Genomic DNA, 111,623 nt, shown 5'->3' with positions numbered 1-111,623 from the left:
CCTCCACGGTCGTGCACTTGCTTCCCCGTGAAAACCCCATCCCCTGCGCCGTCGGAAATCTGGAGAAGGTTACGCAAGCCGCCTTCGGCCAGCGTCGCAAGATGCTGCGTCAAAGCTTGAAACCGCTCGGCGGCGAGAGCCTTCTCGTCAAGGCGGGCATCGATCCGGCGCGCCGGGCAGAGACCTTGTCCGTCGAGGAATTCTGCCTTCTTGCGAATACTCTTTAGAGAGACGGCGTCTCTTCCAGCAGTTCGCGGACGAAATCGAACATGCCGTGGCGGCGGTCGCGGCGAAGGCGTTCAGCCTTGACGATCGACTGAACGGCGTCGAAGGCGGTATCGAGGTCGTCGTTGACGATGACGTAATCATATTCGCGCCAATGGGCGATTTCGGCGCGGCTATTGGCGAGGCGCGTCTGGATGACCTCCTCGGAATCCTCGGCACGGCGGTGCAGCCGCGACTGAAGCTCGGTCATGGTCGGCGGCAGTACGAAGATCGAGACCACGTCGGCCGACATCTTCTCCTGCAATTGCTGGGCGCCCTGCCAGTCGATATCGAAGAGCATGTCGCGGCCTTCGGCCATGGCCAGTTCGACCGGCTCGCGCGGCGTGCCGTAGAAATTGCCATGCACCTCGGCCCATTCGAGCAGCGCATCGCTATCGCGCAGCCGCTCGAATTCGCGCACGCTTTTGAAGAGGTAATGCACGCCCTCGACCTCGCTCGGGCGGCGCTGGCGCGTGGTGACGCTGACGGAGAGACCGATATGCTTGTCGGTCGCCAGAAGCGTCCGTGCGATCGTCGACTTGCCGGCGCCCGACGGCGACGAAATGACAAGCATCAGACCGCGGCGGGCGATCTGCACGGGCGAGATTTTCGCCGGGTTCATGTCCTACTCCAAATTCTGGACCTGCTCGCGGAACTGGTCGATCACGACTTTCAATTCGATGCCGGCGGCGGTGACCGCCGAGGCATTCGACTTCGAGCAGATGGTATTCGATTCGCGGTTAAATTCCTGTGCAAGGAAATCCAGCCGGCGGCCGGCAGGACCACCTTTCACCAGAAGATCGCGCGCTGCCGCGATATGCGCCTTGAGGCGATCGACTTCCTCGCGCAGATCCGCCTTGGTCGCCAAGAGTGCGGCTTCGGTATGCAGCCTGTCACGGTCGAGCGCGGCCATGCCCTCCGCCAGCAAGGCAACCTGCGCGGCAAGCCGGGCAGCGATCTCCTGAGGCGAGCGCGAGGGATCGCTCTCGATCGTCCGCGTCAACCCTTCGATGGTCGCGACATGATCGAGGAGAATGCGGACAAGTGCCGAGCCTTCCTGTTCGCGCATCGCCTTGAGATCGGCAAGGGCAGCCAGCAGGCCGGCGACGATATCGGCGTCGCGGGCGGCGAGCGCCTCCTCGCCGTCCTCGCCTTCACGAAATTCCACGATGCCGCGCACCAGAAGCAGCGTATCGAGCTTCAGCGGCGCAGGGTCGATCACGCCCTCCAATTGCTCACGCATGGCAAGCACGGCGGCGAGCGCCTGCTTGTTCAGCACCGCCTCGAAACGGTTCTCGTCGGCGGTGACCGATAGCGATGCCTGCAGGTTGCCGCGGCTGAAGCTTTCGCCGGCAAGGCGGCGGACCTCCGCCTCCATGCGCTCAAGTCCGGGCGGCAGCCGCAGGCGCAGGTCCAAACCCTTGCCGTTGACCGAGCGCAGTTCCCAGGCCCAGCGCCAGCGGCCGCTCGTTCCCTCGCGCCGCGCAAAACCGGTCATGGACTGCAGAGCCATGCGAGCCTCCCGAAATCTGTCAGTTGATCTTCTTTTTCTTCGGCGGCGCGGCGGCCGCGCCGTTATCCGCTGGCGGCTCTTCCGGCTGGCCGTCAACTGCGATGTTCGGGTCCGAGCCCTTGTCGGCTTCGAGCTTACGCCAGCGTTTGACGTTGGCATTGTGCTCCTCGAGCGTGGCGGCGAACACGTGGCCGCCGGTGCCGTCGGCGACGAAATAGAGATCCTGCGTTTTCCAGGGATTGGCGACGGCTTCCAGCGCATCCTTGCCGGGATTGGCGATCGGCGTCGGCGGCAGGCCCTTGATGACGTAGGTGTTGTAAGGCGTATCCCGCTTCAGGTCCGACTGGTAGATCGGCCGGTCGGCCGGCTTACCTTCGCCACCGAAGAGGCCGTAGATGATCGTCGGGTCGGATTGCAGGCGCATGCCTTTGCCGAGCCGGTTGAGGAAAACGGAGGCGACATGGGCGCGCTCGTCGGCAACGCCGGTTTCCTTTTCGACGATCGAGGCGAGCGTCACGAATTCTTCCTTGGAGCGCAACGGCAGCGACGCGTCACGCTTGTCCCAGATCTGGTCGACGAGCTTCTGCTGTGCTGCCGCCATCTGCTGGATGATTTCCGAGCGCTTGGTGCCGCGCGAGAATTTGTAGGTATCCGGACGCAGGCTGCCTTCGGTCGGCAGCGCGGCCGGCAAGTCGCCTTCCAGCACCTGATCCTGTAGCATGCGGTCGAACATCTGGCGGACCGTCAGCCCCTCGGGGAAGGATACGGAATAGAGAATGGACTTGCCCGATTTCAGAAGCTCCATGATATCGCTCATGGAAGCCCTCGCCTTGATCTCGTATTCACCGGCCTTCAGGCTCTCGCCGGCCGAGAGATGCGTCGCGGTGAGATAACGGAAGATGCGGGCATCGGTGATGATCGCGTTGCGCTCGAGGTTCGAGGCGATTTCGGCGAGACCTGCGCCGTTACGGACGATGAAATTGGTGTTGGTCTGCAGCGGACCGGGGCCTTGATAGGTCGATTTGGCGTAATAAAAGCCGATGACGGCGACGATGCAGACCAGGACCGCCATCGTCATGATGAAGTTCAGGAAAAGGACGACCTGGCTGCGGGCATTCTTGGACCGCTTCGGCGGCTCCGGGACGCGCTCCGGACGCAGGGCTTCGTTCGGCGACTTCGGGATGATCGGTCCCTTCTGCCCTTGCGTATCGTTGCTCTGGTTCGTCGTATCGCTCACCGGCAATCCTCTAAAACTTGGCCTTCACTTCGCTATTTCGCGAAGCAATGCGGCAAAAGCAGGTCTGCCGCCGTTTCAATGACGGCGGTTACCCGCTGTGCTTTCGCACGCCCTGCTCTGCAGGCTACAGGACGGCCTTATCTGCGGCGTGGGGATACCCGCCGGGTATCCGCTACGCGTAACGGCGCAGCACGAGCGACGCGTTCGTGCCGCCGAATCCGAACGAGTTGGACAGCGCCACGTTGATTTCTCTCGCGCGCGCCTTGTGCGGTACGAGATCGATCGCCGTCTCGCGTTCGGGATTGTCAAGATTGAGCGTCGGCGGCGCGACATTGTCGCGGATGGCGAGCGTCGCGAAAATCGCCTCGATGGCGCCGGCGGCGCCGAGAAGGTGTCCTGTCGCCGACTTGGTGGAAGACATCGAGATCTTCGACGCCGCATTGCCGACCAGCCGCTCGACGGCGCCGAGTTCGATCGTGTCGGCCATGGTCGACGTGCCATGGGCGTTGATGTAGTCGATGTCGGCCGGCGTCAGCCCGGCGCGCTTCAGCGCCATCGCCATGCAGCGGCCGGCGCCCTCGCCGTCCTCAGACGGCGCGGTGATGTGATAGGCATCGCCCGACAGGCCGTAGCCGACGACTTCGGCATAGATCCTGGCGCCGCGCGCCTTGGCGTGTTCCAGTTCTTCGAGAACGACGATGCCGGCGCCCTCGCCCATGACGAAGCCGTCGCGGTCGCGGTCATAGGGGCGCGAAGCCTTCTGCGGGTCGTCGTTGTGCTGGGTCGACAGCGCCTTGCAGGCGGCAAATCCTGCCAGCGAAATACGGCTGACGGGAGATTCCGTGCCGCCGGCGACCATGACGTCAGCATCACCCAGCGCGATCAGCCGCGCGGCGTCGCCGATCGCATGCGCGCCCGTCGAGCAGGCAGTGACGACCGAATGATTGGGTCCGCGCAGCTTGTGGCGGATCGAGACCTGGCCGGAAACGAGGTTGATCAGGCGGCCGGGAATGAAGAAGGGGGAGATGCGGCGCGGGCCTTTGTCACGCAGGGTATAACCCGCCTCGACGATGCCTTCGATGCCGCCGATGCCGGAGCCGATCAGCACGCCGGTGGCGATCTGGTCCTCATCGGTTTCGGGATGCCAGCCGGCATCGGCAAGCGCCATGTCGGCGGCGGCCATGCCGAAGATGATGAAGGGGTCGACCTTGCGCTGCTCTTTCGGCTCCATCCACTGATCGACATTGAAAGTGCCGTCGGAGCCGTCACCGATCGGGATACGGCAGGCGATCTTGGCGGGAAGATCATCGACCTCGAATTCGGTGACCAGACGGGCGCCATTCTGGCCGGCAAGCAGCCGGGACCATGTCACCTCTGTTCCGCATCCCAAGGGTGATACCATGCCGGTACCGGTGATGACGACACGTCTCATCGCGTGCTTTCCCCCGTCTCTTATGTTCTATGGAGAAATATGCCGATAAGAAAAGGGCGGACTCCAGGCCCGCCCTTTCTCAAATGCTCAGGATCAGGCCTGGGCCTTCTCAATAAACTTCACGGCATCGCCGACCGTCAGGATCGAGTCAGCAGCGTCGTCGGGAATTTCGACGCCGAATTCTTCTTCGAAAGCCATGACAAGTTCGACCGTATCGAGCGAGTCAGCGCCCAGATCGTCGATAAAGCTGGCGCTCTCGACGACCTTGTCGGCATCGACGCCAAGATGATCAATAACAATTTTCTTTACGCGTTCTGCGATATCGCTCATGTCGGTTTCCTCGACCTTATGTCCTGATCGGCATGCCATTACGGCATCCCTACCCTGTTTCAGCCTGCGATGTTTTCAGACATCCTCGGCAAACTCGTTTACCCGGCTTCAGAGATGTCCCAGGCTTGCAAAAAGCCCGCCGGTCCGTCTGCTTTCTCGGGACGACTGCTGACAGTCATTGGCCCGCTTAACATGCTTTATGTCTGCCGCAAAGCCAGAAAATCAACGGTTCGTGATTGCTCAACATGCTATTGGCGGGAATTGCTCCCACACCGACAGTTTGTCGTTTCAGATCATCGCCATGCCGCCATTTACGTGCAGCGTCTGACCGGTCATGTAGGCCGCCTCGGAGGAGGCAAGGTAAGCGACGGCCGAAGCGACTTCGCCACCGGTGCCCATGCGCCTCATCGGGATCGCCCCCATGATCGCTTCCTTCTGCTTGTCGTTCAGCTTGCCGGTCATGGCGCTTTCGATGAAGCCGGGCGCGACGCAATTGACCGTCACGTTACGGGTGGCGATCTCCTGCGCCAAGGACTTGGTGAAGCCGATCATGCCGGCCTTGGAGGCGCAGTAATTGGCCTGGCCCGGATTGCCGGTGACGCCGACGACGGAGGTGATGTTGATGATGCGGCCATAGCGGCGGCGCATCATCGGATGCGTCAGTTCGCGCGTCAGGCGGAAGGTGGCGGTCAGGTTCACTTCGAGAACGGCGTCCCAGTCCTCGTCGCTCATGCGCACGAAGAGACCGTCCTTGGTGATGCCGGCATTGTTGACGAGAATATCGACGCCTTCGAGATCAGCTTCCGCCTTCTGGCCGAGCGCCTTGACCTCATCACGGTCCGACAGGTTCGCCGGGAAGATCTTGACGCGTTCGCCGAGCTCGGCCGCCAGCGCTTCCAGCTTCTCGACGCGGGTGCCGTGCAGGCCGACGATCGCGCCCTGCTTATGGAGAAGGCGGGCGATTTCCTCGCCGATACCGCCCGATGCGCCGGTGACGAGAGCCTTGCGGCCGGAAAGATCGAACATGGAAGCGTTCCTTATATCTGGAGATAGCAATCAGGCCATGAGCGCGGCGACGGCCGCGTCGATATCCGAGGGACCATTGACCGAGACGCCGTTGATCGTCTTGTCGATGCGGCGGGCAAGACCGGTCAGCACCTTGCCGGAGCCGAGTTCATAAAGCGTCGTGACGCCGTTTGCGGCGAACCATTCCACGGTCTCGCGCCAGCGGACCTGGCCGGTCACCTGCTCGACCAGGAGGCCGACGATCTCGTCGGCGTTCTTTACCGGGGCCGCGCGAACATTGGCGATCAGCGGGACGACGGGATCGGATTTGGCAACCTTTGCCAGCGCCTCGCGCATGGCGTCGGCAGCGGGCGCCATCAGCGCCGAATGGAAAGGAGCGGAGACGGGCAACAGGATGGCGCGCTTGGCGCCCTTGTCGGTCGCAAGGCCGGCGGCCTTTTCAACCGCCGCCTTTTCGCCCGAAATGACGATCTGGCCGCCGCCATTGTCATTGGCGATCTGGCAGGCGCCGATGGCGGCGGCCTCCTCACAGACGGCGACGACATCGGCATGTTCGAGGCCGATGATCGCGGCCATGGCGCCGACGCCGACGGGAACGGCAGCCTGCATCGCATTGCCGCGAATGCGCAGCAAACGCGCGGTATCGGCGAGCGAAAAGGTGCCGGCGGCGCAAAGTGCCGAATATTCGCCAAGCGAATGGCCGGCGACGTAAGCAACCTTGGACTTCAGATCCAGGCCCTTGGCCTCAAGCACGCGGATGACGGCGATCGAGACGGCCATCAAGGCCGGCTGGGCATTTGCCGTCAAAGTCAGCGTGTCCTCGGGACCGTTGAACATGACATCCGAGAGCTTCTCACCGAGCGCCTCATCAACCTCTTCGAAAACGGCGCGCGCTTCCGCGAAATTCTCGGCGAGATCCTTACCCATGCCGACGGCCTGGCTGCCCTGGCCGGGAAAAGTGAAAGCGATGGTCATTCTCGTATCCCTGGTTGCGCCCCTCAAGGCTATTTTGCCTCCAATTGACATTCTTTCCCGGAGAGTCAAGTGGCGGCCCGCTCTCTGCAAAGCCTTTCGCACCGGCACAAAAGCCCGGTTTTGCTCTTGCGCTCCGTCAAATCCGGCCTAGATTTGCGCGGGCACTTCCCAAGGCTTTCACCTCAAGATCGCTCCCAAGGTTTTTCCATGAAGTATAATTCGCTCGGCCGCACCGATATCTCCGTTTCAGAAATTTGCCTTGGCACCATGACGTGGGGTTCGCAGAACAGCGAGACCGACGCTCATGCGCAGATGGATTATGCCGTCGAGAAGGGCGTCAATTTCTTCGATACCGCCGAGCTTTATCCGACGACGCCGGTCTCGGCCGAAACACAGGGCTGGACCGAAGATTATATCGGCAGCTGGTTCAGCAAATCAGGCAAGCGCGGTGACATCGTGCTCGCCACCAAGGTCGCAGGCCGCGGCCGCGACTACATACGCGGCGGCGAAGGCGCGGATGCGAAGAACATCCGCCTGGCGCTCGAGGCCAGCCTGACGCGGCTGAAGACGGATTACGTCGATCTCTACCAGATCCATTGGCCGAACCGCGGCCATTTCCATTTCCGCCAGAACTGGAGCTACAATCCGTTCAACCAGGATCGCGAGACGGCCGTCGCCAACATGCTCGACATTCTGGAAACGCTCGGCGCACTGGTGAAGGAAGGCAAGATCCGCGCGATCGGCCTTTCCAACGAAACCACCTGGGGCATCCAGAAATACCTGACGCTCTCCGAGCAGAAGGGCCTGCCGCGCATCGCCAGCGTCCAGAACGAATACAATCTGCTCTATCGCCACTTCGACCTCGACCTCGCCGAACTCTCGCACCATGAGGATGTCGGGCTGCTCGCCTATTCGCCGCTCGCCGGCGGCATCCTGACGGGCAAATATGTCGATGGCGCAAGGCCGAAGGGTTCGCGCGGCTCGATCAACCACGATATCGGCGGCCGCCTGCAGCCGCTGCAGGAGCCGGCGACCAAGGCCTATATCGGGATCGCACGCAAATACGGCCTCGACCCGGCGGCCATGGCGCTCGCCTTCTGCCTGTCGAGACCCTTCATGGCCTCGGCCATCATCGGCGCGACCTCGATGGAACAGTTGAAGATCGATATCGGCGCGGCCGAGCTGACGCTTTCGGACGACGTCCTGGCAGAGATCGCCAAGGTGCACCGGCAATATCCGCTGCCGCTGTGATCATAGTCCCATGACGGTCCGGCATGGCCGATCGGCCTGCGTCGGCCTGGCCGTCCGATTGCACTTGCCTTTCGCGCAAAAATCCGTATAAGCCGCGCTGTTCGTTAACCCGGTCTTCTGGCTGGTGGCTGAACGGAGGGCCGGTTTGCATTTTGCAAATCGTTCGGAACGGAAGCGTTCCAGCCTCCCGTGTCTCCGCTCTCGACCGTCTCGGAAACGCTTTTCTTGCCTGGGTCCGCCCAATCAGGAGCAGTCGTTGAGGCTTAGCCGCCGAATATCGGGTTGAACCAAACGCAAGAAAGGCAAAGCTGTCATGGCTCTTTATGAACATGTATTCCTTGCCCGGCAGGATATTTCCGCTCAGCAGGTCGATGCCCTCGTAGAACAGTACAAGGGTGTGATCGAAGCTAACGGCGGTAAAGTCGGGCGTATCGAGAACTGGGGCCTCAAGTCCCTCACCTACCGCATCAAGAAGAACCGCAAGGCGCACTACGCCCTGATGGACATCGATGCACCGGCCGCTGCGATCCAGGAAATGGAACGCCAGATGCGCATCAGCGAAGACGTTCTTCGCTACATGACCATCGCCGTCGAAAAGCACGAAGAAGGCCCGTCTGCCATGCTGCAGAAGCGCGACCGCGACGACCGCGGCCCGCGCGAAGGTGGCGACCGTGGCCCGCGCCGCGAATTCGGCGACCGTCCGCCGCGCCGTGACGGCGACTTCCAGCGTGGCCCGCGTCCGGACCGCGCTCCGCGCGAAGACCGTGCATAAGGAGATATAAGAATGTCTGAAGCTTCCTCCGCACCGGTCCGCCGTCCGTTCCATCGCCGCCGCAAGACCTGCCCGTTCTCCGGCGCAAACGCTCCGCGGATCGACTACAAGGACGTTCGCCTGCTGCAGCGCTACATTTCCGAGCGCGGCAAGATCGTTCCGTCCCGCATCACGGCCGTTTCCCAGAAGAAGCAGCGCGAACTCGCCCAGGCGATCAAGCGTGCCCGTTTCCTCGGCCTGCTGCCCTACGTCGTCGCCTGATCGGCCGACGCATTCACCTTTAAGGGAAGGCATTCGTGCCTTCCCTCTCCCTTCCGCGATGGGCGCGGATCGGAACTCTTAAAACCCATGTTGAGACGTTTCTGAATTCGATTCAGCAACATCCTCTAACTGCTTGATGAAGCAGGACAGCGACCTTGAAACGACCGAACGTTAGAACGCTGCTGATCGGCGCACTCGCCGGATTGACCGCCGCCCTGCTGGTGCTGGGCGCGAGCATGCAGCCGTCGTTTTTCAGCGCGATTCTATACACGGCCTCGGCGCTGCCGATCCTGATCGTCGGGCTCGGCTGGGGCAATGCCGCCGCGATTTCGGCCGTCGTCACGGGAGCGGCGCTCGGTGCGGTCCTCATCTCCCCGTCTTTCGCACTCATCATGACGCTGGTGACTCTGCTGCCGGCCGGCTGGCTCAGCCATCTCGCCAATCTCGCGCGTCCCGCCTCCGAACTCGGCGGCCCCGACCATCTGCTCGCCTGGTATCCGCTCTCCGATATCCTGCTGCATCTCTGCGGACTGGTGACGATCGCCGTCATCGTCATCGGCGTGATGATCGGCTATGGGCCTGATATCACCGATCCGATCGTCGACCTGCTGATCACTTCGGTCAAACAGCAGCAGCCGGAATTCATGCCCGATCCTGCGGCAACCGCGCAGACCAAATCGCTGATCCTGCTGATGCTGCCGGCCGTGCAGGGCGGCATGTGGGTCAGCATGCTGTTTGCCGCCTATTATTTCGCCGTGCGCATCGTCGCGGCATCCGGCCGGGGCCTTCGGCCGCGCGAGGATATTCCCTCGTCGCTGCGCATGAACCGCAATTCGATCTTCATCTTCCTGGCCGGGCTTGCGGCCTGCTTCTTCGGCGGCGTTCCGGCGCTCGTCGGCGCGACCGTGATCGGCGCCTTCGGCGCCGGTTTCATGCTCTCCGGCTTCGCCTCGCTGCATTTCCGCACGCGTGGAAAGGACTGGCGCATACCGGCCCTCATCCTCTGCTACCTGGCTTCGATGCTCATGCTGCTGCCAGCTCTCCTCATCCTGGTCGTGGGTCTCAGCGATACGCGCAAGGCGATCGCACTGACCCCGGCGAAAGATGCCGATGCCCCCAAACAATCCGATACGAAAATCTGAGACACAAGAAAGGAAAAGAAAATGGACGTCATTCTTCTCGAACGCATCTCCAAGCTCGGCCAGATGGGCGAAACCGTAAAGGTTCGCGACGGCTTTGCCCGTAACTACCTGCTGCCGCTCGGCAAGGCGCTGCGCGCCAACGCCGCCAACAAGGCCCGCTTCGAATCCGAGCGCGCAACGCTCGAAGCCCGCAACCTCGAGCGCAAGTCGGAAGCCCAGAAGGTTGCCGACGTCCTCGACGGCAAGTCCTTCATCGTCGTACGCTCCGCCGGCGAAACCGGCCAGCTCTACGGCTCGGTCGCTGCCCGTGACGTCGTCGAAATTCTCGCCGCAGAAGGCTTCAACGTCGGCCGCAACCAGGTTCACCTCAACACACCGATCAAGTCGATCGGCCTGCACAAGGTCGAGCTGCAGCTGCATGCCGAAGTCGAAATCAACGTCGAGTTGAACGTTGCCCGTTCCGCCGAAGAGGCAGAGCGCCAGGCGAAGGGCGAAGAACTCACCTCGGTCGACGCGATCTACGGCGTTGACGAAGACGCACTGCGTCCGGAAGATTTCTTCGATCCGGAAGCCGACGGCCTCGACGAAGACGAAGCATAATTTTCGCCGGAGCAATCCGCGAGAGGGAAAGCCCGGCCATCGCGCCGGGCTTTTTCGTTTCCATTCATTCGGGTGTTCACGCAGCCGACGGTCGCTTTTTAACAGGGGATTGTCCGGATGTTTTTGCTGCGTGCCCGGTGTCATCGCGCTAACATATCCTTCTCCGGAACGGGTGAGCTGAGTCGGCTCCGTACCGTGTCCTGCGGGTGACACTGCCAGTATTTCTCGTTTGTGGCGCCTGGGACTGTGGAGAAGTCGAACAATGGGCACAGCGTTCAGGATTTAGGCGAGACGAGCCCCGCTCCTTTCGCAGCCCCTTGATTTTCTCCATCCGGAATTGCAAATCCGGAGTTGGAAAAAGACAGAACGGATGATGATGAACGACGCCGCTCGAAAGATTGCAGCCGTTGCTCCTTCGGAGCAGCATTACCGCGAAGCACCCAACAACATCGAAGCCGAGCAGGCGCTTCTGGGTGCCATCCTGATGAACAACGACGCCTATTACCGGGTGTCGGACTTCCTGAAGCCGATTCATCTCTACGAACCGCTGCACCGGAAGATCTACGAGGTCGCCGGCGACATCATCCGCATGGGCAAGATCGCCAATCCGGTGACGATCAAGACCTTCCTGAAAGCCGACGAGAAGGTCGGCGACATGACCGTTTCGGCGTATTTGGCGAGCCTCGTCAGCAACGCCGTCACTATCATCAACGCCGAGGATTACGGCCGCGCGATCTACGATCTCGCACTGCGGCGGGCGCTGATCACCATCGGCGAGGACGTCGTCAATATCGCCTATGACGCGCCGCTCGACATGCCGCCGCAGTCACAGATCGAGGATACCGAACGCCGGCTCTTCGAGCTCGCCGAAAACGGCCGCTATGACGGCGGCTTCCAGTCCTTCAACGATGCCGTGGCGCTCGCCATCGACATGGCGGCCGTCGCCAAGGAACGCGACGGCGGGCTTTCGGGCATCTCCACCGGCATCCATTCGCTCGACGCCAAGATGGGCGGCCTGCAGCGTTCGGACTTGATCATCCTCGCCGGACGCCCCGGCATGGGCAAGACCTCGCTTGCGACCAACATCGCCTATAACATCGCCGCCGCTTTCGAAGGCGAAGTACAGTCGGACGGCAGCACGAAGGCCAAGAACGGCGGCGTCGTCGGCTTCTATTCGCTCGAAATGTCGTCCGAACAGCTCGCCACCCGTATCATCTCCGAGCAGACGGAAGTCTCCTCCTCGAAGATCCGCCGCGGCGACATCAACGATGCCGATTTCGAAAAGCTCGTCGCCTGCTCGATGATGATGCAGAAGGTGCCGCTCTATATCGACCAGACCGGCGGCATCTCGATCGCCCAGCTTTCGGCGCGCGCGCGCCGCCTCAAGCGTCAGCGCGGCCTCGACGTGCTGGTGGTCGACTACGTGCAGCTGATGACCGGCTCGGGCAAATCAAGCGACAACCGCGTCCAGGAAATCACCCAGATCACCACCGGCCTGAAGGCGCTCGGCAAGGAACTCAACGTTCCGATCATCGCGCTGTCGCAGCTCTCGCGCCAAGTCGAAAGCCGCGACGACAAGCGCCCGCAACTCTCCGACCTTCGCGAATCCGGCTCGATCGAGCAGGACGCCGACGTCGTGCTCTTCGTGTTCCGCGAGGAATATTACGTCAAGAACCAGGAGCCGCGCGATCCCCACGATCCGAAATATCCGGAGTGGGAAGCGCTGTTCGACAAGGTGAAGGGCACGGCCGACGTCATCATCGCCAAGCAGCGCCACGGGCCGACCGGCACGGTGAAGCTTGCCTTCCAGGCGGAGTTCACGCGCTTTGCCGATCTCGCCGATCCTTCCTTCATACAGTACGAGGAACATTGACGCGGTTTCCCCGCGTCAATTTCTTTTAGAGCCCAACGGCCCGCAGCAGGGCGACCGTCGCCACACCAACCACGACGCTCACAAGCATCGGCAGGCGGCGTGCGGCGATTGCGGTGACCGCGCAGGCCAGCGTCTCCGCCCAACCGGCCGTAAAGGCGGTCGGGGCGATGACGGCCATCAGCACGGCCGGCGGAATGGCCTCTATCGCCGTTTTCCGGCGCTCATCCATCTCGACATGACGGATCAGCACGAGGCCGCTGACGCGAGTGAAGACCGTTGCGGCAGCCATCGCGAGGATGGCGATAAGGGTGTTGAGGTCGAGCGTCATGCCGCCTGCTCCCGCGCCCTGCCCTGCCAGAGGGCCATTGCCAGCCCGGCCAACGCGCCGGCGGCTATATACCAGACGCCGGGGACGAAGTGGTGGACCGCGACGGAGGCGGCACCGCTTGCGGCAAGGACGGCGCCGGTTTCCGGCCCCTTCCAGAACCCCATGACGAGCACGACAAAGACAGCCGGAAAGGCGAAGTCGAGGCCGATGACGGCCGGATTGCCGAGAAAGGCGCCGAGCAGTGCGCCCATCAGCGAAGAGCCCACCCAGGTGAGGTAGAAGGGCGTGACGATGCCGGCATACCAGGCGGGCGTCAGCCGCGTGCTGCCGGCGCGGAACTCCGCCATCGCCCAGAGCTCATCGGCGAGGAAGAGCATGGCGATATAGCGTTTGACGCCGGAGAAGGATTGCATCTTCGTGCCGATCGACGCGCTCATCAGCACGTGGCGGATATTGACCAGCAGAGCCGCGAAGCCAATACCGATCCAGCTTGCGGGATGCGCCCAGATGTCCATCGCCACGAATTGCGAACCGCCTGCGAAGACAAGTGCGCTCATCAGCGTCGTTTCCAGCGGGGAAAGGCTCTTGGTGGCCGCAACCGCGCCGAAGACGAGCCCGATCGGCAAGACGGCGACGACAAGCGGAAAAATGGCGCGCATTCCGGCGAGAAATTCGCGGGCTGGCCGGCTGTGCTGCAACATGGCAACCTCCTCATTGAGATCGCGGAGCAGTAGCCCAACCCGAAACGGCCGTATTGAACGAAAGTGATCAGCCCGTGCGGAACTGGCCGGGTGTCACGCCCGTGCGCGCCTTGAAGTGCCGGGTGAAATGCGCCTGATCGGCAAAACCGCATTCGAGCGCGATATCGGCCGGCATGCGCCCCTGCCGCAGCAGCCGGCGGGCCACCTGCACGCGCCGATCAGTCAGGAAGGCATGCGGGGTGATGTGATATTCCTTGCGGAAAGCCCGGATGAGATGAGCACGGCTCAAACCCGCCACGCCGGCCAATTCCTCCAGGCCGACATCGCTGTCGAAATTCTCGATCAGATATTCGCGGGCGCGTGCGACGGCGCTTCGTTCCTGCGTATCGACAGGAACGATGATGGCGCTGCCGTGACGCGCAAAGATCGCCGCCAGCACCGAGAACATGCTTTCATCGGCTTCCAGCGCGCCCGCGCCCGTTTCGAGCGTGCGGTGGGCGGCATGAAAGGCATTGGCGAGCTGCGGATCACGTGGAAGCGCACCGGAGAAAGACGGCGTCGCGTGAAAGGCCTTGCCGGTGACATCCTCCAAAATATCGACGAACAGCTTCGTGTCGGGATAGATCATGCGGTAGCGATAGCCCTCGCCGCCCGGCGTGCCGTCATGAACGACGCCGGGATCGATGAGATAAAGGTCGCCCGGCCCGGTTTCCTCCCGCCTGCCGCTGAGGGTGGCGATCTGGGTGCCGCTTTCTATCGCGCCGATGCTGAACGTATCGTGCGCGTGCGGCGCATATTCATGCGTGAGAAAGGTGGCGCTCAGGCACTCCATGTCGCGGAAGCGGCCATCCCGCCAGAAGCGGGCCGATTCCACGTTGGCAAGCGGCATGGCGTCTGCCGCCTCTTTCTGCGATACGTTCTGCATCCGGCAAGATTAGCGCGGAAGCCTCTATGCGTCTTGAACAAAAGTGATCGCACAAAGGCAAAGAGTGGTATGTGACCGCCCGCGCTTTCCCTTAGCCGCAATGCTCTCTAGACTGGTTCAGACAGTTTCCTTTCATTTCTTCACGGCGATTCATGACAGATTTTCCACTCCCCTTCGAAGACGACGATCCTTTCGCTTCCGCAGGTCTGCGGCTGACCGTCGACCTGACGGCCCTGACGGAGAACTGGCGCGACATGGCGCGCCGCTCGGGTGCGGCGCGCGCCGCGGCCGTCGTCAAGGCGGATGCCTATGGCATGGGCATCGAGGATGCCGGTGAAACGCTCTATCTGGCGGGCGCCCGGGATTTCTTCGTCGCGACCGTCGATGAGGGCGTGACACTGCGTCTCTATGCGCCGGAAGCGCGCATCTTCGTGCTCTCGGGCATATGGCCGGGAACGGAACGGCGCTTCTTCGAAAACGATCTGGTGCCGGTGATTTCCTCCGACGAGCAGCTCGCCTTCTGGATGGCAGTGCTTGCCGACTACGGTGATTACCCCTGCGCACTGCATGTCGATACCGGCTTCAACCGGCTGGGATTGCACATCGACGATGCGCTGGCTCTCGCCGACGACGTCTCGCGGCCGGCAAGTTTCGCGCCGGTGCTGATCATGAGCCACCTCGCCTGCGGCGACGATCCCACCCATGCGATGAACCTGCGGCAGCTTGAATCATTCCGCAGGGTTAGCACCGCCTATGAAGGCATCGATTCAAGTCTTGCCGCCTCGGCCGGCATCTTTCTCGGCGAAGACTATCACTTCGACCTGACCCGCCCCGGCATCTCGCTTTATGGCGGCGAGGCGGTCAGCGGCATGGCGAACCCGATGCGGCCGGTCGCCACCGCGGAAGCGCGCATCATCCAGGTGCGGACCGTCGAAGCCGGCGAGACCGTCAGCTATGGACGGGCGCTCCAACTGCACCGTAACAGCCGGCTGGCGATCGTGTCTGCCGGTTATGCCGATGGTTATATGCGCAGCCAGTCGAGCGGCGGCGTGCCGCTGCGCCAGACCGTGCCGCAAGGCGGGCAAGGCTTCATTGCCGGGTACAAAGTCCCGGTCGCCGGTCGGATCACCATGGACCTGACGATCTTCGACATCACCGATGTGCCGGAAAACGCCGTGCGCGCCGGCGATTATGTCGAGCTGTTCGGAAAGAACATGGCTCTGGACGACGTGGCGCGGGCGGCGGGCACGATCGGATACGAGATCCTGACCAGCATGGGGCTGCGCCACGAACGGCGCTATGTGGCCGAGGAGTAGGAATATGCTCGGCGGATTGCTATATATCCAGCAAAGGAGTCTGCCATGACGACAATCCGCCTCAACGCCGCCGAAGAGGCCTTCATCGAGCAGCAGATCAATGCCGGGTATTATGAAAATGCCGACGATGTCGTTCAGGCCGGTCTCGATCTTCTGCGGGAACGCGAGATTAAGATCGCGAAACTCCGGGCGCTGATCAAAGAAGGACAAGACGACATCGATATGGGACGGGTCGTATCTTTCGACAGTGCCGAAGAGTTGACGGCGTTAATTCTACGAGAAGCTGCAGAGACCAGTCATTAGCTCCCGCCTCCTGCCCCTTTCCGCAAGACCATCGACGATCTAACGTCCCTACTACGCTAGGGATGATTCCCTGCCGCCAAGCGCCTCACCGGCGGGAAGACACCTCACCTGAAGATTTTATCGAAAGCAGTCATTGATGGCGAAGGCCAGGACACAGTTCATCTGCCAGAATTGCGGCGCGGTCCATAATCGCTGGGCCGGCAAATGCGATGGTTGCGGCGAGTGGAACACCATCGTCGAAGAAGACCCGATGGGCGGGATCGGCGCCGGTCCCGGCAAGACGCCGAAGAAGGGCCGGCCGGTGACGCTGACGGCGCTGTCCGGTGAGATCGAGGAAGCTCCGCGCATCCACACCGCCATGTCGGAGCTCGACCGCGCGCTCGGCGGCGGCTTCGTGCGCGGCTCGGCCGTGCTGATCGGCGGCGATCCCGGTATCGGCAAGTCGACGCTGCTGATGCAGGCGGCTGCCGCCCTTGCGCGGCGCGGCCACAAGATCATCTATGTCTCCGGCGAAGAAGCCGTGGCGCAGGTCCGGCTGCGGGCGCAGCGTCTTGCGGCAGCCGATACCGACGTGATGCTGGCCGCCGAAACCAATGTCGAGGATATTCTGGCGACGCTCGCAGAAGGCAAGCGGCCGGACCTCGTCATTATCGATTCGATCCAGACGCTATGGAGCGAACTCGCCGAATCCGCGCCGGGAACGGTGACGCAGGTGCGCACCGGCGTGCAGTCGATGATCCGTTTCGCCAAGCAGACGGGGGCCGCCATGGTGCTCGTCGGGCATGTGACCAAGGACGGCCAGATCGCCGGGCCGCGTGTGGTCGAGCACATGGTCGATGCCGTGCTCTATTTCGAAGGCGATCGCGGCCACCACTACCGCATCCTGCGTACGGTCAAGAACCGTTTCGGCCCGACCGACGAGATCGGCGTCTTCGAAATGTCCGACAAGGGATTGCGCGAGGTCGCCAATCCTTCCGAGCTCTTCCTCGGCGAACGCAACGAAAAATCGCCGGGCGCTGCCGTCTTTGCCGGCATGGAAGGCACGCGCCCCGTGCTCGTCGAGGTGCAGGCGCTGGTGGCGCCGACCTCGCTCGGTACGCCGCGGCGCGCCGTGGTCGGCTGGGATTCGGCCCGGCTGTCGATGATCCTCGCAGTGCTGGAAGCGCATTGCGGCGTCCGGCTCGGTCAGCACGACGTCTATCTCAACGTCGCCGGCGGCTACCGCATCTCCGAACCGGCGGCCGATCTCGCCGTCGCTTCGGCGCTCGTTTCCTCGCTTGCCGGTATTGCCCTTCCTGCCGATTGCGTCTATTTCGGCGAAGTCAGCCTGTCGGGCGCCATCCGGCCGGTTGCGCACACCGCCCAGCGCCTCAAGGAAGCCGAGAAGCTGGGCTTTTCCGCAGCACTGCTTCCGTCCGCCTCAGCCGAACTGCCGAAGAATTCGGGCGGGCGCTGGAGCGAGGTGGAAAGCCTGCCGGACCTGGTCGCGCGCATCGCCGGATCGAAGGGGGCGTTGCGTGTGGAAGACGAGGTTTGATCCTTTCATTGCCAAGATTGGTAATGATATAGGAGGCACACGATAAGGCGCGACACGGCCGCCAAGCGGCAGTCCTGGAGTTGAATTTACATGCCCATTACGATTTTCGACGGTATTGTCATCGGCGTCGTGCTCTTCTCCGCCGTGCTGGCGATGGTCCGCGGCTTTTCGCGTGAGATCCTTTCGATCGCGAGCTGGGGCGGCTCTGCCGCCGCCGCCTACTACCTCTACCCCTACCTGCTGCCCTACGCGAAGAAATATACCGATGACGACCGTATCGCGATCATCGGCTCGGCAGCGGTCGTCTTCCTCATCGCGCTCATCGTCATCTCCTTCATCACGATGAAGATCGCCGATTTCATTATCGACAGCCGCATCGGCGCGCTCGACCGCACGCTGGGTTTCCTGTTCGGCGCCGCCCGCGGCGTGCTGCTTCTGGTCGTCGCCGTCGCCTTCTGGAACTGGCTCGTCGATGCCGATCACCGCCCGGCCTGGGTCAATGAAGCGAAGTCGAAGCCCTTCCTGGATTCGATGGTCGTGAAGCTGAAGTCGGTTCTGCCGGAACAAATCGCCGAGGCTATACCCGAGAGCATCCGCGATAAGTTCCAGCCGCAGGCACAGGGCACTGAAGGCGCCAATCCGCCGACGACCGACCAGGCTCCGGCGGAGGACGCACCGGCAGACGGCGGCGCACAGCAGCCGGCGAATTGACACAGTGTTCAGCAGCTTGACTCGCCTTGCGGCAATTGCCATTTGAGCGGGACGTGAAATAAGGGTCCGGCCGGGCGTTCCAGCTCCGCCGGACCTAAGCCGTTTCAGAGCCGGCGAGCGGGCTCTGAAAGCAGATGTCGTTCAGCATGAAGTTATCGGAAACCTGCGAGATTTCCGGTATCATGCTATTAGTAATGCCGATCCATTCTTGTGAGAGCAAAGGCCCGCAGAAATGAACCAGTCCCATTCCTTCCCGACCGACGATCCGCTCGACGGAGATACGCTGCATGAAGAGTGCGGCGTTTTCGGAATTCTGGGACATCCCGATGCCGCGGCGCTGACGGCCCTCGGCCTGCATGCCCTGCAGCATCGCGGGCAGGAAGCAGCCGGCATCGTCTCCTTCGACGGCAAGCGCTTCTATCAGGAGCGCCATATGGGCCTCGTCGGCGACCATTACACCAACCCGATGACACTCGCCCGACTGCCAGGCAGCATATCGATCGGCCATACGCGCTACTCGACGACGGGCGAAGTGGCGATGCGCAATGTGCAGCCGCTCTTTGCCGAACTCGAGGAAGGCGGCATCGCCGTCGCCCATAACGGCAACTTCACTAACGGCCTGACGCTGCGCCGCCAGATCATCGCGACCGGCGCCATCTGTCAGTCGACCTCCGATACCGAAGTCGTCCTTCACCTGATCGCCCGCTCCCGCCATACGTCCACGGCCGACCGCTTCATAGACGCCATCCGCCAGATGGAAGGCGGCTATTCCATGCTCGCCATGACGCGCACCAAGCTGATCGCCGCGCGTGACCCCACCGGCATCCGGCCGCTCGTGATGGGCGAACTGGACGGCAAGCCGATCTTCTGCTCGGAAACCTGCGCGCTCGACATCATCGGCGCCAAGTTCATCCGTGACGTCGAAAACGGCGAAGTCATCATCTGCGAAATCCAGCCGGACGGCTCGATCAGCGTCGATGCGCGCAAGCCGAGCAAGCCGCAGCCGGAACGCCTCTGCCTGTTCGAATATGTCTATTTCGCCCGCCCGGATTCGGTTGTCGGCGGCCGCAACGTCTACACGACGCGCAAGAACATGGGCATGAACCTCGCCAAGGAATCGCCTGTCGATGCCGATGTCGTCGTACCGGTGCCGGACGGCGGCACGCCGGCTGCGCTCGGCTATGCGCAGGAAAGCGGCATTCCCTTCGAATACGGCATCATCCGCAACCATTATGTCGGCCGCACCTTCATCGAACCGACACAGCAGATTCGCGCCTTCGGCGTGAAGCTGAAACATTCGGCCAACCGGGCGATGATCGAAGGCAAGCGCGTGGTGCTGGTCGACGATTCCATCGTGCGCGGCACGACCTCGCTGAAAATAGTGCAGATGATCCGTGAAGCCGGTGCCCGCGAAGTTCACATCCGCGTCGCCAGCCCGATGATCTTCTTCCCCGACTTCTACGGCATCGACACGCCCGACGCCGACAAGTTGCTGGCAAACCAGTATGCAGATGTCGAAGCCATGGCGAAATACATCGGCGCGGATTCGCTCGCCTTCCTGTCGATCAACGGCCTCTATCGCGCCGTCGGCGGCGAGGATCGCAACAATGCGCGCCCGCAGTTCACCGACCACTATTTCACCGGCGACTACCCGACCCGCCTGCTCGACAAGAATGGCGAGTCCATGGGCAATAAGATTTCCATGCTTGCCAGCAACGGCTGAGCCCTTCCGTTTTGACTTTCCAATCTGGGGCGCCTATTGCGCCCCTTACCTTTTCAAGCACATCCGGAACCCGGGCAGATGAACATCAATCTTGAAGGCAGGATCGCACTCGTCACCGGTGCATCGCGCGGCATCGGCTATTTCACGGCGCTGGAACTGGCGAAAGCCGGCGCGCATGTGATTGCCTGCGCCCGCACGGTCGGCGGGCTCGAGGATCTCGACGATGCGATCAAGGCCGTCGGCAGTTCAGCCACTCTCGTCCCCTTCGATCTCGCCGACATGGAAGCGATCGACCGTCTCGGTGGTTCGATCTTCGAGCGCTGGGGCAAGCTCGACATTCTCGTCGCCAATGCCGGCGTGCTCGGCGTCATCTCGCCGATCGGCCATATCGAAGCGAAGGTCTTCGAAAAGGTCATGAACATCAACGTCACCGCCACATGGCGGCTGATCCGCTCGGTCGATCCGCTGCTGACCCGCTCGGATGCCGGCCGCGCCGTCATCCTGTCTTCCGGCGCCGCGCATAAGTGCCGTCCCTTCTGGGGCGCCTATTCGGCTTCAAAGGCTGCCGTCGAGGCGCTGGCCCGCACCTGGGCCGGCGAAACACAATCGACGCCGCTGCGCATCACCAGCGTCGATCCCGGCGCCACGCGCACGGCGATGCGCGCGCAGGCCGTTCCCGGCGAAGATCCGGCGACGCTGCCGCATCCTTCCGAAGTGGCGAAGGCCATTCTTCCCCTACTCGGCCCCGGCGTAACCGAGACGGGCAAGCTGTTCATCGTGCGCGAGAAAAAGCTCGTCGATTACCGTCTGCCGGAATAGGCCGGGCGGCTCAGTTCGCCGCAACGGCTGGGAACAAATGCGCCAAGCCTGCTTCCGACGGGCATAGCGCATTGAGGTCCACCGCTCCCTGGATGCCGTCCAATGTGCCGTTATCGGCAAATTGCCATATCGACCAACGGCTGCATCCCTTCTGCTTCGGCTCCTTGAACACGCTTCGTAGCCACAGGTAATGGTCGGGGAAGCGGGCTTCATTGCCTTTCAGATATTGATCGAAGAACTCTTCGGTGACGTAAAAAATGGGCTTTTCCGGAAAAGTGCCCTTCAGTTCGGTGAAGAAGGCGTTCACCTCGGCAGCCATCTCCTCGAGCGTCGGGACCTTGTTGCAATTGCCGACGAATTCCAGATCGACGGCGATCGGCAGGGTTCCCGCTTCCTTCGGCACGGTCGCCAGCACATTCTGCGCCTGATCCTTGCCTGGGCGGCAGAAGGTGAAGAAATGATACGCGCCTTTGACCAGCCCGGCATCTCCGGCGCGTTGCCAATTCTCGGCGAACCTGGAATCTCGATGATCCCCACCTTCGGTCGCCTTCATGATCGCGAAGCGGACATTCGCCTGCGAGGCGACGGCCTTCCAATCGATATCGCCTTGATGGTGGCTGACATCGATACCCTGGATCGGATAGCGGCTGAGAGATGGATTGTTGAAGCGAACCATGCCGAAATCGTAGGCGAAATATGCGACGGCTGCGACTGCCAGAATTGCGGTCGCCCCGATTGTCCACCGTGCTACTCCCCTCACTCACGCCCCCTGCTTTCAATGGCTTTGGAATTGGCTATGCGCGATTTGCGTCCTGAAAATGACCAACGAATCTAAAGGCATGTACACCTTCTTCGCTGGACGTTCATCGCTGCCGTCGATTCAGGGCACGTTAGCCCGGTTGCTTCGGGATCATTGCCCGCCCTCTTGACCAAACGCCAATCCCACGCCATAAATCGCGCCATGAAAACGGTTACCTGCATTATTTGCCGGAAAATTATTCGCTAGCCTAAAGCTGGCCTGGCCGTTTTCGTCTCCCAAATGTCCAAGATGCGAAACGCCCCGGCCTGCCGGCAGCGGTCTTTTCTGCTTTGTGCATTTTGGGAGAGTGAAATGGGCGGCACGCCGGAACTGAAGCTGTACAACACGCTGATGCGGGAGAAATCGGTCTTTGCGCCGATCGATGCCGAGAACGTCCGCATGTATGTGTGCGGCCCGACGGTCTATGATTTCGCCCATATCGGCAATGCCCGGCCGGTCATCGTCTTCGACGTGCTGTTCCGGCTGCTGCGCCATGTCTATGGCGAAAATCACGTCACCTATGCCCGCAACATCACCGACGTCGACGACAAGATCAATGCGCGGGCGCTGAGAGATCATCCCGGCCTGCCGCTCAACGAAGCGATCCGGGCGGTGACGGAAAAGACCGAGACGCAGTTTCACGCCGATGTCGCCGAACTCGGCTGCCTCGAGCCGAGCTTCGAGCCCCGCGCCACCGACAATATCAAAGAGATGACCGAGATCATCGAGAAGCTGATCGGCAACGGCCATGCCTATGTCGCAGCCGGCGAAGTGCTGTTCGACACCAAATCCATGGCGGATTACGGCCAGCTTTCGAAGCGCCCGCTCGACGAGCAGCAGGCCGGCGCCCGCGTCGCCGTCGACGTGCACAAGAAGAACCCCGGCGATTTCGTGCTCTGGAAACTGTCGAGCCACAATGAACCCGGCTGGGAGAGCCCCTGGGGCCGCGGCCGGCCCGGCTGGCATATCGAGTGCTCCGCGATGAGCCGGCGCTATCTCGGCGATGTCTTCGACATTCACGGCGGCGGGCTGGACCTGATCTTCCCGCATCATGAAAACGAGATCGCCCAGTCGCGTTGCGCCCACGGCACCGAGGTGATGGCGAATGTCTGGATGCACAACGGCTTCGTGCAGGTCGAAGGCCGGAAGATGTCGAAGTCCGAAGGCAATTTCGTCACCATCCACGATCTGCTGCACACGGAGACCTTCGGCGGGCGCAAATGGCCGGGCGAAGTGCTGCGTCTTGCCATGCTGATGACGCATTACCGCGAGCCGATCGATTTCTCGATCAAGCGGCTGGAAGAGGCCGAGCGCCTGCTTGCCAAATGGCCGGTGGCCGAAGCCGGCGATGCGGCACCCGATGACAGCGTATTGAATGCGCTTGCCGATGACCTCAACACGGTGGCGGCGGTGCAGGCGCTGCATGCGTTGGCGCAAGCCGGCAACGACGCCGTCTTCGCCGCAAGTGCGGCGCTGCTCGGCGTGATGCCCAAGAAGACGGAGATCGACGAAGCCGTCGCTGCGGCTGTCGATGCGCTGGTCGCCATGCGTCTGGAAATGCTGAAGGCGAAGAACTTCGCAGAAGCCGACAAGATCCGCGACGAATTGACGGCAAAGGGCATCCAGCTAAAGGACGGCAAGGATCCGGCAACGGGCGAGCGTGTGACGACGTGGGAGGTCAAGCGGTGAGAGCGCCGTCTTGGGATAAGGCCCCTCCCCAACCCCTCCCCACAAGGGGGAGGGGCTACGGTGCCGCGCTGCTCCGAAACAACCTCACCGCGACCACGAACATTCGAAGCGGAAGCGAAGACGGTGCCACGAGGGAGCCCTCCCTTGTGGGGAGGGTTGGGAGGGGTCTTGGCTTTTAGCTCTGAAGCCCAGCGGAGGAAAAATCGATGACTGTCTACACCGGCGGCTGCCAGTGCGGGGCGATCCGGTTTCGGGCGCGGGGTACGCCGCCGGATTCTTCGATCTGTCATTGCCGCATGTGTCAGAAGGCGTTCGGCGCCTATTATGCGCCGCTGGTTTCCGTGCGCGGCATGGAGTTCGAATGGACGCGGGGAACACGCAAGACCTTCCGTTCCTCCAATTTCGTCGAGCGCGGTTTCTGTGGCGATTGTGGCACGCCGCTGACCTATGAAGCGCCGGATGGGATGGCGGTGGCCGCGGGTGCATTCGACGATCCGTCGCAGCTGCCGCCGACCATCCAGTGGGGTGTGGAAGGCAAGATCGGCTTCGTCGATCATCTGCATGAACTGCCGGGAGAGCGGACCGAGGCGGATCTGACGGCAGGCTCTTTCCTGCATGAGCTTATTTCCTATCAGCATCCGGACCACGACACATCGGTCTGGCCACCGGAGGATCGCGCTTGACGAAAAAAGTGGAGCATACCGGCGGATGCCAGTGCGGCGCGGTTCGTTATCGCGCACGCGGCGAACTCGGCTATCCCCACATCTGCCACTGCCGTATGTGCCAGAAAGCGGCCGGCAACTACTTCCTGCCGCTGGCAGCGGCCAAGCGTCAGGATTTCGAACTGACGCGTAGCGAACCGAAATGGTTCTGCTCCTCCGATCTCGTGCGGCGCGGCTTCTGCGGCGATTGCGGCACGCCGCTCTTCTACGATATTCCCGATGCTGACTTCATCAACATCGCGCTCGGCTCGCTCGACGAGCCCGATGCGGTCAAGCCCGTGATGCAATCGAATACCGGCCGCAAGATGTCCTGGTTTCACGCGATCGACGGCCTGCCGGTGGAACCAGAGCCTGAAACGCCCGACCGCGAAGACGCAATCGCGGCAAGCAATCATCAGCATCCCGACCACGATACGAAAAGCTGGCCACTCGGAGAAACCCATGACGGATAAGATCAGAACAGGCGGATGCCAGTGCGGCGCCGTGCGCTTCCGCATATCAGGCGAGTTGGGGCGACCCTCGATCTGCCATTGCCGCATGTGCCAGAAACAGTTCGGCGGCTTCTTCTCCGCGCTCGTCACGGCGCCAGAAGAAGGAATGGAATGGACGCGCGGCGAGCCTGCCTACTTCCAGTCTTCGGTCAATATCGACCGCGGCTTCTGCAGCAATTGCGGCACGCCGATGACCTATCGTCATCCGGGTGGGCTGGAGCTCGCGATCGGCACCTTCGACGACCGCAGCGATCTCGCGCCGCAGATCCAGGTCAATTACGATGCCCGCCTGCCCTGGGTCGAGACGATCTTCGACGCGCCTGTTCACAAGGACCCGGATTTCTACTCGCGGCAGGAGGCGATCATCTCCTTCCAGCATCCCGATCACGATACATCAGTCTGGCCCGCGAAAGGCGTGAAGATATGACCGAAATACTGCGCACGCTCTATCCCGAAATCGAACCCTATGCCTCCGGCCATCTCGATGTCGGCGACGGTCATGTGATCTATTGGGAGCGCTCGGGAACCCCGGGCGCCAAGCCCGCCGTCTTCCTGCATGGCGGCCCGGGCGGCGGCTTCTCGCCCACCCATCGACGGCTTTTCGATCCCGCTCTCTACGACGTGATGCTGTTCGACCAGCGCGGTTGCGGCAGGTCGACGCCGCATGCGGAGCTCAATGCCAATACGACCTGGCACCTCGTCGCCGATATCGAGCGGCTGCGCGAGATGGCCGGCGCCGACAAATGGCAGGTCTTCGGGGGCTCCTGGGGTTCGACGCTGGCGCTCGCCTATGCCGAGAAGCATCCGGAGCGCGTCTCCGAGCTCATCCTTCGCGGCATTTATACGCTGACGAAGGCCGAACTCGACTGGTACTATCAGTTCGGCGTCTCGGAAATGTTCCCGGACAAGTGGGAGCGCTTCATCGCACCAATCCCGCCGGAAGAGCGGCATGAGATGATGCATGCCTATCACCGCCGCCTGACGCATGAGGACAGGAACGTGCGCCTCGAAGCCGCGCAGGCCTGGAGCATCTGGGAAGGCGAAACGATCACGCTCCTGCCGGAACCGTCGACCAGCGGCAAGTTCGAAGAGCCGGAATTCGCCTATGCCTTCGCACGCATCGAGAACCACTTCTTCGTCCATGCCGGCTGGATGGATGAAGGACAGTTGATCCGCGATGCCGGCAGGCTCAAGGATATTCCAGGCGTGATCGTGCATGGACGCTACGACATGCCCTGCCCTGCGAAATATGCCTGGCAGTTGCACAAGGCCTGGCCGAAGGCGGAATTCCACCTCATCGAGGGTGCCGGCCATGCCTATTCGGAGCCGGGCATTCTCGATCGGCTGATCCGGGCGACGGACAAGTTTGCCGGGAAGGCATAAGGCATACCGTGAGGCCCCCTCACCCTAGCCCTCTCCCCGAGGGGAGAGGGGATAAGGCGAACGACACGACCCCTTCTCCCCTCGGGGAGAAGGTGCCCGCAGGGCGGATGAGGGGGCTTCCGCACAACAGAAAACAACACCCGCTTGCCGGGAGGAAACGACATGAAAGAACGCATCTACCTCTTCGACACGACGCTCCGGGACGGACAGCAGACGCCCGGCATCGACTTTTCGGTCGAGGACAAGATTGCGATTGCCGCCATGCTGGATGAGTTCGGCCTCGATTACGTCGAGGGCGGATATCCCGGAGCCAATCCGACGGATACCGCCTTCTTCAGCGAGAAGCGCACCAGCCAGGCCAGCTTCGTCGCCTTCGGCATGACGAAGCGGGCGGGTGTTTCGGTTTCCAACGATCCCGGCATTGCCGGGCTGCTGCAATCGAAGAGCGATGCCATCTGTTTCGTCGCCAAGAGCTGGGACTATCATGTCGCAGTCGCGCTCGGCTGCACCAACGACGAAAACCTCGAATGCATCGGAGAAAGCGTCAAGGCGGCGGTCGGCGCGGGCAAGGAGGCGATCGTCGATTGCGAGCATTTCTTCGATGGCTTCAAGGCCAATCCGGCCTATGCGCTCGCCTGCGCCAGGACGGCCTATGAAAGCGGCGCGCGCTGGGTCGTGCTCTGCGACACCAATGGCGGCACGCAGCCGCCGGAGGTTCGCGCCATCGTAGAAGCGGTAATCGCCGCCGGCGTTCCCGGCCAGTGTCTTGGTATCCACGCCCATAACGACACTGGCCAGGCGGTCGCCAATTCGCTCGCTGCCGTCGAGGCGGGCGTCCGGCAGATCCAAGGCACTTTGAACGGCATCGGCGAGCGCTGCGGCAACGCCAATCTGGTGACGCTGATCCCGACCCTGGCGTTGAAGAGCGCCTACACCTCTCGCTTCGAAACGGCGATCGACGAGGAGCGGCTGCTGAACCTCACCCGGCTCTCGCATGCCTTCGACGAGTTGCTCAACCGCTCGCCCGATCACCAGATGCCCTATGTCGGCGCCTCCGCCTTCGCCACCAAGGCCGGCATTCATGCTTCGGCTCTATTGAAAGATCCGCGCACTTACGAACACGTGCCGCCGGAAAGCGTCGGCAATTTCCGCAAGGTGATGGTCTCTGACCAGGGCGGCAAGGCGAACTTCATCAACGCGCTGAAGCGGCGCGGCATCATCGTCGCCAAGGACGATCCGAAGCTCGACCTCTTGATCTCGATCGTCAAGGAACGCGAGGCTTCCGGCTATGCCTATGAGGGCGCGGATGCGAGCTTCGAGCTTCTCGCACACCGCACGCTCGGCACGATCCCGCAATTCTTCACCATCGACGGCTTCCGGGTGATGATCGAACGGCGTTTCGACTCGCACGGCCGCATCAAGATCGTCTCCGAAGCCGTGGTGAAGATCGCCATCGACGGCCAGACGCTGATGTCGGTTGCCGAAGCAGAAGGTCCGGTCAACGCGCTCGATCTGGCGCTGCGCAAGGATTTCGGCAAATACCAGCATGAGATCGACGATCTCGTCCTCGCCGATTTCAAGGTGCGCATCCTCAATGGCGGCACGGCGGCCATCACCCGCGTGCTGATCGAATCCACCGACAGCGACGGCGTGCGCTGGTGGACGGTCGGCGTCTCGGAGAACATCATCGACGCTTCGTTCCAGGCGCTGATGGATTCCGTCATCTACAAGCTGATGAAGAACCGGCAACTGGCGGGCAAGATCGCGGCGGAATAAGTCTGTTCCGCCAGCATCGGCCAGATCGTCAAAGATGCCCCGACCTGCCTCAGCGTGAGGGTACAACGACTGACCTAACCGCGGGCAAACGCCACCAGTGTCTCACCCACCATCCTGTAGCGGATCCACTCCTTCTGCGGCTCGGCGCCAATCGCCTCGTAGACACGGATCGAGGGTTCGTTCCAGTCGAGCACGCTCCATTCAAAGCGGCCGCAACCCTTCTCCAGCGCGATCTGCGCCAGGCGCCGCAAAAGCGCCTTGCCGGCGCCCGAGCCGCGCGCATCCGGTGTTACGTAGAGATCCTCCAGATAAAGACCGTTCTTCGCTTGCCAGGTCGAATAGCTGAAGAAATAAACCGCCATGCCGATGGCTTGCCCCTCGCGTTCGCAGATCAGCGCATGCGTGACGGAACCGTCGCCGAAGATCGCCGCACGCGTACTCTCCTCGGTCGCCTCGACCTCGTGGATCGCCTTTTCATAGTCGGCCAATTCGCGGACAAATCGCAAGATCGTCGCCGCGTCTGAAGGCGTTGCCGGGCGTACGGTAAGTGTCATATGAGAGGCTCCTGATCTGGCGTTTGGCGCTCCAGATGAAAGAACCTGCCGGGCCTGTCAACTGAATGCGCGGATCGTATCAGCGGGTTTGCAGTTTTGTTCCCTCAACTGGTCCGGCTGCCCGCGGCAGTCGGGAAGAGGATTCAAACTTTAGGAGGCGATACCAGCCTTTGCCGCTGTCATCCGTCCATTCTTCCGCCATCCGCTTCAAATCCCCTTACCCTTCATTCAACGAAATGAATTGGCCTATTCACGGCGCTTAAGCTAGGCCGGATCAGAAGAAGAACAAAGATGGAAACACTCGATGTCGACCGATGTATCCGCTCCGCTGATCAAGAACGAAGATAGTCCGCGCGGTTTCGCCTTCGCGCTGACGGCCTATCTGCTTTGGGGCTTCCTGCCGATCTACATGAAGGCGGTGGCGCATATTCCGCCGGCCGAGGTGATCGCGCACCGCATCGTCTGGTCGCTGCCGCTCGCCGGCATCGTGCTGATCGTGCTCGGGCGCACTGGGGATATCCGCACCGCGCTGCGCTCTCCGCGCATGCTGGCGATGGGCGCGCTGACGGCGGCGCTGATCACCGTCAACTGGGGCACTTATGTCTGGGCGATCGGCGCCGGCCATTCGCTCGATGCCGCACTCGGCTATTTCATCAATCCGCTGTTCAGCATCTTTCTGGGCTCCGTGCTCCTCAAGGAAAAGCTGCAGCCGCTGCAGATCGGCGCGATCGCGCTTGCGGCCCTTGCCGTCGCCATTCTTGCCTTCGATAGCGGCGGCATTCCATGGGTGGCGCTGACGCTGGCGATCTCCTGGGGGTTCTATGCCCTCTTCCGCAAGACGCTGCCGCTCGGGCCGAACCAGGGGTTCTTCCTCGAAGTGCTGCTCCTCAGCGGGCCCGCCCTCCTCTACATCCTCTATCTCGAATTCGCCACCGGTGAGGGCCATTTCTACCGAACCGGCCTTGCCGACACGACGCTGCTGCTCGGCTGCGGCGTCATCACCGCCGTACCGCTGATGATCTATGCCAACGGCGCCAAGCTCCTGAAGCTCTCGACGATCGGCATCATGCAGTATATCGCGCCGACGATGATCTTCCTGATTGCGGTTTTCGTCTTCCAGGAGCCGCTCGGCACGGCGCGCATGATCGCGTTCGCGCTGATCTGGGCGGGACTGTTCCTCTATAGCTGGTCGATGCTGCGGGGGAGCCGCGGAAGAATGTAGCCGTTCTCTCAGCGCAAGCCGGAGCGTTGGCTCAAAGCCAGGATAGCAGCGCTGTGCGGACGAGAATTCCGGTCAATGCGCTCAAGATGGCAACCCTCGCCACCGAGCGGAGCGCCGGCACTGAAGCGACAAGAATGGATAGGCCGGGAAGATCGAGAGGGTTCAGCAGAAATGCGGATCCGTGAATGATTTTCTCCGGCGGAAGGCTCAGTTCCTTGTGGGCGTTAAGCAGCAGGGTGACCGCTGCGCTCGATCCTGCCAGGCACTTTGTGAGCAGGAAGAGGACATCCTGCTGCGAGGCGCCGAGCAGCTGAAGCAATGGCTGCGCAGCGGACGTGAAGGCGGAAAGTGCGCCTGTGCTTTCGGTAAGCCTTACAAGAGCCAATGAGATCACGAGCACCGGCAGGATCGCAGAAACGACGCCCATAGCATCTGCGCCACCGCGATTTATCGCCGCCAGCAGATCGCGCCTTGTCACGTCGTGGTCCTCCGCCCTGTCGCAGGAAGAGGGCTTTCCGGGCAAGGAACGGCGCCCAACGATCCAACAGGCGAGAGTGGACGCAACGAGCGCTCCGCAAACGCCGTTTATTGTGATCAAGCCGGGATCGATACCGATACTTGCGAGCGGGAAACTGGCATTTGCCGGCGCAGCCGCAAGCACCGCCGCAAAGGCGGCGGCCATAAATTTATCCGATGTTCTTTTGTGCGCCATCAGCGACAGGGCAGCAACCGGGGCAGCCGAACTTACGAGGCTGAGCTGGATGATCGCCAAGGCCCCAAAACCGTCCAGGCCGAAAAGTCTGAAGAGCAGGTTGGCCTTGCCGGCGATTGATCGCAGTGCGCTCATGCCCTCGAGGTAGCGCATCAGCGAAAAGGTCACGATCATTAGCGGCAGAAAGGTGAATATGGCGATGTCGACGGCACTTCGTCCGGCATCCAGGATTGCGGTGATCAGAATTATCATGGGAACGACTGGTTTGATGGACGTGAACGCGCGGCCGGCTTGATGGAGGAAGCGGGCTCCGGATTCGATCCCGGAGCCACGTCGTTCAGACTCTATTCCGGTTTGAAATCTTCCTCGAAGAAGCGGGCAACCTCGGAATAGACCTGCATGCGGTGGCTCTCCATGAGGGCGAGATGCGTCACCTCCCCGATTTCCACCCATCGCCTGTAGGAGGCACCGGTCAGTTGCTCGAAATAGGTCCGCGCTAGCTCGAGCGGGACGTCGATGTCCCATTCGCCGTGCAACAACAGCACCGGCGCGCGAATCTCGCTTGGCCGATAATAGGGCGCTCCAGCTCTCCAGTAGGTGCGGATGTCCTGGATCGGCCCGTTGGTGGCCCGGAGTTTGCCTTGCTCTCTGTCGGCCTGCGACGGCTCCTCCGAGAGGGTCAGTGCGGCCCAGAGGTCGAACCAGCCCTCAGGCACAAGACGTTCACGCGCGTATTCGGGTGCGGTGCCTAGCCAACGCGCCAGGGCCGCATGGACGGGAACAAGCCTGTAGGAGCCGAGCGCGCCGCCCTGATCGATGGGGATGGCAACGTCACTGAGCCATTGCGGCGCGAGCAAGGAGAGCTTGACGACCTTGTCGGGGTTGCGCGCAGCATATGCACCGGCCACGGTACCGCCCCACGACATTGCAAAGACGTTAACGTTCTTGAGGTCGCGAAGTCGAAGGACGAAATCGATGGCCGTTGCGAAGTCGGTGACGCCGGTGTCTGTGGCGACAAGAGGCGGGTTGAGATCGGGCGCCGCCTGCATCTCTGGCGGGCGGGTCGATCTTCCATAGCCCCGGACATCAACCGCAAAGACATCGAAGCCTCGATGAGCGAGGAAGTCGATGAAGGACATCCCGTTGAAGGGAACGTCGTAAAGACTTCCGGACGAGAAGGTTGCCCCATGCACCATCACGATCGTTTTCCCCGCGAGAAAGACTTTGTGGTCCTTCCTTCGCTTATTGCGGATATAGAGCTTGATGCCATCGGTTCCGCTATCAACGTAATGCTCGTCGAATACGATTTCGCCGGCGTCAAAAGCTGAAGATGCGAGCTTGTTGTCAGACATAGGACCACCTGAATTTTTCGCCGTCGCGGGTTACATATCCAGCAGACGAACCTGGAAAGTGCGTGGAGAAGTACATGGCGCGATTATCGGCCGCGAGTTCGAGGACGCGCCGTCTGGACTGGGCAGCCTGATCCAGGAATTCGCAGAAGACCGTGTTGAGGTCGGGCCGTTCCACCTGGATCGGATGATGCATGACATCGCCGGCGAAGATTGCCGCTTGATTGTCCGCCTCCAGCAGAACGGACATATGGCCGATGCTGTGCCCAGGCGTCGGCAAGAAGGTAAAGTGATCCAGGAAACGACCGCCTGCACCGTCGATGAAATCGGCAAGACCCGCCTCGATCACTGGTCGCACGCTGTCTTCATAGACGCCGGCGCTGGGAATGTTGACGTCGTTGTGGCTTGCCGTCGACGCATAATATTCCTGCTCGGCGCGTGGGAAGATGTAGCGTGCGTTTTTGAAAGTGGGGATCCATCTTCCGTCTTCGAGAACGGTATTCCAGCCGGAATGATCGACGTGGAGATGGGTATTTATGACGAAGTCGACGTCTTCGGGCTCGACACCTGCCTGGCGCAACCTGTGGAGAAACGGGAGGGTCTGCTGATGGAAAGCGAGATTGCGCGGTCTTTCCTTATCGTTACCCGAACCCGTGTCGATGAGGATGACGTGGTCGGGCGTCCTGACAAGCCAGCTATGGATGCTCACCACAAGGGCATCGCGGCCCTCTTCCATATCGATGGCGGAAAGACGTGGCTCAACCGCCTTGATTTCCTCAGATCCGGCGGTCGGGTAGAGAAATGAGGGCGGAACGTTGTGCAGATACTGCTCCAGCACCTTTCTGACCGTCACGCCGGCAATACGATATTCCTTTCCAAGATCGCTCATGGAATTTCCTTTCGAGTTGAACTGAACCGGGACAGCGCTGTCTGATGGCTATGGACAGTAGGGACAATTCATGCAACGATCAAATCGATGAATGAAATTGTCTCCATCGATCATTTCAATTTGTGGTCTTTCGACCTCAACCTCCTCGTCGCCTTCGATGCCCTCATGAAGGAGCGGAGCGTGACGAAGGCGGCTGTCCGGCTGAAAATCCAGCAGCCCGCCATGAGCCATAATCTCGGCACTCTACGGATCTTGCTTCAGGACGAGCTGTTCGTGCGTGTCGGCCAGGTCATGCAGCCGACCCATCGGGCGCTGCGTTTCGCCGAAGCCGTGGAGCAGATACTCACCCGCACGCAGCAGGCGATCGTAACGCCGGCGACCTTCGAGCCGGGCCGGGCTGAGCAGATATTCCGCATCGGCTTTTCCAGCGAGCTTGAGGTGCTGCTCGTGCCGCGTCTCGCCGCTATGTTGAGCGAGACGGCCCCCGGTATCAAAGTGCTTGCGCGAGCGGTCGACCCCGAGCTGGTCCATAAGCTCCTGGACGACAATATCATCGACCTCGGCGTCGGCTGCTACAATGACGGCAACAACAGACACCGGCGGAACCTGCTGTTCGAGCAATCGCTGATGTGTTGCTACAATCCGAAGCTTCTTGATCTTCCCGAAACTTTGGACCGCGACAGCTATGTCGGCCTGAAGCATGCCCTGGTTTCCCAGAAGGACGCCATCGAAGGGTGCATCGATGATGCGTTGAAGCGGATCAACGTGCGACTCGACGTGTCGGTGGCTGCGCCGGAATTCCTGACCGTGCTGACCGCCGTCCTCGAAGCGCCCCTGATCGCGACCCTGCCGACCAGAATCGTGAAGCGCTATGCCGGCCTGTTCGGCTTGGCGGTCGCCGAGGTTCCCCTCGATTTGACGGTGAGCCCGATATCGATGGTCTGGTCGGCGGCAAGCGACAATGATCCCGCCAACCGGTGGATGCGGCATCAGGTGACTGAGCTTGTTTCAGCCTATAGCTGAATAGGTCCGCGAAAGGCTAATCAGCGCCAGGGGCTGCTGCCCTGCCTACATTTTGGAAATCACCTCATCTTCGCCGTCACGATCGGCGGCGAGCTGGGCTGCCTGGGCCATGATCGCCGGAATGATGCCGGAGACATCGTCGACGACCAAAGGCTGCACCCGATGGGCGGTGTGGACGAAGCCTTCGCCGGTCATATGACGCAGCAGCTCCATCATCGGATCCCAGAAGCCGTTGATGTTGGCAAAAACCATCGGCTTTTCATGGCGGCCGAGCTGTGCCCAGGTCATGATCTCGACGATTTCCTCCAGCGTGCCGATGCCGCCCGGCAGGGCGACGAAGGCATCGGAGCGCTCGAACATCGTATGTTTGCGCGCATGCATGTCAGGAGTTACAATGAGTTCGTTGAGCTGACCGAGCGAGTGGCGCGTCGCTTCCATATCGATCAGGAATTCGGGAATGATGCCGGTGACCTGACCGCCGCCTGAAAGCACGCCACTTGCCACTGCGCCCATGATGCCTTTGGTGCCCCCGCCATAGACGAGGCGCAGGCCGTATTCGGCGATCTCTCTTCCGAGAGCACGCCCGGCCGCCATGTGCGAGGGATCGCGTCCCGGCCTGGAGCCGCAGTAAACGCAGATGGATCGAATCGATACAGATTGCTCGGTCATAGAGGCGAAACAACTATTCCATTTCAATGCAGTCAAGAAAATTGACTGAAAAGCAGCGTGCCTAGCTTGCCTAATTGCTTTGAATGCTTGTGAAAAGCAACGGGAATCGCTAGCAATTTTGGTTACTACGGCAAATTGCCGCCTTGGGAGACATAATGATGAAGAACCGTGCCGGCTTGCTGGCCCTTGCAGTGCTCGTAATCGCAATCTTACTGATGGTGTTTTTCGTCATGCCGCGCATCGGCGGCGATGCAACCAAAGTCGGCGATGCCATCAACCAGGCGAGCACGGAACTCAAGAACACGGTTAACGAGGCGGCAAAGACATCACGCTCCGCGGTAACGGACTCGGCTGCCGTGTCCGAACAGGTAGGCCGCCTCTCCGCCGATGCCGGCACATCCCTCAGCGAACTTAGGACACTGTTTGCCGACGGCAAGGGGCCGGCCATCGACGTCTTCACCGCCGCCAAGACCAAGGCCGTCAAAGCATTGACCGCGCTTGCCGATTTTGTCGTTCCCGACGGCGTCGATCCCGCCACCCAGACCGTAGCCGCCAAGGCCAAGGACGGCGGCGCGAAGGCGCTCGCCATCGTTCAGGCGCTCCCTGAGAATGCCGCCGATGCGCTTGCCGCCGTCGCCAAGGCCGAGGCAGCGCTGACCGGTGCGCCAGAGCCTGCCGCCTCTGCGGCGAATACGCCGGCGCAGAATACCGGCCCGAAGCTTCCGGCCTTCGACATCTTGCGCGTCGAACCTGACGGTTCCACCGTGATTGCCGGCTCCGCCGAACCGAACGGCAAGCTCGAGGTGCTCGACGGCGACAAGGTGGTGACGACGGCCAATGTCGATGCGAGCGGCGATTTCGCCGCCGTCCTCGACAATCCCCTTCCCGCAGGCGATCACCAGCTCGTGCTGAAGGTCACGGGCAAGGATGGCAAGAGCACGCTTTCCGAAGAGGTCGCGACCGTTTCCGTGCCGAAGGACGGCAACGGCGCCAATCTGCTCGCCATGGTTTCCAAACCTGGCGCGGCGAGCCGCATCATCACCGCGCCGAAGGGTGAAACGGAAGTCGCCGATGCCTCCAATCCGTCGCCTGCCGACAATTCGGCTGCGGCTGGGGCTCCTGCGGCCGCCGCGCCGACCGGCGAGCTGGCGCTGCAGACACCGAACCCGACCGAAGCCTCTTCCGGCAGCGCCAATAGCGAGACCGCCGCTCCCGGCACGGCCGCACCCGACAAGGCAGTCGCGCCTGATGTGATGGTCAACGCCGTCGAGATCGAAGGTAACAAGATCTTCATTGCCGGCACGACCCGCGCCAATGCCAAGGTCCTCGGCTATGCCGACGACAACCTCATCGGCCAGGACACGGCCGGCTCAGACGGCCATTTCGTCATCGACGGCGTGGCGGCGCTCTCGGTCGGCGACCACAAGATCCGCGTCGATGTCGTCGACCCCACGGGCAAGGTGATCGTGCGCGCCGCCGTGAACTTCAACCGTCCGGCGGGCGATCAGGTGAGGGTCGCCGCGCAATCGGCTCCCGCCGACGCGAACGGCGCCGCTTCGCTGGTCCCCCTCGACGAAGGCGAACTCGGCAAGCGCAAGGCCGAAGCCGGCAAGGCCTTCGGCCTGCTGAAGGGTCTGTTTGCGGACGGTAAACAACCCGGCGTCGAACAGCTTGCAGCTGCGCGCTCGGCAACGGAATTTGCCCTGCGCTCCGTCACCGACTTCCGCCCGGAAACCGATGCGTCCGAGGCTTTCAAGCAGGCATCCGGCTCCGCCTCGCGGACGGCCTCGAATGCGCTGACACTGCTTCAGGGCCTGCCGAAGGATGCGAAATCCGTCGGCGCCGCAATCGAGCGGCTCGGCGCGCTGATCGCCGAACTCACCGCTCAGCCCGCGCCGGCGGCACCCGCCGCAAACGATGCGGCCAGCAACGAGCCGAAGACGATCGAGCAGGCGCCGCTGACGGCAAACAACGCGGCCGTCATCATCCGCCGCGGCGATACGTTGTGGCAGATTTCGCGCCGCACCTATGGGCTCGGCGTTCGCTATACGACGATCTACATCGCCAATGAGGACAAGATCACCGACCCCGATCGCATCCGCCCGGGCCAGATCTTCGGCCTGCCGAAGGATGTGCTGCCGAACGCCGAAGAGCTGCACCGCAAACGCCTCTCCGGCCAGCGCCTCTGAGGCTGGCAAAGACAAGCTGAGCAAGCCGGGCGGGATAACCGCCCGGCTTATCTTTTCCAGAACCCCGCACGTGTTGTATTCGTCCGGCCGGCACCTTATCTGGCGATGGCGGCTCAGGATCGCGGGAAACGCTTTCAGGCACGCCCCACGGTCCGCGCTCTGCCGGGCATCGAAGCGCCGCACCGCGGCAAGTCCCATCCGGACTGGAGACAGGCATGGCAAACGGCAAGACAGTCTCGGAATCCCATCTGCTGCAGACGCTTCTCAACCTCTGGCCCTATATGTGGCCGGCCGGCCGGCCCGATCTCAAGATGCGTGTCGTCTGGGCCTCGGTCTACCTGCTCATCTCCAAGTTCGTCCTGCTGCTCGTCCCCTATTTCTTCAAATGGTCAACCGATGCGCTGAACGGCAGGATGGATCTCGCCGGCACCGTGCCGCCGCTGCTTGCGGGCGCGATCGCGCTCGTCATCGCCTATAACGTCACCCGGCTGATCCAGCTCGGCCTCAACCAGCTGCGTGATGCGCTGTTTGCCAGCGTCGGGCAACATGCGGTGCGCCAGCTCGCCTACCGAACCTTCGTGCACATGCACGAGCTGTCGCTGCGTTTTCATCTGGAGCGCAAGACGGGCGGTCTCTCGCGCATCATCGAGCGCGGCACCAAGGGCATCGAGACGATCGTGCGCTTCACGATCCTCAATTCGGTTCCAACAGTCATCGAGTTCCTGCTCACGGCCGCGATCTTCTGGTGGGGCTACGGCTTTTCCTATCTGGCCGTCACCGCCTTCACGGTCTGGGCCTATATCTGGTTCACGATCCGCGCATCCGACTGGCGCATCGCCATCCGCCGGTCGATGAACGACAGCGATACCGACGCCAACACCAAAGCGATCGACTCGCTCCTCAATTTCGAGACCGTCAAATATTTCGGCAATGAAGAGATGGAGGCGAAGCGCTTCGACAAATCGATGGAGCGCTACGAGAAGGCGGCGACCGATGTCTGGACCTCGCTCGGCTGGCTGAACTTCGGCCAGGGCGTGATCTTCGGCATCGGCACGACGATCATGCTGGTGCTCTCGGCGCTGGCCGTGCAGCGCGGCGAGCAGACGGTCGGCGATTTCGTCTTCGTCAATTCGATGCTGTTGCAGCTTTCCGCGCCGCTCAACTTCATCGGCTTCGTCTACCGCGAAATCCGCCAGGGCCTGACCGACATCGAGCAGATGTTCGATCTCCTGGAAGTGAAAGCCGAGGTCAAGGACGCGCCCGATGCCACCGAGCTTCGGATCGGCCAGGGTGCGATTTCCTTCAAGGACGTGCATTTCTCCTACGATCCGGCCCGTCCCATCCTGAAAGGCATTTCCTTCGAGGTGCCGGCCGGCAAGACGGTCGCCGTCGTCGGCCCGTCGGGCGCCGGCAAATCGACGCTGTCACGCCTGCTCTATCGTTTCTACGACATCCAGAGCGGCACGATTACCGTCGACGGCCAGGATATTCGCGGTGTGACGCAGAAGAGCCTGCGCTCCGTCATCGGCATGGTGCCGCAGGATACCGTGCTCTTCAACGATACGGTCGCCTACAATATCCGCTACGGCCGGACATCGGCCAGCGACGGCGAAGTCTATGCGGCGGCCGAGGTAGCGCAGATCGCCCATTTCATCGAAATGCTGCCTGAAGGCTTCGAGACCAAGGTCGGCGAACGCGGGCTCAAGCTTTCGGGCGGCGAGAAGCAGCGGGTGGCAATCGCCCGCACCATCCTCAAGGCGCCGCCGATCCTGATCCTCGACGAGGCGACGTCGGCGCTCGACACGACGACGGAGCGGGAAATCCAGACGGCGCTCGACGTGGTTTCGAAAAACCGCACGACGCTCGTCATCGCCCATCGGCTTTCGACGGTCATCGGCGCCGACGAGATCATCGTGCTCAAAAGCGGCGAGATCGCCGAGCGCGGAACACATGCCGCCCTGCTCGAAATGAACGGCCTCTATGCCTCGATGTGGAACCGCCAGCGCGAGGCCACGCAGGCCGAGGAACATCTGAAGCAGGTGCGCGAGAGCGACGACATGGGCGTTGTCACGCGGCTTGCGCCGGCAAACTAATTGGGGAACCCGATGGCCGCGCCGGCTTTTGTTGTTCAGAACCCCGGCATGCGAGCCGGGGCCGAGGCCGCAGCATTGCCCAGAAGGCGGTTTTTCGGTAACCAGCGAAAAACGACAACGCAAGGAGACCGGCAGCCATGAGCCTGTTCAACACGGTTCGCAACACGATCGTCCCCGTGCACAAGGAAGGCTATCCCTTCGTTGCCGCCTTCTTCGTCGCCTCGCTGGTGCTGGGCTGGATCTTCAAGCCGCTCTTCTGGATCGGCATGATCTTCACGCTCTGGTGCGCCTATTTCTTCCGCGATCCCGAACGCGTGACCCCGCAGGACGACGATCTGGTGATCTCTCCCGCCGACGGCAAGGTCTCGGCGATCCAGATGGTGACGCCCCCGGCCGAGCTCAACCTCGGCTCGGAGCCGATGCTTCGCATCTCGGTCTTCATGAATGTCTTCAATTGCCATGTGAACCGGGCGCCGATGCGCGGGCGGATCGTCAGCATCAATTACCGCTCCGGCAGCTTCGTCAATGCCGAACTCGACAAGGCGAGCGAGGACAACGAGCGCAACGGGCTGGTGATCGAAACCCGCCACGGCCAGATCGGCGTCGTCCAGATCGCCGGCCTTGTCGCGCGGCGCATCCTCTGCTGGGCAAACCCGAACGAGCCGGTGGATGCCGGCGAGCGCTTCGGGCTGATCCGTTTCGGCTCGCGCCTCGACGTCTTCCTGCCCGCGGGCGCCGCACCGCGCGTCTCGCTCGGCCAGACGGCAGTTGCGGGGGAAACCGTCATCGCCGAATTCGCCTCCGCCAAAGGCCCTGTCATCAGCCGCCGCAGCTAAAGCGCGTCGCGATCTTTCAGATTCGCTCCTTGCGCTTTAGGTCCTTGTTTTACGCATGTCGTTGCCGCAAAACCGCTGCACACTTTTGCGCGACATGCTTTAGGAAGAATTGGAACGCGATATGGAAACGCCCTTTCCGCCTTTCGAACCCAACGGACCGGATGATTCTGCGCGCGGTCCGCGTCTGCGCGAAATACCGTTTCGGCTCGTCTTTCCGAACCTCATCACCATCCTGGCGATCTGCGCCGGATTGACCGGCATCCGGCTTGCTTTCGAAAACCGTTACGAGCTCGCCGTTTCCATGGTGCTGCTCGCCGCTTTCCTCGACGGCATCGACGGGCGCGTGGCGCGGCTGATGAAGGCGACTTCGAAGTTCGGCGCGCAGATGGATTCGCTTGCCGATATCGTCAATTTCGGTGTCGCACCCGCCCTCGTCGTCTATGTCTTCGCGCTCGACCAGGCGCGCTCGCTCGGCTGGATCGCCGCGCTGATCTATGCGATCGCCGCCGGCCTCCGCCTTGCCCGCTTCAACGTCATGGCAGAACGCGAAAACAAGGCGAGCTGGCAATCGGAATATTTCGTCGGCGTGCCGGCGCCGGCCGGCGCCATGCTGGTGCTGCTGCCGGTTTATCTCGGCTTCCTCGGGCTCGCGACCGACCGCACCTTCGCCTATATTTCGTCGATCTACACCGTCGCCATCGCCTTCTTGCTGATCAGCCGGCTGCCGGTCTGGTCGGGGAAGTCGGAGGGCAACCGGTTGCGGCGCGATCTCGTGCTGCCGATGATGCTCGGCGTCGTGCTCTATGTGGCTCTGCTGATGAGCTACACCTGGGAGGTGATGGTCTTCACCGTTGCCGCCTACCTCGTCTCGCTTCCCTTCGGCGCGCGCAAATGGCGCCGGAAATACGGGACGCTGACGATCGAAGAACCCGGCGTCGGCGACGACGATATCGGCCGGCACATCTGACCTGTCGCATTCCCTGCTCTTTCTCATGGGAAATGCTCCTCTCTCACGTACTCCCCGACAACGAAGCGCTTTGCTCAGAAAAAGCGCTTCGCACTTTTGTTGGAACTCCTCCCTTCAGTAAGTATTAACCAACGTAGGCTTCAGTTAAGGCTCGCGAATTATGGTGCGTGTTTACAAATCCTGATAGGCGACGCCTCCGTTTTGTCGCTATTCATGACGAAACAGCAAACAATAAAATGACTAGGGAAGATCCACGTAATGGAGAGTATCGTGACCTCGAAGAAGAACAGTACCGGCGAAAAGCAACCGGCCAAGCCCGATCTCAGCGCCAACTACCGCCCGGTCGGCTTGAAGGCCGTTGCCGCAGCGTCGCTGATGGCGAAGCACAAGCCGGGCAGCGTCAAGAAATCCGCTTGAAGCGTCACGCTCAAGCCTTCGACTTCATCCCAGGTCGGCAGTCCGTTTGGGTTGACACGCTTTAGATCTAGCTGACGAAGCGGATGGAGTTTCAGAAAAAACTGAGCTGGCCGTCGTCAGGCTTCTGCTTCTCAGGCGCCTTGGCCGGCTTTTCGATGACGACCGGCTCCTGCAGGTCAGGCCCCATATTGGCGACCTTGTTGACCTTGTCGGAGACAGGTATGGCCTCGAAGAAATCTTCCTGAACAGGCCGCATCAGGTCGGCCACCTCGCGCGGTTCCTGCGTCTTGCAATCCAGCCAGCGCGAGAAATCCTCGGGATTGATGACGACAGGCATGCGATCGTGAATCGCTGAAATCCCTGAATTGGCCGCCGTCGTCAGGATCGCACCGGTATCGACCTCGGAGCCATCTGCCGAGGACCACGTCTCCATCAAACCGGCAAAGGCGACGACCCCGCCCCGGCGCGGCCTGATCCAATAGGCCTGCGGCCTCTCACCGCTTTCCTTGGACGGGCGATGCCATTCATAGAAGCCGGAGGCGGGAATCAGCACCCGGCGATGGCGCATCGCCGCACGGAACGAAGCCTTGCCGATCGCGGTCTCCGCGCGCGCGTTGATCAGCAGCGGGAACTCCTTCGGATCCTTCACCCAAGCCGGCGTAAGCCCCCAGCGCACGAGCACGGCGCGACGGTCGGCCGAATTGCTGCCGCGCTCCCTGCCCTCACCCGCTATGACAACGAGGATCGGCTGCGTCGGCGCGATGTTGTAGCGCGCCGGAAAGTCGTCGAGGTCGAGACCGGAGAAGAAGTCGCTCAACTCGGCAATGGAGCTTGTCAGGGCGAAACGTCCACACATCGGCCTGTCTTTACACCCGGCCGGCCTCCGGTCAAGGCGACTCAGGCTCTGGATCCAAACAGGATGAGGCTCGCCCCGGCGAGGCAGATCAGCGCGCCTGAGATATCGTAGCGATCGGGCACGCGGCTTTCGACCAACCAGAGCCAGAGCAACGACGCCACGATATAAATGCCGCCATAGGCCGCGAAGGTGCGCCCGGCAGCCTCGCTCGGCACCAGCGTCAGAAGCCAGGCGAAAAGCGCGAGCGAGACCATGCCCGGCGCCAGCCACCAGATAGGTTTTTCGAGTTTCAGCCATGCCCAGAAGGCAAAGCAGCCGGCAATCTCGAAGATCGCCGCCAAGGCGTAAAGGATGTAGGTCACGGAAACACCTTTCGAATCCATCACGACTATTCCCGCGAAAACTGGGGAAGCCAAGCGGCGGCGGCATGCAAATATCGGTTCATCGGATAGGATGAGCCGTCACAGCAAGAGCGCCCCCATGACCTCCACCGCCAAAGCCGCCTCTTCCGCCATTCTCGAACGCGATGGACGATTCCTTCTGGTGCTCAGGCGTAACCCGCCTTCCGCCGAGATGTATGCCTTTCCCGGCGGGCGGGCCGAGCCGGGCGAAACGCCGGAGCAGACGGCGCTTCGGGAATTCCATGAGGAAACCGGCATCTCGGCGCGCAATCCACGGCTGTTTTCCACCTATGACCTGAAGACGCATGCGGCCGACGGCGGCGTCAGCAGCCATTTCCTGCTGTCGGTCTTTCGTGTCGACGCGGATCGGGATGCGGTGGCGGAAGCGGCCGACGATGCAGCCGCCCTTGGCTGGTACACGGTTGAGGAAATCCGGCGGCTGCCGGTGCCGCAGAGCGTGCTCGAATGCGCCGAGCGGTTGGCGGGCGGCGAATAGAAGTGGAAATTTCCGGGCACGCCTTGTTGCCGTCATGCTCAGCGTATCAACTGATCGCATGATTCCCGTTCGGCGCGTTTTCCTGTCCCTGCTCGTTCTGGCCGGCCCAACGCTGGCGCAGGGCAAGAATACGCCGGCTCCTCCACCGGTGGAAGAGACTGCCCCGCCGGCTCCGGTGATCGTGCCTTATGACGACAAACTGGCGCGGTTCGCCGAGGTGCTGGGTTCGGTGCACTACCTGAGAACCCTCTGCAAGGCAGCGGGCGGCGACGAGTGGCGAAGGGGCATGCAGCGACTGCTCGATTCGGAGGCGGGGAACGAGCCGCAGCGCAAGGAAAAGCTCACCGCGGCCTTCAATCGCGGCTATCGCGCCTTTGCCTCCGTCTATACGGATTGCACCCCGGCCGCCATCGTGGCAGAAGAGCGCTACCGTAACGAAGGTGCAACACTCGCCACAGAAATTACCTCGCGCTTTGGAAATTGACGTTTAATTAACCTGTTTTCGCATGCGGACGTGTCGTTTTGGGAAAAGGCTGTTAGTGTTATTAACGGTGCAGTAAGACATGAGAAGTTCTGAGGAAAAGACAATGGAAGCAAGCCTCAACGACATCGACGACATGATCGTTCACGAGAAGATGCAGGCGGCTCTGGAGTACCAGAACGAGGCTTGGGCCGACGGCATGGCCGACGGAATCGAGCCTGAAATCATTGCCGATGCCGCCATTGCGCATGCGCTGCGCGAGACGATCAGATTGCATGGGGAAAGCAGCGCCGAAGCCCTTCTCGATTCGCTGCGCGAGCGCATGCTTGCCGGTGAATTTTCCGCGAACCGCACCCTGCAATAACCGATATCAGAGAGTTTGATGCGCACCGGTAAAGAGAAAGTTTCGCGAATCCCGCTCGCGCCGGTGCTGCTTGCGTTCGGCCTGGCCGGCAACGTTTTCCTGGCGCCGTCAGCTTACGCGCTTTCCGAACTGCACAAGATCCCCGGCCAAGCCGCCAATGACGCGCCATCCGCAGCGGGAGGCGCCCAGGCGCAGAGCCAGCCGCAGGGCGGAGCCGCTCCCGGCGTTCCCATGGCCGATCCGCTGGTCAACAGCCAGAACAATCAGGGTGTCGACAAGACCCCAAGCGCCCAGGATAATTCCAAGCCCGCCGAGGTGATCTACGACATCAGCAAGGCGCCCGAGCCTGTCCGCAAGATGCGCGAACAGATCGTCGAGGCAGCCGCCTCCGGCGATCTCGAGCGGCTGCGGCCGCTGATGGGCACAGGCGCCGGCCAGACCCAGGTCACGGTGGGCGAGCCGACCGACGACCCGATCAGCACGCTGAAGGATCTTTCGGGCGATCCCGATGGAGACGAAATCCTCGCCATCATGCTCGATATCATCTCGACCGGTTTCGTACATGTCGGCCAGGGCACAGCAGACGAGATGTATGTCTGGCCCTATTTCGCCGAAAAGGACCTGAAGTCGCTGACGCCGCCGGAGCGCGTCGAGCTGCTGCGCATCGTCACGGCAGGCGATCTTTCCGACATGCAGGAATTCGGCGGATATAATTTCTATCGCGTCGGCATCACGCCGGACGGCAAATGGAAATTCTTCACCGCAGGCGATTGAAGCTATCCCGGTTCAGGCCTTTGGCGCCTTGCATGGCGCTTGCGATCCATCCCGCAAAGACATACCTCTGAGCGATGACCAACGCGACGGGTTCCGCCATGCCAGACGTATTCCTGAAAGACCGCTCACTGCTCTTCGTCAGCGGCGCGGAAGCCCAATCCTTCCTGCAGAACCTGATCACCACCGATATCGTTGCGCTCGAGCCGGATGAGGCGCGGCCCGGCGCACTGCTGACGCCGCAAGGCAAGATCCTGTTCGATTTCATCATCTGGCAGGAAGTCGGCGGCTACGCGATCGAAACGGATGCCAGCCAGCGCGACGGCCTGCTGAAGCGGCTGACGATGTACAAGCTGCGCGCCGCCGTGACCCTTGCGCCGCATGCCGAAGAAGGCGTCACCGTCTCCTGGGGCGCTGATGCAGATGGCGCCCGGGACAGCCGCTTTGCCAAGGCGGGCATCACGCTGACCCGCCGGGCAGGAAGGCACGGCGACGACGCGGAAGCGCTCTACGACGCGCTGCGCATCCGCCACGGCATCGTGACGTCGGGACCGGATTTTGCGCTGCAGGATGCCTTCCCGCATGACGTCCTGATGGATCTGAACGGCGGCCTCTCCTTCAAGAAAGGCTGCTATGTCGGCCAGGAGGTCGTCTCGCGCATGCAGCACCGCGGCACCGCCCGCCGGCGCGTCGTCACGGTTTCCGCCGCAACCGCCTTGCCGGAGACGGGAACGGAGATCACCGCGGCCGGAAAGCCTGTGGGAACGCTCGGCTCGGTGGAAGGCGACAAGGGACTGGCGATCGTGCGCATCGACCGTGTGGGTGCCGCGATTGCGGCGGATACGCCACTGCTTGCCGGCGAAACGCCCGTTTCTCTCGCCCTGCCGGAATGGTCCGGTCTCGTCTTTCCCACGAGCGCCGATGAGGCAAGCGCGTGACTGCCAAAGCTCCACGCGCCTGGCAGCGCATGCTGTCCGGGCGCAGGCTCGACCTGCTCGACCCCTCGCCGCTCGATGTCGAACTCGTCGATATCGCCCATGGACTTGCGCGCGTTGCCCGCTGGAACGGCCAGACCTCAGGCGATCACGCCTTTTCGGTGGCGCAGCACAGTCTCATCGTCGAGGATATTTTTCGACGCTTCAACGATGCCAAGCCGGCGGAATGCCTGATGGCGCTGCTGCACGACGCGCCTGAATATGTGATCGGCGACATGATCTCACCGTTCAAATCAGTGGTCGGAGGCGGATACAAGGCGGTGGAAACACGGCTGGAGGCCGCCGTCCACCTGCGTTTCGGCCTGCCGCCGCATCCCTCGCGCGATCTCAAGGAGCGGATCAAGAAGGCCGATACGATCGCCGCCTATTTCGAAGCGACGGTGCTCGCCGGCTTCACGCCTGCCGAGGCGCAGAAATTCTTCGGCCAGCCGCGCGGCATCAGCAGGGACATGCTGATGATCGAGCCGCTGCCGGCCCTGGAAGCACAGCGGCTGTTCTGCGAGCGTTTCGCGGCGATCGAGGCCGAACGGGGGATGGCAGCATGAGCTTCATCGTCGTCTCGCCGCTTTCGCGCATCGCGGAAATGGCCGTGCGCCACAAGGCGCGTGACATGATCAGCCTAGTCGCCAAGGAGCAGGCCTTTCATCGGCCCGGCGTGATCGCGGCCGAACGCCATCTGACGCTTGGCATGAACGACATCACCTTCAAGGGCACCGGCGATCTCGTGGCGCCTGACGAGACGCATGTTCGAGCCCTCATCGACTTTGCCGCCTCCTGGCGCCAGGAGACACCGCTGCTCATCCATTGCTGGATGGGTGTGTCGCGATCGCCCGCGGCGGCCCTGATCGCCGCTCTGTCGCTCGCGCCGGATCAGAGCGAGGAAACGCTTGCCCAGCGGCTGCGGGTCGCCTCGCCTTTCGCGACGCCGAATGCCCGGCTGATCGAAATCGGCGACGCCCTGCTCGGTCGCGGCGGCCGGCTGGTTGCGGCAGTGCGGGCCATCGGACGCGGCGCCGATGCCGATGGCAACGCGCCTTTCCTGCTCGCGATCAGGGACACCGCCGGCGGTTGACGCTGCCGTCACCTGCTCCATCTAGCCCACGACGCATGATCAGCAGGGCCAGACTCCATGGAACAGCAGGCAAACGATGTCCTCCTCGCCACGCGCACCGCGCTCAGCCAGGCAAGCGCACTCGCCGTACAATATTCCTTCTCGATTCTCGGGGCAGTGATCCTGCTCGTCGTCGGCTGGACGCTCGCCGGTTTTATCAGCCGCTGGGCCTATGAGGGCCTGTCGCGCATCCATGGCATCGACGAGACCCTGGCACGCTTCTTTACCAATGTGGTGCGCTATGCGCTGCTCATCCTGGTATTCATTACCGTGCTCGGCCAGTTCGGCGTCCAGACCGCCTCGATCATCGCGGCACTCGGCGCTGCGGGCCTGGCGATCGGCCTGGCGCTGCAAGGGACGCTGCAGAACATCGCAGCCGGCATCATGCTGCTGGTCCTCAGGCCGTTTCGCGTCGGCGAATATATCGAGACCAGCAGTGTCGCCGGCACCGTGCGCGAAATCGGATTGTTTGCGACCGAACTCAGAACCGGCGACGGGCTCTATCGGCTGGCGCCGAATTCGACGCTCTGGAACACGCCGATCACCAATTTCAGCCGTCAGCCTACACGGCAGCATGAGGTGAAGATCAAGGTCGGCTATGAGAATGACCTCGATCTGGCGATGGAGACGCTGAGGGGCCTTGCCAAAGCCGATTCCAGGGTTCTGCCGTCACCGGCACCCAGCGTTTTCGTCGACAGCCTCGCTGACAGCGCGATCTTCGTGACCCTGCGTTATTGGGCGAAGACCGGCGACTGGTGGGCAGTCAGCCGCGACATGCTGAAGCGCGTGAAGTTCGCCTTCGATGAGAAGGGTAATCCGGCCGAGGTGCCGAACTCTGCAGATGCGGCACCAACAAAGAAATCCAATGGCAGGGCCGCGGCCGAAAAGCCGGGGCCGACGCGGCAATGATTCGGATTGAAAGCATTGTGCCGCGGGCTACTGAACGACGCCGCAGGCAAGTCTTTCGCCGGCATCCCCTGACGGCTGGCTGCGATAATCATCCGAATTGGCGTGCACCATCAATGCACGGCCGCGAATGCCGTCGGTCTTGCCGTCGAGCGTGACCATGGTGTTGAAGATCTGCGCCCTCAACATGCCGTCCTGCCCGACATATTGATTGGGCATGTCGCCGGGGTGCGGGCCTTTGGCCGCCAGAATGCCGTGCTCCGCCTTCTCGGGATTGAAATGACCGCCCGCCGATTCATGATGGGTGGCAGCGTCGCAGCGGCCGGTCTCATGAACATGGAAGGCCACCCATTTGTTCGCCGGCAGTCCCGATATTTCGACTTCGATCAGGACGCCGCCGTTGGCGGCAGCCGTCAGCTGCGCGCGGCCATCTTCCTTCCCGTCCTTATCGACGAAATTGGCGATCGCCGTCTGCTTCTCCTGGGCGCCTGCCGGAAATGCAACCGCAAGCAGGCTCAGGGCGGCGATGGTGCACATGGCTTTCATGGAGATCTCCTTCCGTCCGGTTGTCCTTTTGAACGTGTCAGCCCGGAAGGTGTTCCTGTTCGAAGAGTTTCGAACGAGAAAAGCCGGCCAATGGCCGGCTCGCAGACATTTCAATTCGTGGCATCGCTTAGGCGACGGCGTTAAAATCGAACTGGCCGTAGGTGTTGCGGTAAAGATCGTCGGATTGATCGCCTGATGTCGGCGCTGTCTGCTGCAACGGATAGGGAACGGCAATGCTGCTTGTCGCGCCGCTGTGACGCGTATCCATCATCAGCGCAACAAGGCTGCCGGAGAATTTCGGCTGCGCATCGCTGGCCTGGTCGTCTTCCAGGAGCTCCTTGATGATACCGGGCTTCTCGTCCGCAGCGCGTTCGCCGCGGCTGAGCACGCCGTCACCATTGGCATCGAGCCGCGACAGCGTCGCCAGATATGCATATGAAGTATCTGAAACGGATGTGGTGCTGGTCATACAAACCTCCATCCACCGCCTTCTGCCGGTGGTGTTTGTACGCAATACGAAGGTGAAAAAATCGAGTGTTGAATCGCTGTTAAACTGATTTGCGCAGTGCGTCAATAAGTTGTTAACCTCTGCTTAACGATGATTGACAAAACCTAAAGACGCGAGGCTGGACAGTTTTCCACCCGCTCCAACCGATCGCCCGCCACCGCATTTCAGATGTTTTTCACATATAAAACAAATGCATGGCCGAACGGATGTCTCTGCTGCGGTGCAACCGAATATTAATCCGGCACGTACAAGATGGGAGCACAAATCACTACTAGGCCGTCTATCCCGCAGAAAATCAATTTCTGAGCACTTTTAGGAAGGTTCTTCCATGTCCGGCGCGATGAGGTACGTTCATCAAACGAAAACGCCTTCTGCCTTTATCGTCGCAACGTCCCTGCAAGATGCGCCCGCATGAAAGCCGAGACGCTCTTCTGGCAACAATGCGCGCAGGCCGTCACGGACGACGGATCGATCGATGCGCAGCGTCTCATGGATCTCGTGATTGCAACCTATCGCCGCCATGAAAGCGACTATGGCGAAATCGAGAGAAGCGCGGAAACGCTGCTGAGCGAAAACCACGCGATGCGAGGCGAGATTTCGGCGGTCACGCAGGCATTCGACGAACAGAAGAGACTTTTCGAAGTCGTTCTCAACAATCTGCCGATCGGTCTCAGCGTCTTCGACGCCGACCAGCGACTGCGGCTTTCCAATACCCGCTTCCGCCAACTCTTCGGCCTCAGGCGAGCAGATGTCGACGCCGGCGCGACGATCGCCGACCTTATCGGCAGAATACGCGGCGCCGAGAGCATCTGGACGACCCCTGAGCAGCGGAGCAGGAAGCATTCCTCTGCGCGTGCGAAGAACGACAGCCTCCGCCGGCGAGAATGGCAGATGGACGATGGCCGCATCATCCAGAGCATGGTGACCATCCTTCCCGACGGTAGCAGTATCGCGATCCATGCGGATATTACCGAGGATCGAAAGGCGGCCGAGCGCATTGCCTATCTCGCCCACCACGACCCGCTGACCGGCCTTCCGAACCGCATTCATTTCCGCGAGCGGGTGGATGCGGCACTTGCCGAGCGCAAGCCGGACGAGCAGATCGCCCTCGTGCACCTCAATCTCGACCGGTTCAAATCGATCAACAACACGATGGGCGCGTCGACCGGCGACGACATCCTGCAGCAGGTCGCCGATCGTATCCGCGCCTCTGCCGGTACGGAAAACATCCTGGCGCGTCTCGGTTCGGACGAGTTCGCCATTCTGCAGACAGGCAGGCAGCAACCGTGGAACGTGACGGCGCTGGCAGACCAGATCCGCCGAGAGCTTTCCGAACCATTCCTCCACGGCGAGAAACAAGTGGAGCTCAGCGTCTCCATGGGCATCGCGGTCGCACCCGGAGACGGAGAGGAAACCGACGTCCTCCTGAAACATGCCGGCGTGGCCCTCTCGCATGCCAAGGCGGACGGACGCAAACGCGAGCGCTTCTTCACCGGCGAGATGGAAGCGCAGATGCAGTTGCGCCACGCGCTGGAGGCAGACCTTCGAGCCGCCGTGCAGAAGGAAGAATTCGAGCTGCACTACCAACCGCTCTACGATCTCTCGCAGCGGCGCATCTGCGGCTTCGAAGCCCTGATACGCTGGAACCACCCGATCCGGGGCCGCATTTCGCCGATGGATTTCATTCCGCTTGCGGAAGAGGTCGGCCTCATCGTCGATATCGGCCGCTGGGTCCTGTGCCGGGCCTGCAGCGATGCGGCGCAATGGCCGGAAGGCATCAAGGTCGCCGTCAATGTTTCGGCGATCCAGTTCAGCGGCACCGATCTGCCGCAGGACGTCGGCGAAGCGCTCGCCGCCGCCTCGCTGACGCCATCGCGGCTCGAGCTCGAAATCACCGAGAGCGTGCTGATGGAAAATCTCGACGAGGTGCTGCCGATCCTGCATGCGTTGAAGGAGCGCGGCATCCGCATCTCGATGGACGATTTCGGCACCGGCTATTCTTCGCTGAGCTACCTCTCGAGCTTCCCTTTCGACAAGATCAAGATCGACAAATCCTTCGTCAGCGACATTGCCGACAACAAGGAGGCGCATGCGATCATGCGCGCGATCATCCTTCTCGGCGATGCGCTCGGCATGCGCGTCACCGTCGAAGGTGTCGAGAGCGCCGCACAACTGGCGCTGCTCGAATGTGAGGAATGCGACGAGATCCAAGGCTACTACATCAGTCCGCCGAGGCCGGCGCGCGAAGTCCCCCATCTTCTCTCGCTGCCGCCGAAGACGGCGGCATGAGGGATCGTTCCGAAGTCACTTCGATTGCGACTCGCGCGGCAAGCCGGTACTAGGACCTTTCCCCGGTCCAATAGAAGCATTCTGCCGGGTATCCATCTTCAGCCGATGTTCCCAACGACAGGTGACGCAATGTTCGCTGCCGAAGCCTTCTCTCCTCATGAAACGCTCGCAGCGGCGCTGGTCCCGCATGCCGCCGAAGGCGACGACGGCTCGCACGACCTCGCCCATATCCTGCGCGTCTTCAAAAACGCCATGCGCATCCATGCAGGAGAAGGCGGCGACGGGCGGATTCTTGCAGCCTCCGTTCTTCTGCACGACTGCGTCGCGGTCGAGAAGAATTCACCGCTGAGGGCAAAGGCGTCTGCGCTGGCAGCGGAGAAGGCATCGGCGATCCTGGCGGAACTCGGCTGGAGCGAGGCGGATATCGAAGCCTCGGCCCATGCCATCACCGCCCACAGCTTCTCGGCCGGAGTGGCGCCCCGGACGCTTGAGGCGAAGATCCTGCAGGATGCCGATCGGCTGGACGCGATCGGCATGGTCGGCGCGGCACGTTGCTTCTATATCGGCGGACGGATGGGATCGGGGCTCTACGATCCGTTCGACCCCGCAGCGGCGAACCGTCCGCTCGACGACAAGCGTTACGCCATTGACCATTTCCAGACGAAACTGTTCAAACTGGCGGAAGGATTCCAGACCGAGACCGGTCGCAGGCTCGCCGCCGCGCGTGACAAGAGCCTGCGCGATTTCCTCTCGGCCTTCATGGACGAAATTTAGGAGAACGGCATGCGCGTCAGCGACCTCTTCATCTATCCGCTCAAGAGCGCCCGCGGCATTGCGCTGCCTGCCGCCGATATCGATGCCTTTGGGCTTCCCGGCGACCGGCGGGCGATGATTACCGATGCGCAGGGCCACTTCATCACCCAGCGCGAGCTGCCGGACCTCGCACGGATCGATGTGCGGCCGGAATCGGGCGCCTTCCGGCTGCGGATGCAGGGAAAGACTGATATATCCGTGCCGCCGCCGCAGCCAGAAAGCCGCATGGATGTGGCCGTGTGGAAATCCACCGTCAGCGCCGCCGTCGCCGATCCCGAAAGCAACCGGCAACTTTCCGAATGGCTCGGCCGTGAGGTGCAACTGGTGTTCTTCGACGGGCACGCACGGCGGATGGCGAATGCCGAATGGGCCGGCGAAGGCACGCCCGTCAGCTTCACCGATGGCTATCAGATCCTGGTGACGACGACCGGCTCGCTGAAGGCTTTGAACGCCGATCTCGCCGCCCATGGCGAAGGCAGCGTCGGCATGGACAGGTTCCGTCCAAATATCGTCATCGATATCGACGAGGCCTGGCCGGAGGACCGCTGGGCGGCCATCGAGATCGCCGGCATCCGCTTCGATCTCGTCAAACCCTGCTCGCGCTGCATCATGACGACGCAGGACCAGCTGACCGGCTCGCGCGACGTATCCAACCCGATGCCGGCCATGGGCCGCATCCGCATGTCGGCCGATCGGCGTGTCCCCGGCCCGCTCTTCGGCTGGAACACGACGCCGCGCGGCAGCGGCAGGATCTCGATTGGTGACGCAGTGAAGATCATCGAGGCACGGCCGGAGGGCTGGGCGATGAAGGTCCGCGCACGGGGGTAGGCCGAATTGCGGAAGGGCTGTTTGAACGGCGCCTCATCCGTATACGTCGCAACATGCTCCCTCATTCCTGTGCCCGTCACAGGAATGAGGGAGCATGGGGAGAAGTTCGCCGTCTCTCACGCGCGCGCGAGTGCGGCGTCGATAGCCGCCATGACGTCAGCTGACAGCGGTCCTTTTTCCAGCGCGCCGGCGTTTTCCTCGACCTGGGCGACAGTACGGAAACCCGGAATGGGAAGGGTGCGCGGGGAGCGCGCCCAGAGCCAGGCAAGCGCCCCCTGCGTCAGCGAGCGGCCGCCCGATGTCAGGAGATCGCGCACGGCATCGAGCCGCGCGGCGAATTCCGGGGCCATACGTCCGTCCTTGAAATAGACCATCCAATCGAGGGCGGCGCCGCGTACATCCTTGGCGCCCACAGCCTTGTCGGCGGTGAATTTTCCGGTCAGCAGCCCCATGGCCAGCGGGCCGCGATTGATGGAGATGAGGTTCTCTTTCTCGATCACCCCGATCATTTCCGGCACCGGCTCGAAGACGTTCATCGTATGCTGAACCGAAACATAGCCTTGGCGGCCGACATGGCGGCCGGCGCGATCCGGATAATCGGTGCTCCAGCCGAACGCATCGATCTTGCCCTCGGCGCGCAGCGCTTCCAGCACGTCGAAGACGGCATCCGACTGTTCCAGCGGAAAGTCGTTGAGGTGGAACTGCAGGAGGTCGAGGCGGTCGCGCCTGAGACGGCGCAGCGAGGTCTCGACCGAGCGGCGAATGAAGGCCTCATCGGCAAAGGCGCCCGTTGCCTGCTTCGTTTCGGGGTCGGTGGCGAAACCGAACTTGGTGGCGACGACGATATCCCCGCGATTGCCGATCGCCCGGCCGAGCACCTCTTCCGAATGGCCGGCGCCGTAGTTCGAGGCCGTATCGAAGAAGCGGATGCCGAGTTCGATGGCGCGGCCGATCGCAGCAACCGATTCATCGTCGTCGACCTCTCCCCAGCCGAGCGGCGTATCGCCGGCGTAGAAGGGGCCGCCGATCGCCCAGCATCCCATGCCGAGGCGCGGAATTTCGCGGCCGTTCCAGAGCGTGATCGTCGTCGATGGTTGGGGCTTGGTCAGCATGAGATCCTCCTTGGCTGGCTGTCCCCAAGACATAGGAAGCGCTTATGAGCCGGTAAACCGCCAATTCCGGAGGATGATTTGCAGCAGTAAAAAACGCCGTCAGGCCGAAATGCCGTTCGGGCCGGACCGTGTTCCCAAGGCCGGATCAAGCGCCTTGAGCGCGGCCTGGACGAAGCCGTCGCGGGCTGCCCCGGCCTCGATGCCGCGCGGCTCGTAGACGTGGCGGTGCAAAAAGAACCCCGTCAGCCGGAATGCAGCGGCAAGACTGTCGAAATCGGCCGCATGGCTGCCTTCGCTTCCGAGGAATGGCGGCAGGAGAAGCATCTTGTCGGCCCACGGCGCTCCGGCGCTGCGGCTGACGGCGCGACCGGATTTCGGCGAGACATAGGCAAGGTCGGAACGGGCGCCGGTTGCGGCGCATTCGGCTAGATCGAGGCCGAAGCCGAGATCGTTCAGCACCGCGAGCTCGAAACGCACGAAGAGTTCGCCGGCATCGGCCGGATTGTGAAGGTGATCGAGGATCACCTCCAGCGCATCGAAGAGATGCGGATGCGGGTCGCGCTCCGGCAGAAGCCGCAGCAATGCGCCCATCGCCTGGACGCCGTAGACGGCAGTCGCCGTTTCCATCAGGCGGGCGGCACGCAACGTCACCGGCTCGACCCGGAATTCACCGAGATGCTCGTCGAGCCTGGCACGCCAGATGACCTCCACCGCATTGCCCGGCTGCAGTACCGGCTGCATGGCGCGCGAGCGGCCGGAACGCACCATGCCGAGATGGCGGCCGCGATCACGCGTCATCACCTCGGCGATGACGCTCGTCTCGCCATGGCGCTTGACGCCGAGAATGATCGCCTGGTCCTGCCATTGCATCGAAAGAAGCCTCTACGGATGACGAATCCATCCTAATGCAAGGGCCGGCTTATGTCATGAAAGGCTTCACGCGGCGGCCGGGCCGCGTCAGGCTGCGGCCGGGAATAGTCTCTGCAGGAATTCCCGCATCGCCTTTTCGTCGAAAGGTTTTACCAGCAACGGGATATGCTGCAGGTCGGGCGGGAAATCGCGCGGATCGGAATAGCCGCTGACGAAGCCGAAAGCGATGCCGACATCGAGGAGATGACGGGCAAAGCCGAAACTCATGCCCTCGCCGAGATTGACGTCGAGAAGAGCAAAATCATACCTCTGCGCAGCGATCGCGGCCCTCGCCTCTTCCAGACTGCCGACGATATCGATGCTCTGGACACCGGCCAGGCGCAGAATATCTTCGGCCTCCATCGCGATGATCAGACTATCTTCAAGAACCAGAACACGGATTGCGCTCATGATTCCATGCCCTCTTCGGGCCGCCCCAGCCGTTTCGCCAACATCATTGCCCTCCGGTGCCCCGCATGGCACGCTATCGGTGAATTCCGCCACCATGTCAGAATAAAACATTTTTCCGCCCCGCCGATAAGAATCGATCGGAGGATAAGATGACGACCGACCTTATTTTCCCAACTGCTAATCCGCATTTAAAAAAGACATGACCAAACCAATTGGCTAGATGAAGGGCCGCTTGCCTTCTCCGAGCCCTTCCCAGCCGGAGATCACCTTCAATTCCTCACCGTTCAGCACCTCGCAGCCGCGCTCCTGCCAGCGGATCAAGCCACGTTCACCGAGCTTTTTCAACGTCTTGTTGGTGTGTACGATGGAAAGACCCAGCGTGTCGGCGATGTGCTGCTGGGTGATGGGAATGAATTGGCGGCCATTGAAGAGCTTGAGCTGCCGGCCGCGCTCGAAGAGAAAAGCGATCAGGTAGGCCGCTCTTTCCAGCGCCGTGCGGCGGCCGATACTCAGGAGATGCTCGTCCAGGATTCGCTCCTCGCGCGCCGCGATCCAGGTGATGTCGAAGGCAAGCGATGGGTGTTTATTATAGAGCGTCATCAGCCTGTCACGCTCGAAAACACACAGCGAAACGGGGGAAAGCGCCTCGACGGAATGCTGCATTTCACCAACGATCGTGCCCTGCAGGCCGATCAGGTCGCCCGGCATGATATAGTTCAGGATCTGCCGCCGCCCGTCCTCGAGCATCTTGTAGCGAAAGCCCCAGCCGGCAAGCACGGTAAAGAGATGAGCGCTGTGTGCGCCTTCGACGAGGATGGTGGAACCGGCATCGACGGCAAGCTCGCCTCTCTTGAACCGTGCGACGAATTCCAACTCCTCGCGGCTGAATTCCCTGAAATGCGGCAAGGGCCGCAAGGGACATAGCTCGCAAGGGGTCTTGAAAGAATGAATGCGTCTCGACGTTGTCATGCCTGCCCTTGCGATCACGCAAACCGGCGGCCCATCATCGGCGCGCCGTCGAGCAAGGAATGCACAAAGGCTGGATTCGTTCCGGAACGAGCCGGATTTTTTCTACGGAAACAAGGGACTGGCGTCCACCCGATGAAATCCTTGCCAGTCTATTTCGGGAAATCGAGACCCATCTCGCGGAACCGCTCGGGGTCATCACCCCAATTTTCGCGAACCTTGACGAACAGGAAGAGATGGACGGTCTGCTCGAGGATCTCAGACAATTCCTTGCGGGAGGCCGTCGAGATCGCCTTGATGGTTTCGCCGCCCTTGCCGAGCGCGATCTTCTTCTGGCTGTCGCGCTCGACATAGATCACCTGCTCGATGCGCACCGAGCCGTCCTTGCGCTCTTCCCACTTCTCCGTTTCGACATGCGAGGAGTAAGGAAGCTCCTGGTGCAGACGCAGGAACAGCTTTTCGCGGGTAATTTCGGCGGCGAGCTGGCGCATCGGAAGGTCGGAGATCTGGTCTTCCGGATAGTACCAAGGCCCCTCGGGAAGCGTGTTCGCCAGATAATCCATGACGTCGTCGCAGCCGGAGCCGTTTTCGGCTGATATCATGAAGGTGCGTTCGAAGGCGATCTTCTCGTTGGCGGCAGCGGCCAGCGCCAGCAAGTCCTCGCGGTTGACGCGGTCGATCTTGTTTAGAACCAGGATCTTCGGCTGCCGGACTTCCTTGAGACCTTCGAGGATGGCCTCGGCATCGCCGCGCAAACCGCGCTCGCTGTCGATCAGCAGCATGATCAGATCGGCATCCTTGGCGCCGCCCCAGGCAGAAGTCACCATGGCGCGGTCGAGCCTGCGGCGCGGCTTGAAGATGCCGGGCGTATCCATGAAGACGATCTGGGCATTGTCGTGGATCGCAATGCCGCGGACGATCGCACGCGTCGTCTGAACCTTGTGACTGACGATCGAGACCTTGGCGCCGACGAGGCGATTGACCAGCGTCGACTTGCCGGCATTGGTCGGCCCGATCAACGCGACGAAGCCCGAATGCGTCGGGCCATTGGCTTCTACGGCAGCTTCGGCCGCGATATCTTCTTCTTGTGTCATCGTCCCGTCAGTTTCCGGCAGGCGATTGCTGCCAAATGCCTTCACGCTCGAGCATCTTCGTCGCCGCGACCTGTTCGGCGGCACGCTTCGACCGCTCTACGCCGGTTTCGGGCTTTATGCCAGCCACTTCCACCGTCACCTTGAAGCGCGGATCATGATCCGGCCCGCTGCGTTCATCAACCCGGTAGATGGGCGTGACGCCAAATTTCGCGTGCGACCATTCCTGCAGCTCGGTCTTGGCGTCGCGCTTGGCGCCATCGGCCCTGACCGCCCTGCCCTGCCAGTAGCGCAGGATGAAGCGGCGGGCGACTTCAAGGCCGCCGTCGAGATAGATTGCGGCGATCAGGCTTTCGACGACGTCGGCGCGCACGTTCATCATGCGCTTGCCGGTCAATTTCTTCACGTCGGCACCGGTGCGGATATAGAGGTGAAGATTGAGCTCGTCGGCGACCGCGGCACAGGTTTCGGCGCTGACGAGCTGGTTGAGGCGAACCGAGAGCTCGCCTTCCCCCGCCGTGCCGAAGGTGCGGAACAAAAGCTCGGCGATGCAGAGCCCAAGCACCCTGTCGCCGAGGAATTCCAGCCGTTCGTAATTGCTGCCCTTTTCCGTGCGAGCGCTGGCATGGGTCAGCGCGCGGTCCAGGCGCTCCTTTTCGGCGAAGTCGTGACCGATCAGGGCTTCGAGCTTAGCGCGGTCGGCAGCAGAAAGCGTCTGCGCCTTACTCATTCAACGACCTTGAAGAGGCGATCCCAGCGCATGTTCGTCGGCCACTTCCAGATTTCGCGGAAGGATGTGTCGTTGCCGAGCGAGAAGAAGATGACGCTGGCGCGGCCGACGAGGTTTTCCGCGGGCACGAAGCCAACGTCGAAGCGGCTGTCGGCCGAGTTGTCGCGGTTGTCGCCCATCATGAAATAGTGGCCTTCAGGGACGATGAACTCACGGGTGTTGTCGCCGCGCGTTTCCGGTGACTGGTCGAGCGTGTCATAGCTCTTGCCGTCGTCGAGCGTCTCGCGGAACACCGGAACGTCCGCGCCCGGATCGAGCTTGTAATCCGACGTGAAGGCACCGTCCGCCACCTTCGGAACCGGCTTGCCGTTGACGTAGAGAACACCTTCCTTCATCTGAACGCGATCGCCCGGCAGGCCGATGCAGCGCTTGATGTAGTCGATCTCGGGATTCGGCGGGAAACGGAAGACGACGATATCGCCGCGCTTCGGATCGGAGCCGAACAGGCGGCCGCTGAAAATGTCGGGCGAGAAGGGCAGCGAATATTTCGAATAGCCGTAAGCGAACTTATTGACGAAGATGTAGTCGCCGACGAGCAGCGTCGGCATCATCGAACCGGACGGGATCGTGAAGGGCTGGAACAGCACAGTTCGGATCACCATCGCCAAAATCAGCGCCTGAATGATGACTTTGATATTTTCCCAGAGGGCGTTCGGCTTGGTATCGACTTTTTCGGACACGCAGTCTTATTCCTTCAAGACGCCGCGGAGGCGCAATTCTTTCTGTTGTTCTCTCTAGCGGCTTCGGCCGGTTGCGGCAATGGCGACAACATCAAAAGCGACGAGACGTCGCGATCAGAGGCTCTCGGGCAATGCCTCGATAATCACGAAGGCCTGCGCCAAGGGATAATCATCCGTTATTGTCAAATGAATGGCGGGTCGGTGGCCCGCCGGCAGCATCGATTCCAGGACGACGGCGGCAGCACCTGACAGCACCATGGTCGGCTTGCCGCTCGGCAGATTGACGACGCCCATATCCTTCCAGAAAATGCCCTGCGCGATCCCGGTGCCGAGCGCCTTTGAGCACGCCTCCTTGGCGGCGAAACGCTTCGCGTAGGATGCGGCACGGTTTGCGCGCCGATCCGAACGGGCGCGCTCGACCTCGGTGAAGCAGCGGTGGGTGAAGCGCTCGCCGAAACGCTCGATGGATTTTTCGACACGACGGATGTCGATGAGATCGCTGCCAATGCCGATGATCATGCGGAGCCTTCCGTGATTTAAGAATTCTGCATCGGCTTCATACGCTCGGCATGTCGCCGGCCGGACCGGCAAAACGCAGGCGCGCCCGCTCCATCAACCGCATGCGGCGGCGCGTCTGAAAACCCTTCACGGTGTAGAATGTCAGCGCATAGAGCGCAACTGCCGTCACCGCCGCCGGCGGGATGGCGCCGATCAGCATCGGCTCCAGCACCGGCTTCCAAAGCTCTGAAAAGTTCAGCTTGTGAAAGAGGGCGGCGAGATCCACCGCCTGGCCTGCCAGATGATCTTCGCGGCTCAACAGCAGATGGCCGATTTCCCAGGTGATACCCCAGATGAAGGGATAGGTCAGCGGATTGCCGAAAGCCGCGCAACCGAGCGCGGCAGCCACCATATTGCCCGAGAGGAAATAGGTGATGACGAAGGCCATGATGAAATGCACGCCGATAAAGGGCGTCCACGAGACGAACACACCCGCAGCGACCCCGGCCGCAACCGCATGCGGCGAAGCGCTCAGACGCAGGATGCGCATTGTCAGATAACGGATCGGGCGAAGGAAACCTTTACGGGGCCACAAAAGCTCCCGCATCTTTTCCTTGAATCCCGCAGGCTTGCGACGGCGAAACAACATGGCCGGTATTTAGTGCAGCGCACGCGGCCATGACAAGAGCGGCAAATGATACCAGCCGAAAAACAGGCCGCCTCTCCTCGCCGTATCGAGAAGGCTCTTCATGCCGAGGGGCGTCCGTTACGCATAACGTCCCTCACTTCAGTTCAAGTATAAAGCTCAGTATCAACGGCTGCGGAACAGACCGCGGTCGACCTGGCGCTGACGAAACTCGAGATCGATACGATCGAACGAGCCGTTGAGGTAAGCCATTTCACGTTCCTGCGTGGTCGGAGCGCGAAGGGCGCGGGCGATTTTCCTGATAGGATCAAACATTATCTTGTCTCATCTTCTGTTTGCGTTTCGATGACCAGAAGATAGGCCCGGCAAAGGTTAATTACCACAGCCGAGACATGGAGACAGCCATGCGCAAATTGCATTGCTTGCCTTTTCGGCGAGCCAGCCCGACCACGAAACGATCATAAAATGTGCAATTTTCCAATCAAACCCGTGATAGACTTAACGGCAGCTTACTCATAGAGCCGCCGGACGGTGGCAATGCAGTCCAGTTCCTTCATCTGGGCGAGCAACTGGTTGAGCTGGCGCAGGTCCCAGACCTCGACTTCGAGCATCATCTCGGTGAAATCGGCCGCTACCCGCACCGTGTTCAGCAAGCGGATATTGACGTCGAGGCCGGCAACGGTCTGAGCGACCTTGGCGAGCGTGCCGGGCTCGTTCAGCCCATTGACCATGATGCGAGCCATGAAACGCGACTTGTTGGCCTCGTCGAGATCCCAGCGGACATCGATCCAGCGATCGGGCTGATCGTCGAAACGCTGCAGGCTCGGCGACTGGATCGGATAGATGGTGATACCGTTGCCCTGATCCATGATGCCGACGATACGGTCGCCGGGCACGGCGCCTGTCGTCGCGAACTTGACGTCGACATTACCGGAAAGGCCGCGGATCGGCCCGATCGCGGCATCTGCCTCGATGTCCGCGTGGCCGCTGTCGAGCCCGGCTTTGGTCTTGCCGGGGATCTTGAAGATCATTCCGGCCGCGCTGCGGACATTGAACCAGCCATCGTCACCGGAGGGCTTCACGGTGACGCGCTCATCCTGATGATCGGGATAGACGGCGCGCAGCACATCGAGCGAGGACATCTCGCCGCGGCCGACGGCGGCGATGGCATCCTCGACATCCTTCTGGCCGAGACGGTGCAGCGCCGGCTTCATCGCCTCGCGCGAGAAGATTTTGCCGGCCCTGTCGAAGGTACGCTCGAGAATACGGTGGCCGAGGCCGGCATATTGCTTGCGGATCGCCATGCGGGTGGCGCGGCGGATGGCGGCGCGCGCCTTGCCGGTGACGACGATTTCCTCCCAGGCGGCTGGCGGAACCTGGACGCCGGAACGGATGATCTCGACCTCATCGCCATTTGCAAGCCGCGTCACCAGCGGCATGATGCGGCCGTTGATCTTGGCGCCGACCGTGGTGTCGCCGATATTGGTGTGCACCGCATAGGCGAAATCGATCGGCGTGGCGCCACGCGGCAGGGCGATCAGCTTGCCCTTCGGTGTGAAGCAGAAGACCTGATCCTGGAAGAGTTCGAGCTTGGTGTGCTCGAGGAATTCTTCCGGGCTGTCGCCTTCGGCGAGCGCCTCGATCGTATGGCGCAGCCAGGAATAGGCATTGGACTCGCGGGACAGGATGTCGCCATCGGTATTGGTGGCGCCGTCCTTGTAAAGCGTGTGCGCGGCGATGCCGAATTCGGCGATTTCATGCATGCGCTTGGTGCGGATCTGCAGCTCGATGCGCTGGCTGGAGGGACCGACAATCGTGGTGTGCAGCGAGCGGTAATCGTTCTGCTTCGGCGTCGAGATATAATCCTTGAAGCGGCCGGGCACGACACGCCAGCGCGTGTGGACGATACCGAGCGCGCGGTAACAGGAAGGAATGTCCTCGACGATCAGGCGGAAGCCGTAGACATCGGAAAGCTGTTCGAAGGACAGCGACTTCGACTGCATCTTGCGAAAGACGGAATAAGGCTTCTTCTGCCGGCCCTTGACATAGGCGCTCGTCAGGCCGCTTGCGACCAGGAGATCGCGCAGTTCGGCTTCGATCTTCTTGACGATGCCCTCGTTGCGCTTGGAAAGCTCTTCCAGCCGCTTGGTGACGGTCTCGTAGGCTTCCGGGTTCATATGGCGGAAAGAGAGCTCTTCAAGCTCCTCACGCATGTCCTGCATACCCATGCGACCGGCAAGCGGCGCATAGATTTCCATCGTCTCCTCGGAAATGCGGGCGCGTTTGTCGGCGGACATATGGTCGAGGGTGCGCATGTTGTGCAGGCGATCGGCAAGCTTGACGAGCAGCACGCGCACGTCGTCTGATATCGCGAGCAGCAGCTTGCGCAGGTTTTCCGCCTGCTTCGCCTTCTTGGTGACGAGATCGAGCTTCTTGATCTTCGTCAGCCCCTCGACCAGGCGGCCGATATCCTCGCCGAACAGTTCGTCGATCTCGGCGCGCGTCGCCGTCGTGTCCTCGATCGTGTCGTGCAGCAGCGCAACCGCGATCGTCGATTCATCGAGATGCATATCTGTGAGGATGGCGGCGACCTCGAGCGGATGCGAAATATAGGGATCGCCGCTCGCGCGCTTTTGCTGGCCATGCTTCTGCATGGCATAGACATAGGCTTTGTTCAGCAGTGCTTCATTGGCATCGGGCTTGTATTGCTGAACCCGCTCCACGAGCTCGTACTGCCGCATCATTCCAAAGCCACTCCGATAAAAATAAAAGCGCGCCAATCAACGATTGGCGCACACATGGGCAATAATATGCCTAAGCAATAAAGGCGCAAGATTGACGATTGGTAATCGTCGTTCCTTTTATGCGCTTAGTAGTCGTCGCTCTTTTCCGGCGGCACGAGGCCTTCGATACCGGCCAGCAACTCTTCTTCCGACATCTGGTCGAAAGTGATGGTTTCCGGCAGATCGTCCTGCTCCTCGCTGTCGGCTGCGACTGCGCCGCCGGCGGCGATCATGCTTGCCGGATCGGGCTCGGGCTCGTCGACTTCGACGTGCTTCTGGAGCGAATGGATCAGATCTTCCTTGAGGTCGTCGGGCGAAAGCGTCTCGTCGGCAATTTCGCGAAGCGCCACGACAGGGTTTTTATCGTTGTCGCGATCGATGGTGATCGAGGCGCCCTGGGAAATCAGCCGGGCGCGGTGGCTCGCGAGCAGAACCAGCTCGAAGCGGTTCTCTACCTTGTCAATGCAATCTTCAACTGTGACACGGGCCATTGCCTGTCCTTTACGGTCGTCATTTCGGGATTAGCACGCCGGATACAATTAAAACCAGGCAAATACAAGTTTTTCGTTTGGCCTCCCCTCGTCTTTATCCGCGGCTGAGCTAAATTCCATGGAGAATGTCACAATTCCATCTAAGGTTGCTTGGAATATGCCGAATCGTGCCCTAAATCTTTCATATATGAATAATTCATAAAGTAAGGACCAGATCGAAATCACAACACAAACCATTGTTTTCATTGGCTTCTGTGCCTGCGGATTTCGATTGCTCTCATTGGATTGGTAAGCGATGTTTGACCCACGCGAAAAAATTGCACTCTTCATTGACGGCGCCAACCTCTACGCTGCATCCAAGAGCCTCGGTTTCGATATAGATTACCGCAAGCTCTTGAAAGCATTCCAGAAACGCGGCTACCTCCTGCGTGCCTACTATTACACCGCCTTGATCGAGGATCAGGAATATTCCTCGATCCGCCCGCTGATCGACTGGCTCGACTACAACGGCTACAAAGTCGTCACCAAGCCCGCCAAGGAGTTCACGGATTCCATGGGCCGCCGCAAGATCAAGGGCAATATGGACATCGAGCTTGCGATCGATGCCATGGAACAGTCCGAGACGGTCGATCACCTCGTCATCTTCTCCGGCGACGGCGACTTCACGAACCTGGTCGAGGCGCTGCAGCGCAGGGGCCGCAAGGTCTCGGTGATTTCGACCATGTCGACGCAGCCGCCGATGATCGCCGACGACCTGCGCCGGCAGGCCGACCACTTTATCGATCTCTTGTCTCTGAAGGCCGAAATCGGCCGCGATCCTTCGGAGCGGGCGCCACGCCCCGCCGAAGTCGCCCCAGCCAGCGACTTCGAAGACTAAACGGTCTTGCGCTTTAAAGCCGACGTGCTCGTCAAAGCACATCGGCTTTTTTCATTTCGGCATGGCAATTACGCATGGCGAGCAGCACAATCGCCAGCCAATGATCAGCCATTGTCCTTCAGCAGCCGGCTCTTCTGCCTGTTCCAATCGCGCTCCTTCTCGGATTCGCGCTTGTCGTGAAGTTTCTTGCCCTTGGCGAGCGCCAGTTCCATTTTCGCCCGGCCGCGATCGTTGAAATAGATCTTCAGCGGGACCAGCGTCATGCCTTCGCGGTTGACGGCAGAACGGAGCCGATGGATTTCACGGCCCGACAGCAACAGCTTGCGGCGCCGGCGCGGTTCGTGGTTGAAGCGGTTCGCCTGCAGATATTCCGGCAGATAGGAATTGATCAGCCAGATCTCGCCATCTTCATCCGAGGCATAGGATTCGGCAATATTGGCCTTGCCTTCGCGCAACGACTTGACCTCGGTGCCCTTCAGCACGAGACCTGCTTCATAAGTATCGATAATCTCGTAGTTGAAGCGGGCCTTACGGTTTTCGGCCACGATCTTGTTCACCACGCGCTGGCTGCCTTTGGGGGCCATGACGACATTCCATTGCTTCAGGGCGCGAAAAGCCGCGCCCTCATTTCTTGCCCTTTTATGTAAGGGAACGAACCGACCTTGTGAAGACGGCCGGCTCTCAGTTCAGCAGCCCGGCATGACGCAGGGCGGCATCGATCGCCGCTTCCGTTGCCGGCTCCAGGCTCGAAAGCAGCGGCGAGCGGACATTGCGGCTCATGCGGCCAAGCCTGGAGAGCCCGTATTTGGCGCCGCAGAGACCCGGTTCCATGAAGATCGCCTTGTGCAGCGGCATTAGCCGGTCCTGATATTCCAGCGCCCGGGCATAATCCCCCGCCAGCGTCGCCGCCTGGAAATCGGCGCAGAGGCGCGGAGCGACATTGGCCGTCACCGAAATGCAGCCGACGCCGCCATGGGCGTTGAAACCGAGCGCCGTCGCATCCTCGCCGGACAGTTGCCGGAAATCCTTGCCGCAAGTGATACGCTGCTCGGAGACGCGCTCAATCTTGCCCGTCGCGTCCTTGACACCGACGATATTCTTATACGCCTTGGCGAGCGCACCCATCGTTTCCGGCGTCATGTCGACCACCGACCGGCCGGGGATATTATAGATATAGATCGGAAGATCGACGGCCTCGGCAATCGCCGAAAAATGCGCGATCAGGCCCTTCTGCGTCGGCTTGTTGTAATAGGGCGTGACGACAAGCACGGCGTTCGCGCCGACCTTCTCGGCATGCTGGGCAAGCTCGACCGCTTCGCGCGTATTGTTCGAGCCTGCGCCGGCCATGACGGGAACGCGCTTGGCGGCGACTTCGATGCAGAGTTCCACGACCCGTTTGTGCTCGGCATGCGACAGTGTCGGGGATTCGCCTGTCGTCCCGACCGGAACGAGACCACTGCTGCCTTCCCTGATCTGCCAGTCGACATGCGCGGCGAAGCTCACTTCGTCGATCAGGCCGGCATCGGTGAAGGGGGTGACGAGGGCGGGGATGGACCCATTGAACATGCAAAGCTCCTCACGACCAAATCCTTGCTTCGGCCGCATTCCATGAATATGAGTTGCGCACCATAGAGCGACGAAATCGTCGCGACAAGCGCGTAGAGTTCGGTTTAGGGCAAATTCCGATAGCAGATGTGATTGAATTTTACCTGATACGGTAAGGTTTCGTTAAGATGCCTCCAGCCAAATGGCAGGGCGTGTTTTCGTTGCGAGATTCCGGATGAAAAAAGCTGTCCTGATCCTCTCCGCCTTCGGCCTTGTTGCCGCTGCGTGGGGCAGCGTTGCGTCGCCGCTTCCCGGCGAAGGCATTCCCATGCCCGCCGTCAAGCCGCTCGGCTTCATTCCCGAAACCTCGGTACCGGAGTCGATCACGACCGGCGCCATTCCGCGCAATCCGGCAATCGCCCCCGTCAATGGCGATCTGAAAGCCGGCCTCGATGCGCTTTCCGACAAGAACCCGCAACAGGCGATTTCGATCCGCGACAGCATGCGCGGCGGCACGCTCGACCGCCATATCCTGACCTGGGCGATCGCCGTCTCCGGGCTGAAGGGCGTTCCCTCCTACGAAATTGCCAGCGCCTCGCAGGAACTCAAGAGCTGGCCGGGGCTTACGCGGCTGCGCGCCTATTCCGAGCGCGCGCTCTATGACGAAAACCCCGCCCCATCAACCGTGCTTGCAGCCTTCGGCGATACGGCACCCGAGACGGTACAAGGCGCCGTCATCCTCGGCCGGGCGCTGACTGCATCAGGCAAACAGGCGCAGGCTGCCAAATATATCCGCAAGGCGTGGCGCGGAGAGGCTCTCGACAAGGCGACGGAAGACAAGATTCTCGTCGAATTCTCCGCCCTGTTGACGCCTGCCGACCACAAGGCGCGGATGGACTATCTGATGTATCGCGGCCGCGTGGCGCAAGCCAAGCGCTTCGGGGACATGGGCCAGGCGCCATCGCTTTACAAGGCCTGGGCCGCTGTCGACGGCAAGGCCGCCAATGCCGGTGCGCTTCTCAACGCCGTCGATGCGAGATGGCGCGGCGATGCCGGGCTGCTGTTCGCCCGGATCGAATATCTGCGCAAGCAGGACAAATATGCCGAGGCGGCCGCACTTCTGGAGCAGATGCCGCGTGAGCGTGCCGAACTCGTGAATTCCGGCGAATGGTGGAACGAACAACGCATCGTCAGCCGCGGCCTCGTCGACCAAGGACAGTTCAAGCCCGCCTATCGCATCGTCGCAAACTACGCCGCAACGAGCCCGACCGATATCGTCGAGGCGGAGTTTCATGCCGGATGGTATGCGCTTCGCGGGTTGCAGGATCCGGCGACGGCGGAAACACATTTCCGCAAGATCCTTCAGACCTCCAATGGTCCGATTTCGGTTTCACGCGCCTGGTATTGGCTGGGACGGGCAGCCGAGGCCGGCGGCCCCGGCAAATCCAGTGAATTCTATGCCAAGGCTGCAAACTTTCCCGGCACTTTCTACGGCCAGCTCGCCGCCGAAAGACTAGGGCGAAAGACTTTGAACGTCACCTATCCCGCGCCGAGCACGGACGACCGGCAGCGCTTCCAGGCACGTGAAGCCGTGCAGGCGATCGCCCGGCTGGAAGCCGCAGGCCATGGGTGGCGGGCCGACACGCTTTACCTCGCACTCGCCGATCAACTGCAGAGCCCCGGCGAGCTGGCGATCCTTGCGGCGCAGGCGGAACAGTCCGGCGATCATCATCTTTCGCTGCAGATTGGCAAGGTCGCCTATGGGCGCGGTATCGATGTCGCAGCTCTCGCCTTTCCAGTCGGGGTTATTCCGGCGAACGCCAATATATCAGGCTCGGGAAAGGCGCTCGCCTATGCCATCGCCCGGCAGGAAAGCGCCTTCAACCCCTCCGCCGTTTCGGCCGCGAATGCGCGGGGGTTGCTGCAGCTTCTGCCGGGAACGGCCCAGGCGGTGGCCAAACGTCACAACATCGCCTACTCGAAGGACAAGCTGACGGCCGATGCCGGCTACAACGCGACGCTTGGTGCGCATTATCTCGGCGAGCAGATCGACGCATTCGGCGGTTCTTATATCCTCACCTTCATCGCCTACAATGCGGGGCCGAAGCGTGTGCCGGAATGGATCGGCCGTTATGGCGATCCGCGCGGCAGACCGATCGATGAGATCGTCGACTGGATCGAGCGCATCCCCTTCCCCGAAACGCGCAACTACGTGCAGCGGGTGATGGAAAACTACGAGGTCTATAAGGCCCGTCTCGGCCAACCGACCGATATCGAACGCGACCTCATCGGCGGACGAAGCGCCTCCTGAGGCCATTTGCGTGGCTCGAAAAGCAAGCTACATCTTCGGGACCGACAGGTTTCGAGGGATGCGATGCCGAATATGGATGCGAACGATTTCCAGGAACGATTTTACACTTCCTCTGACGGGCTGAAGCTCTATGCCCGCGATTATCGGTCCAACGAGGCGGTAGCCGCCGGACGGCTGCCGGTGATCTGCCTGCCGGGCCTCACTCGCAACAGCCGAGATTTTCATCCGCTCGCACTGCTGCTATCGCGGGACGCGACGGCACCGCGCAGGGTCATCGCACTCGATTCGCGCGGGCGCGGAAACTCTGCATGGGATGAGAACAAGGCGAACTACAATCTCGCCATAGAGGCCGGTGACATTCTTACCGCATGTGCGGAGTTCGGCATTGAGCGAGCAATCTTCATCGGCACATCCCGGGGCGGACTGATCCTGCACCTGATCGCGGCGACGAGGCCGGATCTTCTGGAAGCCGTCATCCTCAACGATATCGGGCCTGTGATAGAGGCCGAAGGACTGGCGCTGATCCGGGATTACCTCAACAGCGGCAGGAGGCCGGCGGACTGGAACGAGGCGGCTGACATATTGCAGGAGAATCACGGCGCGTCGTTTACCGCACTTGAAGAGCAGGACTGGCGCGAGATGGCACTTGCCCTTTATCGCGATGTCGGCGGAAGGCCGGTTGCCGATTTTGATCCTGCTATCGCGGAGGCGTTGAAATCGATCGATTTCGGCCGGCCGTTGCCTGATCTCTGGGAGCAGTTCGCCAGCCTGAGCCGCTTGCCCCTCATGCTGATCCGCGGCAAAAATTCGCCGCTGCTTTCAGAAGAAACCGCAAACGAAATGGCGCGGCGGCATTCGGCCTTGATTCTTCATGCTGCCGACGGGCAAGGACATGCGCCCCTTCTGCATCTCGGCAATATCCCCGCTGCAATCCGGGCTTTTATCACCGCCTGCTGCTGATCCCATCGAAGCCGATCAGCCGGCAAATTTGCCCTACGTTCAAATACAAAAAGCCCGGCTCGAGAGCCGGGCTTTCCTGATTGACCGAAGTCAGATCAGATTAGAATGCACGCTGCAGGCGGAAGTAGCCCGAGGTGGAGTCGTCAGCATCTTCCGGATCGAGGTACTGAACCGAAACCTTGGCGTAGAAGTTGTCTACGATCTGGTAGTCGAGCGTCAGACCGACCTTCCAGGCATCGCCGAGATCGTCGAAGTCATCCGGAACAACCTTGCCACCGCCGAAGTAGTTGCCGTAGTACTGAACGGCCGGGGTGATCTTCAGCTTGTCGGTTGCCTTGATGGCGTATTCGGCAGCGATAGCCCACTCAGCAGCAGAGTAGTAGGAGTTCGGGCCGGAGGAGTATACGCCAGCGAGGCCGAGCGTGCCGGGGCCGATGTCAACCGTGCCCATTGCGCGGACAGCACCGTCTTCGTTGTCGAAGTCGTAGCCAGCGGTGATCTGGTAGCTGAATGCGCCAGCCTTGCCACCGAGACCGACAGCAACGCCAACGTTGTTGGCTTCTTCGCCGACCTTGTAAACGCCGTCTTCCAGTTCGTCGACGCTGATGCCAGCGTAGAAGTCGCCGGTTTCATACTGATAACGGATGGAGTTGTGCAGCGTTTCGACGGAGCCGATGTCGTCGGTTTCACCCGAGAGGCCATCGTCCCACCAGCTGTAGAAGAGACCGGCGCGGAAGCCCGCGACGTCGAGGTAAGCGGAGTCGAGATGAGCTTCCTGGTCGGAGGMATTGTCAGCATTGAACTGCATGACGATGACGCCGGTCAGCGGACCATACTCGGTGTCGCTCTTGGCCGTGAACTGAACCTGACCGCGGGTRAMTGCATCCCAGTCAGAATCGCCGCCGACGTCTTCGCCAACGTTAACCTGGAAACGGATGTAGCCKTYGATCTTGAGGCAGGTTTCGGTGCCAGGGATGTAGAAGTAGCCGGTGCCGTAAGCGTCGCAGACGCGAACATATTCAACCGGTTCCGGCTCGGCAGCGACGATTGCGTCAGCAGCCTGAGCGCCGGATACTACTGCAAGAGCAGCAGCGGAGCCGAGAAGAAGGCTCTTGATGTTCATAAATGACCTCCAATTCAAAGTTTCAATCGGGTTTGGGATCTTTCGCTGAGCAGCGTTCCCTGCCCCATCCCCGTGCTTCAAGAAGTGGACGATCAGCCGCCCTTGCTTCCGAGGGTGAAAATACAAGACGGAAGCCGTCACGCAATCACCAACTTACTCGAATGAGGGGTTTGGGGGAGCCTTCACGAAACCGTGTTGCTGAAAGGACACAAGTCGGGCGACCGGCCCCAATTTCCTTTATACTTTGTTAAGAAAAGCCTGATTTTGCGGCTGGTTAGGCGAAACCAACAAAGAGTTGGACACCGGGCTGGACACACAGTTCCAACACTTTTTTGACAATTTCCGCCCTTCGCGGGGAGCAACACGCTTATCGGAAGCGTAACCAGATACTCACCGGCCCGCTTTTCGCCATTCAGTGCGCATGAGTCGCGGCAGATGAATCCCGCAGGCGATTCTTTCGCCCAGGGCAGGGATATTTTCCCGCCGCGCGACCGTGAGGCATAGCCAACTATGCGACTTCGATTCGCGCTGAGGGCTAAAGGCCATTGTGAATTGGGGAAAACAGGGATGGCGGAGAAGATGGGATTCGAACCCACGATACGCTTTTGACGTATACTCCCTTAGCAGGGGAGCGCCTTCGACCACTCGGCCACCTCTCCGGTGGGAGCCTGATAGAGCCATTCGGCAGGTGAAGCAAGCGCTTTTTCTCCCTTATACACGCAGGCAAAGGAAGAGATGGCGCGCGCGCCTCAACGATCCTCCCGGGCCTCAGCCCAGGAGGCTCTTCAGATCCGCAGAGGGATCGGCGAGAATCGATTTGTCGAGGTTGGCGCCGGATTCCAGCAGTTTCTTGCCGGTCACATAGGCTTTCGCGTCGTTGATCGCGTCGACGGCGATCAGCGAGCCTTCCCTGAAATACCAGACCGAATGGGCGCCTTCGCGGGCGCCGGGGCGCAGCAGCGTCTCGTCATAACCGAGATTGAAGCCGGCGATCTGCAGCTTGACGTCGTATTGGTCGGACCAGAACCACGGTTTCGGCTCATAAGGCTCGCTGCCGCCGGCGATGACGGCCGCCGCCGCTTCGGCCTGGTCGACGGCGTTCTGCACCGATTCGAGCCTGATGCGGCCGCCCTGCCAGGGAAGTGCGGCGCAATCGCCGGCCGCAAAGATCGACGGGTCGGAGGTGCGGGCGAATTCGTCGACGACGATGCCGTTGGCGACTTCGAGGTCGGCTTCCTTGGCGAGAAGGTCATTCGGCACGACGCCGATGCCGACGACGACGAAATCGACATCGATGACCGATCCGTCGGAAAGTGCCGCACCGGCGACGCGGCCATCCTTGCCGATCAGGTGCTTGAGGCCGGTCTTCTCGCGAATCATCACATCATGGGCTTCGTGGATCGCGCGCATGATGTCGGCGGTCTCCTTCGCCGCGACGCGCTGCAGGATGCGGTCAGCCATCTCGATGACGGTGACCTCAAGGCCGCGATGGCGGGCAACGGCGGCCGCCTCAAGACCGATGTAACCGCCGCCGATGATGAGCACGCGGCGACCGGGGCGCATCTCGTCGGCCAGAAGATCGGCATCACGCTTGTCGCGGGCGACATAGACGCCTTCGAGATCGCCGCCGATCGCGGCTGGCAGCCGGCGCGGCGTCGAGCCTGTTGCGAGCACCAGCGTGCCGTAGTCGAGGACGGAGCCGTCCTGCAGCAGGACCTGCTTGCTGTCCCGCTTGATCTGCTCGGCCCAGGTCGACAGACGGAGATCGACATCATGTTCGGGATACCACTGCTCCGGGCGGAACAGCAGCCGGTCGAAGGCCATTTCACCAAGCAGGTATTTCTTCGAAAGCGGCGGGCGCTGATAGGGAGCGACGTCCTCGGCGCCGATGAGAGTGATCGGGCGCGTATCCTTCAATGCACGCAGCTTGGCTGCCAATGCGAAACCGGCCTGGCCCGCGCCGATGATCACCAGTCTATCCGTCACGATATCACTCCCGAAACTGCGCCCGACACCCATGCCAAGGCCTATCGCCTGCCCTATGCGCCGTCAACGGAAAGCGGCTTCTTACATTCAGCCGATCTCGATCCAGCGACGCTCGTGGAAGGACTGTGCCATGGCATGCACCGACTTCTCTATCCTGAGACCGTCTTCAAATGTCACGATCGACGACGGCTCGCCCGATATTGCCCGGATCAGCTCGCGGCATTCGATGATCTTCAGGTCATTGAAGCCGAGACCGTGGCCGGGCGCCGGGATGAAGCGATCATAAGGCCGATGGGCAGGCGCCGCCAGTATCTTGCGGAAGCCCTGTTCCGAGCCGCGCCCCTCGGCCTGATAGAGCTCGAATTCGTTCATGCGCTCCTGGTCGTAGACGATCGAGCCCTTCGAGCCGAAAATCTGCAAGGCGATGCGGCCCTTGCGACCCCAGGCGGCGCGATTCGCCATCAGGACCGCGGAGATGCCGCCGCCGAGCCGCATCAGCACGCTGGCGCCATCGTGGTTTTCGACCGCGCGGCGACCACCTTCGCTGAGCGGCCGGTCGGCATAGGGCTTCACCATATCCGTTATGACAGCCTCGACATGGCCGAAAAGATACCAGAGCAGCGACAGCGGGTGCACGGCGAAATCGTCAAGCGCGCCGTAGCCGGCGGAAAGCTCGCTCTTCCAATAGAAAAACGCATCGGGATCGGCCATGAAATCCTCGTCCATCTCCACGCGGATATGGGTGACCGTGCCGATGGCGCCCTCGCCAATCAGCGTCTTGATATGACGCATGACGGGATTCTGGATATAGTTGTAGCCAAGGGCAGCGACCTTGCCGGATCTCTTCGCCGTTTCCAGCATGCGTTCGGCATCGGCATAGGCCGGCGCCATCGGCTTTTCGCACCAGACATGCTTGCCGGCTTCAAGAGCGGCGATGGCCATTTCCGCGTGAAACTGATTGGGCGTGGTGACGGAGACGACGTCGACCTCGGGATCGGCGATCAGCGCCCGCCAGTCGGCCGTCGCCTTCTCGAAGCCGAATTCACCGGCGCGCGCCTCAGCAAGTCCGGCATTGGCTTCCGCCAGATGCACGAGCCGCGGCCGTTCGACATCGCCGAACACCGTCTTCACCGCATTCCACGCCAGCGCATGGCACTTGCCCATATAACCGGTGCCGATCAAACCGATGCCGAGTGGCTTCATTTCCGTCTCCTCCAGAGCTGCGCGCGGATTTTTGGAATATTTAGATCATTTTGACAAGCGACGACTCATCACAGATTTTCGCCTCCCCCTCGATTTTCTGTCCAAAAACCTTGAATTACAGGGGATTAAAAACAATTAGGCGTCCACTTTGAAATCGTCTATGCTCGACAATATGGAATATTTGTTTCATCTCGTGAGCCGCCAGCATGGATAATGGTCCCCAGGGTCAAGCGCGTGTGCCGCGCGATTTCGAAAGCCTGCGCAGCACGATCATCGAGCGCAAGGCAAGCATGCCGAAGCGGCTGGCGCAGGTCGCCGCCTTCGCCCTCGGCAATCCCGACGAAATCGCCTTCGGCACGACGGCGAGCATCGCCGCCGCCTCCGAGGTCCAGCCCTCGACGCTGGTGCGCCTGGCACATCATCTCGGCTATGAAGGCTTTTCCGACCTTCAGAGCATCTTCCGCGAAAGGCTGCGCGACCGGACGCTGAGTTATGAAGAGCGGCTCGTCACGCTGGAGCAGGCGAGCGGCGACGACGAGGACGCCAATCTGCTCTCCGGCTTCATTGCCGCGGCAAATCAGTCGGTCAACCGGCTGGCGGCAACGGTGCAGACGGACACTTTCACAAAGGCGGTGAACATCCTAGCCGCCGCCGAGACGATCTATCTGATCGCCAAGCGACGCTCCTATCCGCTGACGGCGCATATGACCTACGCTTTTTCCAAGCTCAACATCCGTCACCAGATCGTCGCCTCGCCGAACGGCGTCGATCCCGAGATGGTGCAGTTCGCAACACCAAAGGATGCAGCGATCGCGGCGAGCTTCTCGCCCTATGCGGCCGACAGCCTCACGCAGAGCCAGGAGCTTGCCGACCGCGGCGTCCCCATCATTGCAATCACCGATTCGGCCTTTTCGCCGCTTGCCGCCTGCGCCACACATTGGTTCGAAGTGGCGGAAGCGGACTTCGCAGGCTTCCGTTCCCTTTCGGCCTCGATGGCGCTCACCATGGCGCTGCCGGTTGCGATCGCCGAACGGCGGCGCAAGCGTCAGCATTCAAAAGCTGGAAAAGAGAAAATGGAATAAACATTCCGAATTGACAAAATATCGGAACCAATGTTTCATTATTGGCATTCGCAGGCACTGGAAGCCGCGCAAAAATCTAGCGGGAGGACATCATGGTACAATCGAATCCGGGTTCACAGCCGGAGCCGGCGCTTGATGTAATCACCATCGGCCGCTCCTCGGTCGATCTTTACGGCCAGCAGATCGGTTCGCGGCTGGAGGATATCGCTTCCTTCGCCAAATCCGTCGGCGGCTGCCCGTCCAACATCGCCATCGGCACTGCGCGGCTCGGCCTCAAGTCCGGCCTCATCACCCGCGTCGGCGACGAGCAGATGGGCCGCTTCATCCGCGAGCAGGCGGCGCGCGAAGGCGTGGCGACGGATGGCATCGTCACCGACAAGGAACGGCTGACGGCGCTGGTGCTGCTGGCGGTCGAGGCCGAAGGCGTATCGCCGATGATCTTCTATCGCTCCGATTGCGCAGACATGGCGCTCGAGGAAGGCGATATCGACGAAAACTTCATCAAGTCCTCGCGCGCCGTTCTCGTCTCCGGCACGCATTTCTCGCGGCCGAACACCGAAGCCGCGCAGCGCAAGGCGATCCGCATCGCCAAGGAGAACGGCCGCAAGGTGATCTTCGACATCGACTACCGGCCGAACCTCTGGGGGCTTGCCGGCCATGCGGAAGGTTTCGAGCGGTATGTGAAATCCGACCGCGTCTCCTCGAAGATGAAGGAGACGCTGCCGGATTGCGACCTCATCGTCGGCACCGAAGAGGAAATCCTGATCGCATCAGGCGCCGACGACGTGCTTGGTGCGCTGAAGGAAATCCGCCGCCTGACACCGGCGACGATCGTGCTCAAGCGCGGCGCCATGGGCTGCATCGTCTATGACGGGCCGATCGCCGACGATCTCGAAGCTGGTATCGTCGGCGAGGGTTTCCCGATCGAGGTGTTCAATGTGCTCGGCGCCGGCGACGCCTTCATGTCCGGCTTCCTGCGCGGCTTCCTGCGCGACGAGCCGCTGAAGACCTGCGCCACCTGGGCCAATGCCTGCGGCGCCTTCGCCGTCTCCCGCCTGCTCTGCTCGCCGGAATATCCAACCTGGGCGGAACTCGACTTCTTCCTGAAGACCGGCAGCAAACATCGGGCGCTGCGCAAGGACGAGGCGATCAACCATATCCATTGGGCATCGACGCGCCGCGGCGAAATCCCGCTTCTGATGGCGCTGGCGATCGATCACCGCTCGCAGCTCGTCAGCGTCGCCGATGAACTCGGCGTCGGCCATGATAAGATCGTCGCTTTCAAGCGGCTGGCCGTCGAGGCTGCAGCAAGGGTTTCGAACGGCCGCGATGGCTACGGCATGCTGATCGACGAACGCTTCGGGCGCGACGCGTTCTTCGACGCCGCAACGAAGAATTTCTCCTGGATCGGACGGCCGGTGGAACTGCCGGGCTCGAAGCCGCTGCGCTTCGAATTCAGCCAGGATATCGGTTCCCAGCTTGTGGAATGGCCGCTTGGACATTGCATCAAGTGCCTGTGCTTCTACCACCCCGACGATCCGGCTGAACTAAAGACGGAGCAGCAGGAGAAACTGCGCACGCTTTTCGAAGCCGCGCGCAAAGTCGGCCGCGAACTGCTGGTGGAAATCATCGCCGGCAAGAACGGCCCGCTCACCGACGATACGATCGCGACCGCGCTCGAAGAACTCTATGCGCTCGGCATCAAGCCGGACTGGTGGAAGCTGGAGCCGCAAGCCTCCGGCGAGGCCTGGAAGAAGATCGACGCGGTCATCGCCAAAAATGATCCATGGTGCCGCGGTATCGTGCTGCTCGGGCTCGAAGCGCCCGCCGACGAGCTGATTTCCTGCTTCGAAGCGACGCTGGCTGCCCCCTCGGTCAAGGGCTTTGCCGTCGGCCGGACGATCTTTGCCGATCCGGCGCGGGCATGGCTCTCGGGCAACATGAACGACGAGGAGGCGATCGCCGACATGGCCGGCCGCTTCCGGCAACTGACGGAAGCCTGGCTTAAGACGCGCGGGCTTCACTGAGAATTAAGCCCCTCCCCAACCCCTCCCCACAAGGGGGAGGGGCTTAACTTGAGGCGCCGCCTCGCACTAGGCGGCAACCGTCCTGCTGGAAGAAGCGCTGAATCAGCGTGAAACGGCACGGCAGGTTAGCCCCTCCCCCTTGTGGGGAGGGGTTGGGGAGGGGAAAACAGACAAAGAGTTAAAAAGTTCGGGAGGCCCCGATGGGCAAGACGATACGGTTGACGATGGCGCAGGCCGTCGCGCATTTCCTGAAAGTTCAGATGACTGTTGTCGACGGCAAAAAGGTGCCGATCTTCGGTGGCGTCTGGGCGATCTTCGGCCACGGCAACGTCGCCGGCATCGGCGAGGCCCTCTATCAGGTGCGGGGCGAATTGACGACCTATCGCGCCCATAACGAACAGGGCATGGCGCATGCCGCGATCGCCTATGCCAAGGCGAGCTTCCGCCAGCGCTTCATGGCCTGCACGACCTCGATCGGCCCCGGCGCGCTGAACATGGTGACGGCCGCGGGTGTGGCGCATGTCAACCGCATTCCGGTTCTCTTCCTGCCCGGCGACGTCTTCGCCAACCGCGCGCCCGACCCGGTGCTGCAGCAGATCGAGGATTTCGGCGACGGCACGGTGTCCGCCAATGACGCCTTCCGCCCGGTTTCGCGTTACTTCGACCGAATCACCCGGCCGGAGCAGATCATCACGGCGCTGAAGCGCGCCATGCAGGTGCTGACCGATCCTCTCGATTGCGGACCGGTGACATTGTCGCTCTGCCAGGACGTTCAGGCCGAAGCTTTCGATTATCCGGAAAGCCTGTTCGAAGAAAAAGTCTGGACGACCCGCCGGCCGCAGCCGGATGCCGACGAGTTGGCAAACGCCATCGCGCTGATCAAGGCGTCTCAAAAGCCGGTGATCGTTGCCGGCGGCGGTGTGCTCTATTCGCAGGCGACCAAGGAGCTTGCCGCCTTCGCCGAAGCCCATGCCATCCCCGTCGTCGTCACCCAGGCCGGCAAATCGTCGATCAACGAGACCCATCCGCTGGCGCTCGGCTCGGTCGGCGTCACCGGCACCTCGGCAGCGAATGCCATTGCCGAAGAGACGGATCTCATCATCGCCGTCGGCACGCGCTGCCAGGATTTCACGACCGGCTCCTGGGCGCTCTTCAAGAACGACGGCCTGAAGATGGTCGGCCTCAATATCGCCGCCTATGACGCGGTGAAGCACGACAGCCATCCTGTGGTGGCCGATGCCCGCGAAGGGCTGAAGGCGCTTTCGGCAGGACTTTCCGGCTGGAAGGCGCCGGCGGCACTTACCGAGAAGGCAACGGCGGAAAAGAAGGTCTGGATGGAGGCTGCCACCAAGGCGATGGCCGCGACCAATACCGCCCTGCCCTCCGATGCACAGGTGATCGGCGCGGTGGCGCGCACGATCGGCGGCGAGAACACGACGGTGCTTTGCGCCGCGGGTGGTCTGCCCGGAGAATTGCACAAGCTCTGGCCGGCGACGTCACCGGGCAGCTATCACATGGAATACGGCTTCTCCTGCATGGGCTACGAGATCGCCGGCGGGCTCGGCGCCAAGATGGCGCGTCCGGAACGCGATGTCGTCGTCATGGTCGGCGACGGTTCCTACATGATGATGAATTCCGAGATCGCGACCTCGGTCATGCTCGGCCTCAAGATCAATATCGTCATGCTCGACAATCGCGGCTATGGCTGCATTAACCGGTTGCAGATGGGAACCGGCGGCGCCAACTTCAACAATCTGCTCAAGGACTCCTATCATGAGGTGATGCCGGAGATCGATTTCCGTGCACACGCCGAAAGCATGGGCGCCATTGCCGTCAAGGTCGGCTCCATCGCCGAACTCGAGCAGGCGATCGCCGATTCGAAGAAGAATGATCGTACGTCCGTCTTCGTCATCGACACCGACCCGCTCATCACCACCGAGGCCGGCGGCCACTGGTGGGATGTCGTGGTGCCGGAAGTCAGCCCGCGCGAAGAGGTCAACAAGGCGCGCAAGGGTTATGTCGAAGCCCGCGCTTCCCAGCGCATCGGCTGAACAGATTACCGCCATTTTTTTCGGAAGAGCGGTCCCGCTCTTCCACGATGTTTTTAAGGAGAATGTTGATGAAGGCCAAACTCGGCATGTCGCCCATCGCATGGTGGAACGACGACCTTCCCGAACTCAGCGACGACGTGTCTCTCGAGGAATGCCTGCGGCAGTCGCGCAGCGCCGGTTTCACCGGCATGGAGCAAGGCCGCCGCTTTCCCAGCAACCCGGAAGAAATGCTGCCGATCCTGCGCGCCGCCGACGTGACGCTGTGCGGCGGCTGGTTCTCCGGAACGCTCGTCAATGAAGAGCTTGCGGCCAACAAGGACCGCATCGCACCGATGATCGAGCTGTTCAAGGCGGTCAACGCGCCCTGCATCGTCTATGGCGAAGTCGGCCGCTCGATCCAGGGCGACCGCTCCAAGCCGCTCGCCACCAAGCCGCGCCTTTCCGACGACGAGATGAAGGCCTATGCACGCCGCGTCACCGAATTCGGCGAATGGTGCGCCGAACAGGGCATGCCGCTCTCCTATCATCACCACATGGCGGCCGTGGTCGAAACCGAACCGGAACTCGACGCCTTCATGCGCAATTCGGGCGCCGGCATTCCGCTGCTGCTCGACGCCGGTCATTTCGCCTTTGCCGGCGGCGATGTGCTGCGCGCCATCGACAACCACCATGCCCGTATCAATCACGTCCACGTCAAGGATATCCGCAAGTCGGTGGTGGACGGGCTCGACCGCAGCCGCCAGTCCTTCCTCGATGCCGTAGCGCTTGGCGCCTTCACAGTGCCCGGCGACGGCTCGCTCGATTTCGGCGCCATCGTCCAGCGCTTTGCCGATCACGGCTACGAAGGCTGGTTCGTCGTCGAGGCCGAACAGGACCCGCGCAAGGCGCCGCCGCAGAAGATGGCGGAGATCGGCCATGCCGAACTGATGCGGGTGATGACGGCGGCTGGTTATACTGTGGAGACCGAAGGCTTTCCCAAGGGATAACAGGACGTAAGCCCCCTCTCACAAGAGGGACGAACTGACCGGACCGCTGGAGCAAGCGGCCCCCTCATCCGCCCTTCGGGCACCGTTGCCGGGGTTGAGCCACAGGTCTCAACCCGTCCTTCGGACCCCCGATGGATAGAAGGGGAATAGAGACGGCGCGGCATATCCCTTCTCCCCTCGGGGAGAAGGTGGCGGCAGCCGGATGAGGGGGCCGCGCCCACCAACTTACGAGGAGAAACACCAATGCCAAACCTCAAGGTGAAACCATCAGGCACGCATGGCCGCGTCACGCATGTCACCCCGGAAAGCGCCGGCTGGACCTATGTCGGCTTCGACCTGCACCGGATCAAACCGGGCGAGACGGTTTCCGGAGAGACCGGCGATCGCGAAGTCTGCCTGGTCTGGGTGAGCGGCAAGGGCAAGGCTTCGGCCGGCACCAAGGATTTCGGCACGCTCGGCGAGCGCATGAACCCCTTCGATGGCGCGCCGCATGCGCTCTATATCCCGATGGAATCGACATGGTCCGTCACGGCAGAGACCGATCTGGAACTCGCCGTCTGCTCGGCGCCCGGCGGCGGCACCTATGAGGCCAAGGCGATTCCGCCCGGCACGCATCCGCAGCTGACGCGCGGCAAGGGCACGAATGTTCGCTATGTGAACAACATCATGCCTGAGGACGACAGCTCGGCGCATTCGCTGCTCGTCGTCGAGGTGATCACGCCCGGCGGCCACACCTCCTCCTATCCACCGCACAAGCACGACCAGGACGACCTGCCGAACGAGAGCTTCCTGGAGGAGACCTATTACCATCGCCTCAATCCTCCACAGGGTTTCGGTTTCCAGCGCGTCTATACCGACGACCGCTCGCTCGACGAGGCCATGGCGATCGAGGACGGCGACGTGACGCTGGTGCCGAAGGGCTATCACCCTTGCGCTGCGACGCATGGCTACGATCTCTATTATCTCAACGTCATGGCCGGGCCGAAGCGGATCTGGAAATTCCACAATGCTACAGAGCACGAATGGCTGCTGAAGGCATAAAAGCTACTCTCGATCGCTAAATAATCTGACAGCGCAAGATTGCCGCTGATGGTTCACTGCCTCCATCCAAACCAGGATGGAGGATCATCATGCACAGCTCGAATTTCACGATACCGGCCCGCAACATCCGCACTTCGCGCCATATGCGGCCCGGCCTGCTTTCCGCAGCAGTCACGGCAGTCCGCTGGCTGGCACGCGAGATCAGCGAACGGCGCAACTACAATGCGCTGATGGAACTTTCCGACGATCAGTTGAAGGATATCGGCCTTTCCAGGGGGCAGACGGAAAGCGACGTTCACGTCTACAGCCGGTACTGAAATATCGGCCTCACTTGTGATAGTGTCCTCGCGGGCCGCTTCATCGGCGGCCTGCCTGATCCGGAACATCTGATGTCGCAGTTTTCAACAGCACTGCTCCTGAAAACAAAGACCGTCACCATTCGGGACGTCGTCTGCAATGGCGAGTGCCGCCACAAGAGCGACGAGGAATGCGCCCACAAGACGAGCCTCGTCTATCCCTATCGCGGCGTCTTCATGCGGCATGTCGGCCGGAACGACACGGTGGCCGAAGCCAATCAGATGCTGTTCTTCAATGCCGGCCAGGGCTACCGGATCAGCCACCCGATCGAGGGCGGCGACGCCTGCATCGATCTGGCGATCGACGAATCCATGCTCGAAGAGCTGGCGCCGAAGGAGCAGACGCAGCCCGGCCCGTCCTTTTCGTTCCGTCGCCAGCGCCGGCGGATCGATCCGCGCGCGCAGGCGCTGGTCGCGCTCCTGCGCCACGGCCTCCACCGCAAGGTCGCGGAAACGCTGGAAGCGGAAACACTGGCCCTGACGCTGGTGCGCCGCTCGCTCGGCGAACGCACGTCGCATGCGGCGGGCGCCAGCGCCGGCCGGCAGAAGCTCGTCGACCGGGCAAAGCTGGTGCTGTCCTCCGATCTCGCACGACGCTGGACGCTCGGAGAAATCGCCTCCGAAGTCGGCGTCTCTCCCGTTTATCTCACCCAGGTCTTTCAGCAGGTCGAGGCGACCCCGCTCTATCGCTACCAGCTGAGGCTGCGGCTTGCCCGCGCGCTCGATCTGCTCGGCCGGTATGACGATCTGACCGCGCTCGGCCTCGATCTCGGCTTTTCCAGCCACAGCCATTTCAGCGCGTCCTTCAAGCAATCCTACGGCCAGACACCGGCAGAATTCCAGCGCTCGGCGCACCTGCGGCGCAGCTAAGAACCCCAGACATCGCTAAAGATTTCGACAGCGGCGATGCAGTCTTCGGTGATCTTATGAGCCTGTCCCGATACCGGGGGCGATCAACCGGAGGATCACCAGATGAAGAAGATGACATGTGCTGCCTGCGACTGCGAACTCGGCGCAGAGACCATAACCGTCAAGTTCGGCGGCAAGGCCGTGGAGGTGTGCTGCGAGGAATGCGCCAGAGCGCTGAACGAGGCGGAAGCCGCGACATCGAGTGCATCGAACGGCAAGGAATAGACGACACCGGGCGAAAGCCGCCGCCGAACTGACCCTCGAAGGTTGATGTCCAACTTTCGAGGGCGGCACACCGGGGGCGGCTTTGCTCTCTCAAGCGGGCAGAAGCCCGTAGCGCCAGCCGCGGCGTTTGGCGTTCCGCGACAGCACCAGGAAAGCAAGAATGAACATGCCTGCCTCGGCAAAGACCGGCACCATCCAGATCCCCTGCTCACCGAAGACGAAAGGCAGCAGGAAGGTGAGCGGCAGGGCAAACAGATAGGGCCGTGACAAACCGAAGATCGCCGCACGCGGCGCATCGCCGATCGATTGGAAATAGGACGAGAGAATCAGCATCTGTCCGAAGAGGAAATAGGCGCCGATCGTCCACGGTAATATTCGTCTGACCTCGGCGATGATGACGGGATCGGCGACAAAGACTGCGCCGAGGCGACCGGCCAGCAGCTCGACGGCGATCTCCACCAGGGTGCAATAGACGAGTGCAGCGCCCATGGCGATCTGCAGGCTGCGGCCGACGCGCAGCCCGAGACCGGCACCGTGATTGTTGCCGGCGATCGTCTGCAGCGCGATGCTGAGACCGAGCAGCGGCAGATAGGTGAAGGTCATGATTCGGGTGATGATGCCGTAGGCGGCAACCGATGCGACATAATCATGCTCACTCCAGAGCGAGACGTTGACGAGGACGGCGGTCGAAGCCAGCGATATGCCGATGAAACCAAGGCTCATGGGCGCGCCGAAGGCGATGATGCCGCGCCATTCGGCAAGAGCAAGCCCCCCGGAAGGCCTCAGCGCCGCCGGCCGGCGCCAGCGATAGGTGAGCACGGCGGCAAGGCAGACGAATTGCGATGCGATAGAACCGGCCGCCGAACCGAGCACACCCCAATGCATCTCGGCCATGAACAGCCAGTTGGCGAGAATGTTGAGCAGCGAGGCCGACAGCGTCACCAGCGTCATGAAACCGATCTTGCCTTCGCAGCGCAGCCCGTCGAGATGCAGCGACAGGAAGAAGCTGACCGGTGCAAAGGCGACCATCGCTCCCATGAACTGCGTGGCGCCATCGGCGACGGCGGCATTGCCGGCAGCCCCGGCATCGATGACCTGCCGGCCCAGGGTCCAATAGACCATGTTGAGAATCAGGGTCACGGCGAGCGCCAGCGTATGGGCGTCGGCGAATACGCGGCGCGCTTCTTCACGTTTGCCGGCGCCGAGCCGGCGGGCGAGAATGCTCGCCATGCCGTTCGAGACCAGCGATTGCAGGGAAATCATCAGCATCAGACCGGGGAAAATCAGGCTGACGGCGGAGAGCGCATCCGGGCCAACGTAGGCACCGAGGAAATAAGCATCGACCACAGCGAAGAGGCCGTTAACGGTGGTGATAGCGACGATCGGCGCCGCCGTCCTGATGAAAACGCCCGGCAGCCAGCCGGTGAGAAAGGCATTGCCTCTGGAAAGATCAGTCATGGAGAATCCGTGCGATAAGGGCAAAGCCAGACCGGGCTGAAGTCATCAGGGGCCGGGTCGCCTCAAAAGAATAGGAGAACAATCTAGAGATCGAGTACCAGGTGCGGCAGGCCGTTCGAGGTCTTCCTCGGCGAGACGCCGTCGGCATCGACCTGCGCGGTCACGCGCCGGCGAAAGGCTGAGAAGCTCTCGAAGGTGACGACGTCCACCGGCTCGTCGAAGTGGATGGTGATCCTGTGGAGATCGCCGCCCGGCAAGGCCGAAAGGGCCAGGATTTCACCGGTGAAGGGCTGGTTGAGGTAGCGGCCGCGAATATGCGCGCCGACGAAGAGAGGCGTCTTCGGGCTGGCATTGGGCTTTGCCGCAAGGGCGGCGAGCGTATTCCAGTCACGCGCGCCGTATTGGCGGGCGATCAGTTCCAGGGCGGCGCTATGGGTCAAAGCGGTGCCGCGATCGTTCATCGCGTGGCGCAGGCGCTTGGCCTGGGCCTTCAATTCTTCAATGCCGGGATAGGTTGTGGTCGTCATGGAGTGAGCCTTCGAAAGGCATGCTCTTCGACTGTGGATGGGTGCTCGCATTGCCGCCAGTCAGCATGCACAAGGGCCGTGACCATGATCGCGAGGGCTTCACCATGGATTTTCATCCGCGAGCGGCCGGTGCCTCGAACCGAACCTGTGTATGCGCGAAGGCCGCCGGCATGTCAAGAATGGCTGATGATCGCTCGGAATGAACGAATTTGGGGCAAAACTGCACGAAATCGGTGCGATTTCCCCGCAATTTCCGGGAATACCTACAATCTGAATGATGTTCTTCAGCGTTCATCAGCATTCCTCTGCTAATCTTTGCCTATGATAAGCGGAGGCTAAAAGGGCCTTTCAGATGCACCTCGACACGGAACACCCCAAGCCGGAACGTGCTTACCGGGAATTCAATCTCGACAGACCCGGCAATATCATTTTCGTCGGCCATCACTTGAGCACCGGAACGCAGGTACGCTGCCTGATCCGCACGATCACGCTTGCCGGCGCATTGCTGGAAGTCAGCCCGAACCTCGAAATGCCGAGCCATTTCTTCCTCGAAATCCTCGGCATCCATGACGAGATCGGCTCGACCGTGGTCAAGCGCGAAGCCGAATTCGTGACGATCAGCTTCAACATGCTGCTCAATCCGGAATTTCTGCACCACGTATTGCGGCTGAGCTTCGAAACCTGAGGCTCTTTTCGATCCGCGGTTCATCGCAGCGCGAGGCCTCTGTGTCTACGTACGGTCTTGCAGTCAGACGTGCGAGAACAGGAACGAGCCAGAGAAATCCTCGCCATTCCGGCCCATCGAGCGGATCGGCGAAAGGATCGTGCCGCACCGGGCGATTATGTTTCTGCAGCTCATTGAAAAGAACAACCCAGTTGAGAAGCATTGCTTCGTCCTCCATCTATTTGCTGGAGCACTTGAGCTAAGGCTTCGCACCCTTGCGATGTAGAGGCGCTGGGGAAAGGGGGTTTTCATCCATGAAAGACGCAAGCTGGGACGACCTTCAACTCTTCTTCCATGTCGCGACGGGCGGCGGGCTTTCGGCGGCTGCTGCGCGCACCGGGCTCAGCGCGCCAACGATCGGCCGGCGCATGCTGGCGCTCGAACGGGTGACAGGCCGCTCGCTGTTCACGCGCGGCCCGACCGGCTACTTGCTGGCGAAGGACGGACAGGCGCTGCTCGATCGCGTCCGGCTGATGCAGGATGCGGCGCGTGCGATCTCCGACTGGCGCGGCGAGGTGCTCACGCTGCCGATCGTGTCGACAGTCGTCGACAGCTGGACCTCGCGCTTCATCGCCGATCATCTCGCCAGCGTCTGGACGCCAAAAGACAGCTTTCGCATGTGCTACAAGACCTGCGACGCGAGCGTCGATTTCACCTATCGCGAGGCGCATATTGCCATTCGCCACGGACGGCCGGACAGCGGCAACGTCGCGATCCGCCGTTCGGTCAAGGTGGCGCATGCGGTTTATCAGGCAGCCGGTTATGACGAGGCCAATTGCAATTGGATCTCACTCGGCACTGACATAGCCATTACGCCGGCGGATAAGTGGACTTTCGAACAGCCGGATTATTGGATCACCAGTTGGACGAACACGCCGCATATGCTCTTTTACCTCATCCGCGGGGGCGCCGGCCGCGGCGTCCTTCCCTGCTTCATCGGCGATCAGGAGCGCAAGCTGGTGCGCGCCGGACCTGTCATCGACGAACTGACGTACGACATGTGGATCGTGGCGCATGACGACGAACGGCAGCGGCCGGAGATCAGGACCGTCATCGACCGCCTCGCGGCCCTGTTTGCCGAGCACGAAGACCTGTTTGCCGGGCAGCGACCGGCGGCGTGACAGGAAGACATGAAAACGCGGGCCGGCTCAGGCCGCCAGATGCCGCTCGATCTCATCGACCGGCATGTTGGTATAGTCCTTCGCCAGTTCGGCAGAGATCACCGCCTGCGTATCGGCCCTGAGTGCGGGCCGCAGCACGCCGAGCGCCTTCGGCGGCGCAATGAGGATGATGCGTTGGGCGTCCTTTTCATGCACCAGTTCGTCCAGCCTCTCCGCCACATGCTTCAGAAATTGCGCCTCAGCCTGTTCCTGCCAATGGGTTTCCTCGACGGCGCTGCCGCCGAAACCGTGGGCGGCGTGGCTGCGGCCGGGCTTGTCGGTGCCGATCTCACGATCCGGTTCGCTCGGCTGCTTCAGGGTTTCCAGCACCTTCAGCTTCATCAGCTGAATATCGCCGGCGTTCTGCATGATCAGAGCCTTGGCTCCGTTGCAGACCACGACCCATGATTCCCGAGGGACTTTGACGTCGGTCATTTTCAATTCCTCACTGTCGTCGTTCGAAGCGCGCGCCCCGCACCATCGATCAAGGCAGAACGCCCGGCCGTTGAAAGGGTTCGAAAAATTGCGCCGAAATCGGCAGTGCCGTTCTGGGACTGGCAGTCTATGGCGCGGTATCACCAACCTTGCCACGCTTCGCAACCGGCCGCCCGCCATACGCTTGGCTGATATGGCCCGGGGGCACGCTAGTGACGGCGCTGGCCGCGGCTCGGGGATATTTCCCCGTCAGGTCCGCGTCCCGATAATGCACATAAGGCGTCCCGCTTAAGCACAAAGTTTGAACTCGTTAAAATTGTAATTTTATCCTTGACGAATGTGCAAAACATTCATGTGACCTTGACCGAGATCAAGATGAAGCTTGATCGGATCAAGACCCGCTTGCTTGAAATCAAGGCCCTGCTTGAGATCAAGAACCCCCATGCGTCCTGACTGACGGAGAATGTGAAATGACTATGCTCCGCGCTACTCACCTTGCCACGGTCAAATCCGCCATCTACGACCTGCGCTGGGAAGAGTTCAACGTCAAGCGGCCAGCCCGCATCGTCGCCGTCCGCCCGTGCCTGACCGGCGTCTCCATGCGAAGCGCCGAGATCATCGACATCTCCCAAGGCGGGGCCACGCTGATCGTGTCGACCACCGCCGGCCTGCCGAAGCATTATTACCTCAACATTCTCGGCCTCGCCTATCGCATCGGATGCGCCGAGGTCTATCGGCACAAGGAACGCATCGGCGTCAGGTTCATCAACATCATGGACCCCGAGGTTCTGCGCCGCGTCGTCCGCGCCGATTTCATGATCGGCAACATGGAAGCCATCGACGCCCGGCGTGCGCCGATATTCCGTGCGGCGGACCGGCCGGCCGCCGCTCAGTTGCTGAAATAATCTTGCTTGCCTTGGCCGTACCCGGGCCTATTGTTGCGGCGACCGTCAATCTGCCCGGGAAACCGTCTCCGCATGTCCGCCTTTTCGCGCTTCACCCCACTTGTCAGCGCCCTGCCCTCTACAGTTCCCTTCGTCGGTCCCGAGGCCATCGAACGCCAGCGCGGGCTTGCCGTTCTCGCGCGCATCGGCGCCAATGAGAACGGCTTCGGCCCGGCCCCTTCCGTGTTTGCAGCGATGCGTGAAGAGGCAGGCAATATCTGGAAATACAATGATCCGGAGAATTTCGCGCTGAGAGAAGCGCTTGGCGCCCATCTCGGTGTCGCGGCCGCCAATATCGCCATCGGCGGCGGCATCGACGAATTGCTCGGCCAGATCGTCCGGCTGGTGATCGAGCCGGGCGCGCCCGTCGTCACCTCGCTCGGCGCCTATCCGACCTTCAATTTCCACGTCGCCGGTTTCGGCGGCCGGCTGGTCACCGCGCCTTACGCAAACGACCGCGAGGATCTCGACGGGCTGCTCAATGCCGTCAAGCGCGAAAACGCGCCGCTCGTCTATTTCGCCAATCCCGACAATCCCATGGGAAGCTGGTGGGAGGCTGACAGGATCGTCGCTTTCGCCCGGGCACTGCCGGAAACGACGCTGATGGTGCTCGACGAAGCCTATAGCGAAACCGGGCCGGCAAGTTCGCTGCCGTCGATCGCCTCGCTCATCGAGCTGCCGAACGTCGTTCGCACCCGCACCTTCTCCAAGGCCTACGGACTTGCCGGCGCCCGCACCGGCTACGTGATCTCGACGCCGGGGACGGCGCAGGCCTTCGACAAGATCCGCAATCATTTCGGCATGAACCGGCTGGCGACGGCGGCAGCGCTCGCCGCGCTGAAGGACCAGGATTATCTCGTCGAGGTGGTCGGGAGAATCCATGCTGCGCGGGAGCGGATCGGCGGCATCGCGCGTGCAAACGGCCTGGAGCCGCTGCCGTCGGCGACGAATTTCGTCGCGATCGACACCGGCCGCGACGGCGCTTACGCCAGGGCGATCGTCGACGGCCTGATGGAGCATGGCGTCTTCATCCGCATGCCGGGTGTTGCGCCGCTCAATCGCTGCATCCGCGTCAGCGTCGGGCCCGAGGCTGACATGGCGCTGTTCGAGCAAGCGCTGCCGCAGGTGCTGAAGAAGATCGGCTGACAAACGGAAGAACCGCAGCCGATGGAGGATTCGGCCGCGGCTCTCTTCTCCCGGCGTCGGCCCCGTCCAAAGCGCCCCGCCAGTTCCCCTCTTTCGAGGTTGTTATTCCTGTCGAATGTCAGCAGGAGACGGTTTCAGTGAACCGTCATCCATTCGCGGGCGGCGCGCAGCGCTGCTGCGAGCTGCATCTTGTTCATGGCGGCGGCCACGTCGGCGCGAAGCTCGGCGGCGCGGTCGTTGCCCTTGATCGCGGCGATGTTCAGCCATTTGTGGGCGGCAACGAGATCGATGTCGCAGCCGCGGCCGGTCGCATACATCAGACCCATTTCGCAGAAGACATCGGCGCTGTTGTTGTCGCCACCCATGGTGGCCGTTTCAGCATTGTGCATTTCAAAGCGTGCCATCGGTTTTATCCCTGTTAGCCTGTTTACGACTTGCCCTGTTTTACCTCCGGGCCTTGCCGTCTATCGCGGCTTTCGGCCCTTCCGGTCCGGCGGGTTTGCCCCGCTCGTTTGATGGGTTCACTATGCCAAACGGCTTTCAAAAAACGCCTAAAATGCATGATTAATTTGAGACAAACAAAGTGCAAACGCTTGGTAAAATTGGATTTTTGTTAAACATCGGATTCCCTGGAGCTTAAGGATTTTCGCTCGAATTTTACGAAAGATTCAGATTTGAAAATAAAGGGATCGTTCATCATGAAATCAGCCGGCAAACCCTCTAGAACGCGTCGGGCGCTTCTCCGGCCTGCCTTTGCTGGCCTGCACGGATAATGATCGCGCATATTTACCTTTACGTTCGCGTCAGTTATTTTCGCCGGCGATTGGGGATATCAGGGAGGAAAAGATGATCCGCAGTTTCGTTCTCGCCGCCGCCGTCGCAATGATTGCCGGCACGGCTCATGCCGATGAGCCGATCGTCGGCAACTGGAAGACCGCCTCCGGCGAAACCGCCGTGATCGCGTCCTGCGGCAGCAGTTACTGCGTGACGCTGAAGACAGGCAAATATAGCGGCCGCAAGATCGGCACGCTTGCCGGAACCGGCGGCAGCTACGCCGGCGAGATCACCGATCCGGCAGCCGACAAGACCTATAGCGGCTCGGGGAAGGTTTCCGGCAATTCGCTGCGGATGCAGGGCTGCGTCATGAAGATCCTCTGCAAGACGCAGACCTGGACGCGGCTCTGACGCCACACGGCGCCATTCAGCGATAATTTGGAACTCGGAAGTGTGCCGAGATGTCGGCACGCTTGAAGCTCTTGCGGCTTGGCGATCCTCTTCACAAGCCGGCCAAAACCTGCCCCGCAAGCTGAACGGCGGATGAACCGGTATCTCAGCACTCATTCAGCCGCCGCATGGCAAAACTCTTGTCACGATCAAGTTGCGTATCGGGGGCAAGGCAATGAACCTTTATATTCTGGCAAGGCGCCTCAGCATCATCACACTGTTTGCAGCGATCTTCGCGATCACGTTCTCCGCAGCCGTCGTGCACAATGGCGGCGGCGGCGCGCAGTCGCATTTCGGAGCGAGCTATACCTGCCTGGAGACGAAAGGCAGCTTCTGCGCGCCATCGGTGCAGTGACCGGCATCCGACACGGTAGCCGATAAAAATCCGGATTCCGCCGGCGCGCGTCGTTTGCTTGTCAAAAACAACTCTCTATAATGCGTCATGAGCAAACGAATCTCCCCTTTATCGCCACTCGACATATCCTCTCCACCTCCTTTTCAGCCGCAGAGCTTCGATGATCCCGCCAAGGCGGTGGAGACGCTGACGGCGCTTTACGAGCGCAATACGGCGTTCCTGATCCAGAGTTTCACCGAACTTGCGCAGGGTGCCGACATCACGTCGCGCTACCGTGCCTTCTATCCGCAGGTCAGCATCGAGACGACGAGCTTCGGCCACATCGATTCGCGCCTTTCCTACGGCCATGTCACGGCGCCCGGCATCTATACGACGACGGTCACCCGGCCGAAGCTCTTCAAGCATTACCTGAAGGAGCAGCTGGCGCTTTTGATGAAGAGCCACAATGTTCCGGTCGTGGTCTCGGAATCGACGACGCCGATCCCGCTGCACTTCGCCTTCGGCGAGGGCGCGCATGTGGAAGCATCGGCCTCCGCCTTCGTCGACGTTCCGATGCGCGACATCTTCGACACGCCCGACCTCAACACGACAGACGACGAGATCGCCAACGGCGAATATATCCCGCCGCCGGGCGAGCCTTCGCCGCTGGCGCCGTTCACCGCGCAGCGCATCGATTATTCGCTGGCCCGCCTGTCGCATTATACGGCGACGCATGCCGAGCATTTCCAGAACTTCGTGCTGTTCACGAACTACCAGTTCTACATCGACGAATTCTGCAGCTGGGCCCGCAAGCTGATGGCGGAGGGCGGCGATGGCTACACCGCCTTCGTCGAGCCGGGCAATATCGTCACCCTGCCCGGATCGAGCGTACCGGAAACCGATGCCACGCTCGCCCGCCTGCCGCAGATGCCGGCCTACCATCTGAAGAAGAAGGGCCATGCCGGGATCACCATGATCAACATCGGCGTCGGCCCCTCCAACGCCAAGACGATCACCGACCACGTCGCCGTGCTGCGCCCGCATGCCTGGCTGATGCTCGGCCATTGTGCCGGCCTTCGCAACAGCCAGCGGCTCGGCGATTATGTTCTCGCCCACGCCTATATGCGCGAAGATCACGTTCTCGACGACGACCTTCCTGTCTGGGTGCCGATCCCGGCGCTCGCCGAAGTGCAGGTGGCGCTGGAAGCGGCCGTCGCCGAAATTACCGGCTACGAAGGTTTCGAGCTGAAGCGCATCATGCGCACCGGCACCGTCGGCACGATCGACAACCGCAACTGGGAACTGCGCGACCAGCGCGGGCCGGTGAAGCGGCTCTCCCAGGCGCGCGCCATCGCGCTCGACATGGAATCGGCAACGATCGCCGCCAACGGCTTCCGCTTCCGCGTGCCTTACGGCACGCTGCTCTGCGTCTCGGACAAGCCGCTGCACGGCGAATTGAAGCTGCCGGGCATGGCGACCGCCTTCTACCGCACGCAGGTCAACCAGCATCTGCAGATCGGCATCCGCGCCGTTCAGAAGCTGGCGGCCATGCCGCCGGAAGCGCTGCATTCACGCAAGCTGCGCAGCTTCTTCGAAACGGCCTTCCAATAGGCCGTTTCCTCACCGGCTGGCCGCGACGGGCGCGGAACTCTGCTGCGCGAGTATCTGCGGCCTGCCGGCGGCAACGTTAAGCCCTGCGATCAACAGGGTGAAGGCCACAAAGCTGAAAGCGACGCGCAGGAGAATCTTCCATCCGTCGCTTTCGGTGAACTCCGGCTGACGCTTCTCATGACGGCGCGCCCAGATCTGGCTTGCCAGCGCAATTTCAAGAATACTCATTGCCATTCTCCTCGATAGGTTTTGACGATGCCTTGTCGAGTGCTGCCTTGCGATTTCGACACCGGACCGGCACGAAAGATTTTTTCCGTTGCTGTCGAAATGCGTGCGGTTCGGTCGTCCAGGGTTATTGAACACGCACAAGGAGGCTGTCCGCGATGAAATATCTCTGTCAGGTCTGGTTCGATGGCGCAGTGCTCGGCGCCAGGACGAAAGAGGAAAAGGCCGAACTCGGCACGAACTCACTCAATTATGACAAGGCGCTTGCCGAAAGCGGGCATCTGATCGTCGCCCATGCGCTGCAGCCGCCGACATCGGCGGTGACCGTCCGGGTGCGAAGCGGTGAGACGTCGGTGACGGACGGTCCTTTCGCCGAGACGAAAGAGGCCCTCGGCGGCTTCATCCTGATCGAGGCCAAGGATCTCAATGAAGCAATCCGCGTTGCGGCCGGCATCCCGCTCGCTAAGCTCGGCGCGATCGAAGTGCGGCCAATCCACGAATTCGGAGCTAAATAATTCGGAACTGAATGAGGAGAGACCGATGAAATTTCTATGCCAGATCTGGTTCGACACGGAAAAAAGCAAGCTGGTCCCTCAGAGCGAATGGGATGCGCTCACTGAGGAGTGCATCATCAGCGACAATCGCTGGCGCGAGAGCGGTCATCTGCTGGTGGCGCTCGCTCTGCATGATCCGTCGACGGCGATCACCGTCCGCCTGCGCAATGGCGAAACCTCTGCGACCGATGGGCCATTTGCCGAAATCAAAGAGCATCTCGGCGGTTTTGTACTGATCGAAGCCGAGACTATCGAGGAAGCGAAGACGATCGTGTCGAGCTTTCCGATCCTCAGATATTCCTCGATCGAAGTGCGCCCGACTTACGCCATCCAGGATGGGAAATAGCCATGCGCTACCTCTGCCTGATTTATAACAGCGCCGACACGGACGGGACGCTGGCGCCCGATGAAACCGATGAACTCATCAGAGCGCATTTCACCTTCGACGAGGAATTGTGCCGCGAAGGCATCATGATCCACTCCGATGCCTTGGAGATGCCTGACAAGGCGACGGTGCTGCGCGTTCGAAACAACACGCTCTCGGCGACCGACGGCCCCTATGTCGAGACGAAGGAGCATCTGGCCGGCTTCTACGTCATCGAGGCGCCCGACATGGTGAAGGCGAAAGAGATTGCCGGGCGGATACCATCGGCGCGTTTCAGCGCGGTCGAGCTCAGGCCCGTACGGATGCTGACCTTGCCGGATTGAGGTGTGCCCTTGGAAAGCGTGATCGAGGAGATTTATCGAACGCAGTCGCGCCGGGTGCTGGCGACGCTGATCCGTCTGCTCGGCGATTTCGACCGGGCGGAGGAAGCGCTTCAGGATGCCTTTGCCGCGGCTGCCAGGACGTGGCCGGCGGACGGCATTCCCGTCAATCCTTTCGCCTGGCTGGTTTCGACGGGGCGCTTCAAGGCGATCGATACGATCCGGCGCCGGGCGCGCTTCGATGCCTCTCAGCAGCACATCGAGGACAGCCTCTACAGCGTCGACGAAATGGAGGTCGGCGATATGGAAGCAATCGAAGACGACATGCTGCGGCTGATCTTCACCTGCTGCCATCCCGCTATTCCCGCCGACGCGCAGACAGCGATGGCGCTGCGGGAAATCTGCGGATTGACCACTGAAGAGATCGCTCATGCCTTCCTCATTCCAGCGCCAACGGTCGCCCAGCGGATCGTGCGCGCCAAAGGCAAGATTCGCGCGGCGAAGATCCCCTATGAAGTGCCGGGCCGCGAAGCGCTGCCCGAGCGGCTCGACCGGGTGCTGCACGTCATCTACCTCGTCTTCAATGAAGGCTATTCGGCTTCTTCGGGAGAAGAGATCGTCCGCGCCGACCTGACTGCGGAGGCCATACGGCTGGCGCGGCTCGTTCTGACGCTGCTGCCGCATCCCGACGTTTCCGGACTTCTGGCTCTGATGCTGCTGCAGGATTCGCGCCGCAACGCCCGCCGCGGCGAAGAGGGATCACTGGTGCTGCTTGCGGATCAGGATCGCTCGCTCTGGGATCGCGCGAAAATCACGGAAGGCCTGGAACTGCTGACCCAAGCGATGCGGACGGGAGAGATCGGCACCTATACGGTGCAAGCGGCAATCGCCGCCGAGCATGCGAAAGTATCGTCGGCCGAAGAGACGGACTGGCGGCGGATCGCCTTCTATTACGATCTGCTTCTGGCAGGGCAGCCCTCCCCGATCGTCGAGCTCAACCGCGCCGTGGCGATCGCGATGGCGGACGGGCCGGCAAAGGGACTGGATCTGATCGATGCCATTCTGGGCCGCCGCGAGCTGCAGGCCTATCACCTCGCCCATTCGGCGCGCGCCGATTTCCTGCGCCGTCTCGGCCGGAGAGAGGAAGCGATATCAGCCTATGAAACGGCGCTGTCGCTCTGCCGGCAGGAGCCGGAGCAGGCCTTTCTCAGAAAACGGATTTCAGAGCTTGCCGCGGCGCCCGAGCGGCAGTGAGATTGCCGTGCCTGTCAGCGCCGAGACGATGATCAGCAGATGCGCGTTGACGCTCGCCTGCGCCAGCGCGGCAAGCGCCACCCGCTCGCTCGAGGCTCCGAGCGCAATGGCGCCGGCGGTGATGCCGGCCGGATAGGTGCCGACACCGCCCGGCGCATGCATCGGCAGGACGGAGGAGAGTTCACCGCCGAGCGCGCCGCCGAAGCTTGCCGCCATCGGCAGCACCCCCATCAGGCCGAGCGCCCATGCGAGCACGATCACCTTCACCAGCCAGTTGACGATGGTCATCGCCCAGGCGCGCGCAAAGGCAACGGCATTGAGCGGCAGGCCGTTTTCGATCTCGACGACGAATTTCTGTACCTTATCAGGCAACAGCCTGGCGGCGATGCGCAGCAGCGGCTTGCGCGCAGCGAAAGCCGCGACCGGCAGCAGCAGGAAGACCGCCCAAAGCGTCCACGCGACGAGCGCATCGGTCGCGGCGAGCGCAAAGCCGATGCCGGCGGCCGCCAGCAAGGCGTGCAGATCGAGCAGCCGCATGACGAAAAGCGCCGAGGTTCCGCGCGTCAGCGGAATGCCGAATTCGGTGCGCATCAACAACGGAAAGCTGGTCTCGCCGGTACGGAAAGGCAGCATGATATTCAGCAGATTATGGATCTGCGTGACGCGGAAGAGGGTCGCGAACCGGCCCGCCGTTTCCTTCGGAAAATAGTCGTAGATGCGCCAGGTGCGCAGGAAATAGGTGCTCGTCAGGGCCACGAGTGCGCCGATCACCGGGCCTGCCCCGACATCGGCCCATTGGCTGATGATGACGGGCCAACCCCAGAACCACTGTACGAAGAGCGCATAGGCTGCGACAATTACGACCGTCAGCGCCGTCATGCGGTTGCGCATAAACCAGGACTGCTGGCTTTCAACGATCGAACTCTTCATGTAGTAGGCATTCCTCGCTTGGCGTCGGCACAGGCCTCGGTTACGTCGCCAGGCGTTTTAGGAGAAATGAAGGTTGCGCACAACGGCGGAGTTGACGGCGGTGGCGACGAGATCGCTTTAAGACCGACGATCCCGCGGCGGACCAATGGATGACGGCGCCTCGCCGGCTTGACTTGGAGATCGATGTTGGAGCGCATTACCAGAAGCATTACGAGCGCGAGCCTTTTTCTGGCAGTCTATTTCCTGCTGAACATCGCGCTCCGCATCGCCTTGCCTCATACGCTCGATCTCGACGAGGCGGAACAATCGTTCTACTCGCAATATCTTCTGGCCGGCTACGGCCCGCAGCCGCCCTTTTACAATTGGATTCAATACGCCATCGTCTCTGTCACCGGGATCAAGATGTGGGCGCTCTCGGTTCCGAAGAACATCATTCTCTTCGGCTGCTATCTTTTCTATGGGCTGGCGGCCCGCGAGGTGGTGAAGAACCGCCTGCTCGCACCCATCGCCATGCTGAGCCTGATTACCCTGCCGCAGGTCGGCTTGATGGCGCAGCGCGAACTGACCCATACCGTTGCCCTGCTGTTTGCGACCTCGCTCTTCCTCTTCGGCTTTTTCCGCACGCTTCGGCAGCCGACGGTCGGGAGCTATCTCATCATCGGCATCGCCACCGGCATCGGCCTGATCTCCAAATATAATTTCGCCATCCTGCCGTTTGCCGCCTTAATCGCCGTCCTGCCGGACAGGAAATGGCGCAGCCGCCTGTTCGACTGGCGTCTGCTGCCGGCAATCGCGATCGCCATTCTGATCGTTCTGCCGCATGCGCTCTGGCTGCCCGACAATCTCGCCAGCGCGTCGGGCCCGACACTGGAGCGGATGACCGCCGAGCATGAGGCGGCCGCCGGCCTTCCCCGCATCGGACAAGGGCTGCTGTCCCTCGTCATCGCCGTGCTCGGCTTCGTCGCATTGCCGATCGTTCTCATCGCGGCCACCTTCCGGCGGGATTTCTTCCGTGCGCTCTCCTCGACCAGTCCGATGATCCGGGTGATCGAGCGGATGATGATCGTCAGCCTGATCGCCTTCGCCGGCGTCATTGTCTTCGCCGGCGCGAGCGATATCCACGAACGCTGGCTCGACCCCTGCCTGCTCGTGCTGCTGATCTATCTGTTCCTGAAACTGGAAGCCGCAGGCTTCGATCTTTCCGCCGGCCTTGCCCGCTTCCGGCCTGTGGTGCCGGTCTTCATGGTCGTCATCCTGGCGATCCTTCTGCTGCGGATCGTCGCCATTCAATATATCGGCACTTATACGAGAACGAACGTGCCCTTCTCCGGCTACGCGGCCGAACTGACCGCGGCCCGCAAGCCGGTTCTCATCGTGGCGGGAACCAAGTTCGTGGCCGGCAACATGAAGCTGGAATTCCCCGACGTTCCCGTCGTGATCCCGTTCTTTCCAGGCCCCGGGGTTCCCGAATATGCGACTGCGAAAGGTCCGGTGCTCGTCGTCTGGCGCGGCGAGACCGCCAATGATCCGACCATTTCTCCCGGTTTTGCCGACAATCTCGTGAAATCGGGTATTCATCTGCAAGAGGTGAACACGCTGACGCTGCCCTATCTTTTCGGTGACGGCAAACATACCTTCTCCATTGGCTATTCCTGGGTCGAAGGCGGCGCGAAATAGCGTTCCGGCACGTCGGCGGATTGCGGGGAAACCGGCATTGCCCGCTGGCAACGGGCAGACACTTCATGTAGTAGGCTTCCGCAAGCGCGGTGGCGGCGGTAAGAATTGTCAGGCCGCCCGGCCTTTTGGAGATGAAAGTTGCAGACAACGGTAGAGCCCACTCGCGGCACGAATGATCCGGTACAATCGCTCGAGCTGTCGCTGGTCGTGCCCGTTTTCAACGAAGAGGAAAGCGTCGGCCCGCTGGTCGAGCGCATCGTTGCGGCAATGACCGAGTATCCTCATCGCTGGGAACTGATCCTCGTCGACGACGGCAGCACGGATGCGACGCTGGTCAACGCCCGCAAGTTCGTCAGCCGCGAGGGTCTGGCGCTCAGGATCGTCGAGCTGCAGCGCAACTTCGGCCAGACCGCCGCCATGCAGGCCGGCATCGACACCGCCCGCGGCCGCCTGATCGCGACGATGGACGGCGATCTGCAGAACGACCCGAAGGATATCCCTTCGATGGTCTCCGAGCTGGAGCGGCGCCAACTCGACCTCCTGGTCGGCTGGCGCAAGAACCGCAAGGACGGCCTGTTCCTGCGCAAGATCCCTTCCTGGTGCGCCAACTACCTGATCGGCCGCATCACCGGCGTCAAGCTGCATGATTACGGCTGCAGCCTGAAGATCTACCGTGCCTCGATCATCAAGCAGGTGAAGCTGATGGGCGAGATGCACCGCTTCATCCCGGCCTGGGTCGCCGGTGTCGTCCCGAGCTCGCGCATCGGCGAGATGGCCGTCACCCACCATGCCCGCGAGCACGGCGTTTCGAAATACGGCATTTCGCGCACCTTCCGCGTCATCCTCGATCTGCTGTCTGTCATGTTCTTCATGCGCTACAAGGCAAGGCCCGGCCATTTCTTCGGCTCGCTCGGTCTCGGTCTCGGCGCGGTCGCCATGCTGATCCTGCTTTATCTCGGCTTCGACAAGTTCATCCTGGGCAACGACATCGGCACACGCCCGATGCTGATGGTCGGCGTCGTGCTGCTGCTTTCGTCGGTACAGATGATCACCACCGGCATCCTGGCGGAAATGATCGCGCGCACCTACTATCGCGACGACGCTTCCCCGAACTATATCGTGCGGCAGATCTTCGACGATCAAAGCCAAGCGTAAGCCGGCAGCACGATGCTGGAACGCGCGACGAGGACGATCAGAACCGCGGCGCTGCTGCTTGCAGCCTATTTCGTGCTGAACATCGCGCTCAGGCTCGTGCTTCCGCATTCGCTGGAGCTGGACGAGGCCGAGCAGTCCTTCTTTTCGCAATATCTGCTGGCGGGCTACGGCCCGCAGCCGCCCTTCTATAACTGGTTGCAGTATGCCGTCGTTTCGGTGACGGGCATGTCGATCGGCGCGCTCGTCATCCCGAAGAATATCCTGCTCTTCCTGTGTTATCTCTTTTACGGCCTTGCCGGGCGCGAGGCGCTGAAGGACCAGAAGCTTGCCGCCGTCGGCATGCTGGCACTGATCACCCTGCCCCAGGTCTCCTACATGGCGCAGCAGGATCTGACCCATACGACGGCGCTGCTCTTTGCGAGCTCGCTCTTCCTCTACGGCTTCTTCCGCACGCTGGAGCGGCCGGATATCGGCAGCTACCTCCTGCTCGGGCTTTCCACAGGCATCGGGCTGATCTCGAAATATAATTTCGCGCTGATGCCCGCCGCCGCGCTGATCGCCATCCTGCCGGATTCCGAATGGCGGCGAAGGATATTGGATTGGCGCATCCTGGCGGCGATCGCCGTTGCGCTCGTCATCGTGCTGCCGCACGCGATCTGGCTGCGAGGCAATCTCGAATTTGCCTCTTCAGACACTCTGGTCAAGATGGCGGCCGGCAACGAACCGGCCGGCGCCTTGCGGATCGGCAAAGGCATTCTCGCCTTTCTCGTCGCCATCATCGCCTTTGCAGCGCTGCCCGTCGCCATTTTCGCCGCCGCCTTCCGCCGGGATTTTATCCGGGCGCTGTCGTCCGGAAACCGCTGGACTCGGATGATGGAGCGCATGATGCTCGCAAGCCTTGCCGGCATCGCTCTCATCGTCCTCTTCACCGGCTCCACCACGGTGCGGGAACGCTGGCTCGATCCGTTCCTGCTGGTGCTGCCGATCTACTTCCTGGCGAAGATGCAGGCGGCCGGGCTCGATCTTTCCGCCGGACTGCGCCGCTTCCGACCCGTCGTGCCGGTGCTGATGGCCTGCGTGCTCGTCGCGCTCGGTTTCCGCGTCGTCGGCGCCGGGCTGATCGAAACCTACAGCAGGCCGAATGTGCCGATGGCCGATCTCGCGCGTGACATGACGCGACAATCCAAACCTGCGCTCGTGATCGCCTCGGATACCTATGTCGGCGGGAACATGCGGCTGCAATTTCCCGGCGTGCCCGTGGTGACCCCGGATTTTCCGGCACCCGGCATTCCGGCCTATGCGACAGCGGACGGGCCGGTGCTCATCGTCTGGCGCGGCAAGAAGACGGCAACGGCCGCCGATGCGGTCATGCCGGAGCGGTTTTCGTCGGCGCTGGCGGCGGCTGATATCGCGCCGCAGGAGATCGGCGCCTTGTCGCTTCCCTATCATTTCGGCCGCCAGGGCGATAATTTCGCCCTCGGCTATGCCTGGGTTCAGCCGGGGGCGAGACAATGACCGAGATCAGGCTTCGTGACATCAGGTGGATTTTCGTCCTGCTGGCCGCCTATTTCGTGCTTCAGGTCGGCGTGCGGCTTGCAACCTCGCATTCGCTCGATCTCGACGAGGCCGAACAGGCCTTCCGTTCGCAATGGCTCGCCGCCGGTTACGGCCCGCAGCCGCCCTTCTACAACTGGCTGCAATATACCGTCTTCCAATTTACCGGCGTTTCGCTTGCCGCCCTGTCTGTCGTCAAGAACCTTCTGCTGTTCAGCTCCTATCTGCTGTACGGTCTGACGGCGCGGCTCGTCCTGCGCGACAAGGCGCTCGTGGCGATCGCAACACTCGGGCTGCTGACGATCCCGCAGATGGTTTTCGAGATGCAGCGGGACCTGACGCACACGGTCGCGGTGTTCTTTTCAGCCAGCATCTTCCTCTACGGCTTCATCCGCAGCCTGAAGCAGCCGAGTGTTCTATCCTACCTGATCGCGGGTATCGGCATCGGTTTCGGCCTGCTCGCCAAATATAATTTCGCCATCCTGCCGGCCGCAGCCCTGATTGCCGCGCTGGCGGATGCACGCCTGCGGCCGCGGATCTTCGACCTGCGGCTGACGCTGACAGCCGTCGTGGCGCTCGTCATCACCCTGCCGCATCTCTTCTGGCTGAAAGACAATCTCGATTTCGCAACCGCGCGCACGCTGGAGAAGATGACCGCGAGCGGCGATGCGAGCTATCCCATGCAAGTCGCCATGGGCATCGGCTCGCTCGCTCTCGCCGTCATCAGCTTCGCCGGATTGACGGTGGCGGTGTTCGCAATCGTCTTCGCCAAGACGCTTCGCCCGGCGCTCACCGCCCGATCGGAATGGACCGGGCTTCTCGAGCGGATGATGCTCGTCTTCGCCATCGGCATTCTGCTGTTGATCGTCTTCGGAGGTGCTGCCGGCATCAAGGATCGCTGGCTGGTGCCGATGCTCTTCATCATGCCGCTTTATCTCTGCCTGAAGATCGAGGCGGCAGGCACGGAAACCGACAAGGCTTTCAGGCGCTTCATGCCGATCATTGCCATCATCATGATCGGCGTGCCGGCAGCCCTTTATGGCAGCGTGGCGAGCGCGCGCTTCTCGGGCCACTACGAGCGGCTGAACAGGCCCTATGCCGGGATGCTCGAAATCTTGCGCAAACAGGCCGAACCGGCGGCAATCCTGGCCGGCGACAGCCTGCTCGCCGGCAATCTCAGACAGGACATTCCCGGCATCCCCGTCCTTTCCACGGACTATCCCGGTTTCAAGCCGGATATCTCAGGCCGCCGGCCGCTTCTCCTCGTATGGCTCCTACCGCGCAAGGGAGAAACCGAAGCGCTTCCGCCTGATATGGCGCAATGGCTCCAGGCCAATCTCGGCCTATCCGCGCCCGAGGCCGCATTGATCGACGTGCCCTATGTCTACGGGCGCGGCGACGACAGCTATCGCTTCGGCTATGCCTGGGTTCATCAGTGAGCCCGGCTCAATTTGCCATCGGCCTGCTGCACTGCATATTGTAAAAGTATTGCATTTTACAATATAGTTAGAGCAAGGAGTCAATTGACATGGCACGGGCAAAGACCTTTTCGCTTGGCGATACCTATGACCGGATCCTGTCGGACCTTGTCCGCAATGGCCGGTTCGGCACTGAAACCGAGGCCGTGCGGGCAGGTATCCGCATGCTCGCCGACCATGAGCTCAAAATGCAGGCGCTGCGCAAGGACATTCAGGCGGCGGAGTCCGAGATCGAAGCCGGACTCGGCAAGGAATACGCCACCGGCGCGGATCTCCTCCAAGACGTCATGAACGAAAGCTAGGGCCATCAAACCGAAACGCCTGATTATCGCTCCATCCGCCGTCGAGGATCTGCGGAATATTCGACGCTATATCGCCGAGAGCAGTCCCCACTACCGGATCACCCCGCGACTACATTTCGGAAGGCCTGCGCGGTTTGGCCTACCGGAATCGCTGCATTTATTACCGTTCCTATCACGACCGCATCGTAATTCTGCGCGTGAAACACGGCGCCGAAGATATCAAGCCGCAGGATTTCGAGCTTTGGGTTCAGAATTTCGTTCGCCGAGCCGGGCCGAACGAAATCAGGATTTCAGCTCTTTCCAGGCCGCATCCAACGCCAGCTTGGTAATCTTGGCCATCTCATCCACCTCAGCGTGGCTGATGACAAGCGGCGGTGAGGTGAGCATTCGGTCGCCGGTAGCGCGCAGCACGAGACCGTTCGCCAGTGCGTGGTTGCGCACCAGCGCGCCGATCTGGTCGGGCTTTTCATAGCGAGTGCGCGTGCGCTTGTCGGCGGCAAGCTGCAGGCCGCCCATCAGGCCGATACTGTCAGCCTCGCCGACCAGATCATGGTCTGCAAGTGCCGCCCAGGCCTTGCCGAAATAGGGACCGATATCGTCGCGCACGCGCTCGACCAGGCCTTCCTCCTCGATGATGCGCAGGTTTTCGAGCGCTGCTGCCGCACAAACCGGATGGCCGGAATAGGTGAAGCCGTGATTGAAGTCGCCGGCCTCGTTGATGAGCACATCGGCGATACGGTCGCTGACGAGCACGCCGCCGATCGGCAGATAGCCGGAGGAAAGCCCCTTGGCGATCGGCGCGAGATCGGGCTCGACGCCGAAATGCTGGTGGCCGAACCATGCGCCCAGACGGCCGAAACCGCAGATCACCTCGTCAGTCACCAGCAGAATATTGCGCGCCTTGCAGATGCGGTCGATCTCCGGCCAGTAGGTCTCCGGCGGGATGATGACGCCGGCAGCGCCCTGCACCGGCTCAGCGACGAAAGCGGCGACATTCTCTTCGCCCAACTCGTCGATCTCAGCTTCCAGCTCGCGAGCGACCTTGAGACCGAATTCGGCAGGCGAGAGATCACCGCCTTCGCCATACCAATAGGGTTGACCGATATGGACGATGCCCGGGATCGGCAGGTCGCCCTGCTCGTGCATGTATTTCATGCCGCCGAGGCTGGCGCCGGCGACGGTCGAGCCGTGATACCCGTTCTTCCGCGCAATCACGATCTTTTTCGACGGTTTGCCGACGGCGCTCCAATAGACGCGGGCCATGCGGAACCAGGTGTCGTTGGCCTCCGAACCGGAGCCGGTGAAGAAGATATGATTGAACCGCTCGCCGGCATGGGAGGTGACCTTCTGGGCCAGCAGCGTCGCCGGCGCCGAGGTCGTGCCGAAAAAGGTGTTGTAATAGGGCAGCTCATTCATCTGCCTCGCGACGGCCTCAGCGATTTCCCGGCGGCCATAACCGATATTGACGCACCAGAGGCCGGCGAAGCCATCGAGATATTTCCTGCCGTGATTGTCGAAGATGTGGACGCCCTCGCCGCGCTGGATGATGCGCGTGCCTTCCGCATTCAGCTTCTTCATGTCGGAGAAGGGGTGCAGGTGATGCGCGGCGTCGATCGCGACAAGATTCGAGGGCGGGTAAGTATCGGGCATGATTGGTAAAAGATCCTCGCGGATTGAAAGGCTGCTGTCGATGGGATAGGAGCTTGGCCTTGTCCCGGAGGATTTTCAAGGCCATGGCGAGCGACAGGATGGACGGCAAGATCGAAGGTGGCGATCCGCGTTTCGAGATCCTGATCGTCGGCATGAACGGGGATCTGCGCGGCAAACAGCTGCCATCGGGCGCCGAAGACAAGGTCTGGGCCGGAGACATCCGCCTGCCGACCTCGACGCAATCGCTTGATATCTGGGGCGACGACAATGACGACATCACCGGCCTGTCGCTGACGATCGGCGATCCCGACGGCAAGGTCATCCCCGACCGGCGCAGCCTCGCGCCGATGCCCTGGGCGCCCGAGGGATCGATGCAGGTGCTCGCCACCCTGCACGAATTCGACGGCAGCCCGAGCTTCATGGACCCGCGCGCCATCCTCGCTTCGGTGCTGGAGCGCTATGCCGCACGCGGACTGACGCCTGTGGTGGCGACCGAGCTGGAATTCTACGTCATGTCGGGCGACTGGCGCGAAACCGGACGCCCCTCCCCGCCTGAAAGCCTCACCTATCGCGGCGAACCGAACGGTTTCCAGCTCTATGACATGAGCGCCGTCGACGCGCTCGACGGCTATCTCGCGACGCTGAGGGCCTATGCCAGGGCGCAGGGACTGCCGGCGGAGGCGACGACGGCGGAATTCGGCCCGGGTCAGTTCGAAGTCAACCTCATGCACCGCCCCGATGCGCTGGCGGCCGCCGACGACTGCCTCTATTTGAAGCGCATCGCCGAGCAGGCAGCGCGCCGCCATGGGCTGAAATCGACCTGCATGGCCAAGCCCTATTCCGAGCATGCCGGCTCCGGACTGCATGTCCATGCGAGCATCATCGACAGCGAGGGCCGGAACATTCTCGATGCCAGGGGCGGCGAGCCGAAGCTGCTCAAATCGGTCACGGCAGGCCTGCTCAACACCATGCGCGAGGCGCAGCTGATCTTCGCTCCCTTCGCCAATTCCTATCGGCGCTTCCAGCCTGGCTCCTTCGCACCCGTCGATCTCACCTGGGGCACCGGCCATCGCGGCACGGCGATCCGCATACCCGATCAGGACGGACCGGGAGCGCGCGTGGAACATCGCGTCGCCGGCGCCGACGCCAATCCCTATCTGCTGCTGGCCGCGATCCTCGGGGGCATGCTCATCGGTCTCGATGGCGAGCTCGATCCCGGTGAGGAGACGACACCGTCGCATATGCCTGCGAATACCACGCGGCTGACGCATGATTTCCTGAGCGCCGTCGAAACCTTCCGCGCCTCGCCCTTCATCTCCGATACCTTCGGCGCACGCTACCAGGCGCTTTACGGCGATACCAAGCGCAAGGAAGCGCTCGCGCATCTGCGCACGGTTTCGGATTTCGACTATCGCACCTATCTGCCGCGGCTTTGACGCCTTACGCAGCAGGCTCGCTTACGCGGCAGGCTCGCGGCGTTCATCGGCATTCACCTGGGCTGCGAGCCCCTGCTTGACGAGAACCTTCAACTCGCCCGGATGTAGCCGGATCGAGACGTCTCGTGCGAGCGGCAGCAACTCGCCGTCCATGACGCAATTGGCCTTGGAGCGCAGTTTCGGGAAATGCAGGTGGACTTCCGCCGGGTGCATGACCATGACGTCGGCATTCTCGCGGACCTTGCCGCGCAGCATGTCGATGGCGAGACGGGCGACACCGAGGGGCTTCAGCGGATTTGCGGTATAGAAGCCGAGTTCGCCGCTTCTCAGATTGTCGGCGTAAAGCAGCGCATTCTCACCGAAGGGATTGTTGGAGACCGAGATCGCCGAGACCCTGCGGCGCTCCCGCATGCCGACCGCCTCGAACTCCACCTCGAACTCGGGCGGATTGAAGATCACGCCGAGGGCCGCCTTCGTGCTCGCCCGAATCTTGCCGAGCCGCGAGCGATAGCTGTAGGAATTGCGGTAGCGCACCATGCGGGCATGCAGGCCAGCCGAAAACTGATGGATGAAGGGCCGGCCGTTGGCGCTGGCGATATCGACATTGTCGATCTCGCCTGATGCCAGCACATCGAGCGCCTGCCAGATATCGAGCGGCACGCGCAGCGAACGGGCAAAGAGGTTCATGGTGCCGGCCGGCACGACACCGAGCGCAATGCCGTTTTTCCAGGCGATCGACGCCGCCGCCGAAATCGTCCCGTCGCCGCCGCCGGCAACGATGCCGTCGATATCGTCTCGTTTGGCCGCCCGTTCCATGGCAGGAATGATTTCCTTGCCAGAGAAAACGATGGCATCGAAATCATGTCCCGCATCCCGAAAGGCCGCCTCCGCCCTCTTCTCATAAGCCAGCATATCGGTGGTCCGGAAGGTGCCGCCGTCGCGATTGAAAAAGCCTACAAGCTTCATGAGGGTTCCTGTCTCTGGCGCGGAAACAATCCTGCCTTTGCCCCTGAGATGGTTGCGGTATCAGCGATTTCAAGCGCCGCAGCTTCCCTGCAGAGATGACAGAAATGCAAATATTGCAACTGATATATGCACATAGCAGGACGCTGCACTGCGAAAATTGCACTCGACGCCTGCCGGTACATTACGGATAGATCAGATATCGGAGAGATCGTCTCCACGTCCCGCCATTTGTCCCGATCGCCTCGCCGCAGCGCCTGCGCCAGGGGCTGATGCCAAGCAGAAAAGCCTCCCGAGGAACTCTCATGAGTGAGATCGCCATCAACGATTCCATCCGAACCCAGCCGGATGACGAGCTGCCGTCGGCGACGACCGTGGCTTTGGTTCAGCTGGCGCTCGCCTGCGGCGGTTTCGGCATCGGCACCGGCGAATTCGCGATCATGGGACTGCTCCCCAATGTCGCCGACACCTTCTCGGTCACGACGCCGCAGGCCGGCTACGTCATCAGCGCCTATGCGCTCGGTGTCGTCGTCGGTGCACCCGTCATCGCCGTGCTCGCCGCGAAGATGGCGCGCCGCACGCTGCTTTTGACGCTGATGCTGGTCTTTGCCGCCGGCAACATATCGAGCGCCGCGGCGCCCACATTCGAGACCTTCACCTTCCTGCGCTTCGTCACCGGCCTGCCGCATGGCGCCTATTTCGGCGTCGCGGCCCTCGTAGCCGCCTCGATGGTGCCGGTGCATCGGCGCGCACGCGCGGTCGGGCGCGTCATGCTCGGGCTCACCGTCGCCACCCTTCTCGGCACGCCGCTGACGACCTTCTTCGGCCAGTCGCTCGACTGGCGGGTGGCATTTCTGTCGGTCGGCATCGTCGGCCTGCTGACAGTGGCGCTGATCTGGTTCTATGTTCCGAAGGACAGGGTTTCCGAGGGGGCGAGTTTCCTACGTGAACTCGGCGCCTTCCGCCGGCCTCAGGTCTGGCTGACGCTCGGCATCGCCGCCGTCGGTTACGGCGGCATGTTTGCGATGTTCAGCTATATCGCCTCGACGACGACCGAGGTGGCGATGCTGCCGGCAAGCGCGGTTCCTATCATGCTCGTTCTCTTCGGCGTCGGCATGAATGCCGGCAATTTCATCGGCTCGTGGCTCGCCGACAAGTCGCTGCTCGGCACGATCGGCGGTTCGCTCGTCTATAATATCGCCGTGCTGGCCATGTTCGCGCTGACCGCCGCCAATCCCTATATGCTCGGCCTCTCGGTCTTCCTCGTCGGCTGCGGTTTCGCCGCCGGCCCGGCGCTGCAGACGCGGCTGATGGATGTCGCCGCCGATGCGCAGACGCTGGCCGCCGCTTCCAACCATTCCGCCTTCAACATCGCCAATGCGATCGGCGCCTGGCTCGGCGGCCTCGTCATCGCCTGGGGTTACGGTTTTGCCGCGACCGGTTATGTCGGCGCCGCATTGTCCTTCCTCGGCCTCTTCGTCTTTGCGGCTTCGCTGCGCCTCGAACGCCGCAGCCGGAGCGCGCAGGCCGCCTAACGCATCTCCACCTGCACTGCGGGGGTGCGACATTCTGGCGTTAAGCATTTACCCTGCTTGACTTTTTCCGCGTTCGGGACCACCTACCTCGATACGTGAACGACAGCCGTCGGCCACGGATTTCAACGGAGCCATCTTAACGATGCCAAGCGACAGTAGCAGTCGATTGCCCTTGCCGTACGCGGCCCTCGTGCGCTGACCGACTCCTGTCGGCTCGCCCGTTCGGGACGCTACGGCGGATCGACGGAAAGGCGAGCCTATGAACATCAATCGCTTCCCACTGCGGGCAGGCCATGCCGCCCGTGCCTTCATCAACAACAGCCGCGGCGCAACGATCGCCGAACGTGTCGATGCGTTGAACGCGCTGACCGTCCAGGATGCCGGCCGCGTGCTATCAGGCATGCCGCTCGACTATGCGGTCAACATTCTCGACCGGCCGGAGCTTCGCAACGCCGCTGAGATCCTCGCGCTGGTCAGCGCCGAGGATGCCGCACGGCTGCTGCACGGCATGTCCAACGACCGCGTCGCCGACGTGCTGCTGGAACTCGACGGCGAGACCCGCGCCCGGCTGTTCGCCAGCCTCGACGAGCCGGTTCGCATCGCGATCCAGCACCTGATGGGTTATCCGCCGCGCACGGCCGGCGGCATCATGACGACGGAGTTCGTCAGCGTGCCCGACAGCTGGACCGTCGCCCAGACGCTCGACCATGTGCGCCAGGTCGAACGCTCGCGCGAGACCGTCTACGCCATCTATGTGCTCGACGAGGTCAGCCATGCGCTGATGCATGTGGTGACGCTGCGCCGCCTCATCACCGGCGAGCCGGATGCCTCCATCCTCACGGTCGCTCAGAAAGGCGCTCCGGTTTCGGCCGATCCGCTGATGAAGCAGGAAGACGTCGCCCGCCTGATCCGCAAGCACGACCTGCTCGCTCTGCCGGTGACCGACGAACATGGGCAGATGCTCGGCATCGTCACGGTCGATGACGTCATCGACACGATGATCTCGGACACCACGGAAGCGGCCCAGAAGTTCGGCGGCATGGAAGCGCTCGGCCAACCCTACATGAAGATTGGCTTCGCCGGCATGATCCGCAAGCGCGCCGGCTGGCTCGCCGCGCTCTTCCTCGGCGAGATGCTGACGGCAAGCGCCATGCAGCATTTCGAAGGCGAGCTGGAAAAGGCCGTGGTGCTGACCCTGTTCATCCCGCTGATCATGAGCTCGGGCGGCAATTCCGGCTCGCAGGCGACCTCGCTGATCATCCGCGCCCTGGCGCTCGGCGAGCTGAAGCTTTCGGACTGGTGGAAGGTGCTCTTCCGCGAGCTTCCGACAGGCATCGTGCTTGGCGCGATCCTCGGCCTCGTCGGCTTCATCCGCATCGTCTTCTGGCAGACGGCCGGGCTCTATGATTACGGCCCGCACTGGCAGATGGTCGCCATCACGGTGTTTGCCGCATTGATCGGGATCGTCACCTTCGGCTCGATCTGCGGCTCAATGCTGCCCTTCGTGCTGCAGAAGCTGCGGCTCGATCCGGCCAGCGCCTCGGCCCCCTTCGTCGCCACGCTGGTCGACGTCACCGGGCTCGTCATCTACTTTTCGGTGGCGCTGCTCATTCTCAGCGGGACGCTGCTATAGAACCAAAGACCCCTCCCCAACCCCTCCCCACAAGGGGGAGGGACTAACTTGGGGCACCGTCTCACTACCCCCGAAAGGTCAAATATTTGGAATGCGGGTGCGGCAGTTTAAGCCCCTCCCCCTTGTGGGGAGGGGTTTTTACCAGCAGGAAAGTATTAGGAACTTATCTTCCCTCGGGCAGCTTTAATGGGCCATGCGTCTTGATGCTGCGGATGGCGAAGTTGGAGCGGATGTCGCTGACGTTAGGCAGCGTCAGCAGCGTCTCCGTCAGAAGCCGTTCATAGGCGGCGAGATCCTCCACCACCACTTCGGCCAGGAAGTCGGCCGTGCCCGAGATCAGGAAGCAGGAGACGATCTCGGGGATGGCGAGCAGCGCCTTCTGCTGCGTCTCGGAATTTTCGCGGCTGTGCTGAACCACCTTGAATTCGACGAAAACGGTCAGGCCGAGGCCTACCTCCTTGCGATCGATATCGGCGGTGTATCCGCGAATGATACCGGAGCGTTCGAGATTGCGGATACGGCGCAGGCAGGGCGACGGCGAGAGGTTCACCTTTTCGGCAATCTCGACATTGGTAGCCCGCGCATCCTCCTGCAGGCATTTCAGGATGGCGATATCGAATTTATCGAGATTTGGCATTTTCCTGATATCCGTCGGCATCGTTTGGCAGAAGATTGCGTATAGCACGATTTTCCAGCCACAGATAGCAAGGACATGCCCCGGCCTCCGGCGCTAATCTTCTTTTCAACCGGACAGGCTCCGGATGGAGGAAAGGATTAGGACGATGAGCACGATCGCATTTTCAAACGACAAATCGCCTTCGCAGACCCTTGGTTATGCAGCCGGCACCATCACCGTGCTGATCTGGGCGACCTGGTTTCTGGCAACCCGCCACAGCGCCGCGACGTCACTCGGCTCGATCGATATCGGCCTCATCCGCTTCGGCATTCCGGCGCTGGCACTTTCGCCCGTCTGGCTTCGCATGGGCCTGCTGCCGAAGGGCCTGCCGCTTTATCTGCTGGCGATCATGGTCGCCGGCTGCGGCGCGGTCTTCTTCCTGGTGACGACACTTGCCATCCACTCCACACCGGCCGCCTCTTCGGGCATCCTGCTCGGCGGCTCCATGCCGCTTGCCACCGCGTTGATCGGCATTCTGCTGTTTCGGGAACGGCCGGATGTGACGCGCATCGCCGGGCTGGTGGCGATCGTCGGCGGCGTGATGATCCTGCTGGCCCGCAGCCTTGCCGATGCCTCCCTGCCCTGGACGAGCTTCGTCATGCTGCCGGCCGGCGCCGTGCTCTGGGCAAGCTATACCCATGCTTTCCGCCGCTCGGGCCTGACGGCCATTCAGGCCAGCGCACTGATCGCCGTCTGGTCTTTCCTGATCATGGCCGTGCTCGCCCTCGTCTTCGGCGTTTCGCTGCCGCAGGCCCCGCTTCCGGAAATCGGCCTGCAGGTCTTGAGCCAGGGCATTCTTTCCGGTCTCGTCGCCATGGTCGCCTATGGCACGGCCGTTCGCACCCTCGGCGGAACGCAGGCCGCCGCCTTCACGGCGCTGACACCGGTTCTCGCCACACTCGGCGGCGGCCTCCTGCTTGGCGAAGCGATCGGCATCAGCGAAATCAGCGCCGCCGTGATCACCGGCCTCGGCGTGGCGCTGTCGACCGGGATTGCCTCACGCCGACACTGACGTACCAGCGTCAGCCGCAAAGGCCAAAGCCGCCGACAGCCATCGCTGCGGCGGCTTTTTCAATGAGCCCGCCTTGGTCGTTCAAGCCTGGATGACGACGACCCTGGCGCCGACTTCGACGCGGCTATAGAGGTCGATCACGTCATGGTTCATCATGCGGATACAACCGCTCGACATGGCGAGACCGATCGATTGCGGCTGGTTGGTGCCGTGAATGCGGAAATGCGTGTCACCGCCGCCGCGATAGAGATACATCGCCCGTGCGCCGAGCGGATTGTTCGGGCCGCCCGGCATGCCGCCGGCAAGCTTGCGATAGCGCTCTTCGCGGCGCTGCATATTCTCAGTGGGCGTCCAGCTCGGCCACTCGGCCTTGCGCCCGATATAAGCGTCACCGGCAAATGCCAGCCCTTCGCGGCCGACACCGACGCCGTAGCGCATCGCCCGGCCGCCCCCGAGGACATAGTAGGCACGACGCGCCGGCGTATCGACGACGATCGTGCCCGCAGCGTGGTTGGTTTCGTAAGCCACTTCCTGACGGCGAAGCTCCGGCTTGATCTTGTCGATCGGCACCTGCTTCAGAGGAAATTTTTCGTCCGGAAGCGCGGCGTAGTTCGTCTGGCTGTTCAAGCCGGTCGAAGAGCAGCCGGCGACAAAAAGAGGAAGAGCAATCAGGAAGCCCCGGCGCGAGATCGTCATAAATGTGTCCTTAGTGCGTCAACACGATGTCGCAAGCTAAGGAAATTATGGTTAACGAACGGCTAACAACGGACTTCAGCCGGCGATCACAAAGGCGTCAGCCCCATGAAAATTGCCGGCTGTGACGACAATCCGCCTTACATATTCGGATAGACCGGACCTTCACCGCCCTGCGGCGGCACCCAGTTGATGTTCTGGTTGGGATCCTTGATGTCGCAGGTCTTGCAGTGGACGCAGTTCTGGGCGTTGATGACGAAGGTCTCCTCACCATCCTTCTCCACCCACTCATAGACGCCGGCCGGACAGTAACGCGTCGACGGACCGGCATAGATGTCGTGCTCCGATCGCTTCTGCAGCGCCATGTCCTTCACCTTGAGATGCACCGGCTGGTCCTCCTCGTGATTGGTGTTCGACAGGAACACCGAGGACAGACGGTCGAAGGTCAGAACGCCGTCCGGCTTCGGATAGGCGATCGGCTTGTGGTTGGCCGCCGGCTCCAGGCTTTGAGCATCCGTCTTGCCATGCTTCAGCGTGCCGAAGAAGGAAAAGCCGAACAGCGTGTTGGTCCACATGTCGAGACCGCCGAGCGCCACACCGACCGCCGTGCCGAACTTCGACCACAGCGGCTTGACGTTGCGCACCCGCTTCAGGTCCTTGCCGATGTCGCCCTGGCGCCATTCGTTTTCGATCTCGACGACCTCGTCATGGCTGCGGCCTGACGCGATCGCCGCCGCGATCCTCTCGGCCGCCAGCATGCCCGACAGCACCGCATTGTGGCTGCCCTTGATGCGCGGCACGTTGACCAGACCGGCCGAACAGCCGATCAGCGCGCCGCCGGGGAAGGTGAGCTTCGGCACCGACTGGTAGCCGCCCTCGGTGATGGCGCGAGCGCCATAGGAGAGCCGCTTGCCGCCCTCGAAGGTGCCGCGGATCGCCGGATGGGTCTTGAAGCGCTGGAACTCCTCGAAGGGGTAGAGATAGGGGTTCTTGTAGTTCAGATGCACGACGAAGCCGACCGCCACCAGATTGTCTTCGAGGTGATAGAGGAAGGAGCCGCCGCCGGTTTTCATGCCGAGCGGCCAACCGAAGGAGTGCTGCACCAGGCCCGGCCTGTGGTTCTCCGGCTTGACCTGCCAGAGTTCCTTGATGCCGATGCCGAACTTCTGCGGCTCGCGGTCTTTCTGCAGATCGAACTTGGCGATCAGTTGCTTGGCGAGCGAACCGCGCACGCCCTCGCCGATCAGCACATATTTGCCGAGCAGTTCCATGCCGCGGGTATAGTTCGGGCCGGGCTCGCCGTTCCTCTCGATGCCCATGTCGCCGGTGGCGACACCAATGACGGCACCCGCCTCATTGTAGAGCACTTCGGTTGCGGCAAAGCC

At 61.7% G+C, this 111,623-nt stretch carries 117 protein-coding genes and 1 tRNA gene (1 of these 118 running past the window's edge); 68 read left to right on the top strand and 50 right to left on the bottom strand.

The window, feature by feature from the left end; genetic code table 11:
• Positions 1-227: the end of a 16S rRNA (adenine(1518)-N(6)/adenine(1519)-N(6))-dimethyltransferase RsmA gene (gene rsmA / locus QD408_RS04495; protein WP_414138480.1), read on the top strand. 601 nt of this gene lie to the left of the window's left edge; only the last 227 of its 828 coding nucleotides appear in the window; the start codon falls outside the window, past its left edge; it ends in the stop codon at positions 225-227.
• On the opposite strand, the gene gmk is transcribed toward rsmA, so the two are convergent.
• From gmk to fabD, 7 genes are all read right to left on the bottom strand, one after another.
• Positions 224-886, bottom strand: coding sequence for a guanylate kinase (gene gmk, locus QD408_RS04490; RefSeq protein WP_088682026.1), 663 nt, complete (start codon positions 884-886; stop codon positions 224-226). The two genes, rsmA and gmk, sit on opposite strands and share 4 nt — an antisense overlap.
• A gap of 3 nt (positions 887-889) precedes the next feature.
• A complete protein-coding gene (locus tag QD408_RS04485; protein WP_088682025.1) occupies positions 890-1,777 on the bottom strand; it encodes a YicC/YloC family endoribonuclease in 888 nt (295 codons plus the stop codon).
• Positions 1,778-1,796: 19 nt separating this feature from the next.
• The gene (gene mltG, locus QD408_RS04480) at positions 1,797-3,014 is read right to left on the bottom strand and encodes an endolytic transglycosylase MltG (protein ID WP_088682095.1); all 1,218 of its coding nucleotides are present in this window, start codon (positions 3,012-3,014) and stop codon (positions 1,797-1,799) included.
• Positions 3,015-3,186: 172 nt separating this feature from the next.
• A complete protein-coding gene (gene fabF, locus QD408_RS04475) occupies positions 3,187-4,446 on the bottom strand; it encodes a beta-ketoacyl-ACP synthase II (RefSeq protein WP_088682024.1) in 1,260 nt (419 codons plus the stop codon).
• 93 nt (positions 4,447-4,539) lie between these two features.
• On the bottom strand, positions 4,540-4,776 hold the full coding sequence (locus QD408_RS04470) for an acyl carrier protein (protein ID WP_003547058.1): 237 nt from the start codon (positions 4,774-4,776) through the stop codon (positions 4,540-4,542).
• Between the two features lie 288 nt (positions 4,777-5,064).
• The gene (fabG, locus tag QD408_RS04465; protein ID WP_008522356.1) at positions 5,065-5,802 is read right to left on the bottom strand and encodes a 3-oxoacyl-[acyl-carrier-protein] reductase; all 738 of its coding nucleotides are present in this window, start codon (positions 5,800-5,802) and stop codon (positions 5,065-5,067) included.
• Between the two features lie 30 nt (positions 5,803-5,832).
• The gene (gene fabD, locus QD408_RS04460) at positions 5,833-6,777 is read right to left on the bottom strand and encodes an ACP S-malonyltransferase (protein ID WP_414138479.1); all 945 of its coding nucleotides are present in this window, start codon (positions 6,775-6,777) and stop codon (positions 5,833-5,835) included.
• A gap of 207 nt (positions 6,778-6,984) precedes the next feature.
• On the opposite strand from fabD, the gene QD408_RS04455 reads away from it, so the two are divergent.
• The 6 genes from QD408_RS04455 to QD408_RS04430 all read left to right on the top strand — a co-directional run bounded on the left by QD408_RS04455 (position 6,985) and on the right by QD408_RS04430 (position 12,676).
• Positions 6,985-8,028: an aldo/keto reductase gene (locus QD408_RS04455; protein WP_414138478.1), complete on the top strand. Its 1,044-nt coding sequence runs from the start codon at positions 6,985-6,987 to the stop codon at positions 8,026-8,028.
• A gap of 313 nt (positions 8,029-8,341) precedes the next feature.
• Positions 8,342-8,800, top strand: a complete 459-nt coding sequence (gene rpsF, locus QD408_RS04450) for a 30S ribosomal protein S6 (protein ID WP_004680499.1) — start codon at positions 8,342-8,344, stop codon at positions 8,798-8,800.
• A gap of 12 nt (positions 8,801-8,812) precedes the next feature.
• Positions 8,813-9,061 carry a 30S ribosomal protein S18 gene (gene rpsR, locus QD408_RS04445; protein WP_004680498.1) on the top strand — a complete coding sequence of 83 codons (249 nt, stop codon included), beginning with the start codon at positions 8,813-8,815 and terminating at the stop codon, positions 9,059-9,061.
• Between the two features lie 155 nt (positions 9,062-9,216).
• Entirely contained in the window at positions 9,217-10,203 is a 987-nt protein-coding gene (locus tag QD408_RS04440; protein WP_414138477.1) for a DUF2232 domain-containing protein, read from the top strand.
• Between the two features lie 21 nt (positions 10,204-10,224).
• Positions 10,225-10,803, top strand: a complete 579-nt coding sequence (gene rplI, locus QD408_RS04435; protein ID WP_088682020.1) for a 50S ribosomal protein L9 — start codon at positions 10,225-10,227, stop codon at positions 10,801-10,803.
• A gap of 376 nt (positions 10,804-11,179) precedes the next feature.
• On the top strand, positions 11,180-12,676 hold the full coding sequence (locus QD408_RS04430) for a replicative DNA helicase (RefSeq protein WP_414138569.1): 1,497 nt from the start codon (positions 11,180-11,182) through the stop codon (positions 12,674-12,676).
• 25 nt (positions 12,677-12,701) lie between these two features.
• Here the strand turns inward: QD408_RS04430 and QD408_RS04425 are convergent, their stop codons facing one another.
• The 3 genes from QD408_RS04425 to QD408_RS04415 all read right to left on the bottom strand — a co-directional run bounded on the left by QD408_RS04425 (position 12,702) and on the right by QD408_RS04415 (position 14,594).
• Positions 12,702-13,004 (bottom strand): AzlD family protein, encoded by a 303-nt coding sequence (locus QD408_RS04425; RefSeq protein ID WP_088682019.1) that lies wholly within the window; start codon positions 13,002-13,004, stop codon positions 12,702-12,704.
• Positions 13,001-13,705 (bottom strand): AzlC family ABC transporter permease, encoded by a 705-nt coding sequence (locus QD408_RS04420; RefSeq protein ID WP_414138476.1) that lies wholly within the window; start codon positions 13,703-13,705, stop codon positions 13,001-13,003. The genes QD408_RS04425 and QD408_RS04420 overlap by 4 nt, the downstream gene beginning before the upstream one ends.
• A 67-nt stretch (positions 13,706-13,772) precedes the next feature.
• Positions 13,773-14,594 (bottom strand): AraC family transcriptional regulator, encoded by an 822-nt coding sequence (locus QD408_RS04415; RefSeq protein WP_088682093.1) that lies wholly within the window; start codon positions 14,592-14,594, stop codon positions 13,773-13,775.
• A gap of 188 nt (positions 14,595-14,782) precedes the next feature.
• Here QD408_RS04415 and alr point away from each other — a divergent pair, with 188 nt between their 5' ends.
• The 6 genes from alr (at position 14,783) to QD408_RS04385 (ending at position 21,039) form a co-directional block, all read left to right on the top strand.
• Positions 14,783-15,946, top strand: coding sequence for an alanine racemase (alr, locus tag QD408_RS04410; RefSeq protein WP_414138475.1), 1,164 nt, complete (start codon positions 14,783-14,785; stop codon positions 15,944-15,946).
• A gap of 45 nt (positions 15,947-15,991) precedes the next feature.
• Positions 15,992-16,249: a type II toxin-antitoxin system ParD family antitoxin gene (locus QD408_RS04405; protein WP_414138474.1), complete on the top strand. Its 258-nt coding sequence runs from the start codon at positions 15,992-15,994 to the stop codon at positions 16,247-16,249.
• 136 nt (positions 16,250-16,385) lie between these two features.
• Complete coding sequence (gene radA, locus QD408_RS04400; RefSeq protein WP_414138473.1) at positions 16,386-17,786, top strand: DNA repair protein RadA; 1,401 nt, start codon at positions 16,386-16,388, stop codon at positions 17,784-17,786.
• Between the two features lie 90 nt (positions 17,787-17,876).
• Positions 17,877-18,497 (top strand): CvpA family protein, encoded by a 621-nt coding sequence (locus tag QD408_RS04395; RefSeq protein ID WP_414138472.1) that lies wholly within the window; start codon positions 17,877-17,879, stop codon positions 18,495-18,497.
• Positions 18,498-18,729: 232 nt separating this feature from the next.
• Entirely contained in the window at positions 18,730-20,220 is a 1,491-nt protein-coding gene (gene purF, locus QD408_RS04390; protein ID WP_414138471.1) for an amidophosphoribosyltransferase, read from the top strand.
• A 78-nt stretch (positions 20,221-20,298) separates the two neighbouring features.
• Positions 20,299-21,039 carry an SDR family NAD(P)-dependent oxidoreductase gene (locus QD408_RS04385; RefSeq protein WP_414138470.1) on the top strand — a complete coding sequence of 247 codons (741 nt, stop codon included), beginning with the start codon at positions 20,299-20,301 and terminating at the stop codon, positions 21,037-21,039.
• A 10-nt stretch (positions 21,040-21,049) separates the two neighbouring features.
• On the opposite strand, the gene QD408_RS04380 is transcribed toward QD408_RS04385, so the two are convergent.
• On the bottom strand, positions 21,050-21,799 hold the full coding sequence (locus tag QD408_RS04380; RefSeq protein ID WP_414138469.1) for a GH25 family lysozyme: 750 nt from the start codon (positions 21,797-21,799) through the stop codon (positions 21,050-21,052).
• A 351-nt stretch (positions 21,800-22,150) separates the two neighbouring features.
• On the opposite strand from QD408_RS04380, the gene cysS reads away from it, so the two are divergent.
• The 6 genes from cysS (at position 22,151) to cimA (ending at position 27,899) form a co-directional block, all read left to right on the top strand.
• A complete protein-coding gene (gene cysS, locus QD408_RS04375; protein WP_414138468.1) occupies positions 22,151-23,527 on the top strand; it encodes a cysteine--tRNA ligase in 1,377 nt (458 codons plus the stop codon).
• 206 nt (positions 23,528-23,733) lie between these two features.
• The gene (locus QD408_RS04370) at positions 23,734-24,210 is read left to right on the top strand and encodes a GFA family protein (RefSeq protein WP_088682009.1); all 477 of its coding nucleotides are present in this window, start codon (positions 23,734-23,736) and stop codon (positions 24,208-24,210) included.
• Positions 24,207-24,701 carry a GFA family protein gene (locus QD408_RS04365; RefSeq protein ID WP_414138467.1) on the top strand — a complete coding sequence of 165 codons (495 nt, stop codon included), beginning with the start codon at positions 24,207-24,209 and terminating at the stop codon, positions 24,699-24,701. Before QD408_RS04370 ends, QD408_RS04365 begins: the two co-directional genes overlap by 4 nt.
• The gene (locus tag QD408_RS04360) at positions 24,691-25,167 is read left to right on the top strand and encodes a GFA family protein (RefSeq protein WP_088682007.1); all 477 of its coding nucleotides are present in this window, start codon (positions 24,691-24,693) and stop codon (positions 25,165-25,167) included. The genes QD408_RS04365 and QD408_RS04360 overlap by 11 nt, the downstream gene beginning before the upstream one ends.
• Positions 25,164-26,123 carry a prolyl aminopeptidase gene (pip, locus tag QD408_RS04355; RefSeq protein WP_414138466.1) on the top strand — a complete coding sequence of 320 codons (960 nt, stop codon included), beginning with the start codon at positions 25,164-25,166 and terminating at the stop codon, positions 26,121-26,123. The genes QD408_RS04360 and pip overlap by 4 nt, the downstream gene beginning before the upstream one ends.
• Positions 26,124-26,285: 162 nt before the next feature.
• Positions 26,286-27,899 carry a citramalate synthase gene (gene cimA, locus QD408_RS04350; RefSeq protein ID WP_414138465.1) on the top strand — a complete coding sequence of 538 codons (1,614 nt, stop codon included), beginning with the start codon at positions 26,286-26,288 and terminating at the stop codon, positions 27,897-27,899.
• Between the two features lie 74 nt (positions 27,900-27,973).
• Here the strand turns inward: cimA and QD408_RS04345 are convergent, their stop codons facing one another.
• Positions 27,974-28,453, bottom strand: coding sequence for an N-acetyltransferase family protein (locus tag QD408_RS04345; RefSeq protein ID WP_414138464.1), 480 nt, complete (start codon positions 28,451-28,453; stop codon positions 27,974-27,976).
• 304 nt (positions 28,454-28,757) lie between these two features.
• On the opposite strand from QD408_RS04345, the gene rarD reads away from it, so the two are divergent.
• On the top strand, positions 28,758-29,675 hold the full coding sequence (gene rarD / locus QD408_RS04340; protein ID WP_088682003.1) for an EamA family transporter RarD: 918 nt from the start codon (positions 28,758-28,760) through the stop codon (positions 29,673-29,675).
• A gap of 31 nt (positions 29,676-29,706) precedes the next feature.
• On the opposite strand, the gene QD408_RS04335 is transcribed toward rarD, so the two are convergent.
• From QD408_RS04335 to QD408_RS04325, 3 genes are all read right to left on the bottom strand, one after another.
• Positions 29,707-30,639, bottom strand: a complete 933-nt coding sequence (locus QD408_RS04335; protein ID WP_414138463.1) for a hypothetical protein — start codon at positions 30,637-30,639, stop codon at positions 29,707-29,709.
• A gap of 92 nt (positions 30,640-30,731) precedes the next feature.
• Complete coding sequence (locus QD408_RS04330; RefSeq protein ID WP_088682001.1) at positions 30,732-31,739, bottom strand: alpha/beta hydrolase; 1,008 nt, start codon at positions 31,737-31,739, stop codon at positions 30,732-30,734.
• Positions 31,732-32,625, bottom strand: a complete 894-nt coding sequence (locus QD408_RS04325; protein WP_414138462.1) for an MBL fold metallo-hydrolase — start codon at positions 32,623-32,625, stop codon at positions 31,732-31,734. The genes QD408_RS04330 and QD408_RS04325 overlap by 8 nt, the downstream gene beginning before the upstream one ends.
• A gap of 87 nt (positions 32,626-32,712) precedes the next feature.
• On the opposite strand from QD408_RS04325, the gene QD408_RS04320 reads away from it, so the two are divergent.
• Positions 32,713-33,648 carry a LysR family transcriptional regulator gene (locus QD408_RS04320; RefSeq protein WP_088681999.1) on the top strand — a complete coding sequence of 312 codons (936 nt, stop codon included), beginning with the start codon at positions 32,713-32,715 and terminating at the stop codon, positions 33,646-33,648.
• A 45-nt stretch (positions 33,649-33,693) separates the two neighbouring features.
• Here QD408_RS04320 and QD408_RS04315 read toward each other — a convergent pair whose 3' ends face one another.
• Entirely contained in the window at positions 33,694-34,317 is a 624-nt protein-coding gene (locus QD408_RS04315; protein WP_088681998.1) for a TIGR00730 family Rossman fold protein, read from the bottom strand.
• 155 nt (positions 34,318-34,472) lie between these two features.
• On the opposite strand from QD408_RS04315, the gene QD408_RS04310 reads away from it, so the two are divergent.
• The 5 genes from QD408_RS04310 to QD408_RS04290 all read left to right on the top strand — a co-directional run bounded on the left by QD408_RS04310 (position 34,473) and on the right by QD408_RS04290 (position 40,819).
• A complete protein-coding gene (locus QD408_RS04310) occupies positions 34,473-36,506 on the top strand; it encodes a LysM peptidoglycan-binding domain-containing protein (RefSeq protein ID WP_088681997.1) in 2,034 nt (677 codons plus the stop codon).
• A gap of 215 nt (positions 36,507-36,721) precedes the next feature.
• Positions 36,722-38,599: an ABCB family ABC transporter ATP-binding protein/permease gene (locus tag QD408_RS04305; RefSeq protein WP_088681996.1), complete on the top strand. Its 1,878-nt coding sequence runs from the start codon at positions 36,722-36,724 to the stop codon at positions 38,597-38,599.
• Between the two features lie 137 nt (positions 38,600-38,736).
• On the top strand, positions 38,737-39,435 hold the full coding sequence (locus QD408_RS04300; protein WP_017963685.1) for a phosphatidylserine decarboxylase: 699 nt from the start codon (positions 38,737-38,739) through the stop codon (positions 39,433-39,435).
• Between the two features lie 121 nt (positions 39,436-39,556).
• A complete protein-coding gene (gene pssA, locus QD408_RS04295) occupies positions 39,557-40,402 on the top strand; it encodes a CDP-diacylglycerol--serine O-phosphatidyltransferase (protein WP_088681995.1) in 846 nt (281 codons plus the stop codon).
• A gap of 270 nt (positions 40,403-40,672) precedes the next feature.
• Complete coding sequence (locus QD408_RS04290; protein ID WP_190237425.1) at positions 40,673-40,819, top strand: hypothetical protein; 147 nt, start codon at positions 40,673-40,675, stop codon at positions 40,817-40,819.
• Positions 40,820-40,910: 91 nt separating this feature from the next.
• On the opposite strand, the gene QD408_RS04285 is transcribed toward QD408_RS04290, so the two are convergent.
• Positions 40,911-41,675: an SOS response-associated peptidase gene (locus QD408_RS04285; protein ID WP_414138461.1), complete on the bottom strand. Its 765-nt coding sequence runs from the start codon at positions 41,673-41,675 to the stop codon at positions 40,911-40,913.
• Between the two features lie 41 nt (positions 41,676-41,716).
• The gene (locus QD408_RS04280; RefSeq protein WP_414138568.1) at positions 41,717-42,037 is read right to left on the bottom strand and encodes a YnfA family protein; all 321 of its coding nucleotides are present in this window, start codon (positions 42,035-42,037) and stop codon (positions 41,717-41,719) included.
• 118 nt (positions 42,038-42,155) lie between these two features.
• Between QD408_RS04280 and QD408_RS04275 the strand changes: the two genes are divergently transcribed.
• The 8 genes from QD408_RS04275 (at position 42,156) to QD408_RS04240 (ending at position 47,203) form a co-directional block, all read left to right on the top strand.
• Entirely contained in the window at positions 42,156-42,572 is a 417-nt protein-coding gene (locus tag QD408_RS04275) for an NUDIX hydrolase (RefSeq protein WP_414138460.1), read from the top strand.
• 34 nt (positions 42,573-42,606) lie between these two features.
• Positions 42,607-43,056, top strand: a complete 450-nt coding sequence (locus tag QD408_RS04270) for a TIGR02301 family protein (RefSeq protein ID WP_190237424.1) — start codon at positions 42,607-42,609, stop codon at positions 43,054-43,056.
• A gap of 103 nt (positions 43,057-43,159) precedes the next feature.
• Positions 43,160-43,417, top strand: a complete 258-nt coding sequence (locus tag QD408_RS04265) for a hypothetical protein (RefSeq protein ID WP_064692442.1) — start codon at positions 43,160-43,162, stop codon at positions 43,415-43,417.
• An 18-nt stretch (positions 43,418-43,435) separates the two neighbouring features.
• On the top strand, positions 43,436-44,191 hold the full coding sequence (locus QD408_RS04260; protein ID WP_088681992.1) for a hypothetical protein: 756 nt from the start codon (positions 43,436-43,438) through the stop codon (positions 44,189-44,191).
• A 98-nt stretch (positions 44,192-44,289) separates the two neighbouring features.
• Entirely contained in the window at positions 44,290-45,126 is an 837-nt protein-coding gene (locus tag QD408_RS04255; RefSeq protein WP_414138459.1) for a YgfZ/GcvT domain-containing protein, read from the top strand.
• A gap of 29 nt (positions 45,127-45,155) precedes the next feature.
• Positions 45,156-45,728 carry a YfbR-like 5'-deoxynucleotidase gene (locus tag QD408_RS04250; protein ID WP_088682089.1) on the top strand — a complete coding sequence of 191 codons (573 nt, stop codon included), beginning with the start codon at positions 45,156-45,158 and terminating at the stop codon, positions 45,726-45,728.
• Entirely contained in the window at positions 45,725-46,255 is a 531-nt protein-coding gene (locus tag QD408_RS04245; RefSeq protein WP_414138458.1) for a tyrosine phosphatase family protein, read from the top strand. The genes QD408_RS04250 and QD408_RS04245 overlap by 4 nt, the downstream gene beginning before the upstream one ends.
• A 57-nt stretch (positions 46,256-46,312) precedes the next feature.
• On the top strand, positions 46,313-47,203 hold the full coding sequence (locus tag QD408_RS04240; protein WP_414138457.1) for a mechanosensitive ion channel family protein: 891 nt from the start codon (positions 46,313-46,315) through the stop codon (positions 47,201-47,203).
• Between the two features lie 27 nt (positions 47,204-47,230).
• Here QD408_RS04240 and QD408_RS04235 read toward each other — a convergent pair whose 3' ends face one another.
• Both QD408_RS04235 and QD408_RS04230 read right to left on the bottom strand, forming a co-directional pair.
• Entirely contained in the window at positions 47,231-47,746 is a 516-nt protein-coding gene (locus tag QD408_RS04235; RefSeq protein ID WP_414138456.1) for a superoxide dismutase family protein, read from the bottom strand.
• Positions 47,747-47,873: 127 nt separating this feature from the next.
• Positions 47,874-48,215, bottom strand: coding sequence for a hypothetical protein (locus QD408_RS04230; RefSeq protein ID WP_088681987.1), 342 nt, complete (start codon positions 48,213-48,215; stop codon positions 47,874-47,876).
• Positions 48,216-48,665: 450 nt separating this feature from the next.
• Here QD408_RS04230 and QD408_RS04225 point away from each other — a divergent pair, with 450 nt between their 5' ends.
• The 3 genes from QD408_RS04225 (at position 48,666) to QD408_RS04215 (ending at position 52,184) form a co-directional block, all read left to right on the top strand.
• Positions 48,666-50,543 carry a putative bifunctional diguanylate cyclase/phosphodiesterase gene (locus tag QD408_RS04225; RefSeq protein WP_414138455.1) on the top strand — a complete coding sequence of 626 codons (1,878 nt, stop codon included), beginning with the start codon at positions 48,666-48,668 and terminating at the stop codon, positions 50,541-50,543.
• Positions 50,544-50,672: 129 nt separating this feature from the next.
• A complete protein-coding gene (locus QD408_RS04220) occupies positions 50,673-51,317 on the top strand; it encodes an HD domain-containing protein (RefSeq protein WP_414138454.1) in 645 nt (214 codons plus the stop codon).
• 9 nt (positions 51,318-51,326) lie between these two features.
• Positions 51,327-52,184: an MOSC domain-containing protein gene (locus QD408_RS04215; protein WP_414138453.1), complete on the top strand. Its 858-nt coding sequence runs from the start codon at positions 51,327-51,329 to the stop codon at positions 52,182-52,184.
• A 116-nt stretch (positions 52,185-52,300) separates the two neighbouring features.
• Here the strand turns inward: QD408_RS04215 and QD408_RS04210 are convergent, their stop codons facing one another.
• The 12 genes from QD408_RS04210 to rpoZ all read right to left on the bottom strand — a co-directional run bounded on the left by QD408_RS04210 (position 52,301) and on the right by rpoZ (position 62,561).
• Positions 52,301-53,296 (bottom strand): aldo/keto reductase, encoded by a 996-nt coding sequence (locus QD408_RS04210; RefSeq protein WP_414138452.1) that lies wholly within the window; start codon positions 53,294-53,296, stop codon positions 52,301-52,303.
• A 99-nt stretch (positions 53,297-53,395) separates the two neighbouring features.
• Complete coding sequence (gene recO / locus QD408_RS04205; RefSeq protein WP_088683390.1) at positions 53,396-54,166, bottom strand: DNA repair protein RecO; 771 nt, start codon at positions 54,164-54,166, stop codon at positions 53,396-53,398.
• An 87-nt stretch (positions 54,167-54,253) separates the two neighbouring features.
• A complete protein-coding gene (locus tag QD408_RS04200) occupies positions 54,254-54,727 on the bottom strand; it encodes a hypothetical protein (protein ID WP_414138451.1) in 474 nt (157 codons plus the stop codon).
• Between the two features lie 105 nt (positions 54,728-54,832).
• On the bottom strand, positions 54,833-55,585 hold the full coding sequence (locus tag QD408_RS04195; RefSeq protein WP_414138450.1) for a Crp/Fnr family transcriptional regulator: 753 nt from the start codon (positions 55,583-55,585) through the stop codon (positions 54,833-54,835).
• 149 nt (positions 55,586-55,734) lie between these two features.
• Positions 55,735-56,676, bottom strand: a complete 942-nt coding sequence (gene era / locus QD408_RS04190; RefSeq protein ID WP_414138449.1) for a GTPase Era — start codon at positions 56,674-56,676, stop codon at positions 55,735-55,737.
• A gap of 7 nt (positions 56,677-56,683) precedes the next feature.
• Positions 56,684-57,403: a ribonuclease III gene (gene rnc / locus QD408_RS04185; RefSeq protein ID WP_088683394.1), complete on the bottom strand. Its 720-nt coding sequence runs from the start codon at positions 57,401-57,403 to the stop codon at positions 56,684-56,686.
• A complete protein-coding gene (gene lepB, locus QD408_RS04180) occupies positions 57,400-58,143 on the bottom strand; it encodes a signal peptidase I (RefSeq protein WP_414138448.1) in 744 nt (247 codons plus the stop codon). Before lepB ends, rnc begins: the two co-directional genes overlap by 4 nt.
• A gap of 114 nt (positions 58,144-58,257) precedes the next feature.
• A complete protein-coding gene (gene acpS, locus QD408_RS04175) occupies positions 58,258-58,662 on the bottom strand; it encodes a holo-ACP synthase (protein ID WP_088683396.1) in 405 nt (134 codons plus the stop codon).
• A gap of 37 nt (positions 58,663-58,699) precedes the next feature.
• Complete coding sequence (locus QD408_RS04170) at positions 58,700-59,290, bottom strand: DUF2062 domain-containing protein (RefSeq protein ID WP_088683397.1); 591 nt, start codon at positions 59,288-59,290, stop codon at positions 58,700-58,702.
• A 162-nt stretch (positions 59,291-59,452) separates the two neighbouring features.
• Positions 59,453-59,602 carry a DUF3563 family protein gene (locus tag QD408_RS04165; RefSeq protein WP_004675049.1) on the bottom strand — a complete coding sequence of 50 codons (150 nt, stop codon included), beginning with the start codon at positions 59,600-59,602 and terminating at the stop codon, positions 59,453-59,455.
• A 194-nt stretch (positions 59,603-59,796) separates the two neighbouring features.
• Positions 59,797-62,031, bottom strand: a complete 2,235-nt coding sequence (locus tag QD408_RS04160) for a RelA/SpoT family protein (protein ID WP_088683398.1) — start codon at positions 62,029-62,031, stop codon at positions 59,797-59,799.
• 125 nt (positions 62,032-62,156) lie between these two features.
• Positions 62,157-62,561, bottom strand: coding sequence for a DNA-directed RNA polymerase subunit omega (rpoZ, locus tag QD408_RS04155; RefSeq protein ID WP_088683399.1), 405 nt, complete (start codon positions 62,559-62,561; stop codon positions 62,157-62,159).
• Positions 62,562-62,856: 295 nt separating this feature from the next.
• On the opposite strand from rpoZ, the gene QD408_RS04150 reads away from it, so the two are divergent.
• Positions 62,857-63,438 (top strand): NYN domain-containing protein, encoded by a 582-nt coding sequence (locus QD408_RS04150; RefSeq protein ID WP_088683400.1) that lies wholly within the window; start codon positions 62,857-62,859, stop codon positions 63,436-63,438.
• A 104-nt stretch (positions 63,439-63,542) separates the two neighbouring features.
• On the opposite strand, the gene smpB is transcribed toward QD408_RS04150, so the two are convergent.
• Entirely contained in the window at positions 63,543-64,022 is a 480-nt protein-coding gene (smpB, locus tag QD408_RS04145) for an SsrA-binding protein SmpB (RefSeq protein WP_008522540.1), read from the bottom strand.
• Between the two features lie 97 nt (positions 64,023-64,119).
• Entirely contained in the window at positions 64,120-65,004 is an 885-nt protein-coding gene (gene dapA, locus QD408_RS04140) for a 4-hydroxy-tetrahydrodipicolinate synthase (RefSeq protein ID WP_414138447.1), read from the bottom strand.
• Between the two features lie 214 nt (positions 65,005-65,218).
• On the opposite strand from dapA, the gene QD408_RS04135 reads away from it, so the two are divergent.
• Together QD408_RS04135 and QD408_RS04130 are read left to right on the top strand one after the other, a co-directional pair.
• Complete coding sequence (locus QD408_RS04135) at positions 65,219-67,294, top strand: lytic transglycosylase domain-containing protein (protein ID WP_414138446.1); 2,076 nt, start codon at positions 65,219-65,221, stop codon at positions 67,292-67,294.
• 63 nt (positions 67,295-67,357) lie between these two features.
• Positions 67,358-68,254 (top strand): alpha/beta fold hydrolase, encoded by an 897-nt coding sequence (locus QD408_RS04130; protein ID WP_414138567.1) that lies wholly within the window; start codon positions 67,358-67,360, stop codon positions 68,252-68,254.
• Positions 68,255-68,354: 100 nt separating this feature from the next.
• On the opposite strand, the gene QD408_RS04125 is transcribed toward QD408_RS04130, so the two are convergent.
• The 4 genes from QD408_RS04125 to QD408_RS04110 form a co-directional block, all read right to left on the bottom strand.
• Positions 68,355-69,377, bottom strand: a complete 1,023-nt coding sequence (locus QD408_RS04125) for a porin (protein ID WP_414138445.1) — start codon at positions 69,375-69,377, stop codon at positions 68,355-68,357.
• Positions 69,378-69,945: 568 nt separating this feature from the next.
• A tRNA-Ser gene (locus QD408_RS04120) sits at positions 69,946-70,036 on the bottom strand.
• 109 nt (positions 70,037-70,145) lie between these two features.
• On the bottom strand, positions 70,146-71,363 hold the full coding sequence (locus QD408_RS04115; RefSeq protein ID WP_414138444.1) for an NAD(P)/FAD-dependent oxidoreductase: 1,218 nt from the start codon (positions 71,361-71,363) through the stop codon (positions 70,146-70,148).
• Between the two features lie 87 nt (positions 71,364-71,450).
• Positions 71,451-72,566, bottom strand: coding sequence for a Gfo/Idh/MocA family protein (locus tag QD408_RS04110; protein WP_088683405.1), 1,116 nt, complete (start codon positions 72,564-72,566; stop codon positions 71,451-71,453).
• Positions 72,567-72,772: 206 nt separating this feature from the next.
• Here QD408_RS04110 and QD408_RS04105 point away from each other — a divergent pair, with 206 nt between their 5' ends.
• The 8 genes from QD408_RS04105 to QD408_RS04070 all read left to right on the top strand — a co-directional run bounded on the left by QD408_RS04105 (position 72,773) and on the right by QD408_RS04070 (position 81,243).
• Positions 72,773-73,648, top strand: coding sequence for a MurR/RpiR family transcriptional regulator (locus QD408_RS04105; RefSeq protein WP_088683406.1), 876 nt, complete (start codon positions 72,773-72,775; stop codon positions 73,646-73,648).
• A 92-nt stretch (positions 73,649-73,740) separates the two neighbouring features.
• Entirely contained in the window at positions 73,741-75,675 is a 1,935-nt protein-coding gene (locus tag QD408_RS04100) for a bifunctional 5-dehydro-2-deoxygluconokinase/5-dehydro-2-deoxyphosphogluconate aldolase (RefSeq protein WP_414138443.1), read from the top strand.
• 200 nt (positions 75,676-75,875) lie between these two features.
• Complete coding sequence (iolD, locus tag QD408_RS04095; RefSeq protein WP_414138442.1) at positions 75,876-77,726, top strand: 3D-(3,5/4)-trihydroxycyclohexane-1,2-dione acylhydrolase (decyclizing); 1,851 nt, start codon at positions 75,876-75,878, stop codon at positions 77,724-77,726.
• A gap of 68 nt (positions 77,727-77,794) precedes the next feature.
• On the top strand, positions 77,795-78,712 hold the full coding sequence (iolE, locus tag QD408_RS04090; RefSeq protein WP_414138441.1) for a myo-inosose-2 dehydratase: 918 nt from the start codon (positions 77,795-77,797) through the stop codon (positions 78,710-78,712).
• A 243-nt stretch (positions 78,713-78,955) separates the two neighbouring features.
• A complete protein-coding gene (gene iolB, locus QD408_RS04085) occupies positions 78,956-79,753 on the top strand; it encodes a 5-deoxy-glucuronate isomerase (protein ID WP_414138440.1) in 798 nt (265 codons plus the stop codon).
• 89 nt (positions 79,754-79,842) lie between these two features.
• Positions 79,843-80,070 carry a DUF1127 domain-containing protein gene (locus tag QD408_RS04080; protein ID WP_088683411.1) on the top strand — a complete coding sequence of 76 codons (228 nt, stop codon included), beginning with the start codon at positions 79,843-79,845 and terminating at the stop codon, positions 80,068-80,070.
• Between the two features lie 72 nt (positions 80,071-80,142).
• On the top strand, positions 80,143-80,979 hold the full coding sequence (locus tag QD408_RS04075) for a helix-turn-helix transcriptional regulator (protein WP_414138439.1): 837 nt from the start codon (positions 80,143-80,145) through the stop codon (positions 80,977-80,979).
• A 102-nt stretch (positions 80,980-81,081) separates the two neighbouring features.
• Positions 81,082-81,243: a hypothetical protein gene (locus QD408_RS04070; protein ID WP_414138438.1), complete on the top strand. Its 162-nt coding sequence runs from the start codon at positions 81,082-81,084 to the stop codon at positions 81,241-81,243.
• 90 nt (positions 81,244-81,333) lie between these two features.
• Here the strand turns inward: QD408_RS04070 and QD408_RS04065 are convergent, their stop codons facing one another.
• Positions 81,334-82,701, bottom strand: a complete 1,368-nt coding sequence (locus QD408_RS04065; protein ID WP_414138437.1) for an MATE family efflux transporter — start codon at positions 82,699-82,701, stop codon at positions 81,334-81,336.
• An 83-nt stretch (positions 82,702-82,784) separates the two neighbouring features.
• On the bottom strand, positions 82,785-83,228 hold the full coding sequence (locus tag QD408_RS04060) for a glyoxalase superfamily protein (protein WP_190237476.1): 444 nt from the start codon (positions 83,226-83,228) through the stop codon (positions 82,785-82,787).
• Positions 83,229-83,580: 352 nt separating this feature from the next.
• Between QD408_RS04060 and QD408_RS04055 the strand changes: the two genes are divergently transcribed.
• Complete coding sequence (locus QD408_RS04055; protein WP_088683415.1) at positions 83,581-83,913, top strand: hypothetical protein; 333 nt, start codon at positions 83,581-83,583, stop codon at positions 83,911-83,913.
• Here QD408_RS04055 and QD408_RS04050 read toward each other — a convergent pair.
• Complete coding sequence (locus QD408_RS04050) at positions 83,864-84,115, bottom strand: hypothetical protein (RefSeq protein ID WP_088683446.1); 252 nt, start codon at positions 84,113-84,115, stop codon at positions 83,864-83,866. The two genes, QD408_RS04055 and QD408_RS04050, sit on opposite strands and share 50 nt — an antisense overlap.
• A gap of 91 nt (positions 84,116-84,206) precedes the next feature.
• On the opposite strand from QD408_RS04050, the gene QD408_RS04045 reads away from it, so the two are divergent.
• Complete coding sequence (locus QD408_RS04045; protein ID WP_414138436.1) at positions 84,207-85,073, top strand: LysR family transcriptional regulator; 867 nt, start codon at positions 84,207-84,209, stop codon at positions 85,071-85,073.
• Between the two features lie 27 nt (positions 85,074-85,100).
• On the opposite strand, the gene QD408_RS04040 is transcribed toward QD408_RS04045, so the two are convergent.
• Positions 85,101-85,547, bottom strand: coding sequence for a host attachment protein (locus QD408_RS04040; RefSeq protein WP_088683417.1), 447 nt, complete (start codon positions 85,545-85,547; stop codon positions 85,101-85,103).
• Positions 85,548-86,017: 470 nt separating this feature from the next.
• On the opposite strand from QD408_RS04040, the gene QD408_RS04035 reads away from it, so the two are divergent.
• Both QD408_RS04035 and QD408_RS04030 read left to right on the top strand, forming a co-directional pair.
• Positions 86,018-86,452, top strand: a complete 435-nt coding sequence (locus tag QD408_RS04035) for a pilus assembly protein PilZ (protein WP_088683418.1) — start codon at positions 86,018-86,020, stop codon at positions 86,450-86,452.
• Between the two features lie 72 nt (positions 86,453-86,524).
• The gene (locus QD408_RS04030) at positions 86,525-87,637 is read left to right on the top strand and encodes a pyridoxal phosphate-dependent aminotransferase (protein ID WP_414138434.1); all 1,113 of its coding nucleotides are present in this window, start codon (positions 86,525-86,527) and stop codon (positions 87,635-87,637) included.
• Between the two features lie 134 nt (positions 87,638-87,771).
• Here QD408_RS04030 and QD408_RS04025 read toward each other — a convergent pair whose 3' ends face one another.
• Positions 87,772-88,041, bottom strand: a complete 270-nt coding sequence (locus QD408_RS04025; RefSeq protein ID WP_088683420.1) for a sel1 repeat family protein — start codon at positions 88,039-88,041, stop codon at positions 87,772-87,774.
• 442 nt (positions 88,042-88,483) lie between these two features.
• Here QD408_RS04025 and QD408_RS04020 point away from each other — a divergent pair, with 442 nt between their 5' ends.
• The 3 genes from QD408_RS04020 to QD408_RS04010 all read left to right on the top strand — a co-directional run bounded on the left by QD408_RS04020 (position 88,484) and on the right by QD408_RS04010 (position 90,806).
• Positions 88,484-88,822, top strand: a complete 339-nt coding sequence (locus QD408_RS04020) for a DUF2147 domain-containing protein (RefSeq protein ID WP_414138433.1) — start codon at positions 88,484-88,486, stop codon at positions 88,820-88,822.
• 214 nt (positions 88,823-89,036) lie between these two features.
• Positions 89,037-89,216 carry a hypothetical protein gene (locus QD408_RS04015; RefSeq protein ID WP_088683424.1) on the top strand — a complete coding sequence of 60 codons (180 nt, stop codon included), beginning with the start codon at positions 89,037-89,039 and terminating at the stop codon, positions 89,214-89,216.
• A gap of 87 nt (positions 89,217-89,303) precedes the next feature.
• Positions 89,304-90,806 (top strand): AMP nucleosidase, encoded by a 1,503-nt coding sequence (locus QD408_RS04010; protein WP_088683425.1) that lies wholly within the window; start codon positions 89,304-89,306, stop codon positions 90,804-90,806.
• Positions 90,807-90,815: 9 nt separating this feature from the next.
• On the opposite strand, the gene QD408_RS04005 is transcribed toward QD408_RS04010, so the two are convergent.
• Entirely contained in the window at positions 90,816-91,034 is a 219-nt protein-coding gene (locus tag QD408_RS04005; protein WP_414138432.1) for a hypothetical protein, read from the bottom strand.
• 155 nt (positions 91,035-91,189) lie between these two features.
• On the opposite strand from QD408_RS04005, the gene QD408_RS04000 reads away from it, so the two are divergent.
• The 4 genes from QD408_RS04000 to QD408_RS03985 are packed head-to-tail and all read left to right on the top strand — an operon-like array spanning position 91,190 to position 93,544.
• Positions 91,190-91,546 carry a YciI family protein gene (locus tag QD408_RS04000; protein WP_414138431.1) on the top strand — a complete coding sequence of 119 codons (357 nt, stop codon included), beginning with the start codon at positions 91,190-91,192 and terminating at the stop codon, positions 91,544-91,546.
• 25 nt (positions 91,547-91,571) lie between these two features.
• Entirely contained in the window at positions 91,572-91,931 is a 360-nt protein-coding gene (locus QD408_RS03995; protein WP_414138430.1) for a YciI family protein, read from the top strand.
• Positions 91,932-91,933: 2 nt separating this feature from the next.
• Positions 91,934-92,293, top strand: coding sequence for a YciI family protein (locus tag QD408_RS03990; RefSeq protein ID WP_414138429.1), 360 nt, complete (start codon positions 91,934-91,936; stop codon positions 92,291-92,293).
• A 9-nt stretch (positions 92,294-92,302) separates the two neighbouring features.
• The gene (locus QD408_RS03985) at positions 92,303-93,544 is read left to right on the top strand and encodes an RNA polymerase sigma factor (protein ID WP_414138566.1); all 1,242 of its coding nucleotides are present in this window, start codon (positions 92,303-92,305) and stop codon (positions 93,542-93,544) included.
• Here the strand turns inward: QD408_RS03985 and QD408_RS03980 are convergent.
• A complete protein-coding gene (locus QD408_RS03980; protein ID WP_414138428.1) occupies positions 93,512-94,474 on the bottom strand; it encodes a lysylphosphatidylglycerol synthase domain-containing protein in 963 nt (320 codons plus the stop codon). The two genes, QD408_RS03985 and QD408_RS03980, sit on opposite strands and share 33 nt — an antisense overlap.
• 183 nt (positions 94,475-94,657) lie before the next feature.
• On the opposite strand from QD408_RS03980, the gene QD408_RS03975 reads away from it, so the two are divergent.
• The 5 genes from QD408_RS03975 (at position 94,658) to QD408_RS03955 (ending at position 100,640) form a co-directional block, all read left to right on the top strand.
• Entirely contained in the window at positions 94,658-96,151 is a 1,494-nt protein-coding gene (locus QD408_RS03975; protein ID WP_414138427.1) for an ArnT family glycosyltransferase, read from the top strand.
• Positions 96,152-96,289: 138 nt separating this feature from the next.
• Positions 96,290-97,306 (top strand): glycosyltransferase family 2 protein, encoded by a 1,017-nt coding sequence (locus tag QD408_RS03970; RefSeq protein WP_088683433.1) that lies wholly within the window; start codon positions 96,290-96,292, stop codon positions 97,304-97,306.
• Between the two features lie 12 nt (positions 97,307-97,318).
• On the top strand, positions 97,319-98,821 hold the full coding sequence (locus QD408_RS03965; protein WP_414138426.1) for a glycosyltransferase family 39 protein: 1,503 nt from the start codon (positions 97,319-97,321) through the stop codon (positions 98,819-98,821).
• Positions 98,818-100,299 carry an ArnT family glycosyltransferase gene (locus tag QD408_RS03960; RefSeq protein ID WP_414138425.1) on the top strand — a complete coding sequence of 494 codons (1,482 nt, stop codon included), beginning with the start codon at positions 98,818-98,820 and terminating at the stop codon, positions 100,297-100,299. The genes QD408_RS03965 and QD408_RS03960 overlap by 4 nt, the downstream gene beginning before the upstream one ends.
• Positions 100,300-100,388: 89 nt before the next feature.
• Positions 100,389-100,640 (top strand): ribbon-helix-helix domain-containing protein, encoded by a 252-nt coding sequence (locus QD408_RS03955; protein ID WP_414138424.1) that lies wholly within the window; start codon positions 100,389-100,391, stop codon positions 100,638-100,640.
• Between the two features lie 282 nt (positions 100,641-100,922).
• Here the strand turns inward: QD408_RS03955 and QD408_RS03950 are convergent, their stop codons facing one another.
• Positions 100,923-102,290: an aspartate aminotransferase family protein gene (locus tag QD408_RS03950; protein ID WP_414138423.1), complete on the bottom strand. Its 1,368-nt coding sequence runs from the start codon at positions 102,288-102,290 to the stop codon at positions 100,923-100,925.
• Positions 102,291-102,373: 83 nt separating this feature from the next.
• Between QD408_RS03950 and QD408_RS03945 the strand changes: the two genes are divergently transcribed.
• Positions 102,374-103,726, top strand: coding sequence for a glutamine synthetase family protein (locus tag QD408_RS03945; RefSeq protein ID WP_414138565.1), 1,353 nt, complete (start codon positions 102,374-102,376; stop codon positions 103,724-103,726).
• Between the two features lie 21 nt (positions 103,727-103,747).
• On the opposite strand, the gene QD408_RS03940 is transcribed toward QD408_RS03945, so the two are convergent.
• Positions 103,748-104,692: a diacylglycerol/lipid kinase family protein gene (locus QD408_RS03940; protein ID WP_414138422.1), complete on the bottom strand. Its 945-nt coding sequence runs from the start codon at positions 104,690-104,692 to the stop codon at positions 103,748-103,750.
• Positions 104,693-104,994: 302 nt separating this feature from the next.
• Here QD408_RS03940 and QD408_RS03935 point away from each other — a divergent pair, with 302 nt between their 5' ends.
• Both QD408_RS03935 and mgtE read left to right on the top strand, forming a co-directional pair.
• A complete protein-coding gene (locus QD408_RS03935) occupies positions 104,995-106,224 on the top strand; it encodes an MFS transporter (protein WP_414138421.1) in 1,230 nt (409 codons plus the stop codon).
• Between the two features lie 259 nt (positions 106,225-106,483).
• Positions 106,484-107,857: a magnesium transporter gene (gene mgtE / locus QD408_RS03930; protein WP_088683441.1), complete on the top strand. Its 1,374-nt coding sequence runs from the start codon at positions 106,484-106,486 to the stop codon at positions 107,855-107,857.
• A gap of 163 nt (positions 107,858-108,020) precedes the next feature.
• Here the strand turns inward: mgtE and QD408_RS03925 are convergent, their stop codons facing one another.
• The gene (locus QD408_RS03925; RefSeq protein ID WP_414138420.1) at positions 108,021-108,494 is read right to left on the bottom strand and encodes an Lrp/AsnC family transcriptional regulator; all 474 of its coding nucleotides are present in this window, start codon (positions 108,492-108,494) and stop codon (positions 108,021-108,023) included.
• A gap of 145 nt (positions 108,495-108,639) precedes the next feature.
• Here QD408_RS03925 and QD408_RS03920 point away from each other — a divergent pair, with 145 nt between their 5' ends.
• The gene (locus tag QD408_RS03920) at positions 108,640-109,545 is read left to right on the top strand and encodes a DMT family transporter (protein WP_414138419.1); all 906 of its coding nucleotides are present in this window, start codon (positions 108,640-108,642) and stop codon (positions 109,543-109,545) included.
• Positions 109,546-109,626: 81 nt separating this feature from the next.
• Here the strand turns inward: QD408_RS03920 and QD408_RS03915 are convergent, their stop codons facing one another.
• Positions 109,627-110,241: a L,D-transpeptidase gene (locus tag QD408_RS03915; RefSeq protein WP_088683444.1), complete on the bottom strand. Its 615-nt coding sequence runs from the start codon at positions 110,239-110,241 to the stop codon at positions 109,627-109,629.
• A gap of 137 nt (positions 110,242-110,378) precedes the next feature.
• Positions 110,379-111,623 (bottom strand): electron transfer flavoprotein-ubiquinone oxidoreductase (locus QD408_RS03910; RefSeq protein ID WP_414138418.1); only part of this gene is annotated, 1,245 nt, incomplete at its 5' end.

This window comes from Rhizobium sp. BR 249, from assembly GCF_047445895.1.
Taxonomy (GTDB): domain Bacteria; phylum Pseudomonadota; class Alphaproteobacteria; order Rhizobiales; family Rhizobiaceae; genus Rhizobium.
This window is presented reverse-complemented; position numbering and strand designations above follow the sequence as displayed.

What these genes read in the sequence shown, in the direction of transcription:
- iolB (WP_414138440.1), top strand. Translation starts at nt 78,956, where the DNA reads ATGCCAAACCTCAAGGTGAAACCATCAGGCACGCATGGCCGCGTCACG.
- alr (WP_414138475.1), top strand. Translation starts at nt 14,783, where the DNA reads ATGACAGATTTTCCACTCCCCTTCGAAGACGACGATCCTTTCGCTTCC.
- QD408_RS04285 (WP_414138461.1), bottom strand. Translation starts at nt 41,675, where the DNA reads ATGTGTGGACGTTTCGCCCTGACAAGCTCCATTGCCGAGTTGAGCGAC.
- mgtE (WP_088683441.1), top strand. Translation starts at nt 106,484, where the DNA reads ATGAACATCAATCGCTTCCCACTGCGGGCAGGCCATGCCGCCCGTGCC.
- QD408_RS04360 (WP_088682007.1), top strand. Translation starts at nt 24,691, where the DNA reads ATGACGGATAAGATCAGAACAGGCGGATGCCAGTGCGGCGCCGTGCGC.
- QD408_RS04330 (WP_088682001.1), bottom strand. Translation starts at nt 31,739, where the DNA reads ATGTCTGACAACAAGCTCGCATCTTCAGCTTTTGACGCCGGCGAAATC.
- QD408_RS04420 (WP_414138476.1), bottom strand. Translation starts at nt 13,705, where the DNA reads ATGTTGCAGCACAGCCGGCCAGCCCGCGAATTTCTCGCCGGAATGCGC.
- QD408_RS04100 (WP_414138443.1), top strand. Translation starts at nt 73,741, where the DNA reads ATGGTACAATCGAATCCGGGTTCACAGCCGGAGCCGGCGCTTGATGTA.
- QD408_RS04005 (WP_414138432.1), bottom strand. Translation starts at nt 91,034, where the DNA reads ATGAGTATTCTTGAAATTGCGCTGGCAAGCCAGATCTGGGCGCGCCGT.
- rpoZ (WP_088683399.1), bottom strand. Translation starts at nt 62,561, where the DNA reads ATGGCCCGTGTCACAGTTGAAGATTGCATTGACAAGGTAGAGAACCGC.
- QD408_RS04325 (WP_414138462.1), bottom strand. Translation starts at nt 32,625, where the DNA reads ATGAGCGATCTTGGAAAGGAATATCGTATTGCCGGCGTGACGGTCAGA.
- QD408_RS04030 (WP_414138434.1), top strand. Translation starts at nt 86,525, where the DNA reads ATGTCCGCCTTTTCGCGCTTCACCCCACTTGTCAGCGCCCTGCCCTCT.
- QD408_RS04430 (WP_414138569.1), top strand. Translation starts at nt 11,180, where the DNA reads ATGAACGACGCCGCTCGAAAGATTGCAGCCGTTGCTCCTTCGGAGCAG.
- QD408_RS04110 (WP_088683405.1), bottom strand. Translation starts at nt 72,566, where the DNA reads ATGAAGCCACTCGGCATCGGTTTGATCGGCACCGGTTATATGGGCAAG.
- QD408_RS04000 (WP_414138431.1), top strand. Translation starts at nt 91,190, where the DNA reads ATGAAATATCTCTGTCAGGTCTGGTTCGATGGCGCAGTGCTCGGCGCC.
- QD408_RS04240 (WP_414138457.1), top strand. Translation starts at nt 46,313, where the DNA reads ATGGAACAGCAGGCAAACGATGTCCTCCTCGCCACGCGCACCGCGCTC.
- gmk (WP_088682026.1), bottom strand. Translation starts at nt 886, where the DNA reads ATGAACCCGGCGAAAATCTCGCCCGTGCAGATCGCCCGCCGCGGTCTG.
- rpsF (WP_004680499.1), top strand. Translation starts at nt 8,342, where the DNA reads ATGGCTCTTTATGAACATGTATTCCTTGCCCGGCAGGATATTTCCGCT.
- QD408_RS04165 (WP_004675049.1), bottom strand. Translation starts at nt 59,602, where the DNA reads ATGTTTGATCCTATCAGGAAAATCGCCCGCGCCCTTCGCGCTCCGACC.
- cysS (WP_414138468.1), top strand. Translation starts at nt 22,151, where the DNA reads ATGGGCGGCACGCCGGAACTGAAGCTGTACAACACGCTGATGCGGGAG.
- QD408_RS04395 (WP_414138472.1), top strand. Translation starts at nt 17,877, where the DNA reads ATGCCCATTACGATTTTCGACGGTATTGTCATCGGCGTCGTGCTCTTC.
- QD408_RS04055 (WP_088683415.1), top strand. Translation starts at nt 83,581, where the DNA reads ATGCACCTCGACACGGAACACCCCAAGCCGGAACGTGCTTACCGGGAA.
- rarD (WP_088682003.1), top strand. Translation starts at nt 28,758, where the DNA reads ATGTCGACCGATGTATCCGCTCCGCTGATCAAGAACGAAGATAGTCCG.
- QD408_RS04485 (WP_088682025.1), bottom strand. Translation starts at nt 1,777, where the DNA reads ATGGCTCTGCAGTCCATGACCGGTTTTGCGCGGCGCGAGGGAACGAGC.
- QD408_RS04070 (WP_414138438.1), top strand. Translation starts at nt 81,082, where the DNA reads ATGAAGAAGATGACATGTGCTGCCTGCGACTGCGAACTCGGCGCAGAG.
- fabD (WP_414138479.1), bottom strand. Translation starts at nt 6,777, where the DNA reads ATGACCATCGCTTTCACTTTTCCCGGCCAGGGCAGCCAGGCCGTCGGC.
- QD408_RS03940 (WP_414138422.1), bottom strand. Translation starts at nt 104,692, where the DNA reads ATGAAGCTTGTAGGCTTTTTCAATCGCGACGGCGGCACCTTCCGGACC.
- rpsR (WP_004680498.1), top strand. Translation starts at nt 8,813, where the DNA reads ATGTCTGAAGCTTCCTCCGCACCGGTCCGCCGTCCGTTCCATCGCCGC.
- QD408_RS03950 (WP_414138423.1), bottom strand. Translation starts at nt 102,290, where the DNA reads ATGCCCGATACTTACCCGCCCTCGAATCTTGTCGCGATCGACGCCGCG.
- QD408_RS04470 (WP_003547058.1), bottom strand. Translation starts at nt 4,776, where the DNA reads ATGAGCGATATCGCAGAACGCGTAAAGAAAATTGTTATTGATCATCTT.
- QD408_RS04215 (WP_414138453.1), top strand. Translation starts at nt 51,327, where the DNA reads ATGCGCGTCAGCGACCTCTTCATCTATCCGCTCAAGAGCGCCCGCGGC.
- QD408_RS04025 (WP_088683420.1), bottom strand. Translation starts at nt 88,041, where the DNA reads ATGGCACGCTTTGAAATGCACAATGCTGAAACGGCCACCATGGGTGGC.
- QD408_RS04080 (WP_088683411.1), top strand. Translation starts at nt 79,843, where the DNA reads ATGCACAGCTCGAATTTCACGATACCGGCCCGCAACATCCGCACTTCG.
- QD408_RS04235 (WP_414138456.1), bottom strand. Translation starts at nt 47,746, where the DNA reads ATGAAAGCCATGTGCACCATCGCCGCCCTGAGCCTGCTTGCGGTTGCA.
- QD408_RS04315 (WP_088681998.1), bottom strand. Translation starts at nt 34,317, where the DNA reads ATGACCGAGCAATCTGTATCGATTCGATCCATCTGCGTTTACTGCGGC.
- QD408_RS04250 (WP_088682089.1), top strand. Translation starts at nt 45,156, where the DNA reads ATGCTGTCCGGGCGCAGGCTCGACCTGCTCGACCCCTCGCCGCTCGAT.
- QD408_RS04310 (WP_088681997.1), top strand. Translation starts at nt 34,473, where the DNA reads ATGATGAAGAACCGTGCCGGCTTGCTGGCCCTTGCAGTGCTCGTAATC.
- smpB (WP_008522540.1), bottom strand. Translation starts at nt 64,022, where the DNA reads ATGGCCCCCAAAGGCAGCCAGCGCGTGGTGAACAAGATCGTGGCCGAA.
- QD408_RS04160 (WP_088683398.1), bottom strand. Translation starts at nt 62,031, where the DNA reads ATGATGCGGCAGTACGAGCTCGTGGAGCGGGTTCAGCAATACAAGCCC.
- QD408_RS04045 (WP_414138436.1), top strand. Translation starts at nt 84,207, where the DNA reads ATGAAAGACGCAAGCTGGGACGACCTTCAACTCTTCTTCCATGTCGCG.
- QD408_RS03915 (WP_088683444.1), bottom strand. Translation starts at nt 110,241, where the DNA reads ATGACGATCTCGCGCCGGGGCTTCCTGATTGCTCTTCCTCTTTTTGTC.
- QD408_RS04345 (WP_414138464.1), bottom strand. Translation starts at nt 28,453, where the DNA reads ATGACACTTACCGTACGCCCGGCAACGCCTTCAGACGCGGCGACGATC.
- QD408_RS04220 (WP_414138454.1), top strand. Translation starts at nt 50,673, where the DNA reads ATGTTCGCTGCCGAAGCCTTCTCTCCTCATGAAACGCTCGCAGCGGCG.
- QD408_RS03945 (WP_414138565.1), top strand. Translation starts at nt 102,374, where the DNA reads ATGGCGAGCGACAGGATGGACGGCAAGATCGAAGGTGGCGATCCGCGT.
- QD408_RS04230 (WP_088681987.1), bottom strand. Translation starts at nt 48,215, where the DNA reads ATGACCAGCACCACATCCGTTTCAGATACTTCATATGCATATCTGGCG.
- QD408_RS04020 (WP_414138433.1), top strand. Translation starts at nt 88,484, where the DNA reads ATGATCCGCAGTTTCGTTCTCGCCGCCGCCGTCGCAATGATTGCCGGC.
- QD408_RS04015 (WP_088683424.1), top strand. Translation starts at nt 89,037, where the DNA reads ATGAACCTTTATATTCTGGCAAGGCGCCTCAGCATCATCACACTGTTT.
- QD408_RS04455 (WP_414138478.1), top strand. Translation starts at nt 6,985, where the DNA reads ATGAAGTATAATTCGCTCGGCCGCACCGATATCTCCGTTTCAGAAATT.
- QD408_RS04060 (WP_190237476.1), bottom strand. Translation starts at nt 83,228, where the DNA reads ATGACGACCACAACCTATCCCGGCATTGAAGAATTGAAGGCCCAGGCC.
- QD408_RS03995 (WP_414138430.1), top strand. Translation starts at nt 91,572, where the DNA reads ATGAAATTTCTATGCCAGATCTGGTTCGACACGGAAAAAAGCAAGCTG.
- QD408_RS04105 (WP_088683406.1), top strand. Translation starts at nt 72,773, where the DNA reads ATGGATAATGGTCCCCAGGGTCAAGCGCGTGTGCCGCGCGATTTCGAA.
- QD408_RS03955 (WP_414138424.1), top strand. Translation starts at nt 100,389, where the DNA reads ATGGCACGGGCAAAGACCTTTTCGCTTGGCGATACCTATGACCGGATC.
- dapA (WP_414138447.1), bottom strand. Translation starts at nt 65,004, where the DNA reads ATGTTCAATGGGTCCATCCCCGCCCTCGTCACCCCCTTCACCGATGCC.
- QD408_RS04275 (WP_414138460.1), top strand. Translation starts at nt 42,156, where the DNA reads ATGACCTCCACCGCCAAAGCCGCCTCTTCCGCCATTCTCGAACGCGAT.
- QD408_RS04050 (WP_088683446.1), bottom strand. Translation starts at nt 84,115, where the DNA reads ATGCTTCTCAACTGGGTTGTTCTTTTCAATGAGCTGCAGAAACATAAT.
- fabG (WP_008522356.1), bottom strand. Translation starts at nt 5,802, where the DNA reads ATGTTCGATCTTTCCGGCCGCAAGGCTCTCGTCACCGGCGCATCGGGC.
- QD408_RS04300 (WP_017963685.1), top strand. Translation starts at nt 38,737, where the DNA reads ATGAGCCTGTTCAACACGGTTCGCAACACGATCGTCCCCGTGCACAAG.
- QD408_RS04200 (WP_414138451.1), bottom strand. Translation starts at nt 54,727, where the DNA reads ATGTTTTATTCTGACATGGTGGCGGAATTCACCGATAGCGTGCCATGC.
- QD408_RS04385 (WP_414138470.1), top strand. Translation starts at nt 20,299, where the DNA reads ATGAACATCAATCTTGAAGGCAGGATCGCACTCGTCACCGGTGCATCG.
- QD408_RS03965 (WP_414138426.1), top strand. Translation starts at nt 97,319, where the DNA reads ATGCTGGAACGCGCGACGAGGACGATCAGAACCGCGGCGCTGCTGCTT.
- acpS (WP_088683396.1), bottom strand. Translation starts at nt 58,662, where the DNA reads ATGATCATCGGCATTGGCAGCGATCTCATCGACATCCGTCGTGTCGAA.
- iolE (WP_414138441.1), top strand. Translation starts at nt 77,795, where the DNA reads ATGAAGGCCAAACTCGGCATGTCGCCCATCGCATGGTGGAACGACGAC.
- fabF (WP_088682024.1), bottom strand. Translation starts at nt 4,446, where the DNA reads ATGAGACGTGTCGTCATCACCGGTACCGGCATGGTATCACCCTTGGGA.
- rplI (WP_088682020.1), top strand. Translation starts at nt 10,225, where the DNA reads ATGGACGTCATTCTTCTCGAACGCATCTCCAAGCTCGGCCAGATGGGC.
- pip (WP_414138466.1), top strand. Translation starts at nt 25,164, where the DNA reads ATGACCGAAATACTGCGCACGCTCTATCCCGAAATCGAACCCTATGCC.
- QD408_RS04010 (WP_088683425.1), top strand. Translation starts at nt 89,304, where the DNA reads ATGAGCAAACGAATCTCCCCTTTATCGCCACTCGACATATCCTCTCCA.
- cimA (WP_414138465.1), top strand. Translation starts at nt 26,286, where the DNA reads ATGAAAGAACGCATCTACCTCTTCGACACGACGCTCCGGGACGGACAG.
- QD408_RS03990 (WP_414138429.1), top strand. Translation starts at nt 91,934, where the DNA reads ATGCGCTACCTCTGCCTGATTTATAACAGCGCCGACACGGACGGGACG.
- QD408_RS03925 (WP_414138420.1), bottom strand. Translation starts at nt 108,494, where the DNA reads ATGCCAAATCTCGATAAATTCGATATCGCCATCCTGAAATGCCTGCAG.
- QD408_RS04425 (WP_088682019.1), bottom strand. Translation starts at nt 13,004, where the DNA reads ATGACGCTCGACCTCAACACCCTTATCGCCATCCTCGCGATGGCTGCC.
- QD408_RS04305 (WP_088681996.1), top strand. Translation starts at nt 36,722, where the DNA reads ATGGCAAACGGCAAGACAGTCTCGGAATCCCATCTGCTGCAGACGCTT.
- QD408_RS04130 (WP_414138567.1), top strand. Translation starts at nt 67,358, where the DNA reads ATGCCGAATATGGATGCGAACGATTTCCAGGAACGATTTTACACTTCC.
- radA (WP_414138473.1), top strand. Translation starts at nt 16,386, where the DNA reads ATGGCGAAGGCCAGGACACAGTTCATCTGCCAGAATTGCGGCGCGGTC.
- QD408_RS04335 (WP_414138463.1), bottom strand. Translation starts at nt 30,639, where the DNA reads ATGATAATTCTGATCACCGCAATCCTGGATGCCGGACGAAGTGCCGTC.
- QD408_RS04370 (WP_088682009.1), top strand. Translation starts at nt 23,734, where the DNA reads ATGACTGTCTACACCGGCGGCTGCCAGTGCGGGGCGATCCGGTTTCGG.
- QD408_RS04225 (WP_414138455.1), top strand. Translation starts at nt 48,666, where the DNA reads ATGAAAGCCGAGACGCTCTTCTGGCAACAATGCGCGCAGGCCGTCACG.
- QD408_RS03980 (WP_414138428.1), bottom strand. Translation starts at nt 94,474, where the DNA reads ATGAAGAGTTCGATCGTTGAAAGCCAGCAGTCCTGGTTTATGCGCAAC.
- QD408_RS03935 (WP_414138421.1), top strand. Translation starts at nt 104,995, where the DNA reads ATGAGTGAGATCGCCATCAACGATTCCATCCGAACCCAGCCGGATGAC.
- pssA (WP_088681995.1), top strand. Translation starts at nt 39,557, where the DNA reads ATGGAAACGCCCTTTCCGCCTTTCGAACCCAACGGACCGGATGATTCT.
- QD408_RS04260 (WP_088681992.1), top strand. Translation starts at nt 43,436, where the DNA reads ATGCGCACCGGTAAAGAGAAAGTTTCGCGAATCCCGCTCGCGCCGGTG.
- QD408_RS04035 (WP_088683418.1), top strand. Translation starts at nt 86,018, where the DNA reads ATGACTATGCTCCGCGCTACTCACCTTGCCACGGTCAAATCCGCCATC.
- QD408_RS04065 (WP_414138437.1), bottom strand. Translation starts at nt 82,701, where the DNA reads ATGACTGATCTTTCCAGAGGCAATGCCTTTCTCACCGGCTGGCTGCCG.
- QD408_RS04210 (WP_414138452.1), bottom strand. Translation starts at nt 53,296, where the DNA reads ATGCTGACCAAGCCCCAACCATCGACGACGATCACGCTCTGGAACGGC.
- era (WP_414138449.1), bottom strand. Translation starts at nt 56,676, where the DNA reads ATGACACAAGAAGAAGATATCGCGGCCGAAGCTGCCGTAGAAGCCAAT.
- QD408_RS04265 (WP_064692442.1), top strand. Translation starts at nt 43,160, where the DNA reads ATGGAAGCAAGCCTCAACGACATCGACGACATGATCGTTCACGAGAAG.
- QD408_RS04075 (WP_414138439.1), top strand. Translation starts at nt 80,143, where the DNA reads ATGTCGCAGTTTTCAACAGCACTGCTCCTGAAAACAAAGACCGTCACC.
- QD408_RS04405 (WP_414138474.1), top strand. Translation starts at nt 15,992, where the DNA reads ATGACGACAATCCGCCTCAACGCCGCCGAAGAGGCCTTCATCGAGCAG.
- iolD (WP_414138442.1), top strand. Translation starts at nt 75,876, where the DNA reads ATGGGCAAGACGATACGGTTGACGATGGCGCAGGCCGTCGCGCATTTC.
- QD408_RS04320 (WP_088681999.1), top strand. Translation starts at nt 32,713, where the DNA reads ATGAATGAAATTGTCTCCATCGATCATTTCAATTTGTGGTCTTTCGAC.
- QD408_RS04270 (WP_190237424.1), top strand. Translation starts at nt 42,607, where the DNA reads ATGCTCAGCGTATCAACTGATCGCATGATTCCCGTTCGGCGCGTTTTC.
- recO (WP_088683390.1), bottom strand. Translation starts at nt 54,166, where the DNA reads ATGCAATGGCAGGACCAGGCGATCATTCTCGGCGTCAAGCGCCATGGC.
- QD408_RS04150 (WP_088683400.1), top strand. Translation starts at nt 62,857, where the DNA reads ATGTTTGACCCACGCGAAAAAATTGCACTCTTCATTGACGGCGCCAAC.
- QD408_RS04135 (WP_414138446.1), top strand. Translation starts at nt 65,219, where the DNA reads ATGAAAAAAGCTGTCCTGATCCTCTCCGCCTTCGGCCTTGTTGCCGCT.
- QD408_RS03960 (WP_414138425.1), top strand. Translation starts at nt 98,818, where the DNA reads ATGACCGAGATCAGGCTTCGTGACATCAGGTGGATTTTCGTCCTGCTG.
- QD408_RS04415 (WP_088682093.1), bottom strand. Translation starts at nt 14,594, where the DNA reads ATGCCGCTTGCCAACGTGGAATCGGCCCGCTTCTGGCGGGATGGCCGC.
- purF (WP_414138471.1), top strand. Translation starts at nt 18,730, where the DNA reads ATGAACCAGTCCCATTCCTTCCCGACCGACGATCCGCTCGACGGAGAT.
- QD408_RS03920 (WP_414138419.1), top strand. Translation starts at nt 108,640, where the DNA reads ATGAGCACGATCGCATTTTCAAACGACAAATCGCCTTCGCAGACCCTT.
- rnc (WP_088683394.1), bottom strand. Translation starts at nt 57,403, where the DNA reads ATGAGTAAGGCGCAGACGCTTTCTGCTGCCGACCGCGCTAAGCTCGAA.
- QD408_RS04255 (WP_414138459.1), top strand. Translation starts at nt 44,290, where the DNA reads ATGCCAGACGTATTCCTGAAAGACCGCTCACTGCTCTTCGTCAGCGGC.
- QD408_RS04040 (WP_088683417.1), bottom strand. Translation starts at nt 85,547, where the DNA reads ATGACCGACGTCAAAGTCCCTCGGGAATCATGGGTCGTGGTCTGCAAC.
- QD408_RS04245 (WP_414138458.1), top strand. Translation starts at nt 45,725, where the DNA reads ATGAGCTTCATCGTCGTCTCGCCGCTTTCGCGCATCGCGGAAATGGCC.
- QD408_RS04170 (WP_088683397.1), bottom strand. Translation starts at nt 59,290, where the DNA reads ATGTTGTTTCGCCGTCGCAAGCCTGCGGGATTCAAGGAAAAGATGCGG.
- QD408_RS04195 (WP_414138450.1), bottom strand. Translation starts at nt 55,585, where the DNA reads ATGACAACGTCGAGACGCATTCATTCTTTCAAGACCCCTTGCGAGCTA.
- QD408_RS03975 (WP_414138427.1), top strand. Translation starts at nt 94,658, where the DNA reads ATGTTGGAGCGCATTACCAGAAGCATTACGAGCGCGAGCCTTTTTCTG.